The sequence below is a fragment of the Microbacterium sp. che218 genome, from assembly GCF_040436305.1.
GTDB classification, from domain to species: domain Bacteria; phylum Actinomycetota; class Actinomycetes; order Actinomycetales; family Microbacteriaceae; genus Microbacterium; species Microbacterium algihabitans.
On sequence record NZ_AP031501.1, the window covers coordinates 114,270 to 229,612 of the forward strand.

Annotated in this window: 99 protein-coding genes and 2 tRNA genes (2 of these 101 cut by a window edge); 49 read left to right on the top strand and 52 right to left on the bottom strand. The window is 68.2% G+C overall.

Annotated elements, in window-relative coordinates:
* The 7 genes from ABXS86_RS00485 to ddaH all read left to right on the top strand — a co-directional run.
* Positions 1–568 carry the 3' portion of an AzlC family ABC transporter permease gene (locus ABXS86_RS00485; RefSeq protein ID WP_353665275.1) on the top strand. It extends 146 nt beyond the left edge of the window, so the window shows 568 of its 714 coding nt (coding positions 147–714); its start codon lies beyond the left edge, outside the window; it ends in the stop codon at positions 566–568.
* Entirely contained in the window at positions 565–879 is a 315-nt protein-coding gene (locus ABXS86_RS00490; protein ID WP_353665276.1) for an AzlD domain-containing protein, read from the top strand. The genes ABXS86_RS00485 and ABXS86_RS00490 overlap by 4 nt, the downstream gene beginning before the upstream one ends.
* A gap of 40 nt (positions 880–919) precedes the next feature.
* Positions 920–1,318 (top strand): histidinol dehydrogenase, encoded by a 399-nt coding sequence (locus ABXS86_RS00495; RefSeq protein ID WP_353665277.1) that lies wholly within the window; start codon positions 920–922, stop codon positions 1,316–1,318.
* Positions 1,319–1,862: 544 nt separating this feature from the next.
* Complete coding sequence (fdxA, locus tag ABXS86_RS00500) at positions 1,863–2,183, top strand: ferredoxin (protein ID WP_055836218.1); 321 nt, start codon at positions 1,863–1,865, stop codon at positions 2,181–2,183.
* Positions 2,184–2,186: 3 nt separating this feature from the next.
* Positions 2,187–3,290 carry a succinyldiaminopimelate transaminase gene (gene dapC / locus ABXS86_RS00505; protein ID WP_353665278.1) on the top strand — a complete coding sequence of 368 codons (1,104 nt, stop codon included), beginning with the start codon at positions 2,187–2,189 and terminating at the stop codon, positions 3,288–3,290.
* Between the two features lie 220 nt (positions 3,291–3,510).
* Entirely contained in the window at positions 3,511–4,806 is a 1,296-nt protein-coding gene (locus tag ABXS86_RS00510; protein WP_144835339.1) for a citrate synthase, read from the top strand.
* A gap of 312 nt (positions 4,807–5,118) precedes the next feature.
* Entirely contained in the window at positions 5,119–5,880 is a 762-nt protein-coding gene (gene ddaH / locus ABXS86_RS00515; RefSeq protein ID WP_353665279.1) for a dimethylargininase, read from the top strand.
* A gap of 112 nt (positions 5,881–5,992) precedes the next feature.
* On the opposite strand, the gene dapD is transcribed toward ddaH, so the two are convergent.
* Complete coding sequence (dapD, locus tag ABXS86_RS00520) at positions 5,993–6,913, bottom strand: 2,3,4,5-tetrahydropyridine-2,6-dicarboxylate N-succinyltransferase (RefSeq protein WP_353665280.1); 921 nt, start codon at positions 6,911–6,913, stop codon at positions 5,993–5,995.
* Between the two features lie 43 nt (positions 6,914–6,956).
* Between dapD and dapE the strand changes: the two genes are divergently transcribed.
* Both dapE and ABXS86_RS00530 read left to right on the top strand, forming a co-directional pair.
* Positions 6,957–8,033: a succinyl-diaminopimelate desuccinylase gene (gene dapE / locus ABXS86_RS00525; protein WP_251509518.1), complete on the top strand. Its 1,077-nt coding sequence runs from the start codon at positions 6,957–6,959 to the stop codon at positions 8,031–8,033.
* On the top strand, positions 8,030–9,253 hold the full coding sequence (locus ABXS86_RS00530) for a hypothetical protein (RefSeq protein WP_353665281.1): 1,224 nt from the start codon (positions 8,030–8,032) through the stop codon (positions 9,251–9,253). Before dapE ends, ABXS86_RS00530 begins: the two co-directional genes overlap by 4 nt.
* A 141-nt stretch (positions 9,254–9,394) precedes the next feature.
* Here ABXS86_RS00530 and ABXS86_RS00535 read toward each other — a convergent pair whose 3' ends face one another.
* A complete protein-coding gene (locus tag ABXS86_RS00535; RefSeq protein WP_353665282.1) occupies positions 9,395–10,258 on the bottom strand; it encodes an AbiJ-NTD4 domain-containing protein in 864 nt (287 codons plus the stop codon).
* Positions 10,259–10,696: 438 nt separating this feature from the next.
* Between ABXS86_RS00535 and ABXS86_RS00540 the strand changes: the two genes are divergently transcribed.
* Positions 10,697–11,446 (top strand): TIGR02391 family protein, encoded by a 750-nt coding sequence (locus tag ABXS86_RS00540; RefSeq protein WP_353665283.1) that lies wholly within the window; start codon positions 10,697–10,699, stop codon positions 11,444–11,446.
* A 108-nt stretch (positions 11,447–11,554) separates the two neighbouring features.
* Positions 11,555–12,823, top strand: a complete 1,269-nt coding sequence (locus ABXS86_RS00545; protein ID WP_353665284.1) for a hypothetical protein — start codon at positions 11,555–11,557, stop codon at positions 12,821–12,823.
* An 11-nt stretch (positions 12,824–12,834) separates the two neighbouring features.
* On the opposite strand, the gene ABXS86_RS00550 is transcribed toward ABXS86_RS00545, so the two are convergent.
* From ABXS86_RS00550 to ABXS86_RS00590, 9 genes are all read right to left on the bottom strand, one after another.
* Positions 12,835–13,569 carry a hypothetical protein gene (locus tag ABXS86_RS00550; RefSeq protein WP_353665285.1) on the bottom strand — a complete coding sequence of 245 codons (735 nt, stop codon included), beginning with the start codon at positions 13,567–13,569 and terminating at the stop codon, positions 12,835–12,837.
* A gap of 154 nt (positions 13,570–13,723) precedes the next feature.
* On the bottom strand, positions 13,724–13,978 hold the full coding sequence (locus ABXS86_RS00555) for a hypothetical protein (RefSeq protein WP_353665286.1): 255 nt from the start codon (positions 13,976–13,978) through the stop codon (positions 13,724–13,726).
* Positions 13,979–14,046: 68 nt separating this feature from the next.
* Positions 14,047–14,640, bottom strand: coding sequence for a recombinase family protein (locus ABXS86_RS00560; protein WP_353665287.1), 594 nt, complete (start codon positions 14,638–14,640; stop codon positions 14,047–14,049).
* A gap of 675 nt (positions 14,641–15,315) precedes the next feature.
* Positions 15,316–15,738, bottom strand: coding sequence for a hypothetical protein (locus tag ABXS86_RS00565; protein ID WP_353665288.1), 423 nt, complete (start codon positions 15,736–15,738; stop codon positions 15,316–15,318).
* Positions 15,735–15,965: a hypothetical protein gene (locus ABXS86_RS00570; protein ID WP_353665289.1), complete on the bottom strand. Its 231-nt coding sequence runs from the start codon at positions 15,963–15,965 to the stop codon at positions 15,735–15,737. Before ABXS86_RS00570 ends, ABXS86_RS00565 begins: the two co-directional genes overlap by 4 nt.
* Positions 15,965–16,453, bottom strand: coding sequence for a hypothetical protein (locus ABXS86_RS00575; protein WP_353665290.1), 489 nt, complete (start codon positions 16,451–16,453; stop codon positions 15,965–15,967). Before ABXS86_RS00575 ends, ABXS86_RS00570 begins: the two co-directional genes overlap by 1 nt.
* Positions 16,454–16,648: 195 nt before the next feature.
* A complete protein-coding gene (locus ABXS86_RS00580) occupies positions 16,649–16,852 on the bottom strand; it encodes a hypothetical protein (RefSeq protein ID WP_353665291.1) in 204 nt (67 codons plus the stop codon).
* Positions 16,845–17,471 carry a hypothetical protein gene (locus tag ABXS86_RS00585; RefSeq protein ID WP_353665292.1) on the bottom strand — a complete coding sequence of 209 codons (627 nt, stop codon included), beginning with the start codon at positions 17,469–17,471 and terminating at the stop codon, positions 16,845–16,847. Before ABXS86_RS00585 ends, ABXS86_RS00580 begins: the two co-directional genes overlap by 8 nt.
* Positions 17,472–18,429: 958 nt before the next feature.
* Positions 18,430–19,518 carry a tyrosine-type recombinase/integrase gene (locus ABXS86_RS00590; protein ID WP_353665293.1) on the bottom strand — a complete coding sequence of 363 codons (1,089 nt, stop codon included), beginning with the start codon at positions 19,516–19,518 and terminating at the stop codon, positions 18,430–18,432.
* 190 nt (positions 19,519–19,708) lie between these two features.
* Here ABXS86_RS00590 and ABXS86_RS00595 point away from each other — a divergent pair, with 190 nt between their 5' ends.
* Positions 19,709–19,879 (top strand): DUF3117 domain-containing protein, encoded by a 171-nt coding sequence (locus ABXS86_RS00595; protein ID WP_144835152.1) that lies wholly within the window; start codon positions 19,709–19,711, stop codon positions 19,877–19,879.
* A gap of 423 nt (positions 19,880–20,302) precedes the next feature.
* Here the strand turns inward: ABXS86_RS00595 and ABXS86_RS00600 are convergent, their stop codons facing one another.
* A complete protein-coding gene (locus tag ABXS86_RS00600; RefSeq protein WP_154096380.1) occupies positions 20,303–20,941 on the bottom strand; it encodes an O-methyltransferase in 639 nt (212 codons plus the stop codon).
* Between the two features lie 72 nt (positions 20,942–21,013).
* On the opposite strand from ABXS86_RS00600, the gene ABXS86_RS00605 reads away from it, so the two are divergent.
* Positions 21,014–21,385, top strand: coding sequence for a Sec-independent protein translocase TatB (locus tag ABXS86_RS00605; RefSeq protein WP_144835148.1), 372 nt, complete (start codon positions 21,014–21,016; stop codon positions 21,383–21,385).
* A 613-nt stretch (positions 21,386–21,998) separates the two neighbouring features.
* Here the strand turns inward: ABXS86_RS00605 and ABXS86_RS00610 are convergent.
* Genes ABXS86_RS00610 through ABXS86_RS00620 form a run of 3 tightly spaced genes read right to left on the bottom strand, consistent with a single transcriptional unit; the run spans position 21,999 to position 25,059 of the window.
* The gene (locus ABXS86_RS00610) at positions 21,999–23,141 is read right to left on the bottom strand and encodes an Mrp/NBP35 family ATP-binding protein (protein WP_373459220.1); all 1,143 of its coding nucleotides are present in this window, start codon (positions 23,139–23,141) and stop codon (positions 21,999–22,001) included.
* 2 nt (positions 23,142–23,143) lie between these two features.
* Entirely contained in the window at positions 23,144–23,740 is a 597-nt protein-coding gene (locus tag ABXS86_RS00615) for a DUF1003 domain-containing protein (RefSeq protein WP_230704843.1), read from the bottom strand.
* Complete coding sequence (locus ABXS86_RS00620) at positions 23,740–25,059, bottom strand: magnesium transporter (RefSeq protein WP_353665294.1); 1,320 nt, start codon at positions 25,057–25,059, stop codon at positions 23,740–23,742. Before ABXS86_RS00620 ends, ABXS86_RS00615 begins: the two co-directional genes overlap by 1 nt.
* Positions 25,060–25,130: 71 nt before the next feature.
* Between ABXS86_RS00620 and ABXS86_RS00625 the strand changes: the two genes are divergently transcribed.
* Together ABXS86_RS00625 and ABXS86_RS00630 are read left to right on the top strand one after the other, a co-directional pair.
* Positions 25,131–25,901 (top strand): general stress protein, encoded by a 771-nt coding sequence (locus ABXS86_RS00625; protein ID WP_353665295.1) that lies wholly within the window; start codon positions 25,131–25,133, stop codon positions 25,899–25,901.
* Positions 25,898–26,584 carry an alpha/beta family hydrolase gene (locus ABXS86_RS00630; protein ID WP_409988228.1) on the top strand — a complete coding sequence of 229 codons (687 nt, stop codon included), beginning with the start codon at positions 25,898–25,900 and terminating at the stop codon, positions 26,582–26,584. The genes ABXS86_RS00625 and ABXS86_RS00630 overlap by 4 nt, the downstream gene beginning before the upstream one ends.
* A gap of 215 nt (positions 26,585–26,799) precedes the next feature.
* On the opposite strand, the gene ABXS86_RS00635 is transcribed toward ABXS86_RS00630, so the two are convergent.
* The 3 genes from ABXS86_RS00635 to ABXS86_RS00645 form a co-directional block, all read right to left on the bottom strand.
* Entirely contained in the window at positions 26,800–28,650 is a 1,851-nt protein-coding gene (locus tag ABXS86_RS00635; RefSeq protein WP_353665296.1) for a gamma-glutamyltransferase family protein, read from the bottom strand.
* Positions 28,647–30,095, bottom strand: coding sequence for an aminopeptidase P family protein (locus ABXS86_RS00640; protein WP_353665297.1), 1,449 nt, complete (start codon positions 30,093–30,095; stop codon positions 28,647–28,649). The genes ABXS86_RS00635 and ABXS86_RS00640 overlap by 4 nt, the downstream gene beginning before the upstream one ends.
* A 107-nt stretch (positions 30,096–30,202) precedes the next feature.
* A complete protein-coding gene (locus ABXS86_RS00645) occupies positions 30,203–31,234 on the bottom strand; it encodes an endonuclease/exonuclease/phosphatase family protein (RefSeq protein ID WP_353665298.1) in 1,032 nt (343 codons plus the stop codon).
* Between the two features lie 238 nt (positions 31,235–31,472).
* On the opposite strand from ABXS86_RS00645, the gene ABXS86_RS00650 reads away from it, so the two are divergent.
* A complete protein-coding gene (locus tag ABXS86_RS00650) occupies positions 31,473–32,333 on the top strand; it encodes a PHP domain-containing protein (protein ID WP_353665299.1) in 861 nt (286 codons plus the stop codon).
* Between the two features lie 109 nt (positions 32,334–32,442).
* Here ABXS86_RS00650 and ABXS86_RS00655 read toward each other — a convergent pair whose 3' ends face one another.
* Positions 32,443–33,900: a DEAD/DEAH box helicase gene (locus tag ABXS86_RS00655; protein ID WP_353665300.1), complete on the bottom strand. Its 1,458-nt coding sequence runs from the start codon at positions 33,898–33,900 to the stop codon at positions 32,443–32,445.
* A 151-nt stretch (positions 33,901–34,051) separates the two neighbouring features.
* On the opposite strand from ABXS86_RS00655, the gene ABXS86_RS00660 reads away from it, so the two are divergent.
* Positions 34,052–34,768 (top strand): ferritin-like fold-containing protein, encoded by a 717-nt coding sequence (locus tag ABXS86_RS00660; protein WP_144835134.1) that lies wholly within the window; start codon positions 34,052–34,054, stop codon positions 34,766–34,768.
* 158 nt (positions 34,769–34,926) lie between these two features.
* On the opposite strand, the gene ABXS86_RS00665 is transcribed toward ABXS86_RS00660, so the two are convergent.
* Together ABXS86_RS00665 and ABXS86_RS00670 are read right to left on the bottom strand one after the other, a co-directional pair.
* On the bottom strand, positions 34,927–35,214 hold the full coding sequence (locus ABXS86_RS00665; protein WP_353665301.1) for a hypothetical protein: 288 nt from the start codon (positions 35,212–35,214) through the stop codon (positions 34,927–34,929).
* Positions 35,215–35,224: 10 nt separating this feature from the next.
* Positions 35,225–35,449 (bottom strand): DUF3107 domain-containing protein, encoded by a 225-nt coding sequence (locus ABXS86_RS00670; RefSeq protein WP_353665302.1) that lies wholly within the window; start codon positions 35,447–35,449, stop codon positions 35,225–35,227.
* Positions 35,450–35,637: 188 nt separating this feature from the next.
* On the opposite strand from ABXS86_RS00670, the gene ABXS86_RS00675 reads away from it, so the two are divergent.
* On the top strand, positions 35,638–38,838 hold the full coding sequence (locus ABXS86_RS00675) for an ATP-dependent helicase (RefSeq protein ID WP_307212082.1): 3,201 nt from the start codon (positions 35,638–35,640) through the stop codon (positions 38,836–38,838).
* Positions 38,835–42,122 (top strand): ATP-dependent DNA helicase, encoded by a 3,288-nt coding sequence (locus ABXS86_RS00680; RefSeq protein ID WP_307212079.1) that lies wholly within the window; start codon positions 38,835–38,837, stop codon positions 42,120–42,122. The genes ABXS86_RS00675 and ABXS86_RS00680 overlap by 4 nt, the downstream gene beginning before the upstream one ends.
* Before the next feature lie 105 nt (positions 42,123–42,227).
* Here ABXS86_RS00680 and ABXS86_RS00685 read toward each other — a convergent pair whose 3' ends face one another.
* Positions 42,228–43,766, bottom strand: a complete 1,539-nt coding sequence (locus tag ABXS86_RS00685; RefSeq protein WP_307212076.1) for a phosphotransferase — start codon at positions 43,764–43,766, stop codon at positions 42,228–42,230.
* Between the two features lie 134 nt (positions 43,767–43,900).
* On the opposite strand from ABXS86_RS00685, the gene nudC reads away from it, so the two are divergent.
* The gene (gene nudC / locus ABXS86_RS00690; RefSeq protein WP_353665303.1) at positions 43,901–44,965 is read left to right on the top strand and encodes an NAD(+) diphosphatase; all 1,065 of its coding nucleotides are present in this window, start codon (positions 43,901–43,903) and stop codon (positions 44,963–44,965) included.
* Positions 44,962–46,713: an ATP-dependent helicase gene (locus tag ABXS86_RS00695; RefSeq protein WP_353665304.1), complete on the top strand. Its 1,752-nt coding sequence runs from the start codon at positions 44,962–44,964 to the stop codon at positions 46,711–46,713. The genes nudC and ABXS86_RS00695 overlap by 4 nt, the downstream gene beginning before the upstream one ends.
* Before the next feature lie 924 nt (positions 46,714–47,637).
* Here ABXS86_RS00695 and ABXS86_RS00700 read toward each other — a convergent pair.
* Positions 47,638–49,083 (bottom strand): zinc-dependent metalloprotease, encoded by a 1,446-nt coding sequence (locus ABXS86_RS00700; RefSeq protein ID WP_353666211.1) that lies wholly within the window; start codon positions 49,081–49,083, stop codon positions 47,638–47,640.
* A 185-nt stretch (positions 49,084–49,268) separates the two neighbouring features.
* On the opposite strand from ABXS86_RS00700, the gene ABXS86_RS00705 reads away from it, so the two are divergent.
* Positions 49,269–50,396, top strand: coding sequence for a PDZ domain-containing protein (locus ABXS86_RS00705; protein WP_353665305.1), 1,128 nt, complete (start codon positions 49,269–49,271; stop codon positions 50,394–50,396).
* A gap of 43 nt (positions 50,397–50,439) precedes the next feature.
* Positions 50,440–53,394: a UPF0182 family protein gene (locus tag ABXS86_RS00710; RefSeq protein ID WP_353665306.1), complete on the top strand. Its 2,955-nt coding sequence runs from the start codon at positions 50,440–50,442 to the stop codon at positions 53,392–53,394.
* A 405-nt stretch (positions 53,395–53,799) separates the two neighbouring features.
* Here ABXS86_RS00710 and ABXS86_RS00715 read toward each other — a convergent pair whose 3' ends face one another.
* The 7 genes from ABXS86_RS00715 to idi are packed head-to-tail and all read right to left on the bottom strand — an operon-like array spanning position 53,800 to position 59,387.
* Positions 53,800–54,690 (bottom strand): prenyltransferase, encoded by an 891-nt coding sequence (locus ABXS86_RS00715; RefSeq protein ID WP_230704830.1) that lies wholly within the window; start codon positions 54,688–54,690, stop codon positions 53,800–53,802.
* Positions 54,687–55,004 (bottom strand): lycopene cyclase domain-containing protein, encoded by a 318-nt coding sequence (locus tag ABXS86_RS00720; RefSeq protein ID WP_230704829.1) that lies wholly within the window; start codon positions 55,002–55,004, stop codon positions 54,687–54,689. The genes ABXS86_RS00715 and ABXS86_RS00720 overlap by 4 nt, the downstream gene beginning before the upstream one ends.
* Complete coding sequence (locus ABXS86_RS00725; RefSeq protein WP_307212056.1) at positions 55,001–55,351, bottom strand: lycopene cyclase domain-containing protein; 351 nt, start codon at positions 55,349–55,351, stop codon at positions 55,001–55,003. The genes ABXS86_RS00720 and ABXS86_RS00725 overlap by 4 nt, the downstream gene beginning before the upstream one ends.
* A gap of 1 nt (position 55,352) precedes the next feature.
* Positions 55,353–56,909 carry a phytoene desaturase family protein gene (gene crtI / locus ABXS86_RS00730; RefSeq protein ID WP_353665307.1) on the bottom strand — a complete coding sequence of 519 codons (1,557 nt, stop codon included), beginning with the start codon at positions 56,907–56,909 and terminating at the stop codon, positions 55,353–55,355.
* On the bottom strand, positions 56,906–57,775 hold the full coding sequence (locus ABXS86_RS00735; RefSeq protein WP_144835114.1) for a phytoene/squalene synthase family protein: 870 nt from the start codon (positions 57,773–57,775) through the stop codon (positions 56,906–56,908). The genes crtI and ABXS86_RS00735 overlap by 4 nt, the downstream gene beginning before the upstream one ends.
* Complete coding sequence (locus tag ABXS86_RS00740; protein ID WP_353665308.1) at positions 57,772–58,839, bottom strand: polyprenyl synthetase family protein; 1,068 nt, start codon at positions 58,837–58,839, stop codon at positions 57,772–57,774. Before ABXS86_RS00740 ends, ABXS86_RS00735 begins: the two co-directional genes overlap by 4 nt.
* Entirely contained in the window at positions 58,836–59,387 is a 552-nt protein-coding gene (gene idi / locus ABXS86_RS00745; RefSeq protein ID WP_230704825.1) for an isopentenyl-diphosphate Delta-isomerase, read from the bottom strand. Before idi ends, ABXS86_RS00740 begins: the two co-directional genes overlap by 4 nt.
* Positions 59,388–59,501: 114 nt before the next feature.
* Between idi and ABXS86_RS00750 the strand changes: the two genes are divergently transcribed.
* Entirely contained in the window at positions 59,502–59,930 is a 429-nt protein-coding gene (locus tag ABXS86_RS00750) for a MarR family winged helix-turn-helix transcriptional regulator (RefSeq protein ID WP_307212045.1), read from the top strand.
* A gap of 57 nt (positions 59,931–59,987) precedes the next feature.
* On the opposite strand, the gene ABXS86_RS00755 is transcribed toward ABXS86_RS00750, so the two are convergent.
* The 5 genes from ABXS86_RS00755 to ABXS86_RS00775 form a co-directional block, all read right to left on the bottom strand.
* A complete protein-coding gene (locus tag ABXS86_RS00755; protein WP_353665309.1) occupies positions 59,988–60,647 on the bottom strand; it encodes a formylglycine-generating enzyme family protein in 660 nt (219 codons plus the stop codon).
* A 307-nt stretch (positions 60,648–60,954) separates the two neighbouring features.
* A complete protein-coding gene (locus tag ABXS86_RS00760) occupies positions 60,955–61,182 on the bottom strand; it encodes a hypothetical protein (RefSeq protein ID WP_307212039.1) in 228 nt (75 codons plus the stop codon).
* A gap of 150 nt (positions 61,183–61,332) precedes the next feature.
* On the bottom strand, positions 61,333–61,887 hold the full coding sequence (locus ABXS86_RS00765) for an LPXTG cell wall anchor domain-containing protein (protein WP_353665310.1): 555 nt from the start codon (positions 61,885–61,887) through the stop codon (positions 61,333–61,335).
* 219 nt (positions 61,888–62,106) lie between these two features.
* A complete protein-coding gene (locus tag ABXS86_RS00770) occupies positions 62,107–63,921 on the bottom strand; it encodes a DUF4012 domain-containing protein (RefSeq protein ID WP_353665311.1) in 1,815 nt (604 codons plus the stop codon).
* Between the two features lie 63 nt (positions 63,922–63,984).
* A complete protein-coding gene (locus ABXS86_RS00775; RefSeq protein WP_353665312.1) occupies positions 63,985–65,490 on the bottom strand; it encodes a polysaccharide biosynthesis tyrosine autokinase in 1,506 nt (501 codons plus the stop codon).
* Positions 65,491–66,266: 776 nt separating this feature from the next.
* Between ABXS86_RS00775 and ABXS86_RS00780 the strand changes: the two genes are divergently transcribed.
* The 8 genes from ABXS86_RS00780 to ABXS86_RS00815 all read left to right on the top strand — a co-directional run bounded on the left by ABXS86_RS00780 (position 66,267) and on the right by ABXS86_RS00815 (position 74,921).
* On the top strand, positions 66,267–66,866 hold the full coding sequence (locus ABXS86_RS00780; protein ID WP_353665313.1) for a CPBP family intramembrane glutamic endopeptidase: 600 nt from the start codon (positions 66,267–66,269) through the stop codon (positions 66,864–66,866).
* Between the two features lie 181 nt (positions 66,867–67,047).
* Positions 67,048–68,145 (top strand): glycosyltransferase, encoded by a 1,098-nt coding sequence (locus ABXS86_RS00785; protein WP_353665314.1) that lies wholly within the window; start codon positions 67,048–67,050, stop codon positions 68,143–68,145.
* A gap of 559 nt (positions 68,146–68,704) precedes the next feature.
* Positions 68,705–69,229, top strand: a complete 525-nt coding sequence (locus ABXS86_RS00790; RefSeq protein ID WP_353666212.1) for a glycosyltransferase — start codon at positions 68,705–68,707, stop codon at positions 69,227–69,229.
* 344 nt (positions 69,230–69,573) lie between these two features.
* Positions 69,574–70,305, top strand: coding sequence for a glycosyltransferase (locus ABXS86_RS00795; RefSeq protein ID WP_353666213.1), 732 nt, complete (start codon positions 69,574–69,576; stop codon positions 70,303–70,305).
* Positions 70,277–71,353: a glycosyltransferase family 4 protein gene (locus tag ABXS86_RS00800; protein ID WP_353665315.1), complete on the top strand. Its 1,077-nt coding sequence runs from the start codon at positions 70,277–70,279 to the stop codon at positions 71,351–71,353. The genes ABXS86_RS00795 and ABXS86_RS00800 overlap by 29 nt, the downstream gene beginning before the upstream one ends.
* A gap of 142 nt (positions 71,354–71,495) precedes the next feature.
* Positions 71,496–72,698: an O-antigen ligase family protein gene (locus tag ABXS86_RS00805; RefSeq protein ID WP_353665316.1), complete on the top strand. Its 1,203-nt coding sequence runs from the start codon at positions 71,496–71,498 to the stop codon at positions 72,696–72,698.
* Entirely contained in the window at positions 72,695–73,885 is a 1,191-nt protein-coding gene (locus ABXS86_RS00810; RefSeq protein WP_353665317.1) for an oligosaccharide flippase family protein, read from the top strand. The genes ABXS86_RS00805 and ABXS86_RS00810 overlap by 4 nt, the downstream gene beginning before the upstream one ends.
* A gap of 4 nt (positions 73,886–73,889) precedes the next feature.
* Positions 73,890–74,921: a polysaccharide pyruvyl transferase family protein gene (locus ABXS86_RS00815; RefSeq protein WP_353665318.1), complete on the top strand. Its 1,032-nt coding sequence runs from the start codon at positions 73,890–73,892 to the stop codon at positions 74,919–74,921.
* A 798-nt stretch (positions 74,922–75,719) separates the two neighbouring features.
* Here ABXS86_RS00815 and ABXS86_RS00820 read toward each other — a convergent pair.
* A tRNA-Met gene (locus tag ABXS86_RS00820) sits at positions 75,720–75,793 on the bottom strand.
* Between the two features lie 83 nt (positions 75,794–75,876).
* Here ABXS86_RS00820 and ABXS86_RS00825 point away from each other — a divergent pair.
* The gene (locus ABXS86_RS00825) at positions 75,877–76,374 is read left to right on the top strand and encodes a DUF6328 family protein (RefSeq protein WP_353665319.1); all 498 of its coding nucleotides are present in this window, start codon (positions 75,877–75,879) and stop codon (positions 76,372–76,374) included.
* On the top strand, positions 76,371–77,177 hold the full coding sequence (locus ABXS86_RS00830; RefSeq protein ID WP_353665320.1) for a carbon-nitrogen hydrolase family protein: 807 nt from the start codon (positions 76,371–76,373) through the stop codon (positions 77,175–77,177). Before ABXS86_RS00825 ends, ABXS86_RS00830 begins: the two co-directional genes overlap by 4 nt.
* A gap of 35 nt (positions 77,178–77,212) precedes the next feature.
* Here ABXS86_RS00830 and ABXS86_RS00835 read toward each other — a convergent pair whose 3' ends face one another.
* Both ABXS86_RS00835 and ABXS86_RS00840 read right to left on the bottom strand, forming a co-directional pair.
* Positions 77,213–77,431, bottom strand: coding sequence for a hypothetical protein (locus ABXS86_RS00835; protein WP_307211975.1), 219 nt, complete (start codon positions 77,429–77,431; stop codon positions 77,213–77,215).
* Positions 77,432–77,584: 153 nt separating this feature from the next.
* Positions 77,585–78,790 carry an aminotransferase class I/II-fold pyridoxal phosphate-dependent enzyme gene (locus tag ABXS86_RS00840; protein WP_353665321.1) on the bottom strand — a complete coding sequence of 402 codons (1,206 nt, stop codon included), beginning with the start codon at positions 78,788–78,790 and terminating at the stop codon, positions 77,585–77,587.
* Positions 78,791–79,003: 213 nt separating this feature from the next.
* Here ABXS86_RS00840 and ABXS86_RS00845 point away from each other — a divergent pair, with 213 nt between their 5' ends.
* The 4 genes from ABXS86_RS00845 (at position 79,004) to ABXS86_RS00860 (ending at position 84,731) form a co-directional block, all read left to right on the top strand.
* The gene (locus ABXS86_RS00845; protein WP_353665322.1) at positions 79,004–80,518 is read left to right on the top strand and encodes a S1C family serine protease; all 1,515 of its coding nucleotides are present in this window, start codon (positions 79,004–79,006) and stop codon (positions 80,516–80,518) included.
* 74 nt (positions 80,519–80,592) lie between these two features.
* Complete coding sequence (locus tag ABXS86_RS00850) at positions 80,593–81,837, top strand: CDP-glycerol glycerophosphotransferase family protein (protein ID WP_353665323.1); 1,245 nt, start codon at positions 80,593–80,595, stop codon at positions 81,835–81,837.
* Entirely contained in the window at positions 81,834–83,285 is a 1,452-nt protein-coding gene (locus ABXS86_RS00855; protein WP_353665324.1) for a CDP-glycerol glycerophosphotransferase family protein, read from the top strand. The genes ABXS86_RS00850 and ABXS86_RS00855 overlap by 4 nt, the downstream gene beginning before the upstream one ends.
* A 909-nt stretch (positions 83,286–84,194) precedes the next feature.
* Positions 84,195–84,731: a hypothetical protein gene (locus ABXS86_RS00860; RefSeq protein WP_353665325.1), complete on the top strand. Its 537-nt coding sequence runs from the start codon at positions 84,195–84,197 to the stop codon at positions 84,729–84,731.
* A 293-nt stretch (positions 84,732–85,024) separates the two neighbouring features.
* Here ABXS86_RS00860 and ABXS86_RS00865 read toward each other — a convergent pair whose 3' ends face one another.
* Both ABXS86_RS00865 and ABXS86_RS00870 read right to left on the bottom strand, forming a co-directional pair.
* Positions 85,025–85,360: a GIY-YIG nuclease family protein gene (locus tag ABXS86_RS00865; protein ID WP_353665326.1), complete on the bottom strand. Its 336-nt coding sequence runs from the start codon at positions 85,358–85,360 to the stop codon at positions 85,025–85,027.
* A 446-nt stretch (positions 85,361–85,806) separates the two neighbouring features.
* Positions 85,807–86,889: a glycosyltransferase family 2 protein gene (locus tag ABXS86_RS00870; RefSeq protein ID WP_353665327.1), complete on the bottom strand. Its 1,083-nt coding sequence runs from the start codon at positions 86,887–86,889 to the stop codon at positions 85,807–85,809.
* A 43-nt stretch (positions 86,890–86,932) separates the two neighbouring features.
* Here ABXS86_RS00870 and ABXS86_RS00875 point away from each other — a divergent pair, with 43 nt between their 5' ends.
* Entirely contained in the window at positions 86,933–88,159 is a 1,227-nt protein-coding gene (locus ABXS86_RS00875; RefSeq protein WP_353665328.1) for a CDP-glycerol glycerophosphotransferase family protein, read from the top strand.
* Positions 88,160–88,639: 480 nt separating this feature from the next.
* Here ABXS86_RS00875 and ABXS86_RS00880 read toward each other — a convergent pair whose 3' ends face one another.
* From ABXS86_RS00880 to ABXS86_RS00895, 4 genes are all read right to left on the bottom strand, one after another.
* Positions 88,640–89,980 carry a maltokinase N-terminal cap-like domain-containing protein gene (locus ABXS86_RS00880; protein ID WP_353665329.1) on the bottom strand — a complete coding sequence of 447 codons (1,341 nt, stop codon included), beginning with the start codon at positions 89,978–89,980 and terminating at the stop codon, positions 88,640–88,642.
* Between the two features lie 510 nt (positions 89,981–90,490).
* Positions 90,491–91,411, bottom strand: a complete 921-nt coding sequence (locus ABXS86_RS00885; RefSeq protein ID WP_353665330.1) for a hypothetical protein — start codon at positions 91,409–91,411, stop codon at positions 90,491–90,493.
* An 85-nt stretch (positions 91,412–91,496) separates the two neighbouring features.
* Entirely contained in the window at positions 91,497–92,189 is a 693-nt protein-coding gene (locus ABXS86_RS00890) for an NTP transferase domain-containing protein (RefSeq protein WP_353665331.1), read from the bottom strand.
* Positions 92,190–92,409: 220 nt separating this feature from the next.
* Entirely contained in the window at positions 92,410–92,859 is a 450-nt protein-coding gene (locus ABXS86_RS00895; protein WP_353665332.1) for a hypothetical protein, read from the bottom strand.
* A gap of 496 nt (positions 92,860–93,355) precedes the next feature.
* On the opposite strand from ABXS86_RS00895, the gene ABXS86_RS00900 reads away from it, so the two are divergent.
* Genes ABXS86_RS00900 through ABXS86_RS00910 form a run of 3 tightly spaced genes read left to right on the top strand, consistent with a single transcriptional unit; the run spans position 93,356 to position 96,687 of the window.
* Positions 93,356–94,831 carry an ATP-binding cassette domain-containing protein gene (locus ABXS86_RS00900; RefSeq protein ID WP_353665333.1) on the top strand — a complete coding sequence of 492 codons (1,476 nt, stop codon included), beginning with the start codon at positions 93,356–93,358 and terminating at the stop codon, positions 94,829–94,831.
* Between the two features lie 11 nt (positions 94,832–94,842).
* The gene (locus ABXS86_RS00905; protein ID WP_353665334.1) at positions 94,843–96,369 is read left to right on the top strand and encodes a hypothetical protein; all 1,527 of its coding nucleotides are present in this window, start codon (positions 94,843–94,845) and stop codon (positions 96,367–96,369) included.
* A gap of 51 nt (positions 96,370–96,420) precedes the next feature.
* On the top strand, positions 96,421–96,687 hold the full coding sequence (locus ABXS86_RS00910; RefSeq protein ID WP_144834742.1) for a DUF3039 domain-containing protein: 267 nt from the start codon (positions 96,421–96,423) through the stop codon (positions 96,685–96,687).
* A 442-nt stretch (positions 96,688–97,129) separates the two neighbouring features.
* Here ABXS86_RS00910 and ABXS86_RS00915 read toward each other — a convergent pair whose 3' ends face one another.
* The gene (locus ABXS86_RS00915) at positions 97,130–98,455 is read right to left on the bottom strand and encodes a nicotinate phosphoribosyltransferase (RefSeq protein WP_353665335.1); all 1,326 of its coding nucleotides are present in this window, start codon (positions 98,453–98,455) and stop codon (positions 97,130–97,132) included.
* Positions 98,456–98,692: 237 nt separating this feature from the next.
* Here ABXS86_RS00915 and murI point away from each other — a divergent pair, with 237 nt between their 5' ends.
* The 3 genes from murI to rdgB are packed head-to-tail and all read left to right on the top strand — an operon-like array spanning position 98,693 to position 100,873.
* Positions 98,693–99,511, top strand: coding sequence for a glutamate racemase (gene murI, locus ABXS86_RS00920; RefSeq protein ID WP_144834746.1), 819 nt, complete (start codon positions 98,693–98,695; stop codon positions 99,509–99,511).
* Between the two features lie 38 nt (positions 99,512–99,549).
* On the top strand, positions 99,550–100,275 hold the full coding sequence (gene rph, locus ABXS86_RS00925; protein ID WP_056230582.1) for a ribonuclease PH: 726 nt from the start codon (positions 99,550–99,552) through the stop codon (positions 100,273–100,275).
* Between the two features lies 1 nt (position 100,276).
* The gene (gene rdgB / locus ABXS86_RS00930; RefSeq protein WP_353665336.1) at positions 100,277–100,873 is read left to right on the top strand and encodes an RdgB/HAM1 family non-canonical purine NTP pyrophosphatase; all 597 of its coding nucleotides are present in this window, start codon (positions 100,277–100,279) and stop codon (positions 100,871–100,873) included.
* A 49-nt stretch (positions 100,874–100,922) separates the two neighbouring features.
* Here rdgB and ABXS86_RS00935 read toward each other — a convergent pair whose 3' ends face one another.
* Both ABXS86_RS00935 and ABXS86_RS00940 read right to left on the bottom strand, forming a co-directional pair.
* Positions 100,923–102,266: a hypothetical protein gene (locus ABXS86_RS00935; protein ID WP_353665337.1), complete on the bottom strand. Its 1,344-nt coding sequence runs from the start codon at positions 102,264–102,266 to the stop codon at positions 100,923–100,925.
* A gap of 256 nt (positions 102,267–102,522) precedes the next feature.
* Positions 102,523–102,828 (bottom strand): hypothetical protein, encoded by a 306-nt coding sequence (locus ABXS86_RS00940; RefSeq protein WP_353665338.1) that lies wholly within the window; start codon positions 102,826–102,828, stop codon positions 102,523–102,525.
* A gap of 381 nt (positions 102,829–103,209) precedes the next feature.
* On the opposite strand from ABXS86_RS00940, the gene ABXS86_RS00945 reads away from it, so the two are divergent.
* Positions 103,210–104,127, top strand: coding sequence for a cation diffusion facilitator family transporter (locus tag ABXS86_RS00945; protein ID WP_353665339.1), 918 nt, complete (start codon positions 103,210–103,212; stop codon positions 104,125–104,127).
* An 82-nt stretch (positions 104,128–104,209) separates the two neighbouring features.
* On the opposite strand, the gene ABXS86_RS00950 is transcribed toward ABXS86_RS00945, so the two are convergent.
* Positions 104,210–106,405 (bottom strand): hypothetical protein, encoded by a 2,196-nt coding sequence (locus ABXS86_RS00950; RefSeq protein WP_353665340.1) that lies wholly within the window; start codon positions 106,403–106,405, stop codon positions 104,210–104,212.
* Positions 106,406–106,646: 241 nt separating this feature from the next.
* Here ABXS86_RS00950 and ABXS86_RS00955 point away from each other — a divergent pair, with 241 nt between their 5' ends.
* Complete coding sequence (locus tag ABXS86_RS00955) at positions 106,647–107,348, top strand: GNAT family N-acetyltransferase (RefSeq protein ID WP_353665341.1); 702 nt, start codon at positions 106,647–106,649, stop codon at positions 107,346–107,348.
* Between the two features lie 442 nt (positions 107,349–107,790).
* Here the strand turns inward: ABXS86_RS00955 and ABXS86_RS00960 are convergent, their stop codons facing one another.
* Positions 107,791–110,229 carry an ATP-dependent DNA ligase gene (locus ABXS86_RS00960; protein ID WP_353665342.1) on the bottom strand — a complete coding sequence of 813 codons (2,439 nt, stop codon included), beginning with the start codon at positions 110,227–110,229 and terminating at the stop codon, positions 107,791–107,793.
* A 592-nt stretch (positions 110,230–110,821) separates the two neighbouring features.
* Here ABXS86_RS00960 and ABXS86_RS00965 point away from each other — a divergent pair.
* Positions 110,822–111,679: a Ku protein gene (locus tag ABXS86_RS00965; protein ID WP_353665343.1), complete on the top strand. Its 858-nt coding sequence runs from the start codon at positions 110,822–110,824 to the stop codon at positions 111,677–111,679.
* On the opposite strand, the gene ABXS86_RS00970 is transcribed toward ABXS86_RS00965, so the two are convergent.
* Both ABXS86_RS00970 and ABXS86_RS00975 read right to left on the bottom strand, forming a co-directional pair.
* Positions 111,676–112,425, bottom strand: coding sequence for a DedA family protein (locus tag ABXS86_RS00970; protein ID WP_144834768.1), 750 nt, complete (start codon positions 112,423–112,425; stop codon positions 111,676–111,678). The two genes, ABXS86_RS00965 and ABXS86_RS00970, sit on opposite strands and share 4 nt — an antisense overlap.
* 45 nt (positions 112,426–112,470) lie before the next feature.
* Positions 112,471–112,552: transfer RNA gene (locus tag ABXS86_RS00975), tRNA-Leu, on the bottom strand.
* Positions 112,553–112,679: 127 nt separating this feature from the next.
* Between ABXS86_RS00975 and ABXS86_RS00980 the strand changes: the two genes are divergently transcribed.
* The gene (locus ABXS86_RS00980) at positions 112,680–113,699 is read left to right on the top strand and encodes an NADPH:quinone reductase (protein ID WP_353666214.1); all 1,020 of its coding nucleotides are present in this window, start codon (positions 112,680–112,682) and stop codon (positions 113,697–113,699) included.
* Between the two features lie 61 nt (positions 113,700–113,760).
* On the opposite strand, the gene ABXS86_RS00985 is transcribed toward ABXS86_RS00980, so the two are convergent.
* A protein-coding gene (locus tag ABXS86_RS00985; RefSeq protein WP_353665344.1) for a M20/M25/M40 family metallo-hydrolase crosses the window boundary here: on the bottom strand, positions 113,761–115,343 show its 3' portion. 223 nt of this gene lie beyond the right edge of the window; 1,583 of the gene's 1,806 nt are visible here — the last part of the coding sequence; its start codon lies beyond the right edge, outside the window; it ends in the stop codon at positions 113,761–113,763.

Below are 115,343 nucleotides of genomic sequence, written 5' to 3' on the forward strand. Positions count from 1 at the left end.
GCTGATGTTCACCGGCGGCTCGCAGTTCGCGTTCGTCGGGGTGATCGCGGCGGGAGGGCTCGCAGCCGCTCCCGCAGCCATCGCGTCGTCGGTGCTGCTCGGTGTGCGAAACGCCGCGTACGCGATGCGCATGGCGCCGGTCGTCGGCGGGGGACGGTGGCGCAAGGCCGCCGCGACCCAGTTCACGATCGACGAGTCAACGGCGGTCGCCCTCGCGCAGACCGAACCGCGTGCGCGTCAGACCGGATTCTGGGTCACCGGCATCGCGATCTGGGTCGGCTGGAACCTCTCGACTCTGCTCGGCGCGCTGCTGGGCGACGTCTTGGGCAATCCGCGCACCTACGGCCTCGACGCCGCAGCCGCCGCGGCCTTCCTCGCCCTGCTCTGGCCTCGGCTGCGCGGACGCCAGCCCCTCGCCGTCGCTGCGGGTGCCGCCGCCGTGGCGGCGCTGCTCACCCCGTGGCTCATGCCCGGCATCCCGGTCATCGCCGCGGCCGGCGTCGCGGTCGCGGTCGGATTGTTCGACCGGCGCCCCGCAGCGGCGTCGTCAGAGGGGCGGATGCCATGACCCTGTGGACCGCCGTGCTCTTGGCATCCGTCATCTGCGTCGCCCTCAAGGCCACCGGCTATCTGCTGCCCGCGCACTGGCTCGACAGGCCCCGCCCCGCCCGCATCGCCGACCTGCTGACCGTCGCGCTGCTCTCGGCCCTCGTCGTGGTGCAGACCCTCGGTGCTGGTCAAGCGATCGTCGTCGACGCGCGGTTGCCTGCGGTCGGCGTCGCGGCCCTGCTGCTGTGGCTGCGCGCCCCGTTCCTCGTGGTCGTCGTCGGCGCGGCGGTGACGGCGGCGCTGCTGCGCCTGTGGGGCTGGGCGACCTGAGCCTCGGGTGGCGCATAGCCCGCGCTTCTAGACTGATCCGATGGGTTCCACTGTGCTTCGGATCGTCGGCTGGGCGGTCGCTCTCCTCGTCGGCGCCTTCTACGGAGCGGCCGGAACCGTCGGGCAGGCGTTCATGCTCGGCCCCGTGCCGGTCGGCCTGGTACTCGCAACGATCGGCAGCGCCGCGTTCCTGATCGCTCTGCGCACGCTCACCGGCGACCGCGTCAACGCGCTGTTCGGGGGCCTCGGCATCACGGCGGCGACCTTCCTGTTCTCGCAGGTGGGACCCGGCGGTTCCGCGATCGTGGCCGCACCGACCCCGGGTACCGAATGGGTTCCGCTGCTGTGGACGATCGTCGGCCCCGCGCTGATGGCGCTGGTGGCGTTCTGGCCCGACCTGTCGCACCTGCGGGCGCCGGCGGCATCCGCCCAGTCCTGACGGCGGGGAGGTGGCTGAGCTTGTCGAAGCCACCGGGCGTGCGTGGGGTTCCGGTCCCTTCGACAGGCTCAGGGACCTGGGCGTGCGTGGGTCCTTCTGGGCGGGGAGGTGGCTGAGCTTGTCGAAGCCACCGGGCGTGCGTGCGTGGGTTCCGGTCGCTTCGACAGGCTCAGGGATCTGGGCGTGCGTGGGTCCTTCTGGGCGGGGAGGTGGCTGAGCCTGTCGAAGCGACCGGGCGTGCGTGGGGTTCCGGTCCCTTCGACAGGCTCAGGGATCTGGGCGTGCGTGGGTCCTTCTGGGCGGGGAGGTGGCTGAGCTTGTCGAAGCGACCGGGCGTGCGTGGGGTTCCGGTCCCTTCGACAGGCTCAGGGATCTGGGCGTGCGTGCGTCCTTCTGGGCGGGGAGGTGGCTGAGCTTGTCGAAGCCACCGGGCGTGCGTGCGTGGGTTCCGGTCCCTTCGACAGGCTCAGGGACCTCGGCCCCGGATCATAGGTCAGCGGCTCGGCGGCGAGGCCGGGTGCCCGGTCGCGATTAGACTGAGCGGGTGACTTACGTGATCGCCCTCCCGTGTGTCGATGTCAAAGACCGCGCCTGCATCGATGAGTGTCCTGTCGACTGCATCTACGAGGGTGAACGATCGCTCTACATCCACCCCGACGAGTGCGTCGACTGCGGTGCGTGCGAGCCGGTCTGCCCCGTCGAGGCCATCTACTACGAAGACGACCTGCCCGAAGAGTGGTCCGACTACTACAAGGCCAACGTCGAGTTCTTCGATGACATCGGCTCGCCCGGTGGCGCCGCCAAGGTCGGCGTGATCGCCAAGGACCACCCGGTCATCACCGCACTACCTCCGCAGGCGCACTGACCCGTGGGCGTCGCCGACCTCGCCGACTACCCGTGGGACGCGGTCGCCCCCTACGCGGAGCGCGCTCGACGCCACCCTGACGGCATCGTCGACCTGTCGATCGGGTCGCCCGTCGATCCCACGCCGCAGGTCATCGCCGAGGCTCTGGCCGACGCGACCGATGCGCACGCTTACCCGCAGACCGCCGGCACCCCGGCGCTGCGCGAGGCCATCGCCGAGTGGTACCACCGCCGTCGCGGGGTTCCCGGCCTGAGCGCGGTGAACGTGCTGCCGACCGTCGGCTCGAAAGAGCTGGTGGCTCTGATTCCGGTGCTGCTCGGCCTCGGACCGGGTGACGCCGTCGTGCACCCGCGGGCCGCGTACCCCACCTACGAGGTCGGTGCGCGTCTCGTCGGCGCCGAGCCGGTGGCATCCGACGACCCTTCTTCGTGGCCCGCGAACGCTCGGCTGATCTGGATCAATTCCCCGGGCAACCCCGACGGACGCGTGCTCTCGACGGACGAGTTGGCGGATGCCGTGGCGCGAGCCCGCGAGATCGGCGCGGTTCTCGCCTCCGACGAGTGCTACGCGGAGCTCGGGTGGGATGCCCCGTGGGACCAGCAGCCCGTGCCGAGCGTGCTGGATCCGGCCGTCGTCGGCGACGACCTCACCGGCGTTCTGTCGGTGTACTCGCTCAGCAAGCAGTCGAACCTCGCCGGGTACCGCGCAGCCTTCCTGGCCGGCGACCGCGCGATCGTCGAGCGCCTGCTGACCGGGCGCAAGCACCTCGGCCTCATGCCTCCCGCCCCCGTGCAGCGAGCGATGACCGTCGCGCTCGGCGATGACGAGCACGTGGCTGTGCAGCGCGAGCGCTACGCCCGCCGCCGTGCGGTGCTCAAGCCCGCGATCGAGGCCGCCGGCTTCACGATCGACCGCAGCGAGGGCGGCCTGTACCTCTGGGCCACCGAGGGGCGCGACGCCTGGGAGAGCCTCGACCGTCTGGCCGATCTCGGCATCCTGGTGGGTCCGGGTCATTTCTACGGAACCCACTTCCCTCAGCACGTGCGCTTCTCGCTCACCGCGACCGACGAGCGCATCGCCGCCGCGTCGGAGCGTCTGCGGGCCTGACCAGGAGGTTCCCTCCATTCGATGGGGGCGAGCTTTAGCGGTGTCATCTGTACGCCGGAGTGCCTACTAGGCTGTAAAGGCAGGTCGTTCGGGGTCATCCTCCGTGCGCCCCGCCGACCCGGATGCCATTCCCGTGGCATCCAGAGGGCGAGAAGATCGCGGGGTGCCGCAACCCCCCGCGTTCGACCACACGGGCGACCAGAAATCGCAAGGAGGCGCGGTGAGCGACGCGGGCACGCAGCAGGACAAGGCCACTCTGACGGTAGGGGGCTCCACCGCCGAATTCCCGGTCCTGCGAGGCACCGACGGCGTCCCGAGCATCGACATCGCGTCGCTGACCAAGCAAACCGGGCACACCACGCTCGACTACGGCTTCGTCAACACGGCGTCGACGAAGTCCGACATCACCTACATCGACGGCGACCAGGGCATCCTCCGCTACCGCGGGTATCCCATCGAGCAGCTGGCGAAGAACAGCACCTACCTCGAGGTCGCCTGGCTGCTCATCTACGGCGAGCTCCCCTCAGCATCCGAGCTGGCGTCGTTCGACGAGCGCATCCGCCGTCACACGCTGCTGCACGAAGACCTCAAGAGCCTTTTCTCGGCACTGCCGCCGACGGCTCACCCCATGTCGGTGCTGTCGGCCGCGACCGCCGCGCTCTCGACGTATTACGAGTCGGAATCCGACCCGCACAACCCCGAGCACGTCGAGCTCAACACCGTCCGCATGCTCGCCAAGCTCCCCGTGATCGCGGCGTACGCTCACAAGAAGAGCATCGGTCAGGCGTTCCTGTACCCCGACAACTCGCTGTCGTTCGTCGACAACTTCCTCAAGCTCAACTTCGGCGTGCACAGCGAGCCCTTCGAGGCCAACCCGGTCATGACGAAGGCCCTCGACCTGCTGCTGATGCTGCACGAGGACCACGAGCAGAACGCTTCGACCTCGACCGTGCGCCTGGTCGGCTCGACCGGAGCGAACCAGTTCGCGTCGATCTCCGCCGGCATCCAGGCGCTGTCCGGCCCCCTGCACGGTGGCGCGAACGAGGCCGTCCTGCAGATGCTCGCGCGCATCCGCGACTCGGGCGAGAGCGTCGAACGGTTCGTCGAGCGGGTGAAGAACAAGGAGCAGGGCGTCAAGCTCATGGGCTTCGGTCACCGCGTCTACAAGAACTACGACCCGCGCGCGAAGCTCGTCAAAGAGTCGGCCGACGAGGTGCTCACCGCGCTCGGCGTCAGCGACCCGCTTCTCGACCTCGCCAAAGAGCTCGAGCAGATCGCCCTCGAGGACGACTACTTCAAGGAGCGTCGCCTCTACCCGAACGTCGACTTCTACACCGGCGTGATCTACAAGGCGATGGGCTTCCCCACGCGCATGTTCACGGTGCTGTTCGCGATCGGTCGTCTGCCCGGCTGGCTCGCCCAGTGGCGCGAGGCGATCAACGACCCCCAGACGAAGATCGGCCGCCCGCAGCAGCTGTACACGGGCGCCGCCGAGCGCAACTACCCCGGCGTCTGATCCGGCCGGAAACGCCCCGTCCCTCTTGCGAGGGGCGGGGCGTTTCGCTGTGTGCGGCGGCTGCGTGTCCCACTTTGTGCTGCCTACGGCGCCGCCAGGTAGCCGTTTGTGGGACATGGTCCGCGCACACGGGGACATGGTCGGCGAGGGCGGTTGGACCTGTGCCCATGTCCCACTTTGTGCTGTCTGGGGCGCCGCCAAGTAGCCGATTGTGGGACATGGTCTGCGCACACGGGGACATGGGGAGCGCCGGAGAGATCGGATGCCAGGCGGCCCCGCCGACGCCGAGGACGCGACCAGTAGGGTCGGGGCATGTCGCGTCTGTTGGTCCGTCGTCCGTCGCCCCGCCTCGCCGAGGGCGAGCTCACCCACCTCGACCGCGTGCCGGTCGATGCCGATCTGGCCCTCGCGCAGTGGCGCGGGTACGTCGAGGCGTTCCGCACGCGCGGGTGGCAGATCGTCGAGATCGATCCGGCGGACGACCAACCCGATGGGGTGTTCGTCGAGGATGCCGTGGTGATGTTCGGCGACCTCGCCGTGCTGTGTCGGGCCGGCGCGGTCTCTCGGCGGGGCGAGGCGGAGAGCGTGCGGGCCGGGGTCTCGGCATCCGGGATCGCCCTCGAAAAGATCGCGGAGCCCGGAACCCTCGACGGGGGCGACGTGCTCAAGGTCGGCCGGACCGTCTACGTGGGTGCGTCGTCGCGGACGAACGCCGAGGGCATCACTCAGCTGCGGGCTCTGCTCGAGCCGCGCGGCTGGGAGGTGCGCGAGATCCCGGTGACGAAGGTGCTGCACCTGAAGTCGGGGGTGACGGCGCTTCCCGACGGTACCGTCGTAGGTTTTGAGCCGCTGGTCGACGATCCGTCGCTGTTCCCGGTGTTCGCGGGAGTCCCCGAAGAGCACGGCACGGCCGTGGTGGTGCTCGACGACGACACGGTGCTCATGTCGGCGGACGCCCCGGAGACGGCCGAGGAGCACCGGTTCCGCGGCCTCGACGTGGTGACGGTCGACGTCAGCGAGTTCGAGAAGCTCGAGGGCTGCGTGACCTGCCTGTCGGTGCGGGTGCGCGACTGAGGCTCGCGGAGACCGGCCACCCCCACGCATAAACGCGATCCGCGCGCAGAAACGCGTGCAAAGAGCGTTTATGCGAGTGGATCGCGTTTATGCGTGAATCGAGGGCGCGGCCTCAGGCGTGCAGCGCCTCGTTCAGCGTCACGCCGACGCCGGCGCGGGCCGAGGCCTCGACGGTGCCGGTGAGCGAGTTGCGGCGGAACAGGATGCCGTCGCGGCCGGACAGCTCGCCGGCCTTGACCGTCTCGTCGCCGACGCGCACCTTCGTGCCGGCGGTGACGTAGAGGCCGGCCTCGACGACGCAGTCGTCGCCGAGCGAGATGCCGATGCCGGCGTTCGCGCCGAGCAGGGTGCGCGCTCCGATCGAGACGCGGTGCGTGCCGCCGCCCGAGAGGGTGCCCATGATCGAGGCGCCACCGCCGATGTCAGTGCCGTCGCCGATCACGACGCCCTGCGACACGCGGCCCTCGATCATCGACGAGCCGAGGGTGCCGGCGTTGAAGTTGACGAAGCCCTCGTGCATGACGGTCGTGCCGGGGGAGAGGTGCGCGCCCAGGCGCACGCGCGAGGCGTCGGCGATGCGCACACCCGCGGGCAGCACGTAGTCGGTGAGGCGCGGGAACTTGTCGAGACCCTGCAGCTGGATGCCGTGGAGCTTCAGCTGCGGCAGTAGGCGCGCGGCGTCATCGGGGTGCACGGGGCCGGCGTTGGTCCACGCGACGTTGGGGAGGTGACCGAAGATACCGTCGAGGTTGATCTCGTTGGGTCGAACGAGCAGGTGCGACAGCGCGTGCAGGCGCAGGTAGGCGTCGACGGTCGAGGTGGGCGCGGCATCCGCGTCGATCTCGAGGGTGACGGTCTCGACCACGACGCCGCGACGCTCGTCCGGACCGGCCGACGACTCCAGCGCCGCAGCCTCGGCGGCGAGGTCGACCGCGGTGCCCAGACGGGGGCTCGGGAACCAGGCGTCGAGCACCGTTCCGGCGGTGGTCCGCGTCGAGAGTCCGGCAGCACTGATGCGTCGTTTGTTGCTCACCACTCCAGGCTACCGGCGGCATCGCGTGTGAAAGGATCGGGGCATGGCCGCGCTCGATCTGACCTCCTCCTCCGTCGCCCTCACGCGGGCCATCTGCGACGTCCACAGCGAGTCGGGCGATGAGACGACCCTGGCCGACGCGATCGAGGCCGCGGTGTCGGCGTATCCGCACCTCGAGGTCATCCGCGACGGCGACACGATCGTCGCGCGCACGAATCTCGGGCGCGAGCGCCGCGTCGTGATCGCCGGGCACATCGACACCGTTCCGATCAACGCCAACCTGCCCGTGCAAGACCGCGAGATCGACGGCGAAGCGTTTCTCTGGGGCCGCGGCACGGTCGATATGAAGGCGGGTGTGGCCGTGCAGCTCAAGCTCGCGGCCGAGCTCTCGGCGCCCCCGGTCGACATCACCTGGATGTGGTACGACCACGAAGAGGTCGACTCCTCGCTCAACGGCCTGGGTCGCCTCTCGCGCAACCGCCCCGACCTCTTCGCCGGTGACTTCGCGATCCTCGGAGAGCCGAGCAACGGCGAGGTCGAGGGCGGTTGCAACGGCACCCTGCGCGCGCTCGTGCGCACCGACGGTGTGCGCGCGCACAGCGCCCGTTCGTGGATCGGCGAGAACGCCATCCACAAGGCCGCGCCGATCCTCGCCCGCCTCGCCGAGTACCGCGCGCGCGAGATCGAGGTCGAGGGCCTGGTCTACCGCGAGGGACTCAATGCCGTGCGCATCTCGGGCGGGGTCGCGGGCAACGTCATCCCCGACGCCTGCGAGGTCGAGGTCAACTACCGCTTCGCGCCCAGCCGCGACGCCGCGGGCGCCGAACGGGTCGTGCGCGACGTGTTCACCGGCTTCGAGGTCGAGATCGTCGACGTGGCCGAGGGCGCGCGCCCGGGTCTCGACGCGGCTCTGGCGAAGGAGTTCGTGGATGCCGTGGGCGCCACGCCCAAACCGAAGTACGGCTGGACGGACGTGGCCCGGTTCTCGGCCCTCGGCATCCCCGCCGTCAACTACGGCCCCGGCGACCCGCACCTCGCTCACCACGACGAGGAGCGCGTTCCGCTCGCCCAGATCGACGCCGTCGAGAGCGGCCTCCGCGCCTGGCTGAGCGGGTCGTGACCGCCGAGGCCACGGCATCCGCTCCCGTCCGTCGATGGGAGCGACTCCCCGTGGCGGCACGCATCGCGATCGTCTACGTCGCCGCGCGGCTGGTCACCACCGGCTTCTTCCTGCTCGCCTCGGCTCTGTCGGGTCCGGGCTCGCGATACGGCCTGGCGCCTTCTCTCGGTGAGCTCTCGCTCGGCTGGGACGCGCAGTGGTACTGGCTGGCGGCGGTGTCGGGATATCCGTCCGACTTGCCGATCACCACGACCGGCCACGTCGCCGAGAACGCCTGGGCGTTCATGCCGCTGTACGCCTACCTCGCGGCGGGCCTCGGAATCCTGCTCGGGTCGTGGGGCGCGGGCGCCGTCGCCATTTCGCTCGCCTCGGGCTACGGCGCGTGCGTCGTGCTGCACGCGTTGCTGCGCGATCGCATCGGCGCGTCGGCGGCGATGTGGGCGGTGGTGTTCTTCGCCTGCGGGCCGCTGGCGGCGATGTTCCAGGTGGGCTACGCCGAGGCGCTGTTCCTCTTCCTGCTCTTCGCAGCGCTGTGGTGTGTCCAACGGCGACGCTGGGGCTGGCTGTACCTGCTCGTTCCCGCGATGGGGTTCACCCGCCCCGGGATCCTCGCGTTCGCGCTGTTCCTCGGGCTCTACGGCATCCACCGCTTCCTCCGACGTCGTACCGATGCCCTGCCGACGCGCGAGATCGCGCACATCGTGGCCCTCGGCGCCGTCTCGACGGTCGTCGGTTTCGCGTGGCAGACGATCGCGGCGGTCGTCACCGGACAACCGGGGGCGTACCTCTCGACCGAGCTGGCCTGGCGGCGCAACTGGATCCCCGGCGACAGCGGCACCTTCGTCCCCGTCGAGGGCTGGGTGCAGGCGGCCGGCTTCTGGTTCACGCAGTGGGGACTCGGCCCCGTGGCGGGGTACGTCTTCCTGGCGCTGCTGGTGACCGCTGTGGTCCTCGCGCTCGTCACGCTGCCGCAGGTGAAAGCGCTCGGCATCGAGGTGCGGCTGTGGTCGGCGAGCTACCTCGTCTACCTTCTGCTGGTGTTCTTCCCGCAGTCGAGCATCTTCCGCCTGCTGCTGCCGGTGTCACCGCTGGTCGGAGCCCTTGCTGTTCCGCGCTCGCGCGCGTGGCGTGTCGGCGTGCTCGCAGCGGCGCTGCTGGGGCAGTGGTGGTGGATCTACAACATGTACGCGTTGGGCAACACGTACTGGCAGATTCCCTGACTTGGCGTCTCTTCGTTCCATTTTCTAGAAACTGCCCGACCTCTCGGGCGGCTCTAGGCTAGCCGAGCTGGCACGGAGTTGGCACGAGCACTGCGCGGTGGGCCGTCGCACAGTCCGTCCATGCGGACGATGGACGAGGTCTTATAACAGTCCGGCCTTTCGGCCTTCCTCGATTAGGTAGCTAACGAACCCCGAGCACGTAACGAGCATGTACCTTGCCAGCGCCTGGTCCACGGTGGCCGCCTCTATTGCCCCATGTCGCACCCCGCTTTCGTCGGAGGTGTAGCCGTACATCTTCATCCAGGCCTGCTTCAAGGCGGGATGAATGGTCAGCCCGGCAGATTCCAACCTTTTCAGTCCGGCGGCTAGGTCAGTTTCGCCAGAGACCATGCGGATGACGGACTCGACGGCTGAGATGGACTCCTTCATTGAGTTTGGATAGTCCGGGTTCTGCCTGTTCGCAAGGAGATCAACGGCCCGGGTGAGTGCATGACGCGCTCCCTTCAGACCACCGACGGCGTCAAGCGCTTCCTGTACGGCTTCGGACTCCTCGGTGGAGCCAACTGGGGTGATTTCTGTCTCGATGAACCGGTAGCCGACCAGGTACTGCTCAAACCGGTCGTTAGCGGCGTCCGTGAAACCCTCCCAGAACTGATAGGACTCAGACTCTGGCTGAAGACGTTTGATGTCCTTCGCAAAATTTTCCAGCACGTCGAGCGCGTCGAACCAAGAGAAATCGAGTAGCCCGGCCTTCATGCGTTGCCAGACCTTCGCGTCGCCCGGGTACTCGTCGCGCGCTTCCTTGAACGTGTAGGTCCATATGGCGAGCAACACCTGCTCAAGGTAACCGTCGTTTTGAAACTGGCGGTAGATTCGGTCTTCCAGAATCTCGCGGAAGATGACGAGCAAATTCCACATGGCAACGCGGGTCTCGGCGTCGAGGTCTTCCTGCTGTACGAGGGACCGAGTTGGGTTGTAGCCCATGCGCTGCGAGAACGAACTCATGGCGACAGGTTACTGGGCCGGGAGGGTTCGAGCTTCGGGGGTTGGCCCGCAGATTTTGCTGGATGTGATGTCGGACCCTCGGCGTATTGTCCACGCCATGCACGCCCCCGGAGTCACTGTGGAGCTTCTTCCGCGCGCGAACCCGAGACGCCGTAGTGAGCTACCCCGTTGCGCCGTGAGGCTAGACGGGAAGGTCATTGGCCGTGTCGAGACGAAGCACCTGAGCGGCGCGCGAAACCTCTTTTATTTTGCCTACGGCCTCCACCCCGACACCGGCCAGGAGCACCGGCTTGAGGGCAACACGGATTTCGAGGAACGAGTAGACGTGGTGCGACGATTCTGGCTCGACCCGTCGAAGTATCCGCAACACCTCGGCCTGTAGGCCCCGGAGCGACCGGTGCCGACGTGGTGACCTGGCACACCGCTAGTGTCGGGCCTATGAATACGGAGTGGGCTGTCGGGGTGCTCGACTGGTGGGTCAAGACGGCGATATCATCGCGCGCGTTTGAAAATGACCCATTCTCCGGTCACGGTGAGGCCAAGGGATGGGTCAAAGCGTCGCACCCGAGCCTTCCAAATCTCCGCGAGCGTGAATACCAGACGCGGCGCGTGCTTGCGACAGTGCTGGAACTGGACGAATTGCCGGTCATCTTGCACAGAGACACCGACGGGGACTACTGGGTCGCTACCGGTATCGACCTGGCCACTTACGCAATTGGGCGGCTTCGCACAGAGGCAGAGACTTCTGCCAACCTCGGGAGCAGCGCGCCCTCAATGGCTGCGGACGCGCTCCATCCGCTCGTTTGGGAGGCCGCGTCGAAGCGGTGGGATGCGGGGCACTTCTCCGACGCAGTGCAGCGGGCGGCAACCTTCCTAAACGCGCATGTTCAAGACATCAGCGGACGGCGGGACGTGTCTGACTCTGAACTGATGCGCGAAGTGTTTTCGATGGGGGACGCTGCCCAAGGGAAGCCGCGTCTTCGGTGGCCTGGAGAGGACAACGACCTCACGGTCAAGACGATGCGCGTAGGCATCCTGAACATGGCCCAGGGCGTGTTCTCCGCGATTCGAAATCCTGCGACCCACTCCACTGAAGACATGGAACGGCAGGAGGCGCTAGAGCAGCTTGCGACTCTCAGCATCCTCGCTCGATGGATAGACCGGTGTGAAGTGGTGGTGGCTTCCTAGAACACACGACCGGTCATCGACCGATGTCTGACGTCGGTGTAATCATGCCGCCGTACAGGTCAACGCGCCTCGACCGTGATGCGGGCGCATTTCATCGAACGGATTGCTATGACCAAGAACGCCGCACAAGGTCGCGGCGAGGCTGACCCGCCTCCCGCTTCGGGCTACCCGAGCGCCTACGACATCCCAAAGTTCAAGAAAATGGCCGCTGAACTGGCTGGCCTCAAGCTGCTGCTCTTCCTGAGTCCGAAACTGCGGGGGCAGATGAAAGAGTTGGAGGCCGAACTCGAACGCATCGTTGGAACCGTCGAGCGTTTCTACCAGGTGCTTGGTGAGCGCCATTGGGTCTTCCACGACAATCTCGGCTTGGACCCGTTAGTCGAGGCCGTGAGCACCGGCGACGCAGATGTTGCGGAGGCCGCTCTCATTGCGCAGTACCGAGATGAAGACCGGATGCGGTGGGTTCTGCTTCGCACAAAGAGCGTGAGTGCGCTTCGGCCCCGCGCGGACCTCATCGACGCTGCTTGGCGCGATTATCAGGAGGGGCGGTACTACTCCGTCGTTCTCGTGCTGCTCTCAGTGATGGATGGGTTCGTGAACGACGTCGGGCAGCAGCGCCGGGGCCTGCATACCCGTGACGGTGAGGAGCTAGTGGCCTGGGATTCTGTCACGGCACATCACCAGGGGTTGGCCGCAACGCAAGCCTCTTTCACGAAGAGCTTCAAGAAAACGAGTGCCGAGCCGGTATTTGAGTTGTACCGCAACGGCATCGTCCATGGGAACCTGACCAACTTTGACAACCTCGTCGTCGCGTCCAAAGCCTGGAACCGCCTGTTTGCCCTGGTCGACTGGTCGCACGCACTCGAAGAGGCTGCGCGTCCTGAGCCCCCGTCGCCTTCGTGGACGGACACGCTCAAGAAGTTGGCTGACAACGCCCGGCAACAAAAGGTTATGGACAAGTGGGTTCCACGGGCGGCGTCCGTAGCCGCTGATGGTGCTGAAGCAGTGCTGTCTGAACCGGTCGTGCAAGCCGCGACAGCGATGCTGAAGGCCTGGAAGACCAGAAACTACGGAAAGCTAGCTCCGTTCCTGCACGAATTCACAAAGGCGAAGTCCCGGGGTGCGTTCATTGGGGACATCCGCAAGCGCTTTGAGGTCTCCCCACTGGACGACTACGAGGTCATACGGGTAGAGATGCGCGGACCTGGGGTCGCACACGTCTGGGTGACCCTCACTGTCGCCGGTGAAGCCCAGGAATCAGAAGTGCGGTGGCTGCGCGTGGATGAAGACCAGCACGTGCGCACCGAGACGGATTCGCGCGGTGCTTGGCAGACCATTCAGACAGACCCGCTTGCAATCATCGGCCGCGCCTGGTGAGCGGCTGACCCCTACGACCCATTGAACCGACCGTGGAAGGCGTGCTGCTGTCTCACGAGGCGGTCGTGGTCCTGGAGGTCGCGTCCATGAAGCTCTAGAAATTGGGAGAACAACCACTGATAGTACTGCTCGCGAAGTTTCGCGTACTCGGCAATGGTTTCAGCAATGACAACCTCCTGACGAGCCGCCAGATAGCTTTTAGACGCAGAACTGAAGCGGCCGGTGTTGAGCAGCGCTGTTGATGACATTTTCGCGGCATACGCCGCCTCGTTCGCGGTGAGGTTCATCTCGAAGGACATGGGCGGCGTCGTCACGTGGGTGATGGTGTTCCGGAGGTCCTTCACGAATTGGGTGACCGGCGCGAACCCGAGCGCCCGTCGCCGCCTCTCCTCCTCCTGAGCGAAAGGAGTGCCACGGTAGTTCGCCATGAGCCCACGCACATGCTCAACGAGGGTCGAGTTCATTGACGTGTAGTTTGCGAGGAAAAGGAAGAGGGCCAACCAGAACTGCTCCAGGTTCGCGCGTTGCTCAGGCTCCTGGCCCATCATGGCAAAGGCCCGCTCTTGCCCCTCCGGGCTGTCGAAGTCCACGAGATGAACAAGGAAGTTCTCGTTCATCTTGAGCGCACTGTGGACCATCCGGACGGAATTCCAGCGTTGGTGCGCGAGGCGGCCCGGGTGATTCGCAATCTGCTCGCGCAGCGCGTCCATGCGTGCCACGTAGTCGTCCTCGGACTCCTCGACCATGACCCGACTATGCCTGCGCGGGACGGGTCAGCATGGCCAGCGCGCGGCGAGTCATCATCTAAACGCAGCCCGACACGGCTGACAGAAATGCCCCCAGGAGGTTCCTGGGGGCGTTCTGTGGCGAGCTAGCTGTCCTGCTAGTGGATGCATGAGGTCACTCGAAAGCGCCCTTCGGGCGTGCAACCGCCCGGCCGAACGCGTCCACTCCATAGTCGAGCGTGGCCTCGTTGATTTCAGCTTCCGCGTTCTCCTCGGGCGTCTGACACTGCGAGCACAAGAAACCGATGATGACACCGCGCTTGTAGATGATGTTCCAGCCGTCCGACCGCCCGACGCGAATCCGCTTGGGGCAGCGGTCGCACCGAATGATGGTGCGGGAGTTGAACTGCACTTCTTCGATGTGGACCATGGGGTCCTCCTTAGGGTGACTACACGGCGGCGGCCAGCCGCGCCGGTAGGAGCCCAGGGGAGCGTGTGCTACTCATCGCCCACCTCCGAAAGAATCCTGTACACGCTGGCGCGGGACATGCCTGTCGCCTGCGCGATGTCGTTCGCGGGCAAGCCGATAGCGCGCATGCCCCTGACTTTCTTAATTTTCTCGGGAGTCATCGCTGTTCGCGGGCGACCGGCAACCTGTTCCCCGACCTTCGCGCGCGCGGCCCGCGCCGCTCTTGCCTCAGCGACCCGTTCTGCGTTCATCGAGCGCTCCAGTTCAGCGACGAGAATCAGGACATCACGCATGAACTTGCCCGCTGCCCCAGAGAAGGCGCGTTCGGATTCTTTAAGGGAGTAGACGGTGACACCTCGGTCTTCGAGGTCGGAGAGAGTTTGGAAAACGTGCAGGGCGGTTCGCCCCAAGCGGTCGAAGCTGTGAACGGTAACGGAGTCGCCTCGCCGCACGCGGCTGAGGAGGTCGGTCAAGCCTGGACGGTCCTGTCGTGCCCCAGAAATCCGGTCGGTGAAGATGTCGACCTGGTCGATGCCTACGCTGGCGAGAGCGTCAACTTGCCGGTCGGTCAGTTGTGAGGACGTGCTCACCCTCGCGTACCCGAAACGCTTGCTCGTATCCATGTCTCGTACTGTAACCCGTACCGCCAATTTGAGACAAGTGGCAGAGACTAGTTTCTGGACACAAAATCTTCTTCGGCGGCTGAGGGCGGTGGAGTAAGCGGCCCCGTCTCAAATCCTTGGTTTAGAAACAGCTACGGCCCCCCCTCGGCATTTCAAAAAAGGGTGCGGGCCGTGCTGTGAGCTTCCGTCGTGATGCCCCGGCAACTAGGGGGTAAAGGAGTCCCATTTTTTCGAGGCGTCACGCGAAGCTCTCGCCCCTCTTCCCGGTCCCACACGGTGGCAGGCTCGGTACCTTGAAACAAGAGCGGGCGGTTCACCCCTCCTCCCGGTCCTGCACGGCTGCAGGTTCGGTATCTAACGAGAAGCGGGCAGTTTGTGGCGAGTCACCCCCAACCGACCTAAAGGAGGAGAATCCCATACGGCGGGGGTGACTCGTGCCCCTCCTCCCGGTCCCGCACTGGACGGGTTCGGCTTTTGTCGAGAAGCGGGCAAGTCTGGGGCTAGAGGGCGCTCAATCTCTCGATTGCAGCGCGGTCGGCGTCGGTCTGCTCGTCACCGAATCTTGCAGGCTGGTAAATAGTCCTGAGCATGGCCTCTTCGGCTAGTGCGGTCTTACGCATCTCAGCGCGCCAGGCTCTGGACTCGGCGTCATCAGTCATCGAAGTTCTCCCTGAATCAGCCGATGTAGGCAACGGTGGATGAGGTCTGGCCGCGACCGTACTTCTGGAAAATGGTGGCTACCGCGTCGGCGCGCTCTGCTGTGTTTTCAAGCTTCCGAGCCTCGGCAAGCTCAGTCTCGCGGAGGAGGTTCTTCAGGCCTTCGTCACGGTCCCACGGACGCACGTCGTCTGGACTCGCGCCCCAGCGAAATCTAACTTCACCCCAACGAGCTTCCTGCTCTTCCTCCGTGAGGTCCATCCAACTGTTGCCAGCCCGGTCCTTCGTGGCCTCGTAGCGGGCCTCAGAGACTTCGACCTGCTGGCCACGGTTTACGAGTGTCCCCAGGGAACCCCATGCCGATGGACTGAATGTTTCGTCGGGAAGGGTGATGGTCGAAAGCGCGTGCAGGGTCCTGGGGAAGGTCTTCTTGTCGGTCATGATGTCTCCTCGATTTCCTCAAAACGGGGAGTCCCGTAGAGGGCGGTCTGTTCTTCAGGGCTGAAGTCCAACCAGCTAGCGCCGGTGTCATCCTGTGTCTGCTCGTACATCCTTGGCGTGATGTCGAGTACGTCGCCGGGGCGGGCGAGGTAGCCGCTCCAGCCACCATCTGGCGCGGTGAAGTGTGTCAGCGCTCGGATTCGGCGTGGGAAGTTTTCAATGCTCATCAGTACTTCTCGATTCGGGTTCGAAGGCTCTTGGTCAGGTCACGGAGACTCTTCCTTTCGGCCATGTGGTCAGCAAGCGCCGAAGCCGCCTTGGGGTGGCTCTTTGCGAGGTCTACGACGGCGTTCACCACGTCTTGAGCTTCTTCGAGCACGTCCAGGGCAGTGATGTCGTCCCCACCCACGTGGGTACGCAGAGAGGCAAGAGCATCCATTTCGACCTTGATTGCTCGTGCCTGAGCTAGAGGAGTCCCGACACCACCTACGCGTCTACGAAGGTCACGGGCAAGGTCTGCGGCTTCTTTGAGTCGCAAGCCGATATCAACCGTATTGGGTTCATCGTCCATAACACGGGCAAGCTGCGACTTTCGAGAAACCGCGTATCGACCCATCGAACTCAGTGTGAGGCCCATTTCCGTGCCAATGACACGGTAAGAAACGCCGTCGTCCAACATCTGGTCGATGCGGTTTCGCTGTGGGTGATTCACCACCGTCGAGGTTCTTCCTGAAGTCATATCCCTATAATCCCTTGCGTCTCGAGGAAGAAGAGCGAAGGCCGGTACCAACATTTCGGGGAAAAGGAAGGGAAACCCCGCGCGGTTCCTTCGCTCTTCTTCTCTGTCTACTATCGCGCGGTCGGCGGGACATACACGTGTTTTCTGGGACGAATTCGAGAATAAATCCTGTTAGTTAGCCGTGAGGTCGGCGGGCAACTCGACGGCGTCCACAAGCTCCTTTGCGTTCTTTACCTGGAGAAGGTATCCAATGCGCGTGCTGGCCTCGGAGACTGTCATCTCGCGCGTCTCAGAGGGTGTTTCCCCGAGACGCTCCTCCAGGGATTCGATGAACAGGCGTTGTTTGTGCGTAGCTGGCCAGAACTGGTTACTCATCGACCTCTCCTGTTTCTAGATTTACGTTTGCATAGTAGGAGCGCATGGCATACACGGTGGGGCGGCTGAATCCCAGGTGCCGTGCCGCTTCCGTCACTGTCATATGCCGAGTTTCAAGAAACTGGTCAACACTGTGCTTTGTCTTCCTGCCTGCCGCTTCTCCCCGCTGCTGGAAATCCCTATACGCCTCTGAGTCGAAGTTTTCAAGGACAAAGGTCGTAGCTTTCTGGACGGAGTAGTCCACGTTGCCCCAGGTGTATCCAGCGTGGCGGGCCAGAGAACTGGAACCGTCGAAGTCTTCGGGGTTTACAATGCGCAACTTGCTTTGCTGAATAGCATCGGGAGCGTATGTAGTCAGAGATTCAAGAAGTTGCTCAGGTTTTTCTACGCAACCCTGACCCATGAGCCGCATTCCACGTTTGATGAGGCGGCTGTAGAAGGTTCTGAAGGCAAACTCTTGTTGAGTTTCATGAACCGTCCTCCTGAGGGGCTTTGCCCACCCTGGGAGCGTGTAGTTCCTAGCTCTACTAACACTCCGGGGGAGTGTTAGTTTCTTGACACTCTCAGGAGCGACCTCCAGGACGTCTTCGATGGGGTCAATGAGGTCTGTAACGAGCATTTCGATGTCCAATCGTGTGACGTACTCTTATACGTCTATGAACTACATTCGCTCAAAAGAGAAACCCCTGCGGCTCGGATTGGACAACGAGAACGCAGGGGCGTATAGATAAGTCTACGCCGTGTTTTCTTCTTTTTGCGCTTTCCGCGCTGCGTATCGTGCCCGCGTGTACTCTGATGCAACGGTGCGGCATGGTTCGCACCGACACTTTTTCTTCCAGTAACCCGCCAACGTTCCACATTCTGGAATAGTGCCGTTTGGCGCACGCGTGCCAGTCGGTGTTCTTGAGGCGCGCTTACCCTCGCGACAAACGTGGCAGCGGCATGCGTAATCTCGATAGCTCTGCAAGCCATGCTCTTTCCCCTCGGGCAGGCTCACGGGTGACTGGTCGGCGTGAGGACTCTTCTTGGGCTTGGCGGGTTCTGTGACCTTGACCGCTTGCAGAATCTCGTCGGGTACCGCCTTCGGCCCCGGTGTTCTCGTCGCCTTCACCCGAACACTCCGATTCGCGCCGACAATCTCAGACCGCCGTTCAGGTCTGATGATGTCGGGCTTGCTGGGAGCGGTCCACGTTACGACAACGGGGCGAGCTTCGGGGAACTCCCTGGGACGGGGCTTCGGCACAACCGGAGGCGGCTCATATCCCTCCCGTTCGCGGGCGTTCTCCCAACGTGCCAGCATGTCGGCCCTGACCGTCGCGAAATGCTCCTCTGTGCTCCTCTGGGCCTCGTAGCGTGCGCGAGACACAAGGATTGCCCTAGCGGCGTCTGACGGGGCGTGCGCGGCCTCTCGGGTCAACTGTCGCTGTCGAAGGCGAGGAAGCTTGGTGGCGTGCAGAGCAACGACGGTTTCTTGAAGGTTCATGCTCTATATATCGCGCGCTCGACACCTCGCGCACGGGGAGAAACACATGCCTCAACGTTCATGGTGCGGTGCGCTATGTATGCCAGGCGTCTTTCTAGAAAGTCATCTGGTTCACAATCTTCTTCTGCCGTTCCGCATCAGAGTGCTGGTACCGCATCGCGCTGCGGTAGTCATCGTGTCCAGCCCTCGCCATGAGGTCGGCAAGAGTCGCGTGCTGTCCAAACAACGTCAGGTGAACATGGCGTATGTCGTGGATGTGCAAATCCGCCAGGCCAGCCTGGGAGCGAAGAGCCGTAAACGTCTTCAACAGGCCGTAGTAACCCATGCGGTTCCCGGAGTTCGTCTTGGAGACCGGTTCCTCAGCGCTGGGCTTCCGCTCCCTCCGAAGAATTAGGAGCGCGTCCACTACCTCCTGCGGTACTGCGAGATGCCGCTTGCCGTCCTTCTTGCCCTTGGTGCCTTCGGTCATCCCGAACTCTGAGAAGTGTTTGTTGACCAGAATCAAGCCCTCGTTCAGGTCCACGTCCTGCCAGTCGAGTGCCAGCGCTTCACCTACGCGCATCCCGGTGCCCAGGAGAACCCAGAGCAGGGTTCTCATCTGGAGGTCAGGCTCCAGCAACAGAAGGAGTTTCACGTCCTCCAGGGTGAAGGTGGGACGCTTGTTGGAGTGGTCGCGGCTAGATGCCTCCACCTGGCAGGGGTTCTTCTTGGTGAGTCCGTCCTTGAGCGCCTTCTTCATGAGACGAGACATGACCATGTAGGCACCGCGTCTCTGGTTCTTATTGTTGTCCATGGCGGCCCACCAGCGCTCCACATCGGCAATCCTGATGTCAGCAATCGCCATTTTCCCGAAGGTGGGGATGAGATAGCCCTGAAGAAGCTTGTTGTACTTGTGGAAGGTGCTGCGTTGGATAGCCCCACTGCTATAGCGGGTGCTCAGGGTGCGCTCCGCGTAGCGGTCGAACGGTTCTCTGCCCGCCGCGACGCTGTGGTCCCTCGTCACGCTGGACACTGGCACGTACCCAGCCTCCGCGATGATGTCGGCGCGCATCAGTTCGCGGTGCGCTTCTTCCGGCGTCGAGAACGTCCCGAGGGACACATAGGTTCCCCTTGCCGCGTCCCAACGCCGCGCTTGGTACTTGCCTGAGGGGAGCTTGCGAACGCTCCCGGTGTCCTTCGTCATCTTGACCTCCCGTTGGCTATACGCCCGACGAGGTCGTTTGTTCAATCTGAGTTGGCACGAACTTGGCACGCCACCGACGTCCCCAGTTGCCAATTGGCGTTCAGGGGCGCTGGCAGATCCCCTGACGCGCATCACCCTGTGCGTTACCCGATAAACTGAGTGCAAGACCAACGAGGAAAAGGGGGCCGCGATGGCAGCCATGAAGCCGCGTACCGGCGACGGACCGATGGAGGCCGTGAAGGAGGGCCGGTTGATCATCGTGCGCGTGCCGCTCGAGGGCGGTGGGCGACTCGTCGTCTCGGTGAATGACGCCGAAGCGAAAGAGCTCTACGACGTGCTCGGTGGTGTCGTCTCCGCCTGACGACCATCCGTTCGCGAAGGCCGGTCCCCAAGGGGGCCGGCCTTCGTCGTTCCCGGCGCAACCCAGGTCCCTGAGCGTGTCGAAGGGCCGGGGACCCGGCGCAACCCAGGTCCCTGAGCCTGTCGAAGGGCCGGGGACCCGGCGCAACCCAGGTCCCTGAGCCTGTCGAAGGGCCGGGGACCCAGCGCAACCCAGGTCCCTGAGCCTGTCGAAGGGCCGGGGACCCGGCGCAACCCAGGTCCCTGAGCCTGTCGAAGGGCCGGGGACCCGGCGCAACCCAGGTCCCTGAGCGTGTCGAAGGGCCGGGGACCCGGCGCAACCCAGGTCCCTGAGCGTGTCGAAGGGCCCGGTACCCGACGGGACGCCTCGGCCGGGCCGAGGCCCGGAAGAGTCAGAACCCGGATGCCATGGCATCCGGAACCGTCAGACCTCGCTGGGGCGCGTGGTGAGCTGCAAGAGGCCTTCGCCGGTGGTGGACAGGGCGCCGATGACCGCGGGGGAGGACTGCACCTCTTGGATGAGCGAGCGGTAGGCCGTGGTGATCGCGTCGCGACGCACCGGGTCGGCGACCGCGCCGTGCGACAGGACGCGTGGGATGAGCACGGTTCCACCGGCGCGCACGAGACGCAGGCCGTGCTCGACGTACTCGATGACGCCCTCGGGGTCGGCGTCGATGAAGACGATGTCGTACGACGCCTCGTTCATGCGCGGGAGGACATCGGATGCCCGGCCGGTGATGAACCGCGCGCGAGCGGGGGCGATGCGCGCGTCGGCGAAGGCCTGACGGGCGGCGCCGAGGTGCTCGGGCTCGCTGTCGATCGTCGTGATCGTGGCGCGCGGCGAACCGTGCATGAGCCACAGGCCCGAGACGCCGCCGCCGGTGCCGACCTCGACGATGTTGAGGGCACGCGATGCCGCCGACAGCACGGCCGTCTGGGCGCCGATGGCGGGGCTGATGGGCGCCGCGCCGAGCTCGAGTGCGTGGGCCCGGGCGCGAGCGATGTGCTCGGGCTCGACCGTCGACTCTTGCACGAACCGCTCGTTCGCCTCATGACCGCTCACGTGGACCTCCTTCTCTCAGGCTAGACGGCCGGGGGTGCCTCGACCTCCAGGCGCGGCCGGTAATCTGGACGCATGTTCTTCGGCCTCACGATCGAGAAGCTGATGCTGATCGGCGTGATCGCCGCCCTGCTCGTCGGCCCCGAGCGACTTCCGCGGTACGCCGAGGCGCTCGCGAAGTTCACCAAGCGCGCGAAAGAGACCCTGCAGGGTGCCCGCACGCGCATGCGCGACGAGATGGGCCCCGAGTTCGACGACGTCGACTGGAAGAAGCTCGACCCGCGTCAGTACGACCCGCGCCGCATCATCCGCGAGGCGCTGCTCGACGACACCCCCACCGCGACCATGCGCGCGGCCGGTGCCGCCGCCCTCGCCGCCCGCGAGAAGCCCGACACGACGCCGTTCGTGGCCGGCGAGCGTCCCCCGTTCGACGACGAAGCCACCTGACGCGCGAGGTCCTTGAGGCGGCGGAGGTCCCTGAGCCTGTCGAAGGGACCGGGCCTGCGCGCGGGTTGCGGTGGCTTCCACAGGCTCAGCCACCTGGGTTGCGGAGGTCCCTGAGCTTGTCGAAAGGACCGGGCGTGCGCGGGGCTCCGAATCGAGGTCCCTGAGTTTGTCGAAGGGACCGGGCGTGCGCGGGGCTCCGAATCGAGGTCCCTGAGCTTGTCGAAGGGACCGGGCGTGCCCGGTAGGCCGGCCCTGCGCGGGGCTTCGGTGGCTTCGACAGGCTCAGCCACCTGGGTTGCGGAGGTCCCTGAGCCTGTCGAAGGGACCGGGCGTGCGCGGTGGGCTGGCCCTGCGCGGGGCTTCGGTGGCTTCGACAGGCTCAGCCACCTGGGTTGCGGAGGTCCCTGAGCCTGTCGAAGGGACCGGGCGTGCGCGGTGGGCCGGCCCTGCGCGGGGCTCCGGCGGCTTCGACAGGCTCAGCCACCTGGGTTGCGGAGGTCCCTGAGCTTGTCGAAGGGACCGGGCGTGCGCGGTAGGCCGGCCCTGCGCAGGGCTTCGGTGGCTTCGACAGGCTCAGCCACCTGGGAGCCGAGCCCTCGGGCGGCCCGCCCCGTCAGACGTTCAGACGAAGCGGCTTGCCCGAAAGGCCGCGCGGACGCACGGCCAGGGCCGCGGCCGCGGCGTTGATCGCGCGAGCGGCCGGATCGTCGGGATCGGCGAGCACGACCGGGCGGCCGTCGTCGCCACCGGTGCGCAGCGCGGTGCTGAGGGGCACGGATGCCAGCAGCGGCACCTCGACGCCCTCGCTCGAGAGCGCGCGGGCCACCTCTGCTCCGCCGCCGGAGCCGAACAGGTCGAGCACGGTGCCGTCGGGGAGGGTCAGAGCGGCCATGTTCTCGATGACGCCGATGGGGCGCTGGCCGGTCTGACGGGCGACGAGTCCCGAGCGCACGGCGACCTCGGCCGCCGCGGCCTGGGGCGTGGTGACGACGAGCACGTCGGCGTGGGGGAGCAGCTGGCCCACCGAGATCGCGACGTCGCCGGTGCCGGGCGGCATGTCGAGCAGCAGCACGTCGAGGTCGCCGAAGAACACGTCGGTGAGGAACTGCTGCACGGTGCGGTGCAGCATGGGCCCGCGCCACGCGACGGCACCTGCCGCCTCTTCACCGGGTCGGCGCAGGAACATCCCGATCGAGATGACCTTCACGCCGTAGGCGACCGGCGGGAGGATCAGGTCGTCGAGCTTGGTCGGCGCGGGCGGCAGGCCGTCAGCGTCGACGAGGCCGAGCAGGCCCGGGATCGAGAACCCGTGCACGTCGGCGTCGATCAGACCCACGCGCAGCCCGCGAGCGGCGAGGGCGACGGCGAGGTTCGCGGTGACGGTCGACTTGCCGACACCTCCCTTGCCGCTGGTCACGGCGATCACGCGGGTGAGCGAGTCGGGGCCGAAGGGCATCTCGCGCTTGGCGCGGCCTCCGCGGAGCTTCTCGGTCAGCGCCTTGCGCTCGTCGGGCGACATCACCCCGACCCGCACGTCGACCGCGTCGATGCCGTCGACCGAGGCCGCGGCATCCGCCACGTCTCTTTCGATGCGGTCGGCGGCCGGGCATCCGACGATCGTCAGCGCGATGCCCACCTCGGCGGTGGTGCCCGAGACGGTGATCTCGCGCAGCATGTCGAGCTCGCCGAGCGGACGCCGAAGCTCCGGATCGGTGACCGCGGCGACGGCGGAACGGACCCGCTCGGCGAGATCGATGCTCACGAGCCGGGCCGCGCGGGCTCGGAGTGCGTGCCCCGGCGGAGGTCTCCGCGCCCGGCTTCCGCGCGTCCGGACTCCGCCCGCGGGGCGTCGTCGTCGGCGTCGAGACGCTCGAGCGCGGCCCGGAGTTCGGCGCGCAGCGAGTCCTTCGTGATGACCTCGTCGGTCAGATCGCGCACGGCCATGCGCAGCGCCACGATCTCGCGGGCCAGGTACTCGGTGTCGGCGAGGTTGCGCTCGGCGCGCTGACGGTCCTGCTCGATCTGCACGCGGTCGCGGTCGTCCTGACGGTTCTGCGCGAGCAGGATCAGGGGAGCGGCATACGACGCCTGCAGAGAGAGCACGAGGGTCAGGGCGGTGAAGCCGATCGCGGCGGAGTCGAAGCGCAACTCGTCGGGGGCCAGCGAGTTCCACCCCATCCACACCACGCAGAACAGCGTCAGCGACAGCAGGAAGGTGGGCGTGCCCATCGCGCGGGCCACCCACTCGGTGAAGCGGCCGAAGCGGTCACGAGAGGGCTGCGGCGCCCGCGGGGCGAGAACGCCGGTGCGGCCGCGGGGCGCATCGAGGGCGGGGGTGCGGTTGTTGCGTGCCATCAGCGCCTCCTCGGGGTCTGGGGGATCTGGGTCGGAATGCTCTGCGTATGCGCGGGCCGGATCGTCGTCTTGGGTTTCGGATCATCGCCGTCGTGCGTGCGCCAGTCGTCGGGCAGCAGGTAGTCGAGCACGTCGTCGACGCTCACGCAGCCGACGAGGCGGTGCGCCTGATCGACGACCGGGAGCGACACGAGGTTGTAGCTCGCGAGCAGGCGCGCGACCTCGGCGGCCGTGGCGTCGGCGGGCACCGGCTCGAGGGTGTCGTCGATGATCGCGCCGAGGCGCTCGTGCGGGGGATAGCGCAGCATCCGCTGGAAGTGCACGGTGCCCAGCAGGCGCCCGGTGGGCGTCTCGTACGGCGGGAGGGTGATGAACACGGATGCCGCGAGCGCGGGGTGCAGCTCGTGCCGGCGGATCAGCGCGAGGGCCTCGGCCACCGTGGCATCGGCCGACAGCACGATGGGCTCCGGCGTCATGAGGCCACCGGCCGTGTCGGGACCGTACTGCAGCAGGGCGCGCACGTCGTCGGCCTCTTCGGGCTCCATGAGCTCGAGCAGCTGCTCGGAGCGCGACTCGGGCAGCTGACCCAGAAGGTCGGCCGCGTCGTCGGGCTCCATGGCGTCGAGGATGTCGGCGGCGCGCTCGTCGCCGAGCTGCTCGAGGATGTGCACCTGCTCGTCTTCGGGCATCTCTTCGAGCGCGTCGGCGAGGCGGTCGTCGCTGAGCTCTTCGGCGACCTCGATGAGGCGCTCTTCGGGCAGGTCGAGCAGGGTGTTCGCGAGGTCGGCCGGCTTGAGCTCGGAGTAGGTCGCCACCAGCTGCTCGGCCGACTGGGCCTCACCGGGAGCCTGGTTCTCGCGCACCTCGGTCCACGCGGCGAAGGTCGTGGCGCCCTTGGCGAAGGGCGACGCGCTCGTGCGGGGGCGACGCAGGAACAGCTGCCCCACGTCCCACTCGCCGAGGCGGTTGCGCTCGATCGCGACGTCTTCGATGACCGCGGTGCCCGAGCCGTCGACGAGGCTCACGCGGCGACCGAGCATCTCGGCCATCACCCGCACCTCGCCGCCGCGCTGCTGGAAGCGGCGCACGTTGATGAGGCCCGTCGTGATGACCTGGCCCGACTGGATCGAGGTGACGCGTCCGATGGACACGAACACATGTCGACGGCCGGGGATCTCGACGACGAGGCCCACGACGCGCGGCGCCGCCGACGCGCGGTAGATCACCACGACGTCGCGCACCTTGCCCAGACGGTCTCCCGCTGGGTCGAACACCGTGCAGCCCGCCAAGCGGGCGACGAAAACCCTCTGCGTGCTCACCGGTACAGCGTAGTCCGCGCCTCGTCCGCAACACCTCGGGAACGGTCAGGCGCGCGTGACAGGATGGTGAAATGAGTATGTTCGCGCAGCGTCCGGGTGCCGGACGCGACGAGGTCGGCGACAAGATCGCCTCGTTCCCCACCTATGAGCAGGCGCAGAAGGCGGTCTCGTCGCTGATCGCCGGCGAGGTGCCCGCGCGCGACATCGTGATCGTCGGATCGGGCCTGCGTTCGATCGAACGCATCACCGGCAAGCTCGGCTACGCCACCGCCGCCCGCTCGGGTGCGCTCAACGGCCTCATGCTCGGTCTGCTCTTCGCCTTCATCTTCGTGCTGGGCACCCCCACGGTGCAGATCTCGGCCTTCATCGGCGTGCTGCTCGTCGGCATGGCGCTCGGCATGCTGCTGAGCCTCGGCACGTACTCGATCGTGCGCCGCCGCCGCGACTTCGCCTCGGTCATGCAGGTCGCCGCCGACCACTACGACGTGTGCGTCGCGTCCAGCAGCGCGCAGAAGGCGCGCGGGATCGTCGGGCCGACCGGTGCGGGTCAGCGCACGGTGGTGTCGCGTTCGACGTCGACGGATGCCGCTCCGCCCCAGTACGGCGAGCGCGTGGCCCCCGGCTCGCACGCCCCGTCGGCTCCTCCGCGTCCGCCCGTGCCCTCGTCGACGCCCACGCACGACGACGAGCCCCCGCGCTACGGCGAGCGGATCTCGCCCAAGCCCCCGGTGACGCAGCCGCGCCCGAGCGAGCCGCGGGCCGCTGAGCCGCAGGCCGATGAGCCGCACGGCGAGCAGCCCCGCGAGGCCGCACCCGACGGCTCCCACCCGACCGAGCGGTGAGTTCCGAGCCCGCTCCGGTCGCCGAGCCGGTCCGCATCCCGGTCGCCCTGCCTGCCGGGGCGACGGAGGTGTCGGGCCTGTGGTCGGCGGCATCCGGAACCGATGCCGTGGTCGCCCTCGCCCACGGTGCCGGTGCGGGCATGAACCACCCGTTCCTCGGAGGTCTCGCCGACGCTCTCGCGGGCTCGGGAGTCTCGGTGCTGCGCTTCGTCTTCCCCTACGTCGAGGCGGGCCGACGCATGCCCGGACCCGCGCCGCACGCCGTGGCGACCTGGGCCGGCGTCGAGACCTGGCTCGCCTCGAACGCCCCGGGGCCGTACGCGGCCGTGGGCAAATCGTACGGCGGGCGCATGGCATCCGTCGCCGCGGCGGAGGGCGTGATCGCCCCCGTCGGTCTCGCCTACCTCGGGTATCCGCTGCACCCGCCCGGGCGGCCCGACAAGCCGCGCCGCGAGCATCTGCCCGCCATCGCCGTTCCGCAGCTGTTCGTCGAGGGCGAGAACGACCCGTTCATCGATCCACGTGCGCAGTTCGACGAAGTCGTGGCCTCGTGCCAGAACGCGACGGTGCACTGGATCGCCGGCGGCAACCATTCGTTCGAGGTGAAGGGCGCGCGGCGCCCGGCCGATGAGATCGGTGCGGCGCTGGCTCCGGTGATCGCGGAGTTCGCGCGCTCGCTCTGACCCCCCCCGGGCGTCGGCGCTCCGCCGCGGCGGGCGTAACGCAGGAGTTTTCGCGTCGATGCGGTGCACGACTCCTGCAGTTTCGCGCCGGGGAGGGCGCTGGGGCCACCGGTGTGTCGAAATCTCCGGAGTTGTGTCGGGGTCACGCGTCCTTTCCGCTCGGCGCCGCTCATGACGCCGCCCGGCGCGGCGACGCGTCGCGCCCCCCCCCCGCCTCAGCGCCCGGCCGCGTAGCCCTGCGCCCCGCGGGGGTTCGCCGCGGCCCACAGCAGGCCGTCGGCTCCGCGCCCGACGGCGGTGACGCGGCCGAGGGCCCAGTCGCCCGCCCGGCGCACGCGATGCCCGCGCTCCTCCAGGGCCTCGATGACCTGCTCGCCCAGCCGGTCTTCGACGGCCACCCCGGCGGGCACCCACGTGCGCGGCCAGAACGAGTCGATGAGCGCAGTGATGTTGAGGTTCGGCGCGTCGATCGCCTGCTGCGCGCTGTACCCGCCGACGAGCATGCGCAAAAGCACCGTCAGCTGCCACTGGTCCTGCTGGTCGCCGCCGGGGGAGCCGATCGCGATCACCTCGTCGCCGCGCGACACCAGGGTCGGGGTCAGCGTGGTGCGCGGGCGACGGCCGGGAGTCAGTGAGGCCGGGTGCCCCGGCACGAGCCACGTCGCCTGCAGGCGCGTGCCCAGGCAGAAGCCCAGCGACGGCACGGTCGGCGACGACTGCAGCCAGCCACCCGACGGGGTCGCCGACACGACGTTGCCCCAGCGGTCGATCACGTCGAGGTGGCACGTGTCGCCGCGGGTCTGCCCCGATCGGTCGACCGTGGGCTCTCCGGTCGAGCCGTCGGTGCCGGCGTGGTCGGTGCGCAGCGGCGGGAGCACCGGGTCGCGGCCCTCGGGCGAGCCCGGATGCCACTCGGTCGAGGCCTCGCGCCCGATCAAGGCCCGCCGGGCGGCGACGTAGTCGTCGGCGAGCAGGGCGTCGATGTCGACGGCTCCGCCCGCGTCGCCGAACCAGGCGTCGCGGTCGGCGTAGGCGAGCTTCTGCGCCTCGAGCAGCAGGTGCGCTCCTTCGACCGACGACGGGTCGAGGTCAGGAGAGTCCTCGATTAGCCGAAGGGTGTGCAGCAGAGCGGGCCCCTGGGTCCAGGTGCCGGCCTTGAACACGTCCCACCCACGGAAACCCGTCGACACGGCGGGCTCGAATGACGCGCGCCAGGTCGCCAGATCGTCGGCGTCCAGGATGCCGGGATGATCGGCGCCGTCGGCGTGCCGGTGCGGCTGCGCGATGAAGGCCGCGGCCTCGGGCAGCACGGTGGTCATCCAGTGCTCACGGGCCGCGTCGATCCGCGCGGCACGGTCGTCGCGTGGCGCGCGGTTAGCCTGCGCGCGGTCCGCCAGCGCCCGGTCCGCCTGCGCGTGATCCGCCTGCGCCCGCTCGCCCCGCGCTCCCGCCGCGACGAGTCCGTCGAGCACGTCGGCGTACGTCGGGTTGCGCACCAACGAGTCGGCAGCGGGAGGCGTGCCCTCCGGCATCCATCGCTTTGCCGAGGTCGGCCAGTGGTCGCGGAACAGCTCGGCGACCCGGGCGATCGTCGCCGCGGCCCCCGCCGCGAGCGGGTGCCCGTCGCGGGCGTACCCGGTCGCGTAGGCGAGCACGTCGCCGAGCTCCCACGTGCCGTGATCGCGCAGCAGCAGGAGCCACGCGTCGACGGCCCCCGGCACGGCGGCGGCGAGACCTCCCGCTCCGGGCACGAGGTCGAGGCCACGGCCGCGGAAATGGTCGATCGTCGCGCGCGCGGGCGCCGGACCCTGGCCCATGAGCACGACGGGTTCCGCCGCGCCCGCGGGCCGGACGAGGGCGACGAGGTCGCCCCCGGGACCGTTCAGGTGCGGCTCGACGACGTGCAGCACGAACGCCGCGGCGACCGCCGCATCGAACGCATTGCCGCCGCGCTCGAGCACGGACTGCGCCGTGGCGGTCGCCGTCCAGTGCGTCGAGGCCGACATGCCGAACGTGCCTCGCAGGGTCGGCCGGGTGGTGAACGCTGCCGCCGGCGCGAACGTCATCGCTTGAGCCGGGCGATCCACTCCTCGACCTCGTCGGCCGTGCGCGGAATGCCGGCCGAGAGGTTGACGGGTCCGTCGGCGGTCATCACGATGTCGTCCTCGATGCGCGCGCCGATTCCGCGGTACTCCTCGGGAACCGTGAGGTCGTCGATCTGGAAGTACAGGCCGGGCTCGATCGTGAAGACCATGCCGGGCTCGAGCAGTCCGTCGTAGTACATGTCGCGCCGCGCCTGCGCGCAGTCGTGCACGTCGATGCCGAGGTGGTGGCTCGTGCCGTGCACCATGTACCGGCGGTGCTGGCCGCCGTTGTCGGCGTCGAGCGCCTCTTCGGCGGTGACGGGCAGCAGGCCCCACTCGGCGACGCGTGCGGCGATGACCTCCATCGCGGCCTCGTGCAGGCGGCGGAACGGCACGCCCACCTTGGCTGCGGCGAACGAGGCGTCGGCCGCCTCGCGCACGGTCTCGTAGATGCGGCGCTGGATGTCGGTGAAGGTGCCCGACACCGGCAGCGTGCGCGTGATGTCGGCGGTGTAGAGGCTGTCGACCTCGACGCCCGCGTCGAGCAGGATCAGATCGCCCGGCTTCACGGGCCCGTCGTTGCGCGTCCAGTGCAGGTAGCAGGCGTGCGGACCCGAGGCGGCGATGGTGTCGTAGCCGACGCTGTTGCCGTCGCTGCGCGCGCGCTGGTGGAACACGCCCTCGACGATGCGCTCACCGCGCGGGTGCTCGATGATGCGGGGGAGCTCGGCGATCACGTCGTCGAATCCGCGGCCGGTGACCTCGACGGCGAGGGCCATCTGGGCCAGCTCGTACTCGTCCTTCACCAGGCGCAGCTCCGAGACGAAGCGCGTCAGCTGGTCGTCTCCGCCGACCGTGCGGTCGTCGTCGCCGGCGGTGAAGTCCGACAGGTGTGCGGTGGCCAGGCCCAGGTCGGCGGCCACGCCGTCGAGCGCGGGGCGCGGACCGATCCAGAACTCTCCGATCGAGGCATCCGAGTAGAACTCCGACGTCGTGCGGTCGGCACGCTCGCGGAAGTACAGCACGGCCTCGTGTCCCTCGTCGCGCGGCTCGAAGACGAGCAGGGCGTCGGGCTCGGCGTCGCTGCCCCAGCCGGTGAGGTGCGAGAAGGCCGAGTGGGCGCGGAAGGGGTAGTCGCAGTCGTTGCTGCGCTGCTTGAGGCCACCAGCGGGGACCACGAGACGCTGACCGGGGAAGGCCGCCGAGACCTTCGCGCGTCGGCGCGCCGTCCACGACGCCTGCTCGCGCGGCTCGGGGAGGGCGGCGGGGTGCTCGGCCCAGCCGGTCGAGATCGTGTCGAGGAAGCCGCGGGGGAACGGCGCCTTGCGATTGCTGGGGGCGTCGAGCTTCTGCTCTTCGGCCTGGGGCTCGGCGGTCGTGGCGTCGGCGGTCTGCGTGGCGGTGTCGGTGGAGGAGGGGGCGTCCATCGTTCCAGTCTCGCACCGCCGCGCGCGTTGTGCACGGATGCGCGGCCGTGGTGAGAACGCGGCGCCGGGCGGGTGGCATCTGGAGCCTCGTGCGAGGGCGGCTCGCCTCAGCCGCCGGTGCGCTCGAGCTGCACGACGATCGGGCGGTGATCGCTGCCCGAGCCGTCGAGAGTGCGCATGACGACGGAGCCCGACACGGTCCAATCGGGGGTGGCCATCACGTGGTCGATGGGCGCGCCCAGCAGGGCCGGGGCGTTCGTGGGCCAAGTGCCGACGCCGCCGTTTCCGCTGTCGGATGCCGTGTCGTGGCAGCGACCGAGGGTGCCTCCGTCGACGCCCATTCCGGTCATGTGGTCGAGCGTGGCGTTGAAGTCACCGGCGAGGATGACGTTGTCGCTCGCGCACTGATCCGCGAGCCACTGCAGGTCGCTGCGCCACTGCGTCATGTACTCCTCGCGGGGAGCGACGGCGTGGGCGGCGACGATGATCGGTCCGTTGCCCGAGACGGGCATGGCGACCGCGCTCGGCACGGTCGAGGTGTTGCTCGAGCCGTCGAGCGACGACTGGATCACCGAGTAGTCGCCCAGCTCGGGCTTGATGAGCACGGTGGTCGAGGTGGCATCCCACCCCGTGATGCCGTACTCGCCGTACTCGGCGTGGTGCGCCCACATCGGTTGTCCCATGTCGCGCATCAGCTTCGCGACCTCGGCGCCGGTGTCGATGGTCGTCTCGGGCAGGGTCACCACGTCGGCCTGCATGCCGACGGCGAACTGCGCGATCGACTCGGCCGAGGTCGCCGAGCCCGCGGTGTTCCAGGTCATGACGCGCAGGCTCGTGTCGGTCTTGGCGGGCAGTGCTTCGGTGCCGAGGCCGCGCTGGTTCAGCAGAGCGACGTTGACGCCGCCCGAGATGCCGAAGATGAGCGCCAGCACGAGCGCGAGGGCGCGGATCGGCCGGATGAGCGCGAACAGCAGCATCAGCAGCGTCGCCGCCAGCAGCGCGGCGGCGATCGGGGCGCGGAACGAGATGATCTGCGCGAGCGGGAAGGTGCGCTCGAGCCCGAATGCGGACGGCAACGTCAGCACAGCGGCGCCCGCCGCGAAGGCGAGCGCGACCAGGAGACCGAGCAATCGACGCACGCACCCGACCATAGGTGAGCCGTCTGGGAGATCGGCGGATGCCGCCCGGGTGGCACCCGTGTGCGGGCCGGTGCGCGGGGTGGGGCCGGCGACCTTCGCGGGTTTGGGGCGGGATCTTCAGGTCTGGGCGTGACATATTCGCCCCGATCTGCAGAACGCGCCCCGAACCGCGCCGCTCGCCCGTCCCGCGCCGCTCGCCCGTCCCGCGCGCGTAGGGCGGGCGCGATACGCTCGACGGGTGCCGCAGCATCGTCGATTCGAGGGACCGACCGACCTGCACCTGCACTCGTCGCACTCCGACGGCACCGAGCCCCCGGCCGAGGTCATGGCCGCGGCGCACCGGCACGGTCTGCACACCGCGGCGCTCACCGACCACGACACGACGTCGGGGTGGGCCGAGGCGGCCGAGGCTGCGACCTCTCTCGGTATGACGTTCGTGCCGGGCATGGAGCTGTCGGCCCGACACCGCTGGCGCAGCGTGCACCTGCTCGCCTACCTCGTCGATCCCGACGACGCCGACCTGCGGGCGATGACCGACCGCATCCGTTCGTCGCGCCTGGACCGCGCGCAGATCATGGCCGAGCGCATCTCGCACGACTACGACATCGCGTGGGACGACATCGTCGCCCAGACCACCGACGGCGCCACCGTCGGCCGCCCGCACATCGCCGACGCGCTCGTCGCCCGGGGCATCGTGGTCGATCGGACCGAGGCGTTCGCGAGCATCCTTCACCCTGCGGGCGACTACTATGTCGCGTTGTACGCACCCGATCCCGTCACGGCGGTCGAGCTCGTCGTCGGCGCGGGTGGGGTGCCGATCGTCGCGCACCCGGCCGGTCGCGCCCTGCTCCCCGACAGCGTGCTGACGGCGATGCTCGATGCGGGCCTCGCCGGCTTCGAGCTGCACCACCGCGAGAACCTCCCCGAGCCCACGGCGCTGCTCGCCGACCTCGCCGCCGAGCGCGACCTCATCGTGACGGGGTCGAGCGACTACCACGGTCTCGGCAAGCCCAACATGCCGGGCGAGAACACCACGGCCGACGACATGGTCGCGCGCATCTTCGCCCTCGGCCGCGGCACGGCGCCGGTCTTCCCTTAGGCGGCGGCGATCCCGGCGTGATCGAGATCCCGGATGCCGGGACCCCGGCGCCACGCGAAACGGCGCCGACCCCCGCGAGGGGGATCGGCGCCGTGTCAGCGTGCGTCGCTCAGGAGACGGGGGCCGTCGGGGCGCCCGACGAACCGCCGCTGCGGCGGCGACGGCGACGACGCGGAGCCGCGTTGCCGTCGTGGTGCTCCTTGCCCGCACCGTCGTGCGTGCCGCCGCCGCCCTCGGAGCGGTCGGCTGCGCCGGCGTCGGTCGAGGTCGCGCCACCCGTCGCCGAGTCGCCACGGCGGCGACGACGCGGACCGCGGGAGCCCTCGGCATCCGGAGTCTCGTTCTTCTTCTCGACCTGCTTGGGCGCGACGGCCTTCGGCGCGGTCACGAGGCGACCCTTCGTGCCCTCGGGGATGTCGAGGTCGGTGTACAGGTGCGGGCTCGACGAGTAGGTCTCGGTGGGCTCGGGCTGGCCGAACTCGAGCGCGCGGTTGATGAGCGCCCACTTGTGCAGGTCGTCCCAGTCGACGAACGTGACCGCGATACCGGTCTTGCCGGCACGGCCGGTGCGACCCGCGCGGTGCAGGTACGTCTTCTCGTCGTCGGGGATCGTGTGGTTGATCACGTGGGTGACGTCGTTGACGTCGATACCGCGGGCGGCGACGTCGGTCGCGATCAGCACGTCCTTCTTGCCGGCCTTGAACGCGGCCATCGAGCGCTCGCGCGCCTCCTGGCTCATGTCGCCGTGCACGGCGGCGGCGTTGAAGCCGCGGTCGCCGAGCTCATCCATGAGCTTCTGGGCGGCGCGCTTGGTGCGCGTGAAGATGACGGCCTTCTCACGACCCTCCGACTGCAGGATGCGGGCGATGACCTCGTCCTTGTCGAGCGAGTGCGCGCGGTAGACGAGGTGCTTGATGTTCGCCTGCGTGAGGCCCTCGTCGGGGTCGTTGGCGCGCATGTGGATGGGGTTCGACATGAAGCGGCGGGCGAGCGCGACGATCGGTCCGGGCATCGTCGCCGAGAACAGCTGCGTGTGACGCACCGGCGGGACCTTCGAGAAGATCTTCTCGATGTCGGCGAGGAAGCCGAGGTCGAGCATCTTGTCGGCCTCGTCGAGCACGACCTCGGTCGCGTGCGACAGGTCGAGCAGGCGCTGGTTGGCGAGGTCGATGAGGCGACCGGGGGTTCCGACGACGATCTGCGCGCCGGCCTTGAGCTGGTCGATCTGGCCCTCGTACGCCTTGCCGCCGTAGATGGCGACGACGCTGGTGGGGCGGTTCGAGGTCAGCATGTCCATGTCTTCGTAGACCTGCACCGCGAGCTCGCGGGTGGGGACCACGATGAGGGCCTTCACGCCGGGCTCGGGGGTGGGTCCGAGACGCTGCACCACGGGGATGCCGAAGCCGAAGGTCTTTCCGGTACCCGTCTTGGCCTGACCGATGATGTCCTGGCCGGGAAGGCCGAGGGGGATCGTCTGCTCCTGGATGGGGAAGGCATCGACGATGCCCTTAGTCGCGAGGGCGTCGACGATGTCCTGGTCGACGCCGAGATCGGCGAAAGTCGTCATAGTGCGTGCCTGTTCCGGCGGCGAGAGACCGCCTGGGGGAGTCGTATCCACGCCGTCACTCGTCCACAGGCGCGGGGTCCCGATCCATCGCCGGGACCCCTCCACTCTACCCGGCGTGTCTCGCGGGCCCCCGACGCCTAGGCTGTCGTCTGTGTTCGAGTGGTTCCGTCGTCGTCAGCGCCCGGTGGGCCGCACGCTGCAGTTGCGCTCGCGCGGAGACCTCGGCGAGGCCATGCGGGTCGACTTCGCGGAGCTCGCTCCCGAGGTCGAGACCTTCCTCGGACAGGCCGCCTATCTGCAGCTCGGTTTCTTCGAGACGCTGAGCGAGCTGATCGCGCTGACGCCCGAGCTCGCCGAGAAGGAGTCGCTGTCGCGCGCGGCCGGCGCGGCGCTGATCAAGCATCAGGAGCTCGTCGCGGTGATCCGCGAGCGCGGGGCCGACCCGACGCAGCTGATGCTGCCGTTCCGCGAGTCGCTCGACGCGTTCCGCCGCAACACGCACGGCATCCGCCCGCAGGAGACCATGCTCACCGTGCACATCACGGCGGGCATGCTCGACGACTTCTACCTCGCACTGTCGTCGAGCTACGGAGACACCGGCCGTCGCGTCGCGCGCATCCTGCAGGCCGACGACGACCGTCAGGCGATCGTCGACATCCTCGGCCAGACGATCGAGAGCGACGAGGAGTGGCGCTGGCTGCTCGCGCTGTGGGGCCGTCGACTCGTCGGAGACACGCTGCTCGTCGCCCGCGCCGCGCTGCGCCACGGCCACCTCGACAGCGCCGAAGAAGCCAAGGTCGAACCCGTCTTCAGCGAACTGATGGGTGCACACGCACGACGCATGGATGCCATGGGGCTCGCGGCCTGAGAGCTGAGGGGCTCAGTTGACCGGGGTGTGGCCCCGTATGGCGGCTCGAGAGCACTTCCCGTGACGATCGGGCGCCAGTCTTGCAGCAGGTTCGGCGCCGTTCGGGCGTCGGTCTCGTAGCCGGTCGCTCAGGCCCGCCGGCGGGGGCTTGCGTCAGCTCAGGCCCCCAGGCGCACGCGGTCGACCTCGTCGCGGGCGACGCGAGCGCGGCTGACGAGGGTGACGAGTACGAAGCTCGTGATCGCCGGCGCGAGCACGGCGACGATCCACAGGATCGGGGAATCGACGCCCAGACCCGCCCAGGTGAGCGCCGTCCAGACGACGGCAGCGGCCGCGGCCCCGGCGAGGGGCGCGAGCGCCTCTCCGCGCAGCGAGCGGTGGGGCAACGCGACGTGCGCCGCGAGGCCGACAACCGCTCCGAGGATCACACCGAGCAGGATCTGCACGGTCGTGGGATCAGGCGACGAAGCCGACGCGGCGCGACTCTTCGGTGCCGAGCTCGACGAAGGCCAGGTTGGCGGTGGGGACGAGGTAGGAGTTGCCCTTCACGTCGATGAAGGAGACGTGGCTGGCCGAGTTGTCGAGAGCGGCGGCCACGGCCGACTTGACGGCGTCGGAGCTCTCGTTCGTCTCGAAGTTGAGCTCGCGGCCGGTGTTGGTGATGCCGATGCGGATCTCCACGATGCGTCCTTTCCCCGCGGGCCGCGGTCGGCCCGGCGCGTGATTCGACTCTAGGGCAGGGTTCCGACACCGCGTCCCCGAGCGGGCCCCGCTTCGCGGACGGCGAACGCGCGGATGCTCGGGGCCGTTCCCGGCTGCCTCCGGGCGTCGCGCGACCCGATGTCGGAGGTCGCGTTTAGCGTGGACACATGCAGATCCCGGATGCCGCTGAGCTCGACGCCTCCGCCGTCGACGGGCACGCGCTCGACGACGATCAGCGGGCAGTCGCGGGGTGGGCGCCCGAGGCGAGCGGCGTCGTCGTGGGGGCGCCGGGGTCGGGGAAGACGACGGCTCTGCTGGCGCGGGCGCGCGGGCTCGTGGCATCCGGACTCGACCCCGATCACCTGCTCGTGCTGACGCCGACGCGCCCGGCGGCGACGGCTCTGCGCGACCGGCTCGCGCTCGCAGTCGGCCAGGCCACCGCCGGTGCGCTCGCGCGGTCGTTGGCGTCGTTCGCCTTCCAGCTCGTGCGCGGAGCCGAGGTGCGCCGCGGCGGCGAGCCCCCGCAGTTGCTCACCGGCGGCGATGAAGACCAGATCATCCGCGACCTTCTCGACGGCGACGCCCTCGACGAGGCTGAGGGGCACTCGCGGTGGCCGGCCTGGCTCGGGTCGGCGATCCGCGCGACCCGCGGGTTCCGCGGTGACCTGCGCGCGTTCCTCGCGGAGTGCACCGATCTCGGCGTCACCTCCGCCGACCTCGCCGAGCTCGCCAGGCAGCACGAGCTCCCCGTCTGGGCCTCGCTCGCGTCGTTCGCCGACGAGTACCGCGCGGTGCGCGCGGCCATGCGCGGCGCGCATCGCGACGCGGCCGACCTGGCGCGCGAGGCCGTCGCTGTTCTCGACGAAGCGCTCGTCGATCGCGACCTGCTCGGCCGTTTCGCCTCGCTGAAGTGCGTGCTGGTCGACGACGCGCAAGAGCTCACCTCCGGCGGAATCGACCTGCTGCGGGCCTGTCGGGCCCTCGGCATCGGAGTCGTGGCCTTCGGCGACCCTGACGTGGGGTCGGGGGCGTTCCGGGGCGCGACCCCCGAGAACTTCGCCCGGCTGGCGCGCGAACTCGGCACGACGGCGGCGCTCGGCACTCCGCATCGCGGCACCGCCGAACAGGTCGACCTCGTGCGCCAGGTCGCGTCGCGCATCGGCGCGGCCGGGGTCGTCGCGCATCGCCGAGCACCGGTCGGCGCGCCGGTCGAGGGGTCGGTGCGCACCTATCTGTTGCGCTCGCCCGCCGAAGAGGCCGACGCCATCGCCCGTCTGCTGCGCGAGCGTCACGTGCTCGACGGCGTGCCGTGGGGTCGCTGCGCCGTGATCGCCCACGATTCCCGACAGGTCGCCACTCTCGAGGCCGAGTTGTCGGCGCGCGAGGTGCCGGCTCGGGCCAGCGGTCCGGGTCTTGCACTCGGCGTGCAGCGTCCCGTGCGCGATCTGGTCGCGCTGGTCGAGCTCGGCATGCGCGACCCCGACGAGTGGGCTCCCGAGCAGGTGGTCGACGCACTCCTCGGCACGTTCGGCGGGCTCGACCCCATCGAGCTCCGACGCCTGCGCACGGCGCTGCGTCACGACGAGGTCGGGGCCGGGGGAGTCCGCTCCGCCACCGAACTTCTGGTCTCGGGGGTCCGCTTCCCGCTCGAGCTCGAGACCATCGACTCGCGCGAGGCGCGGCGGGCGATGCGGCTGGGCGAGACGCTGACCGCGCTCCGGGCCCAGGCCCTGCAGCGCGCGACGGCGCACGAACTGCTCTGGACGGCGTGGGAGCGCAGCGCGCTCGCCCGCACCTGGCGCGAGGCCGCCCGTGGTCACGGGCCCGTGGCCGAGCAGGCCGACCGCGACCTCGATGCGATCGTGGCGCTCTTTCAGGCGGCCAAGCGCTTCACCGAGCGCGAGCCCGACGGCGAGGCTTCGGTGTTCCTTCGCGGGGTGCTCGACAGCGACGTGGCCGAAGACCGCATCGAACAGCCCGCGGTCGTCGACACCGTGCGCGTGCTGACGCCGGCCGCGGCCGCGGGAACCGACTTCGACACCGTCGTGGTCGCCGGAGTCCAAGAAGGCGTGTGGCCCAACACGCGCCTGCGCGGCGGGCTCCTCGAGACCTGGCGTCTGGCCGACGCCGTGCAGCACCCCGACCTCCCCGCCGCCGGCATGCTCGATCGGCGCCGCGCCGCGATGCACGACGAGCTGCGGCTCTTCGTCCGCGCGATCAGTCGCGCCGACGCCCGGCTCATCGTCACCGCGGTCGACGATGACGACACCGGACCCAGCGTGCTGTTCGAGATGCTGCCGGCGCCCGAGCCCGCGGCATCCATCCCCGAGCATCCGCTGTCGCTGCGCGGACTCGTCGCGCGCCACCGCCGCTCGCTGACCTCTGCGCGTGTCCCCGCGCCCGAGCGCACGCACGCCGCCGGTCAGCTGGCGCTGCTGGCCGCCGCCGGAGTCGCGGGGGCCGCCCCCGAGCAGTGGTACGGCGTCGTGGCGCCGAGCTCGTCGGCCCCGCTGCGCGATCTCACGCGCGAAGACGTCCGCGTTTCGCCCTCGCGCCTCCACGCGCTCGAAGAATGCCAGCTCGACTGGGTGATCGCCGACCTCGGCGGCGACCGCGGTGGCACGACCGCCGGCATCGGCACGATCATCCACGCGGCCCTCGAGACCGCGGGCTCGTCATCCGAAGAAGACCTGTGGGCCGTCGTCGACGAGCGCTGGGGCGAGCTGGTGTTCGACGCCGCGTGGCGCGAGAAGGCCGAGCGCACGCGTGCCCGCGACCTCGTGCGACGCCTCGCGACCTACCTGCGGCGCTTCGACGACGCCGGCGGCCGACTCGTGGGCGCGGAGAGGCACTTCGAGGTGCCGATCCCGATTCCGGATGCCGGCGGGCAGCACGCCGACGGCGTCGACGACGGCGCGGCCGTGCCCGATGGTGCCCCCGTGCACGGCGCCGTGCTCAGCGGTGACATCGACCGTGTCGAGGTGACCCCTTCAGGTGAGGTCGTGATCGTCGATCTCAAGACGGGCAAGAACGAGCCGCAGACCGATCTCAAGGTCGCCGACAACCCGCAGCTCGCGGCCTACCAGTTGGCGTTCTCGTCGGGGGCGATCGAGCAGGTCGAGGGGCTTCCCTCCGGCGGGGCCAAGCTCCTCGTGCTGCGCCCGAGCGCGGCGAAGAAGGACTACGCCGAGCCGACGCAGCCGCCGTTCGACGACACCCAGCGCGAGGAGTTCGTCGGGCGCGTGCAGCGTGCGGTCAACGTCATGCGCGGCACGAGCTTCGCGGCACCGTACGAGGTGCACTGCCGCGACGAGTTCTCGTACGGGCTCTGCCGTATCCACACGGTCTCGGCGGTGAGCGCGTCGTGACCACGTTGTCCGCTGCGACGATCGCGGCCGCCCTCGGCCAGTTCCCCCCGACCCTCGAGCAGACGGCCGTCATCGAGGCACCGCTCGAGCCCGCCCTCGTCGTCGCCGGTGCGGGCAGCGGCAAGACCGAGACCATGGCCGGCCGCGTCGTGTGGCTCGTCGCCAATGGGCTCGTCCGCCGCGACGAGGTGCTGGGCCTGACCTTCACGCGCAAGGCCGCCGGAGAGCTCGCCGAGCGGATTCATCGGCGTCTTCAGCGCCTGTCGGAGTTCGAAGCCCGGGGGCTCCTGCCCGCGCTTCCCGCCCTGCACGAGGCGGGACGCCTCGCAGTGTTCGCCGAGCTCGCGCAGCTCGAGGGTGCGAGCGCCGACGCTGCGCGCCGCGAAGCGCTCGACATGCTGACCGCCGAGGTCGGCGCGGGCGAAAGCGCGCCCGACGACGGCGACCAGCTGCTGCACCGTCCGACGGTGTCGACCTACAACAGCTTCGCCGACGCCATTGTGCGCGAGCACGGCCTGCGCATCGGGCGCGACGCCGAATCGGCGGTGTTGTCCGAATCCGCTGCGTGGCTACTCATGCGTCGCGTGGTGTTCGCCTCCGACGACCCGCGTCTCGAGGAGCGCCAGGAGTCCCCGCGGACGCTCATCGACGCCGCGCTGCGGATCGCGCGCGACGGCGTCGACAACCTCGTCGACCTCGATCGACTCGCTGCCTTCCCCGACGAGTTCGTGCGCATCGCCGAACGGCCCTCGACCACCGCGCGCGTGAGCGTCTACAAAGAGGTCGGCGACGCCGCGGCCAAGGTCTCGGCGCTGGCTCTGCTCTCAGCCCTCGCGGCCGATTACAACCGCGAGAAGGCGCGCTTGGGCGTCATGGACTTCGCCGACCAGGTCGCGGGAGCCCTGCAGATCGCGACCGAGCACCCGGCCGTCGTCGCCGAGCTGCGGGCGCGGTACCGCGTGGTGCTGCTCGACGAATACCAAGACACCTCGGTCGTGCAGACCGACCTGCTCTCCACGCTGTTCGGCGGCACGGGCGTCATGGCGGTGGGCGACCCTCACCAGGCCATCTACGCCTGGCGCGGGGCGAGCGCCGGCAACCTCGGCGGTTTCCCCGCCGCGTTCGCTCCCGAGGGCGGATGCCGCCAGTTCGCTCTGCTGACCAGCTGGCGCAACAGCGAACGGGTGCTCGACGCCGCCAACGCGGTGCTCGCCCCGCTCGCCGATCGGGCTGCCGTCGCGGTCGAAGAGCTGCGCTCTCGTCCCGGTGCACCCCAGGGCGTGGTCGAGATCGTGTTCGAGAACGATCTCGACGCCGAGGCCGATCGCGTGGCGTCGTGGTTCGCCGGTGTTCGCGCTGCGCGCGCCGCCCAGGGCAAGGCGACCACCGGGGCGGTGCTGTTCCGCAGCAAGAAGCACATGGTCCGCTTCGGCGATGCGCTCGGACGCCGCGGCATCCCGCACCGCATCCTCGGACTCGGCGGTCTGCTCACCACCCCCGAGGTGGTCGACGTGGTGTCGACCCTGCGGGTGATCAGCGATCCCGAGGCCGGGTCGGCCCTGATCCGCCTGCTGTCCGGACCCCGCTGGGCCGTCGGACTCGCCGACCTGCGCGCCCTCGCGCAGCTCGCCCGTCGCCTGGCCACCCACGACGTGGCGCTGCAGCCGTTGGGGGCTGAGGTCGTCGACCGCCTCCGCTCGACACCCGGGGCCGACCGTGCCTCGCTCGTCGACGCCCTCGACTTCATCGCCCGGCAGACCGACGGCCACGGCTGGCTCACCGACTTCACCCCCGAGGGGCGAGCGCGGTTGCGCGAAGCCGGTGCGGTGTTCGCGTCGCTGCGGCGCAGCGTGGGGGCGCCCATCCCCGAGCTGATCCGCCTGATCGAAGCCGAGCTGCGTCTCGACATCGAGCTCGCGGCGAACGAGTCGCGCGGCCCCGCGCGCATCGCGTCGGCCCAGTTGCGCGCGTTCGTCGACGAGATCCGCGGGTTCCTCGCCGCCGATGAGTCGGGGTCTGTTGCGAGCCTGCTCGCCTGGCTCGACCACGCCGAGCAGGCCGACGAGTTCGCCCCGCGCACCGAGCCGCCCGAAGACGACGTCGTTCAGCTGCTGACGATCCACGGCTCCAAGGGGCTCGAGTGGGACGCGGTCGCCGTGGTCCGCCTCGTCACCGACGAGTTGCCGTCGCTCCCGCGCGACACCAAGGGGTGGTTGGGCTTCGGCATCCTGCCCTCGGAGTTCCGCGGCGATTCCGCGTGGCTGCCGGTCTTCGGCTGGCGCGGAGCCGAGACGCAGCAAGACCTGAAGGCCGCGATCGACGCCTTCGTGGCCGACAACCGCGCCCGTCAGCTCGACGAAGACCGCCGTCTCGCGTACGTCGCCTTCACCCGCGCGCGCGATCTGCTGATGCTGTCGGGGTCCAGCTGGTCGGGCACCAAGAAGCCTCGACGCCCCAGCGTGTTCCTCGACGAAGCGGCCGAGGCGCTCGCGATCGACCTCGAGGTGTCCGAGCTCGGAGACGACCCCTACGACGGCGAACGTCGGCTGCTGCACTGGCCGCTCGATCCATTGGGGGCTCGGCGCACCGCCGTATCGGCCGCGGCGTCCGCCGTCGCCGCCGCGCGGGCCGAACCCCCCGCGTCAGCCGACGACGACCTCGAGTTGCTGCTCGCCGAGCGGGCCGATCGGCTGCGTCCGACGCACGCACCGGCCCCGACGCGGATCCCGGCGTCGCGGTTCAAAGACTTCGTCGCCGACTACAGCGGCACGGTCGAAGACCTGCGGCGCCCCATGCCCGAGCGCCCCTACCGGCAGACGCGCCTCGGCACGCTCTTCCACGCGTGGGTCGAGCAGCGCTCGGGCCTGGTGGGGGCGGGTGTCGGGCTCGACGACGACGGTCTATGGGATGACGACGACGTCGTGGGGGCATCGGCGGCGGATGCCGTGGAACTCCAGCGACTGCGCGAGTGCTTCGAACGATCGGAATGGGCCGGCCTCCGGCCGCTCGAGGTCGAGACCGAGATCGACTTCGTCACCACACGTCTCGACGGACGCGAGCATGTCGTCATCTGCAAGCTCGACGCCGTCTACCGACGCGGCGATCGCTACGAGATCGTCGACTGGAAGACCGGTCGACCGCCCTCGTCCGAGGCCGGGCGTCGGTCGCGCATGCTGCAGCTCGAGCTGTACCGCGACGCCTACCACGCGAAGCACGGAATCGACATCGACCTGATCGACGTCGCTCTGTTCTACGTCGGCGACGAGCTGGTGCTGCGCGGCTGAGGTGCTCCGGCCAAGCGCGGTGAATACCACAGCGCCGCTACCACCCCTCGGCCTCGCGGCGCGGGTGAAGTCGGCGGCTTCGTCGGGCGTGCGACCGCGCGCCGCTCAGGCGTTGTCGCCCGACACACCCCAGCGGCGCAGCGCGGCGCGGCTCGCGCGGGCGGCGTCGGCCTCGTCGTCGACGGGGGAGTCGTCGCGCGCGGCATCCGCCCGCTCATTCCGCGCCTCGGTGCCGCCATCGAGCGGGAGGCCGTCGAGACGGTCGGTCGACGACTCGTCGTGCGCACCGGCCGAGGCGGCGTTCTCGTCGTCGCGCGCGCCGAACGAGGTGGCGTCCGATACGGCCGGTCGGGCTTCTTCGGGCTTGCCCCACAGCGACGTCGCGGCGGTGTCGCCCCGCAGCGCCGGTCCGTGGACGGGGTCGTAGCGGCCGTCCCACCCGTTCAGCTCGAGCGGAGCCGTGGCCTCGGGGTCGTCCACGCGTGCGGGGAGGTCGTCGATGCGGATCGGGCCGGAATCGTCATCCGATTCTTCGGCGTTCGCCAGGGCGTCTGCGGCGGCCGCGCGGTCGCGTTCGGCAGACAGGTACAGCGAGAGCGCCTCGGGGTCGTAGGCGTCGGTCTGCATCGAGGTGTCGACGCCGTCGGACGGGGCGACCGCGGGCGAGCTCTCGACGAGGGCCATCGCGTCGTCGATGTCGCTGCGGGTGTCGGGCACGATCTGGTCGCCGCGGACGCCGTCGGCCAGTGCCGTCAGCAGGGCCACGGCGTCGTCGATGACGTCGGTTTCGCCGGCGTCGTGTCCGTGCACGAGCCAGCGCGCGAACTCGAGCTCGGCGTAGAGGCGGGCGCGTTCGCGCAGCAGCGGGTCGGGGGAGCGGTCGCCCGCGGCGGCGTATCCGGCGTGCACGTCGTCGGCGGCGAGCGGGGCGGATGCCAACCAGCGCAGGTCGACGGCGGGGTCGCCGACGCTGAGGCCGGCCCAGTCGAGAATGCCGACCACGTGCGGGATCTCGTCGGCGTCGTCGGCCAGCACGATCGAGGTGCTCGTGGCGCCGCCGAGAACGACGGCGGATTCGAAGCGCCACAGGTCGTCGACGTCGAGCGCACGGCGCCAGCGCATCATGAGGTCGTCGCTGACGCGTCCGGTCGAGTCCGCACGGTCGAGCAGGCGCTTGACGTCGTCGCGCACCTGCTCCGGCGAGCGCACGGGCAATCCGTCGGTCCGCACGATCGAGACGGGCAGCGCGTGCACGGCGGCGAGGGCGCCACCGATCGCGGGCGCGTAGCCGGGTCCCTTGGGGAGGTGCGCCGGGTCGATGCGATAGCCGCGAATGCGGTCGACGACCAGCACGCGGTGGACGCCCGAGCCGCTTTCGCCGACCACCTCGGGCACGGCGAACGGCAGCAGAGCGCGCACTCCGGCGGTCAGGGCGTGCAGGGCTCGCGCCTCGGCCGCCAGCTCGCCGGCGGTGTCGTCGTCGGTGGGCATGCGCACGATGAGCTCGAGCCCGTCGGCTGTCCGGGCGAGCGCGGCGTCGAAGCGACCGGCCGTGTTCTCGGTCAGCGCACTGACGCTCGTGAAGGCGGTGCCGGGAAGGGCCGCCGTCGCCGACGCGGCTAAAATGAGGGGCGAGCGTGCCATGCCCCCAGGGTAGGTCGGGCCCGTGCTCACCGGCCCGCGCCACGCCCTTGATGGGGGGAGGTCGAGCCCTCGACCCTCCGCTCGCCCCAACCGTTCGGGCTTCTGCTCGTGCTCGCACCGGAAAGAAGTGTTCGATGTCGCTTCCCGCGTCTTCGTCGTCGCAGAACCCGCCCTCGTCGAGTGCGGCCGACAGCGGGCCGCAGGACACCTCCGCGGATGCCGCTGACCTCGTCGTCGACCGCGCCGGCGCCGAGCGCGACCAGCCCGGCCTGCTCGGGAACCTCGCCGCGGATCCCCGCACGCTCGTGCTCGCCGTGCGCCGCGACGCTGCTCCGATGATCGACGGCCGTCTCGCGTTCGTCTCGTTCGCCGACCTCGCCTCGTCGGCCACCGGGCAGCAGCAGTCCGCCGAGTCCACGGCATCCGCCCCCGCCCCGTCATCGCGCCCCGCCGACCCCGACGCAGCAGCCCCCCACGACATCCCCCACATCACCCACTGGGCGTTCCTCGGGCGCACGCCCGACCACCGCGCGGTCCTGCTCGCGGTCGTGGCCGACGGCGCGGGTGACGAACTGGTTCCGGATGCCGACTGGGCGCCCCTTCGCGCCGCGGGCGGCGATCTTCCGGCCGGCGAGGCCGAACTGCTGACCACCGCGGTCGCCCTGTCGGGGTGGCTGCGCGATGCGGCGTTCTGCCCCGCGTGCGGCGCACTCACCGAACTGCGCCAGGCCGGCTGGTCGCGGCACTGCCCGGTGTGCGGACGCGAGCACTTCCCGCGCACCGACCCGGCGGTCATCGTGCTGCTGACCTCTGCCGAGGGTGACCGCGTGCTGCTGGGCGCCAACGCCGCCTGGGGCGGAGACCGGTACTCGTGCTTCGCCGGGTTCGCCGAGGCGGGGGAGTCGCTCGAAGACGCCGTGGCGCGCGAGGTGAACGAGGAGTCGGGCGTGCGCCTGCGCGAGATCGTGTACCGCGGGTCGCAGGCGTGGCCGTATCCGCGGTCGCTCATGCTCGGGTTTCGCGCGGTCGTGGTCGACGAGGTCGAGGCCCTGGCCGACGGCGAGGAGATCGTCGAGGTGCGCTGGTTCACCCGGGAGGAGATCGGGTCGGCGCTCCGGGGTGAGAGCGCGGTGCACCTGCCGGGGCCCGCATCGATTGCCCGCCGGTTGATCGAGGACTGGTACGGAGAGACCGCGTGACCGGGCCTCTCGACGGACTCGACGAGCATCAGCTCGAGGCGGCGCGGGCGCTGCGGGGTCCGGTCTGCGTGCTCGCGGGCGCCGGCACCGGCAAGACGCGCGTGATCACGCGGCGCATCGCCCACGGCGTCGACACGGGCGCGTATTCGCCGCAGCGGGTGATGGCGGTGACCTTCACCGCGAAGGCGGCGGGCGAGATGCGGGGACGCCTGCGTGCGCTCGGCGTGTCGGGGGTGTCGGCGCGCACGTTCCACGCCGCAGCCCTCGCCCAGGTGAACTTCTTCTGGCCCACCCTGGCGGGCGACCAGGCTCCGTCGATCATCGACAACAAGGTGCGCATGCTCGCGCACGCGGCCGACGGCGTCGGACTGACTCCCGACACGGCGACGCTGCGCGATGTCGCCTCGTCGATCGAATGGCGCAAGGTGACGCTGCGCTCGATCGAGCAGTACGCCGCCGACCGCCCCGACGGCGTGGGGCGTCTCAACGTCGACCAGGTCGTCGCTCTGCAGCGGGCGTACGAGAAGCTCAAAGACGAGCGTCGGCAGATGGACTTCGAAGACGTGCTCCTCACCTGCGCCGGCATGATCGAGGCCGAGCCGCGCGTGGCCGCCGCCGTGCGCGAGCAGTACCGGCACTTCACGGTCGACGAGTACCAGGACGTCTCGCCGCTGCAGAACCGCGTGCTCGAGCTGTGGCTGGGCGATCGTCGCGACCTGTGCGTGGTCGGTGACGCCAGCCAGACCGTGTACTCGTTCACCGGCGCCGACGCGCGCTACCTGCTCGACTTCGAGCGCACGCACGAAGACGCCCGCGTCGTGCGGCTCGAGCGCAACTACCGTTCGAGTGCTCCCGTGCTGGCGGTGGCCAACGACCTCATGCGTGGCCGGGCCGGCGCGCTCGAGCTCGTGGCGGCGACCGACGCCGACACGCCGGTGCCGACGGTGCGCGGCTTCGACGACGACGAGGCCGAGGCCACGGCGGTCGCGCGATCGATCGCCGACTCCCTGTCGCGCGGCGTCGATCCGCACGACGTCGCGGTGCTGTACCGCTCGCACGCCCAGTCGGCCGCGCTGCTGAACGCGTTGTCGGCGGTGGGGGTCGCGGCATCCGTGCTGGGTGGGCGCAAGTTCTTCGACATGCCCGAGGTTCGGCAGGCGCTCATGGCGCTGCGGGCCGCCTCGGTCGCGCCGATGGAGACCGGCTTCATCGCCACCGTCCGCGACGTGCTGCGCAGCGTCGGACTGACCGACGACCCGCCCGCCGCGGGCGGAGCCCTGCGCGAAGCGTGGGAGGCGCGCGCCGCCCTGCTGCGCCTGGCCGAAGAGGCCCCGGCCGGAACCGATCTGCGCTCGTTCACCGACGACCTGCAGGCCCGCGCGCGCGACCAGCACGAGCCGACAACGCGCACGGTGACACTGGCCACGCTGCACGCGGCGAAGGGTCTGGAGTGGGATCACGTGTACCTCGTCGGGGTCAGTGAGGGTCTGCTGCCGATCTCGTACGCGACCACCTTCGAGGCGGTCGACGAAGAGCGGCGTCTCGCGTACGTCGGGGTCACGCGTGCGGCGCGGACGCTGTCGCTGAGCTGGGCGCGCGGTCGGGGCCGGATGGAACGCTCGCCGTCGCGCTTTCTTCGAGAGATCGGCAGCGGCAGTCTGCGCTCGGCCGATGCAGCCCCCAGGCCCGCCGGAACGAATCGACGCGCAGGTGCAGCGACCTCGTCGTCTGCTCGATCGGCGCGCTGAGCAAGAAGCGCGCCGCCCGCGCCGCTTCGGCGGCCAGCGCCGGGTCGATCGCGGGTCGCGGCCGGCCGAGCAGTTGCGACGACACCGCGGGCCAGTGCGGATCCCCGCGCTGACTCTCGGCATCCAGGCACGACAGGCAGGCCGTGCGCCCCGGCGCGACGACCGGTCCGACCGTCGCTGAGGCTCCGTCGAGCACGAGCGGCAGGTGGGTCACGCCGTCACGCGTGTACGCCGCAGCCCGCCGCGGATCCACGCGATGCGCCGCGAGCAGGATCACGCACGAGCCCGGTGACGCCCGCTCGCTGGACGCCCCCGCCCACGCGACGATGCGGGTGAGCGGTGGCAGACCCGCGAGCACGGCGCGGCCGACGCGCGGGTGAAGGTCGTCGGCGATCTGCAGCACGAGCGGCGGCTCGTCGCGGTGCGGCACGAGCGCCGGCGTGACGGCGTCGAGCACCGCATCGGTCGCGGCATCCGACACCCCGTGCACTCTCGCGAGCGCCCGCAACTCCTCGCGGGTGGTGCCGTTCACGAGGGCGGCGACGGCGGCATCCGTCCACCGATCCGAGATCGGCAGTGTCGCGATCGCGCGCGGACCGAACTGCACGCTGCCGTCATCGCGCCAGAGCGGGGGAGAGGCGGGGTCGAGTCGAAGCATGCCCCGATCCTGACGGGCGGAAAGGCTCCGGATGCCGTTGTCCACAGCAACCGGCGTCGATCACGCCCCTGGGGAGAAGTCCACCGCGCCGCCCGCGCGACCCGCACACGGGCATGCGTCCGCCCGTCGACCGGCGAGCGGTCCGCGAGACTGCAACTCGCTGACAAACCCGCGTCGGGCTGCAACGACGTCGTCAGCGAGTTGCAGTCTCGGCGTCAACGGCAGGCCGCCGCGCGACCCCAGCGCCGCGGACCCCACCGCCGCGATCACACGGGCCGCTGGTCTCCCGGAGCGCCGTCCTCGTCGCCGTCCCGCGCGTCGCGATCGGACTCGTCGTCGGAGCGACCTTCTCGCAGGTCTCGGCGCAAGAGGCCCTCACCCGAAGCGTCCGAGCCGCCCGCCGGGTCAGCGTCCGAAGAATCCCGCCCACCTTCGGCCTCTTCAGCCAACAGCTGCGCGAGCGCGTCGTCCATCTCATCGGCCGGCGCCGCTTCACCGCGCGACGCGGCCGTCACCCGCGCGATCAGCGCGGCCGGGTCGTCGATGTCTTCCGACGACGGCATGAGGTCGGGGTAGTCCCACAGCGCGTCGCGGCCCTCGATGCCCACGGCGTCGGTGACGGCACGCCACATCGCGGCGGCTTCGCGCATGCGGCGCGGGCGCAGTTCGAGGCCGACCAGCGCGCCCAGCGCCTGCTCGGCGGGTCCACCGACGGCGCGGCGTCGGCGCACGGCCTCGGCGATGCGTCCCGCCGACGGAAGCCGCGAGGTGGCGTCTTCGGTCACGACGTCGACCCAGCCCTCGATCGTGGCCAGCAGGTTCTCGAGCCGCGTCAAGGCAGCGGTCTGCTCGGGGCTGCGCTCGGGCAGCAGGGCTCCGCTCTCGAGCGCTCCGCGCAGTTCGTCGGGCTGCGAGGGGTCGAAGCGCGAGGCGAGCTCCTCGAGGGCGTCGGTGTCGACGCGGATGCCGTGGGCGAAGTCGCGCACCTGCGAGATGACGTGCAGGCGCAGCCACCGCGCGTGGCGGAAGAGGCGTGCGTGCGCGAGCTCGCGCGTCGCGAGGTAGAGCGCGAGCTGGTCGTCGGGGATCTCGAGGTCGCGGCCGAAGTCGGCGAAGTTCTGCGGCAGGATCGCGGCGTCACCCTCGGGCATGATCGGGATGCCGACGTCTCCGCCACCCACGACCTCGGTCGACAGGCGGCCGACGACGTGGCCGAGCTGCGTGGCGAAGAGCGAGCCGCCGACGGTGCGCATGAGGCGTCCGGCGCCGGCGATCATCTCCTGCATGTCTTCGGGGGCCTGCTGGCCCAGGGCTGCGGTGAGCGCGTCGGCGATGCTCGTGGCGACGGGCTCGGCGAGCTCCTGCCAGACGGGCAGCGTCGCGGTGACCCACGCGCCGCGCGTGACGGCGCGGGGAGGGCGAGGCAGGTCCGAGATGGTGGTCGCCGCGCCCAGCCAGAGCGCAGCGAGGGTGAACGCCTGGTCGATGTCGGTCTTCTGACCGGTCGTGACGCCGAGTCCGTCCTGGTTGGCGATGTGCAGCGCCTGACGCTCGGTGAGGCTCCAGTCGACGCCTTCCTGCGTGCCGGCGAAGGCGCCCTGCAGCTGGTTCATGACGGCCTGCAGCATGGCCGGGTCGATCTGCATGCCCGACAGGCGCGACAGCATCTCGGGGTCGATGCCGCTGGTGTCGCCCGACATCAGGCGGCGCATGAGCTCCTGGAACTCTTCCTCGGGGCTCTGCTCGCCGCCACGGTCGTCGTCTGCCACTTCAGCCGCCTTTCAGCCAGGTCTGGGGAATGGTTCTCTACGCTAGTCGCAGGTTTCCCCGCATCTACCGGCCGGGCCCCGCGGCGCTTACGCCCCGCGCGAACGACCCCGGTCAAGGATTGAGCTCCGTGTCCCTTTTCGACGAGAACGTCCGCCTCGAGCCCGCGCCCCGACAGCCGTGGCGTCGCGGCACCGTCATCGGCGTGTGGTCGCTGACGGTGGCCGTGATCGTGCTGTTCGTGCTCACCTTCGTGCCCTCGGCGTACGTCATCCAGCAGCCGGGTCCGGTGTACAACACCCTCGGTACCTCGCCGAACGCCGACGGCGAGCAGGTGCCGCTCATCACCGTTCCGAACGAGCAGGACGACACCACCACCGGCCAGCTCGACCTGCTCACGGTGCAGGTCAGCGGCAACCGCGAGCGCACCCCGTCGTGGATCGAGCTCGCGATGGCGTGGTTCGACCGCTCGCGCGCGGTCGTGCCGATCGACCGCATCTTCCCCGCCGGTCAGACCACAGAGCAGCGCACGAGCGAGAATGCCGCCCTCATGAGCGACTCGCAGCTCGAGGCGAGCGCGGCCGCCCTGCGACAGCTCGGCTACGACGTGCCCGCCGAGATCGCGGTCGGCACGATCGACGACCAGGGCGCGGCGGCGGGTCTGCTGCAGCAGGGCGACGTGCTGCTGTCGGTCGACGGCACTCCGGCTTCGAACGTGGATGCCGTGCGCTCGGCCGTCCAGAAGGCCGCGGGCGCACCGGTCACCGTGGCCTACCAGCGCGACGGCGCCGACGCCACGGTGCAGATCACGCCGCAGCCGACCACGGTCAACGGCGAGCAGCAATACCTGCTGGGCGTCGGACTCATGCAGTCGTTCGACCTCCCCGTCGACGTCAAGATCCAGCTGAACGACGTCGGCGGTCCGAGCGCCGGCATGATGTTCGCGCTCGGCATCATCGACAAGATGTCGCCCGGCGATCTCACCGGAGGTCAGCACATCGCCGGCACCGGCACGATCGACGCCGACGGCAACGTGGGCCCGATCGGCGGCATCCGGCAGAAGCTCTACGGCGCGCTCGATGCTGGCGCGACGTACTTCCTTGCCCCCGAGTCGAACTGCAACGAGGTCGTGGGGCACGTGCCCGACGGCATCCGCGTCTTCTCGACCTCGACGCTGGATCAGTCGATGACGGTGCTCGAGACGATCCGCGACAACGGCGATCTCAATGCGCTTCCCACGTGTGGTTCGGGATTGTAGCTTTCACGGCGAACCCCGAGAACCCCGCGCCTAGGATGAAGGGGTGACCACGACCTCAGCGCCGAACCAGGCCACGCCGCCGAACCGCTCCCGACGGATCATCTCGATCACTTTGGCGGTGATCGCAGCGCTCGTCGTCGCGTTCTTCGTCTTCGCGAACCTCTATTCCGACTGGCTGTGGTTCTCGCAGCTGGGCTTCACCACCGTTCTGACCACCCAGTGGATCGGTCGCACGGTGATGTTCGTCGTCGGCTTCCTCGCGATGGCCGTGCCGGTCTGGGGCGTTATCCAGCTCGCCTACCGCCTGCGTCCCGTGTACGCGCGTCTGAGCTCGCAGCTCGACCGCTACCAAGAGGTCGTCGAGCCGCTGCGGCGCCTCGCGATGTGGGGAATCCCGATCTTCTTCGGCTTCTTCGCCGGCTTCGCCGCCTCCGCGCAGTGGGAGACCACCTGGCTGTGGTTCAACGGCGTCAGCACCTCGGTGACCGACCCCCAGTTCGGTCTCGACACGGGCTTCTATCTGTTCGGGATGCCGTTCTACGTGGCAGCGCTCGGTTTCGCCTCGGCCGTAGTGCTGGTGTGCCTGCTGCTCACCGCCGTCGTGTCGTACCTCTACGGCTCGGTCCGCGTCGGACAGCGCGAGCTGCGCATCTCGAAGGCCGCGCGCATCCAGCTCGCGATCCTCGCCGGCGTCTACCTGCTGCTGCAGGGCGCGAGCCTCTGGCTCGACCGTTTCCGCACGCTCGTCGAGCCGTCCGAGCGCATCACCGGCCCCGGCTACGTCGGTACCAACGCCGTGATCCCCGGCCAGACGATCCTCGCGATCGCCGCCGTCATCGTCGCGCTCGCGTTCTTCGTCACGGCTTTCATCGGCCGCTGGCGCTACCCGTTGATCGGTACCGCACTGCTCATCGTCTCGGCGATCGTGGTCGGCGCGGCAATCCCGTGGGCCGTCACCACCTTCCAGGTGCGCCCCAACGAGCTCGCGCTCGAGAGCCAGTACTACCAGCGCAACCTCGATGGCACGAAGGCCGCCTACGGCATCGACAACATCGAGAAGGAGAACTTCCAGGCCGAGACGCAGGCCCAGGCCGGGCAGCTGCGCAACGACGCCGAGTCCACCGCGCAGCTGCGCATCATGGACCCCGCGATCATCGGCCCCACCGTTCGCCAGCTCGAGCAGTACCGCGCGTACTACCAGTTCAACACCCCGCTCGACGTCGACCGCTACACGATCAACGGGCAGACGCAAGACACCGTGGTGTCGCTGCGCGAGCTCAACATCGGTCAGCTCGGCGACGCGGCTTCGTGGCAGAACACGACCCTCGTCTACACGCACGGCTACGGCATGGTCGCGGCCGCCGGTAACGAGCGCACCGCCGACGGCGACCCGGTCTTCCTCGAGCAGGCGATCCCGGGCACGGGCTTCCTCACCGACCTCAACTACGAGCCCCGCGTCTACTTCGGCGAGCAGTCGCCGCCGTACTCGATCGTCGGCGGCCCCGAGGGCGGCGAGAACATCGAGCTCGACTACCCGCTCGGCGCAGACGGCGGCACCGAGACCCGCACGACCTTCCAGGGCAACGGCGGACCGAGTGTCGGCAACGTCTTCAACCGCCTGATCTACGCGCTGAAGTTCCAGTCGGAGCAGATCCTGTTCTCCGACTACGTCAACTCCGACTCGCAGATCCTCTACGACCGCAACCCGAAAGAGCGCGTGCAGAAGCTCGCGCCCTACCTGACGCTCGACAGCGACCCGTACCCCACGGTCGTCGACGGTCGTATCAAGTGGGTCATCGACGGCTACACGACGAGCGCGAACTACCCGTACTCGTCGAGCGTCTCGCTGTCGCGCGCGATCGCCGATTCGAACAACCCGGCTCCGACCTACGCGCTCGATGACATCAACTACATCCGCAACTCGGTCAAAGCCACGGTCGACGCCTACGACGGCTCGGTGAGCCTGTACGCGTGGGACGACCAGGACCCGCTGCTCAAGGCGTGGCAGAACATCTACCCCACGACCCTCAAGCCGTGGACCGAGATGTCGGCCGGTCTCATGAGCCACGTGCGGTACCCGACCGACCTGATGAAGGTGCAGCGCTCGATGCTCGGCGTCTACCACGTCGACGACGCGCGTTCGTTCTTCCAGCAGGACAACCGGTGGACCACGCCGAACGACCCGCAAGACCCGGCGACCTTCCAGCCGCCGTACTACCTGACGATGAAGATGCCGAACCAGGACGACCCGTCGTACTCGATGTTCACCAGCTTCATCCCGGCGTCTCAGGGCGGTCAGGCGCGAAACGTGCTGACGGGCTACATGGCCGTCGACTCCAACGCGGGTGACCAACAGGGCCAGAAACGCGCCGATTACGGCAAGCTCCGAATGCTCGTGATCGACTCGTCGACCACGGTGCCCGGACCGGGTCAGGTGCAGAACACCTTCGACTCCGATACCAACGTGTCGTCGCAGATCAACATCCTGAAACAGGGACAGTCGCAGGTGCTGAACGGCAACCTGCTGACCCTGCCGGTGGGTGGCGGTCTGCTGTACGTGCAGCCGGTGTTCGTGCAGTCGTCGGGTGACACCAAGCTGCCGCAGCTGCGGCGCGTGCTCGTCGCGTTCGGCAACAAGATCGCGTTCGAGAACACGCTGAGCGAAGCGCTCGACTCGTTGTTCGGCGGTGATTCCGGAGCCAACACGGGTGACGAGACCGTCACCCCGACCGATCAGGGTTCGGGGACGACGGGCGGATCGACCGGCGGCACGCCGACGGTTCCGACGGGCGACTACGCAGCGGCGCTGCAGGAGGCGCGCGACGCGCTGAACGCCCGCCAGGCGGCGCTGACCAGCGGTGACCTCGCGGCCTTCGCCACGCAGGATGCCCGCCTCACCGCGGCCGTCCAGCGCCTGCTCGACCTCGAGACGAACGGCCAGGGCGGCACGGCGACGACGTCGCCCACCCCGGCTCCGTCGGAGACCCCCGCGGGCTGACCCCCGCTCGACCTATCGCCGGCGTCCCGCACCAGCGGGGCGCCGGCGTCGTCGTTCCGGCGGCAGAGGTGGCTGAGCCTGTCGAAGCCACCGGGCCACAGCGGGTCCCGGTCCCTTCGACAGGCTCAGGGACCTAGCGAGGTGGCTGAGCCTGTCGAAGCAACCAAGCCGCGCGGCGGCAGAGGTGGCTGAGCTTGTCGAAGCCACCGGGGCACATCGGGTCCCGGTCCCTTCGACAGGCTCAGGGACCTAGCGAGGTGGGTGAGCCTGTCGAAGGGACCAAGTCGCGCGGCGGTAGAGGTGGCTGAGCTTGTCGAAGCCACCGGGCCACAGCGGGTCCCGGTCCCTTCGACAAGCTCAGGGACCTGGTTGCCCGGTCCCTTCGACAAGCTCAGGGACCTGCGCTCACGCGCTAATAAACCACCACCAGATCAACAGCATCGTCGTGCCGAAGCCGGCGATCTGGTTGAGCCACAAGAAGCGGTTCCAGCCGGCGGTGGCGCGGTCGCTCTCGGCATCCGTCACGTTCCGGTACGGCCAGCACACGACGAGGTACGGGATCACCAGCAGCGCGGCCAGCGGCCCGGGCCACGCGGTGAACAGCATCGCCACCCCCGCGAGCCCGTAGCAAACCAGCGCGAAGCGCACGGTCCAGCGCGCCCCGCGGGCGGTGGCGATCGACGAGATGTCGGCGGCGCGGTCGGCCTCGACGTCTTGCACGGCGCCGAACGCGTGCGAGGCGATGCCCCACAGCGCGAACGCGATGAACACGAACACGAGCTGCCAGGTCCACACCGCTCCGGCGAGCACCAACCCGTAGATCGCGGGCGAGAAGAAGTGGATGCTGCTGGTCATCGAGTCGAGGAACGGGCGTTCCTTCAACCGCAGCGGCGGCGCGGAGTAGAACACGACGAAGAACAGGCTCAGCGCGAGCACGAGCCACGACAGCGGCGACCCGATGATCACGAGGTACACCACGAACGGCAGGCACGACAGCGCGGAGGCCCACAGCGTGATGGGGTGCATGCGCTTGGCGAGCACGGCGCCGTGGGTTCCGCCCTTGCGGGGGTTGCGCAGGTCCGACTCGTAGTCGAACACGTCGTTCACCCCGTACATCGCGAGGTTGTACGGCACGAGGAAGAAGATGATCCCGACGATCAGCGGCGCGTCGATCTGGCGCGTGGTCAGCAGGTAGGCCGCGGCGAACGGGAAGGCCGTGTTGATCCAGCTGACGGGCCGTGACGACACGAACAGTTCGCGCACCACGCGTCCGGGGGTGAGGGCGGGGGTGGTCATGCGGTGTCCTTCGGGGCGTGGCGAGGCGAGAGCAGGGTGAACAGCGACGGCACGAGGAATGCCGCGCACAGCGGGTAGGCGAAGTCCTCTATCGGCGCGAGTCCGAGCTTGAGTCCGCTGAGGTGCTCTTGAGGGTACGAGAACAGATCGACGGCGATCATGAGATTGTCGAACACGAGGGTGAGGCCCACCAGCACGAGGGCGGTGAGGGCGGCGGATGCCATGCGCTCGCGGAACCGCGGACGCCGCGCCGTCGCCAGCGTCACGATCAGCGTGATCACCACGAACGGCACGACGATGAGCGGGTAGGTCACGACGCCCCCCGCGCGTCCGAAGCCGACGCAGCAGAACGAGCAGAAGACCGCCGCTCGAAAACCGCGAACATCACGATCGCCAGGTAGCTCAGGAACAGCAGGAAGAACAGTTCCTCGAGCGGCAGGTGCGGGGCGAGCATCACGCCGACGAACAGCGGGCTCTCACCCTTCACGAACACGCCGGTGGCGATGCCGACGAGGTCCCACGCGAGGAAGAACACCGTGCCGCCCAGCACCGCCAGCGCGGTGCGGAGAGGAGCGACCCGCAGCGCGAGCGAGTACTTCCAGTCGATCAGCATCATGCCGATCAGCGAGAAGAGGATCGCGCCCAGGTAGATCCCCGGCACCTCAGACCGCCGCGTGCGCGGGTTCCGCCAGGGGGCCGGCGGTGGTGTCGCCGGTCATGCGCTTGACCACGAGCTCGGCCGAGATGAGGCACATCGGCAGGCCGATTCCCGGCAGCACCGAGGTGCCGGCGTAGAAGAGGTTCTCGACCTTGCGCGAGCGGTTCTTCGGGCGGAAGATCGCGCTCTGGTTGAGCGTGTGCGCGAGTCCCAGCGAGTTGCCGTGCCAGGCGTGCAGGTCTTCCTTGAAGTCCTCGGGAGCGATGGTCTTGCGCACCACGATGCGTTCGGCGAGATCCGGGATGCCGGTCCATTCGGCGATCTGCGCGATCACGCGGTCGGCGGCCTTCTCGATCCGCTCGTCGCCGGCGCCCGAGACGCCTCCGCGTCCGCTGTCGGGGTCGGCGGGCACGGGGACGAGTACGAACAGGTTCTCGTGTCCCTCGGGTGCGACGGAGTCGTCGGAGGCGCTGGGGCGGCAGATGTAGATCGACGCGGGGTCGGGGATCATCTTGTTCTCGCCGAAGATGGCGTCGAAGTTGGTGTGCCAGTCGTCGGTGAACAGCAGCGTGTGGTGGGTGAGCTGCGGCAGCTCGCCCTTCACGCCGAGCAGCAGCAGCAGGGCGCCGGGGCTGGGCACCTTGTCCTTCCACCAGCGCTCGGGGTACTGGCGGTCCTTCTCTTCGAGCAGCTCGTTCTCGGTGTGGTGCAGGTCGGCGCCCGAGACCACGGCATCCGCGGCGATCACTCGACCGTCGGCGAGACGCACGCCGCGAGCGAGGCCCGACTCGGTGATGATCGCTTCGACCGGCGACGAGGTTTCGATGCGCACGCCGCGTTCGCGAGCGAGCTTCTCGATGGCCTTGATGATCTCGGTCATGCCGCCCTTGGGGTATAGCACGCCGTCGCCCAGGTCGAGGTGGCTCATCAGGTGGTACAGGCTCGGCACCTCGAAGGGCGATCCGCCGAGGAACACCGCGGGGTAGGCCAGGATCTGCTGCAGTCGCGTGTTCTTGAAGTCGCTGGTGACGCGCTTCCACAGCGTGCGGGTGAGCAGGGGGACGAGCGTGGGGAGACGCTTCACCAGCGCGGGGTCGCGCAGGCCCTTGGTCGACGAGTACGGGTCGTAGAGGAACTTCGACGTCGACAGCTCGTATGCGTCTTTCGCGGAGTCGAGGTAGGCGTCGATGTTGTCGCCCGAGCCGGGCTCGTGCTTCTCGAACAGCTCGCGCACGGCTTCGCGGCCCGACACGATGTCGATCGGCTCACCCTGTCCGGGAGGCCCATACACGCGGTACGCGGGGTCGAGGCGCACGAGGTCGAGCTGTTCCGCGGCGCTCGTGCCGAGCAGGCGGAAAAAGTGGTCGAACACCTCGGGCATGAGGTACCAGCTGGGGCCGGTGTCGAAGCGGAAGCCGTCGCTCTCCCACGAGCCGGCGCGCCCGCCGAGGGCGTCACGGCCCTCGAAGAGCTGGACGTCGTATCCGCGGTCGGCGAGCAGGGCGGCGGTTCCGAGACCGGCGATTCCGCCTCCGACGACGACGATGCGCTGGGCGCTCATGAGCGTGAACCTTTCGGGGGGCGACCAAGCAGGGCGCGGGCGGCGAGGGTGGCTTTGACACCGTCGGGAACGCGGACGCGGGGTGCGCCGGCGGGGGAGGAGCGGAGCCGCCGGGACAGCTCGGCGAACAGGTCGTGGGCCGTCGTGACCGCGGCGCGGCAGTCGGGCGGCAGGTGGGGGATGACGGATGCCGCGGCGGCGAGGTCGGCGTCGATGCGGTCGAGCACCGCGACCCGGCGTTCGTCGTCGGCCGCGCCGTCGAGGTAGTCGCGGCCGAGGCGGTCGGCGTCGTCGGCGAGGTCGCGGAGGAAGTTGACGTCTTGGAACGCCGCTCCCAGCCGGCGCGCGCCGTCGACGAGGTCGGCCGCGGGTTGGGCGGGGGCCGACATCCCCGCGTTGAGGAACACCTGCAGGCACATCAGCCCGACGACCTCGGCCGAGCCGTAGACGTAGGCGTCGTGCGAGAGGTCGTCGTGCTCGGCGGTGTCGATGTCGGTGCGCATCGAGGTGAAGAACGGCGCGATCAGGTCGTCGCCGATGCCGCACTCTCGCGCGGTGCGGGCGAAGGCGTGCACGACGAGGTTCGCGCTGAACCCGGTCGCGATGGCATCCCGCACCTCCTGCTCGAGGCCGTCGAGCACCTGGCGCTCGCGCTCGGGCGAGAGGCCGGCGTCGCGCGCCGGGCCGTCGACGATCTCGTCGGCCACCCGCACGAGGGCGTAGATATTGCGCACGTGCGGGCGCGGGCGGGGCCCGAGCAGGCGTGCGGCGATGCCGAACGAGGTGGAGTAGCGCTGGATGACGGCGGCTGCGGCCGCGTCGGCGGTTTGCGAATACAGTTCGAGGCCCGTGGGCGCGGTGCTCACGGAACGCGCTCCTGCACGGCGTCGACGAGTTCGAGCAGCATCGCGCGGCACGCGGCCGGAAGAGTGGATGCCGTGACGATCGCCCGCGCTTCGTCGAGCGTCTCGCACACGAGGTCTTCGAGGCGGGCGCGGGCTCCCGAGGCCGACAGGGCGACCTGCGCGGCCCGGATCGCGACCGGACCCGTGTGAGCCTGGGCGAGGGCCTCGCTGACCTCGGGCCAGCTCTCGGTCTCGCGCGCGAGCGAGATGAGGTGGGTCTTCTTCGCCTCGCGCAGGTCGCAGCCCTCGTCTTTGCCCGAGGCGGCGGCCGTACCGAACGCGCCGATGAGGTCGTCGATCAGCTGGTAGCCGAGACCCAGGCGTTGGCCGAAGCGCTGCAGCGCGTGACGCGTGGGGGCGTCGGCCTCGGACATGACGGCTCCGGCTTCGAGCGGGGCCGAGAACGAGTACACGGCGGTCTTGTCGTGCGTGGTGCGCAGCACCGTGTCGGGGTCGGCTTCGCCCGGCGACACGGCGTTCTCGACGTCGGCGAGCTCTCCGGCCGCCGACACGAGCACGGCCTCGTCGAACAGAGCCAGCAGCTCGGCGCGCAGCGTCGAGGGGATCTCGGCCAGGGCGATCAGGCGCCCGGCCTCGTGCAGCAGAAGGTCACCGGCGAGGATCGCGGCGGCGTCTCCGAGCAGGGCCGCGCCCGCGGCATCCGCCCCTTTGTCGCTGGCGCGCAGGCGGAACTCGCCGCCGACGTTGGGCACGCCACGGCGTTCGGTGTCGTGGTCGATGACGTCGTCGTGCACGACGAAGGCGGTGTGCAGCAGCTCGAACGCGGCGGCCACCTGGTAGAGCGCCGGCAGCGCGATGTCGGGGCCGTCGAGCGTCTCGAACGCGGCCACCACCAGCAGCGGGCGGAAGCGCTTGCCACCGTCCGTCGCGCGGCGGATGGCGGATGCCAGGGCCTGGGCGCCGTCACCGAGTCGCTGCGAGCGCGCCTCGAGGCGAGACAGCGCCGCGTCGATCTCGGCGTCGATGCCGTGACGGGCCACGGAGGTCGAGGCGAGGGCGATCATGACGCGCGCCTCACCGCTTGGGGTGTCTCGAAGAGGTGAAGCTGCTGCGCCTGCAGAACGAGCCACGGGCTGAATGCCCAGGGCGTGGCCTCGAGCGAGGCGGCCAGCTCGAGCGGGTCGACCCAGCGGTACTCGGCGACCTCGTCGGGGTTGGGCTGGGGTTCGGCGTCGGTGCGCGCGACGTAGACGGGGCAGATCTCGTGCTCGACGATGCCGCTGGCGTCGACCGCGCGGTAACGGAACAGGGGGAGTGCGAGCTCGAGGTCGCGCACGGCGAGACCCACTTCGAACTCGGCGCGGCGGTGCACGGCCGACAGCACGGGCTCAGCGGGGCCGGGGTGACCGCAGAAGGAGTTGGTCCAGACGCCCGGCCAGGTCTTCTTGTGCAAAGCGCGACGCGTGACCAAGACCTCTCCGGCTGCATTCACAACGTGACATGAGAATGCGAGGTGAAGCTGGGTATCGGTGCCGTGCACGCTAGCCTTGGGCGCCGTGCCAATCTCGTTGCCGAAGTCGTCCAGGAGGACGACATATTCGGTCTCGCTCATCGTGCCTCCCGTTTGCTAGTTTAGCTAGCGATGTGAGCCTGACTATACCTAGGGTGAAAGGGGGTGTCCACTGTGACGGATGCCGTGTCGACCTCTGGTACAAGGCCTGCCGTGATGCATACGCTCACCGCCGTGCAGTCGCTCAGTGACGCTCTCGACCGCATGCACAGCGGCATGAAGGGCGATATGGATATGAATGCCAGCGACCTCGCGACGCTGCGCATGCTCACCATTCGCGAGAGACGCGGGCAGATGGTCAGCCCGCACGACGTGGCAACGCATCTGCGCATCTCGACAGCGTCGACCACGAAGCTCATCGATCGACTCGTCGCGTCGGGTCATCTAGAGCGGCGTCCGCACCCGTCCGACGGTCGTGCCCGCGTGGTCGTGCTCACCGAGAAGTCGCGGCGCGAGTTCTTCCAGCATTTCGGTGGTCATCTGATGGCCATGAGCGATACCGCAGCCGCCTTCGACGACGAGCAGCTCGAGACCATCACCCGTTTCATCGACGACCTCACCACGGCCATTTCGACGGACGACTGAGACCCACTCCGCAGCCCGTTCGACGCCGCTCGGTTTCGCCCGCGTTTAGGCGCAACCTCACCCGTGACCGGGGATCGGCCCTCGCGCGACCCGCACACCGACGTCGTCGAAGGCGTCGCGCGGTCGACCTCCACGCCGCGCTGCCGCCCGCACCTGGGCCGGGGCGTCCGACCAGCCGCCGCCGCGGAAGGCGCGCGCGTCGCTCTCGCCCTCGGGGTCGTAGAGGTCGCTGCACCACTCCCAGACGTTGCCGAGGATGTCGAAGAGGCCGTGCAGGTTCGGCATCCGTCCCCCGACGTCGACGGGGCCCCGCAGGCCGTCTGCGGCCGTCCAGGCGATGTCGCGCACGGGGCCGTAGGCGGGTCCGGTGGCGCCGGCACGGCAGGCGTACTCCCACTCGTCTTCGGTGGGCAGACGGAAGCCGTCGGAGTCGAGGTCGGGGCGCACCACCTCGCCGTCGAACGAGTAGACCGGGTCGAGGCCCTCCCACTCGCTCAGGGCGTTGCAGAGGCGAATGGCGCGCAGCCAGCTGATCTCGGTCGCCGGATGCCGCGGATTGCGCGCCGGGATGCCGATGAGGTCGGCCACTTGCTCTTCGGTCACCGGGTAGACGCCGATCTCGAACGCCTCGACCACGATCTCGCGTCGTTCGACGCCGCGCAGGTCGCCGCGCAGCACGCTGCCGGCGGCGATGCGCGCCATCTCGACGTCGCTCACGCGCACACCGCAGACGGCGCCGGGAAGGCGGGGGAGCGGCGGTCGCGACGCGCGCGACCGAGGCGGGGGGAGAAGGGCATGTGCCCAGTGAAGCGGGCCGGGGGGCCGCATCGAGGTGGGTTGACGTGCGAGGCGCGACGCCGCGTGTGGCGAGCCGGGGGGCCGCAACGCAATCTGTGGGGCGCGAGGAGCGCGATGGGGGGAGGTGGTGCAAGGCGGGGGGCCGCAGCGCAGTCTGTGGGGTGTGTGGTGCCGTGGGCTGGAGAAAGCGAGCCGGGGGGCCGCAACGCAGTTCGTGGGTGTGGGGTCAGTCGTCTTCGAAGATGGGCTCCCAGCCGGGCTCGAAGGGGTCTTCGGGCAGGCCGGTCTCTCGTCCGCGGTTGTCGATGGCGTCTTGCCACCGGATGCCGATGTCCTCCGGTGCAGTGACCTCGAGGCACTCGGGGCACCGCCAGCACGCCTCGATGAGGGAGCCGAAGGGTTCGAGTGAAACGAGGCATTCGCCGCACTTGGGAGATGACATCCAGTCGTTCACGTGGAGCACGCTAGCGCGCGCGTCCGGATGCCGAGGAGGTGGCGGGAGCGGGTGACGTCTGGGCGGTTCTCAAACGTGCGGAGCGCCAGTGGACGACGAAGGGGCCGTCACCGACCTGAGTCGGTAACGGCCCCTTCGTAGAGGTGTGTCTTACGCGCTTTCGTTGCGACGACGCGTCTTGGTGACGACCATGACGGCCGCACCGGCGAGCACGAGGGCGCCGCCGCCGACCCAGATGCCGAGCATCGAGTCGGTGTTCATGCCGGTCGCCGGGAGGGCATTGCTGCCGCCAGCGTTGGTGCCGCCGCCGGTCGAGCCGCCGCCGGTGCCGGCACCGGTTCCGGGCTGGCCGTCGGCGCGAGCACCGGAGGCTGCGAGCGTGTAGGTGCCCACCGGGTTGGCGGGGAGGGTCACGACCGCGGTCGCGCTGCCCGAGGCGTCAGCAGTCTTCGTGACGGAGGCCGACGAGACGGGCAGGTTCGCCGTGGCGATGTTGCCACCCGTGACACCTACGCCGACGAGCGTGAAGGTCACGTCCGTACCGGGCTGGAAGCCGGCGACGGGAACGGGACCGTCGGAGGTGATGGTCTGGGTGACGGTTCCGGGGCCGGTCGGCACGTATGCCTGAGCGACAGCCGGGGCTGCGAAGAGCAGCGCGCCGGCGAGGGCGAGAGACGCGCCCGCCTTCGTGATGTTGAGCTTCATGAGTGCCTGCTTTCGTTACCGGCGTGCCGGTGCTGAGATGGACCGCTCCGTATGCGCTGCCCCTGTAGTGCGCAAGGGGTGGACAACGATGAAGCGACGAGTGAGTGAAAGATCAATCTGAGTATTGCTTAGGCGTCCACTGGAAGCAAACTGAGAGCGTTTCCGTATTGTAAACATTTCGCAAATGAAATAAGGCCTGCATTCCGCGGGTCTTCTCCGTCATCTGAGCGTCGCCGTCGCGACGGATTCGCACGCGGTGGCGACCACCGGACTGATCGATTGGTCGGCCGTCGGGGTCATGACTGCTTCGGCGTCGGGGGCTGCGGACGTCGTCTCTACGACTACTGAGATGGAATCCGTCTGTCCCGGCTGGAGGTTCACCCCGTAGCTGAGCACCTCACGCCCCTGAAGGCCGGCTGAGGTGAAGCTGGCGCCGGTTGACGCCTGCGCCGACACCAGAGTGTAGCCCTGCGGCAGGTACACATTCCCGGTAATGGCGACGATTCCCGGTGCGACGCCGAACAAGCCGTTGGCAGTGACGTAGAGGGGGAGCGAAGTCGCCGCATCGGCGGGGGCGCTGCTTGTGAGGTTGACTGTCAGCGTGAGTTGACGGGTGGCTGCTTGGACCGGAGTGCCGCACCCGCTCCAAGCGAGTGACACGTCCGGCTTGAGGTAATAGCTCATCTTCGAGCCGGCGGCGTCGCTGAAGTACACGCCGAATCGCGCCGTATCGTCATCGGTTACCGGCAGCTTGCCGGCCATCGACGAACCGTCGAGAAGTGATTGCTCGTCTTCGTGCGCGCTCCAGAGCAGAACGCGTCGCTCGTCGGCCCCTCGTGCCAGGGCGGTCAGCAGCCCCGTGCTCGAACCGCGGCCTTCGACGAACGCTGTGAAGATCGATGCCGATGAGGCCGCGAAGAAGGCGTCCTGCGTGGTCGGGTCGGGGTAGCGCTTGTACACCTCACTCAAGAAGAGCGATACCGCGTTGTCGGCGTTGATCGTCGACCCGTCGGGAAGCGCGACGGGTCCTGTGGCCTTCAATAGATAGGACAGCACGACCGGGTCGATGGCGATGACACCATCGACCTCGTTTCCCGTCAGCTGCCGGTACATGTCGCGGGCGAGCGGTCCGTCGAAGGTGAAGTCGGGAACCTGCGTGAGGTTCTGGAAGTATCGCGCTGGTCGGGTGCCATACACCGCCTGCACGTCCTCGGGCAGAGTGGTCACCGGCCCGCGTATGCCTGCGGAGAGTGCTGTGCCCGACTCCGTGCCGACCAGGGTGATGCCGCCGGCGTCTGTGCGCAGCAGAAGCGCGGTCCCTGCGATTCCTCCGAGTGATCGCATCTCGGCGTTGTTCTGAACGAGCACGAGGTATGACCGCGGCCCTGATTCGCCGAGCATGCCCGGAAGAAGTTGCGTGGCGGTCGATAGCGCGTCGAGAGCGCCCGCTGCGCGGGAGAACAGTCCCTCGGATTGGTCGACGGCGTCGCCGAGCTTGCCGACCAGCGGAGTGCGGTTCACGTGCTTGATCGCAGTCAGCGCGTTATCCGCATGGGCCGCAGCTTGTTCAGCGGGCTCCTTTATCGGGCTGAGTGAACTCGTGTCGATGCGACCGTTTACGGGCTTGAGCGCGTCAATTACCCCAGCCTGCGTTGACTCTGCCAGGGGCAGCACGCCGAGCCGGAGGAGTTCGTCAGCGGACGCGGTGACCGTGCTCACCGCCTGGAGTTGAGGTCCGATCCACGGAGTCTGGGCGACGACAGCCCAAATCGGGTCAGACGTCAGGTCGTGCGCTGCCTGCGTGTGATCGCTGAGGGCGCGCAAGCCGTCGACGGCCTGGCTCGGATCGCCCGTGAACGACGAGACGAGCTCGGGTGCCTTCGTGCGGATTTGATCGAGGTGAACTGCGGCAAGAGCTCCGCGAACGCCGACCCATCCGAACGCGAACACGCAGAGGATCAGGAAGCCGCCGAGCGCCCAGACGGCGATGCGCCCGATGGTCCGTGTGCGACGACCCCAATTGACGTTTGTCATGCGTCTCTTACCCTCGCCCGTCGCGCAGTGTGGGTGCGGTCGGTTCCCGCTGCCGTGCTGAACTCAGTTCTCACGAAGGGTCTCGCGCGACGCGCGACGGGGGCCGAATCCCAGTTCCTCGAGCGACCCGTCGCCGCGAGTGGGGCGCGAGTCCGACTTCTTCGGGCGGGCCTGCCGCTTCGTTCCGCGGCCTTCCTTTTCCGGGGTTTCGCGGTAACCGTAGCCATACCCGTAGCCGTAACCCGTGTAGTACGAGTCGGGTCCGCGGGTGGGAACCATCGACATCACAAAGCCGGCGAGCTTGGCCCCGACAGTGTTGAGTGCCTCGGTCGCACCGGTCAGCTGGTGCTTCGTGGTCTTGCCCGCGGCGACCACCATGAGGGCGCCGCTGGTCGCTCGCGCCAGAATGGCGGCGTCCGTGACGGGAAGCAGCGGGGGAGCGTCACAGAGCACGACGTCGAACTCGCGCTCGAGCATCTCGAGAAGAAGACTCATGTGCGACGACCCGAGCAGTTCGCTGGGGTTGGGCGGAATCTTTCCGGCCGGCAGCACGTAGAGGCTGCGATTACCCCATGGCAACATCACTTCGTTGACCTGGGCGCGCCCGATGAGCACGTCGGTGAGCCCGGCGCCGCCCTCGATTCCGAGGTACTCGGCGACCTTCGGCTTGCGCAGGTCGGTGTCGATCAACGCGACGCGCTTGCCAGCGTCGGCCAGGGCGATGGCGAGGTTGATCGTCGTGGTCGACTTTCCCTCGCTTGGGATTGAGCTGGTGACGACAAAGCTCGAGCGCCCGCCCATGTCAAGGAACTGCAGGTTTGTTCGCAGAGCACGAAAGGACTCGGCGCGAGGACTGAGAGGATCGACATGCACGATGAGAGGGCGCTCTCGAGCTTTCGTGTCGAATGCAATTGCCCCCATGTTAGGGGCCTTCGTTATCTGCTCGGCCTCACGGGGCGCGCGGATGCGAGTGTCGAGAGCTGATCGAAGGAAGGCTGATAGTAGCCCCACAACCGCACCTAGCAGCAGGCCAAGGGCGATATTGAGAGCCGTATTGGGGCTCGATGCGGTTGTTGCAGGTTGTGCGTCACGGACCCGACTTAAACGGACCGAACTCGAGCCATCGTCGGCTTCCGGCTCGAGTTGTGGGACCACGGTTGACAAGCTCTCGGCAATGGAGTTCGCGATCTCTGCCGCCTGCTGTGAGGACGGATCGCTGACAGTGACGGTAATCAGCGTGGAGTTCGGGGCCGCGGACGACGAAATCTGATTCGCGAGACCGTCCGCTGAAGAGTCGAGATTCAACTCCCCAATCACAGGGTCCAGGACCGCGGGTGTCTTCACAAGCGCGATGTAGGTGTTGATTCGAGCTTGGGTGAAGATGGACCCTTGTTGCAGTTCAGCGGTCGTACTTCCCGCCTGGGTCGAGACGAAAACAGTGCTCGAAGACTCAAAGATAGGCGTCCGAGTCGCCGTAAAGACGATGGCAGCGGCTAGGCCCAAGAGGACCGTCCCCAAAACCAAGACCGCGTTCTTTCTCAGAATGCGGATGTAGTCGTTGAGCTCCATGGTGCCTCTCGAAGACGCGCCGTACGAGGTCAGCGCACTGAAAATCGTGTCCAGTCTTGCACACCGCACGTTTCTGCCATGTGTTGTGCACGCGACAATCCTGGGCTGGAGCGGCGCAGATGTGCGCCGCCAGGACGGGCGCGAACCGTCGACCTCGCAGCCATGACAGAGCCGGGTGTTCAGACGACGCGACTCACGACATGTTGACCATCTACTGCTCGGCTACCTCGTAGTCTTCGCGCGTCGACTGGGTGCTTTACTCAGGCGGCACGCCCACTAGCAGCGCAGGTTCCTTTTCAATCACCGATCTTCTGAACAGCTTCGCTGCTCGGACGCGACTCCGCAAGGCGTCCGTTGGCGAACATCGAAGGGCGGTCTGCGAGCATCCTGGCTGAGATGCTCCCCGAGGCTGTTCAGCGTGGGGCCTCGCAGCAGATGTCAACTGGCCGCTTCAGAGTTCGCTGACTCAGGTGGCGAAGCACTGGGAGCGGCTCGCTCTAAATAGACCTTCGTCGCGGTGGTGAACCCCCCGTCGGCTCTCTCGGGCCAACGCAGTGCTGTGGCCGCGATATGTTGACAAGATGCGTGACGATCAGGATGCGACCGTCGGGGCCGCCATCCGGACCGACGAGTCTCCCATTGACTTGCGGCCTCGACGTGGAAGGCGAGCGCACGCCAGTAGATCGATCGGCTCGCTGGACTGGAGGGCGCCCGGGGGCACCCGTCCCCTCGGACCGTTGGCCTCGGTAGCCGGTGTTGCGGCCATAATCGCGGGGGTGTCTACTGCGATGAGCCTGAGCTCGACGACTGGACTAGCTTCAACGTGGGCTTTGTGGATAGCTCTGTCCGTCAGTTCCGCATTGATTCTCATCCAGACGCGGCCAAAGGGTCTCTTCGGCCTGCGCATATCTGACCTAGTTTTCGGTGTGGCTGGGGGCCTCATACTGAGGCTTGTTGTGGGTTATTTGAGTCGTGCAGACCTGCACACGTTTCCGACGGTGCAGTTACCAGGCTCCGGTGGAGAAGCGAACCTATGGGTAATCGAAGTAGCCATTCCCGCGTTCCTGGGGCCAGGTGTTGAGGAGATTTTCTTTAGGGCTGCGTTGCTATTAGTGACTTACAAGATCGCTCGGAAATGGGTTGACGGATCGACCGCCTCAATAGTTTCGATCTTGATGTCTACCGGTTGTTTTCTACTCCTTCACGCCGCGTTCGCAACGTATTCACTTGATAGCGTGCTCGCGCTCTCATTGATGAGTGTTGCCTGTGGCGCGATAGTTTGTCTGACAGGGCGAATTTGGGGAGCGATGATTTTGCACGTGACGTATAACGCCTTGTATGTGATGCTGGGCGTGATGGGCGCGATTCTGCAGTAAAGTTGCGCAGTCCCGCTGCCCTACTGTCGACCGCGGAGACGAAACGAACCGTTCATCTTCTCGTGACACGTCTCTGCAAAGATTACTGTTGAATTCGCCTTGGTGCTCGCGTTGGCGGCCCGGGTTCGATGGTTCTGCTCATGCCACTAAAGATGCGCCGTAGCGCAAGATTGGACTCGGAATGCCCTCCGTCGCCATTATCGGAACGCGCGGATATCCAAGCTACTACGGTGGGTTTGAGACCGCGGTTCGAAAGCTGGCCCCATTCCTCTGTGACGCCGGATGGGATGTGACTGTCTTCGGCCGTCCCGGGTCCGTGAAAAGTGACGATCCCGATCGCGACCCTCGAGTTCGAACGGTGCAGACTCGCGGTCTGGAGACTCGATCTCTTTCAACCTTGAGCTACGGGTTCTCCTCTGTGCGACAGGCGGTTCGAGAGAAGTTCGACGTGGCTCTCGTAATGAACGTAGCGAACGGCTTTTTCCTACCCAGATTCGTTAGATCTGGAATACCCACGCTTGTCAATGTTGACGGCATCGAGTGGGACCGAGACAAGTGGAACGGCTTCGCCAAACGCGTATTTCACATGGGCGCTTCATGCACCGCGAAGTCGGCGACAGAATTGGTTTTCGACGCGAAGGCTATCGGCGATCGGTGGCGGTCAGAGTTCAAGCGTGATGGCGTTTTCATACCGTACGGCGGAGAAGAGCGTAGTGAGTTGCCGAGTCCGCTGGGGCTTAAGCGTCGAAGCTATACCTTACTCGTTGCGCGATTTGTGCCTGAAAACTCCATATCGGAATTCTTCTCCGCTGTTCCGGCGCTGAGCGAACTGGGCCCTGTCGTGCTGGTTGGATCCACCGGATACGGCGGTCCGCTCGACGAAGAGGCCGGGCGGCTCGCCTCGGAATTACACAACGTTCACTACCTGGGCCACGTCGCGGACGATGACTTGCTCTCCGCCCTGTGGCAGAACGCTGGCGCCTACTTTCACGGTCATTCCGTGGGTGGGACAAATCCTGCGTTGGTGCAGGCCATGATGCTCGGTGCCCCAGTTGTCGCACGATCAACCGTGTACAACCGGGAGGTGCTGGCCGACGAACAGCAGATCTGCGAGCCAGTTCCTTCTAACATTGTGCAAATGATTGAGGCTCTTCTTGCGAATCCGGCTGAACAGGAGCGACGTTCTACTGCCAATATGGCGCGTGCTCGCGTCCACTACAACTGGCCCGACATCTGTGCCCACTATGAGCATGCGCTCCGTCGTCTTATCAAACCGTGAGTCTGATCTACGCGAGAATATGGAGCGCAAATTGACCGCACATACTGTCACTCCGATTTTACTGGATCAGTGGAGCCTCTCTGAACCAGGGTCGGACCGCGGCCTTGGAAGATACGCATCGGAAGTCTTCTCTGCGCTACAAAGTAGTTTGACGATTGCTCCCGTGAAGATCGCAAAAGTATCTCCGTCGGACAAAATCGCGGTCGCATTAAGCCGCGAGGACCCTGGGACCGCGAGCATCTATCACGCGATGTCTGCCGATCATCTCCCATTGAGAAAATTGCGCCCCTGGGTGTGCTCAATTCAGGATGTTATACCGCTAGACCTGAAGGCATACACACGTTTCGGCATCCGAACTCGGATCAACTTCGCGAACGCCAGACGGGCCGATGTTGTTCTTACGAATTGCAACTACACGGCGGACAGAATCATGAAGCGTCTTTTCGTGCCCGCAAAGAAGATTGTGGTTGCTCCTCTTCCCGTAAGCGCGTTGTTCCGGCAGGAACGCCTGCAGGAAGACGACAGTCCAAACGCCGACATTCGGCCCTACATTTTGGCCATGGTTGATCTTCGAACACCTGATCCTCGTAAGAGATACCACTGGATTGGCCAGATTTCAGCTGCACTAACGGCACGGGGCCACCGTTTCGTGGTAGCAGGCCGGGGCCTCGACCGGATGGTCTTCCCGGGCGCGGACTTGGTCGAGGCCCCGTCTGACGCGCAGCTTCGATCTCTATTCGTCAACGCCGCGGCTTTTTACTACCCCAGCGCTTACGAGGGACAAGGCCTCCCGCCTATCGAGGCAATGGCATCGGGGTGTCCAACCCTTGCTTACCGAAATAGTTCGGTCCAGGAGGTGGTGCAGGGTGGCGGTGCCGTCCTGGACGACCCGGCGCCTTGGCAGCGGCAGCGCCTCGGCAGCGTCTTGGATCAGGCAGATGTGGATGAGGCCGTGTCTACACTTGTTTCGTGGGTGCACGGAGGAGGTCCTGCGTCCGAGTCGGTCAGGCAGTCGGCCCGGAGGTTCTCTCAGGAAAACTTTCGCGAGGGACTTCTAGAGGCCTACAGTTTGGCCGCCCGATGACGCGCGTCGCGGTAAACGATTTTATCGGGAACAGGGGTATCAGCGGGTCTAGCAGGGGGTCCCGGCTTATCCAAGATGCACTTTGTCACTCCCACGACGTGGTGGTCGTGTCGACTTCGGAGCCAACCGCTGGCGCCAAGGCGATTCGGCTCGCTCGGATGGTCTACTGGGACCTCTTCGGCGCACGGAAGTCTGCGTTGCGGGCGGGCGCGTCCGTAGTTGTTCACGTCACTAACACGGGCAGCGCTTCGACGTCGTTGCCGTCGATCGTCGTCATTCACGACACCATGGTGCTGGACCACCCCGGCCACTTCGGGAGAGGCTTTCGCACATACGCTCACCTTATGTTCGGCGCGGCTGCTCGCTCCGCCTCGATAGTGGTAACACCCTCCGAGCACAGCGCCCGCAGAATTCTCGAACGGTGGCCGGGTAGCGTTGTCCGGGTTATTCCCTGGCCCGCCAGCCCGGATAAGCCCAGCCGAATCTTGCCGCTAGAAGGCCGGCCGACGAAGGTTCTGGTCGTGGCGTCGACGGATAGCCATAAGCGCCTCGAGATGGGCCTATCTGTACTTGCCCGTCTTAGAGCTAGCAACCCGAGCTTAATCGCGACATTCGTCACTCGGCCTGGGAACGCTGAGGATCGTTTTTTGAGGATGGTGCATCAGGTAGATCCAAAGTCTTCCTGGATCTCGTTGATGAGCGGGGTGAGTGAAGAGCAACTAGCTCACGAATACGGGTCCGCGAAGATTCTTCTAGTCCCTTCGCTGGACGAAGGATTTTGCCTGCCCGTTATCGAGGCCGCAAAGTACGGCACCCCTACCGTTCACGTGGACCGAGGTGCGCTCCCGGAGGTGGCCCCGTGGCCTGGCGCGCGGGGTGGAACCAACGATGCCGACGACGAGGCGTTGCTTCTTAGCCGAGCAAAGCTTCTGATGGAAGATGGGGCGGCATGGCAAGCAGCTCATGAGCACGCCCTCAACATTCCAAGCCGGTTCGCCTCAGCTGACTTTATAGACGCCTGGCAAGAAGTGGTGGAGGTGGTTACTGGTGAGAATCGCAATACTGCACGGAAGTAATGATGGTTACGGTGCGTCTCGGGTCCTACTCGACCACGCGCGAGCTATGGTGCGGCTTGGTCACACGGTTTCGGTAGTCGTGCCTTCGGATGGCCCGCTGGGTGCTGCAGTGGAGCACGAAGACGGTATCGATCTAACGGTGGACAAAAAGTTGATTGTCTTGCGAAAATCCCGACTTCGCGATGCTTTCAAGATCCCGACCCTTCCAGCACAAGCGCTCAACGCTGACTTTGTTGTCGTGTGGACACTTGCGCTGGCGCTTTACGTACCAATCCTTGAGATCCGTCGCAAAAAATATTACGTGGCCGTGCACGAGTTGCTCGACTCCTTCACGGGCGGACTGCTGGTGCGGGTTTTCTTGTCCCACAGTAAGGCCTCCGTCACAGCGTGCAGCCAAGCCGTAGCGACTTGGCTCAGTCGGAATGGTGTCGCCGCCAATCGAGTAGACGTCGTTTATCCCATCCTCGAGCCGCCCGTTCCTACCCTGAAGCTGGACCCGTCCAGCCATGTCATCGGTGTGGTGGGGCGCATAAATGGTCACAAGGGTCACATCGAGGTATGCAAAGCCTTTCAAAGCCATCTCAGTCACCGCGCAGACTGGCGCCTGTTACTGGCCGGCGGCCCGTACCCTGGACAGGAAGCTGCGCTTGAGGACCTACTGGAAGTTGTCCGAGCAGACGATCGGATCCAGTACGTCGGTGAAGTCACGAGCTTTACAGACATCGCACAGGCAGTTGACGTTGTCGCTTGTTTTCCCACTCGGCCAGAACCATTCGGCCTGGTTCCACTGGAAGCATGGCGCTACGGCAAGCTTGCGGTCGGCTACGCAGATGGTGGCGCACGGGAGGTACTTGAGATCGTGGGGGGAATAGGCGTCCCCCGCCCAACCGGCGACGCTTCGGCGGTGATCGCCGAAGCTATCGAGCGAGCACTTCTGGTCGCAGAGAATGGCAACGCTACAATGAGCAAGGCCGCGGTGTTGCCGCTGTTTTCATCGCGCCAGGTTGAGGATTCTCTCGCCCGCGCGATCGCAGGGGAGAGAGTCTGACCTGATGAGATGGTACGCCCTCGGTGCGGCAGCAGTACTTACGATGATCGGTGCAGCATTGTGGGGCCCAGGACCCGTGCTCTTGGCCCTGCTTGTGGCAACGTGCGCAGGGTGGTTAATTTTCAGTGCCAGAGGCCCGTCGGTGATCGCCGTGCTGATCGCTGTCAGTCCCTTCGTGAGTCGTTTTGTCGTGCCCGTGTCGGGGTTCTCGGTCAGGCCCGAGATGGCCGTCGGGCTCATCGCGGGCCTTGCTGTGGTGGTTGACGTCGCCTTCAAAAGGCGTCGCTACAAAAAATCGCAGCTTGCACTTCTCGGGCTGCTGGCACTGTGGTTGATCGTCGGAACGCTTGCCTCACTGTTCTTTTCGCCCGTGGTGTCCGCGAGTCTTGTGATAATTGCATGGATCTTCCTCGGTCTATGCATGGCGGCTTGGATCTCCCTAGATAGACGCAGAGCTCGTCAAGTTGTGCGTGTGAGCATATGGGCGGCGTTCATTGCATCTTTACTAGCCATTTTGGTATGGGGCGGTACGTTTCTGGGATTCACGAGTTGGGGTGTCCAACTTGATCCCACCTATGGTGGATATGCGGTCTATCTGACGTCCCTTGAGGCAAATATCTTCGCTGGCTTGATAACTCTGTGGTCCGCAGTTGCGATGACGAGGTGGGGGGCAACTGTGCCTGCCTACATCCGCGTGAGCGTCGTCTGCCTCGCACCCGTTGTCGCTCTAGCTGCCCACACGCGGACGGCTCTCATTGCTTGGGTCTTCAGTCTCGTGATTTTCGCCTTCGCGAGGCGTGCGCGTGTCGTCCGGTGGTCCATCGGCCTACTGCTCGTTGGCGTCTTCTTCCTTTTCGCGTCGGGAGTTTCTACGGGTGGGCTTGGGCTGGACAAGTTTGGGGAGATTGCGGACTTCGGGTCCGGGACAGGGAGCTATCGATCGCTCACTTGGGAATTTGCGCTGCAGGACTTCTTGAGTTCGGGAAGCTCGTTGATTGGCCTCGGCAACAATACATTCGGTCTTCGGCACATAGATCCGTCGAAGCCTGGCCTCACGGAGCCGTGGTATCTGGGCAACGTCTTCCTGCAAGTGCTTTACGACACCGGAATTCTCGGCTCGGTGTTACTTGTTGTGGCGGCATTGGTTCTTGTCATCCGAACCCGTTCGTTCTCCGGCTTCGTAATCCTTGCAACCTACCTAATACTGGGTGCCCTGACTAGCGTCCTTTGGTTGGCGCAGACTTGGATTTTTGTTGGATTGGCGTTGTGTCTTTTAATCGAAGACAAAAGAAGCGCACACGTTCCAATGGAGTCCACAGCGGTCCTTTCGCGGGCGAGTAGTTGAACCGCCCTGCCGGTCGTCTGCTGCTTCTAATAGGGAGCGAGGCGCTAAGCAGAGGATTCGCCTTCTTGTTGACGGCGGTCGTCGCTCGGGGCATGGGTTTAGAGGTGCTTGCCAACCTTGCTCTGGCTCAATCGGTTGTGTCATACGCGACGGTCTTGTCCGATGGCGGTCTGAATAACCATGCGATTAGAATGCTTTTGCATGGCACGTCGGTTGCTCGTGTTGTCTCGCTGACCTTGAAGACACAGGCATTGATGGCGATTATAACGGTCGCACTCATCGTGGTCCTCGGGCCAATTATCGCGCCCAGTGCACAGGAGTTCATCTGGGCTCTCGTACTGGTGCCTATCGCAACCGCGCTGAGCACTCCCTACGTGCTTCAGGCTAGACACGTTACGTGGCCCGTCGCCTTCAGCAGGATCCTTGGGGCTGTGGTCACCACGGTCATCGGTCTGTGTCTCGTATGGATGGCCGCCCTCCCCTGGACCCTGGGCCTGGCGTACTCGGCTGGGGCTATCGGGATGGCGCTTTGGGTGTGCCGAAGCAGTTCCGTCACATTCGCGGATGTGCGGGGACCAGTCAAACTGTCGGAAGCTGCTGCGTTGCTTCGGCAGTCCGCGCCGCTGGCGCTTTACGGTCTGCTCCTGCAAGTTGTTACGTCGCTCCCGCTTCTAATGACGCAGGCTCTCCACGAGAGCGAAAGCTTCGAGGCGATGGGGCTGGCATCGAGGCTTTGGTTTATCGTGACCGCCCCAGCTGCGATGGCGGGGTCGATCCTCATCCCAGTCTTTGCAGATAAGCACTCCGCGAAGGGCACTTTCAGGCGGTATTTGCTAATTGCGGTCTTGAGCGGCTCCGCATGCGCGCTGGTGTTCGCACTGTTGGCACCTTGGGTGGTGCCGTTGCTGTTTGGCGCGGACTCAGCGCCCTACTGGCCCGCGGTTGTCTTTTTCATTTCGGGTTCGGCTCCCTTTTATGTGGCTACGATTTTCATATGCAGGAGCATCGCTGAGGGCACCTATTGGGTGCCGGCTGTTGGTTTTGCGCTGGGCGGGTGTGTCTTCATTGCGATGTCTTTCATGTTGCCGTCGTCTGCCGGAGTGGGAGCCGGGCTCTCTTGGCTGGCGAGTCAGATAGTTCTATGTGCTGTTGTCGTGTTCTTGATCCTTCTGGGGAAGAGGAAGTGACCCAATGAAACGGGTTTTGTTGGTTGGAGCCGCGGGCTGGGGCAACGTCGGTGACGATCTCATCGGTCGTTCTTTGACCGATTGGGCTAAATTCGCCGGGTACGCTGTCGACGTGGCAGGAGGACCGCTCGAGAGTTCTCTGATGAAGATTGATTACGCGATGCAAGGCTCATTGCGTTCGAGAATTAGTTTGGCGCTGGCCATTCTACGTGCAGATGTGGTTCTAATCGGCGGAGGCGGGCTTCTAGACGACAGGCTGCCGAATTTCTATCGTCCTTTTACTCGCGTCGCGCGTCTTGCGTCTTTATTTAAAAAGCCCTACAGCTTCGTAGGGATTGGTGTCGGACCCATCCATGACCCGGCTTCGCTCGAATCGTATGCCTCAGCCTGCGCTGGCGCGCGCGCGGTGATGGTGCGCGACGCTGAATCGGCTGATCGGCTCAAGAAGGCTTCGGGCGCGCTGAATGTGACAATCGTTCCAGACCCTGTCCTTTGGGGCGGGTCTGAAAGAGTCGAGGTTCACGAGGGTAGCTTTGAGTGCGCCGTGAACCTCCGAAACTGGAGTCCGGGGGCTTCCGAGTCCCACGGCGCGTTGTCGACGTCTGCCGCGCTTCCGGTCATCGCTGAGGCGCTCAGAGGGCTCCCCGCGGGTGCCCGAGTAGGTCTCTTCTCGATGTCCTCATTGCGGGACGACGACGATCTTGAAGTGCTGGAACAGTTGGCATCGCTGGTCCCAGATTTGGACTGCGTCCTGATTCCTGCCGACGCAGCGTCGATCGAGAAAGCGATTGCCGCATCGAAGCGGGTCGTGTCGATGCGGCTCCACGGATGTTTGTTGTCGGTCCGTCGCGGGGTACCGGTTCTGGGTATCGCCTACGATGCGAAAATCGCTCAGCAGGGTCGTGTTCTTGGCTTCCGTACTGTAAATCTCGACATGTCGCTGACGGCAGCAGTAATTCAGGACTTCTTAGCCGATGATGTTCCGGTCCCTTCCGGCCCGTGGGGTGCCCCGCGATTCTCGCTGGTGGAGAGATGATGGCTAGGTCCCTGTGCCTCCGGGTCCGCGGGCGAGAGACGCCTGCCGTGGTCGTGTACGGACTCGGTTTAAGTTTGTTGGCCGAGGTGGGTCCATGGGATTGCCTATAGCCTGGGCATTCCGGGCAAAATCGTGGATCGGTATGGTCGGCGATTCTTGGTCGTGGACGTCCTCGAAATTTGTTGAGCTGCCCGGTTAGGAGTCGCTGTGGTCCTCGGTGGAGAGGCAGCGGGTGCGATGCCTGCCGTATGGGGCGCCGTCGGCCAGATCTCGAACGGACGTTGCCGTCGATCACAACGACGCTAGTCGGGTACGAGGATTGTCGGCACAACACTTGAGCCGAGATCGACTGTGCCGTTGCCGGTCAGTCGCTCCGGCGCCGGTTCAGGCGGAGCCGAGTGGCCGTGGAGCGGCTCCAGCAGATTGAGACCGCGGATCGTGACGTCTACGTCCAGCGTCTCCGGCTGGAACGTGTTGTTTGTTGATCCTTTCGCCGCCTGTTGATCGCGCTCAACGGCAACGGCCGCGTCCTGGCCCGGCAGTCGCGGGGGCTACGGTCAATATCCGCATGCGCGCGTTGACGGCAAGCACGACTTTGCTGTCCGCTGACGGCGCGCGAGCGATACATTCACCGAAAGCTGGACACCACTTCCATCTGAGACGTCATCCGTGCACCAGTGTCGGCCGACGCTGACACGCCCAACCGATGCGCCTTCGGTAGTTGAGCTGAAATTTGCTCTGCGCGGCAACATCAATGGCAGAAGGCCCCGGATCTTGCGATCCGGGGCCTTCTTCTTGTTGCGGGGGCAGGATTTGAACCTACGACCTCTGGGTTATGAGCCCAGCGAGCTACCGAGCTGCTCCACCCCGCGGCACAAGAGAAAACATTACCCACAGATGAACGGCATGGCAAATCCGGGCACACTGCCCGGGAGTGTCGCGGGAGAATGGGCAGGTGAGCAACACTTTCGACGATCTCGACGACGGACGGCCGGAGACGCCTGCGCAACGTGCGGATCGCAACTGGAACGAGATTCTGCAGGAGCTTCGGGTGCTGCAGACGGGTACTCAGATCCTCACGGGCTTCCTCCTCGCGCTGGCGTTCCAGGCTGCTTTCACCGAGCTCGATGCTGCGCAGCGGGCCTTCTACCTCGTGCTGGTGTGCCTGGCGGCCCTGAGCGCCGTTGTGGCGCTCGCTCCGGTCGCTTTGCACCGTGCGGTCTTCCACCTGCAAGTGAAGCCCGCTCTCGTCCGCGTGGGGCATAACGCGCTCCGCGCAGCGTTGGCGCTGGTGTCTCTGCTGCTCGTCGGCGTCGTGGCGTTCGTTTTCGATGTGGTGATCGGTCTCGTCGCGGGGGCGATCGCCGGAGTCGTGCTGGGAGTGGTCATCCTCGTACTGTGGATCGTGGTGCCGGTCTTCGTCCGTCGCCGGGGGAGGGAGAGCGTCCGATGAGTCGCGACTCAGTGGGCATCGCTGTCGCGCAGTTCGCCCCCGCCGCATCGCGCGAGGCGAATCTTGCCGACATCGACGAAGCGACGCGCACCGCCGCTGCACGCGGTGCTCGAGTGATCGTGTTCCCCGAGTACTCGAGCTACTTCGTCGACCCCTTCGACGACTCGCTCGCGGCCAACGCCGAGGACCTCGATGGGCCCTTCGTTCGTCACCTCACCGCCTTGGCGGCAGAGCTCGACGTCGTCGTGGTGGCCGGGTTGTTGGAGAAGGCCGACGACGGAAAGCGGGTGCGCAACGCGGTCGTGGCGGTGAGTGCTGACGGACTCCGGAGCGTGTACCGCAAATTGCACCTTTACGACGCGTTCGGGCAACGCGAGTCGGATTGGGTGGAGCCGGGTGAGATCTCGCCGCCGCAGACATTCGAGCTCGACGGACTGCGATTCGGGCTGATGACCTGTTACGACCTAAGGTTCCCCGAGGTAGCGCGAACGCTCGCCGATGCCGGCGTCGACGTCGCGCTCATACCGGCGGAGTGGGTGCGCGGTCCTCTGAAAGAACACCACTGGCGAACGCTGCTGCAGGCCCGCGCGATCGAGAACACGTTCTTCGTCGCGGCGGCCGACCACCCGCCGCCCCTCGGCGTGGGGCACTCGATGGTCATCGACCCGCAGGGTGTCGTGCTGGCTCAGGTGGGCACGGCCACCGATGTGGCGGTCGCGCACGTGGATCCGGACGTCATCGCGCGCGTGCGGCGCGTGAATCCCGCGCTGGAACTGCGACGGTACCGCGTCACACCACGCTGAGCGGCGCCGCGGAACGGGGAGTGGCCCCGCTGCTGTCAGTGCTGCTTCTGCTCGAGGCGCAACAACGAGATGCGGCGCGTGCGCCACATTCCGGTGCGCACGGTGGCCATGGTGTAGCCCTCGGCGGTGAGCCGTGCGATGGCCTCGGGGGTGAGGCGAAGGCCACGCTCAGCGTTCGTCCATCGGAGGTCTTTGCCATACAGCTCGGTGATGCGGACAGAACGAGCGGCGAGATCGTTTCGTTTACGAGGCATGGTCTACATTCGTCGGCTATTCGGCGAACCGCCCGGCGAATTTCCGGCGGTTTTGCGCTGAAAGTATCACCCCGATGTTGCGCCCCAGGTGTCTGTGACGTTGCGAACACGTATGCGGGTTTTTTCGTTCACCCGCTCGTTCACCCGTGAGATTCAGGCGCGCGACATTCCCGCGAGACGCTCCGCGGCCTCCGCCAACACTTCGACACGCTTGCAGGCGGCGAAGCGCACGAGCGTGGCGAACTCGTCGCGGTGCGCGGGGGTGACGAACGCGGTGAGGGGGATGCCCACCACCCCTGCGCGCGCGGGCAGCCCGCGGCAGAACGCGTCGGCGTCGGTGGCGCCCAGAGGAGCGGCATCCACCACCGTGAAGTACGACCCGGCCGGAGTCGACACGTCGAAGCCGGCCGCTCGGAGCCCCGTGCCGAGCAATGCGGCCTTCGCCGCCATCTCGGACGCGACCGAGGCGAAGAACTCGTCGGGCAGTCGCAGGCCGGTGGCGATGGCCGGCTGGAACGGCGAGCCGCCGACGTAGGTCAGGTATTGCTTGACGGCGAGCACAGCGGTCACGAGGTCGGCGGGGCCGGTGACCCACCCGGTCTTCCAGCCCGTGAGCGAGAACGTCTTGCCGGCCGACGAGATGGTCAGCGTGCGCTCGGCAGCACCCGGGAGCGTCGCGATCGGCACGTGCGGTCCGTCGAACACGAGGTGCTCGTAGACCTCGTCGGTCACGATGATCGCGTCATGCTGATGGGCAAGGCGCACAACCTCGTCGAGCACCTCACGGGAGAATACGGTGCCCGTGGGGTTGTGCGGGTCGTTGACGAGGATCACGCGCGTGCGGTCAGTGACTGCAGCGGCCAATTGCTCGAGGTCGGGCTGGAAGTCGGGCCAGCGCAGCGGCACCGGCACGAGGGTGGCTCCTGCGAGCGCGACGCAGGCGGCGTAGGAGTCGTAGTAGGGCTCGAAGACGACGACCTCATCATCGGGACCGTCGATGAGCGCGAGCAGCGTCGAGGCGAGAGCCTCGGTCGCGCCGACGGTGATCAGCACCTCGCGAGCCGGATCGAGCTCGATGCCGTAGAAGCGTTTCTGGTGCTCGGCGACCGCGGCGAGCAGGTCGGGGAACCCACGCCCGGGGGCATACTGATTGACGCCGTCGGCGATGGCCTTGCGCGCCGCGTCGAGCACCGGCGCCGGGCCGTCTTCGTCGGGGAAGCCTTGACCCAGGTTGATGGCGCCGGTCGAGGCTGCCAGTGCGCTCATCTCGGCGAAGATCGTGGGAACGGTCGTGCCGTCGGCCGAGAGAAGGCCCGCGCCGCGAGCGGTGCGCTGCCAGGCGCCGAAGATGTGCTGCATGGATTCAAGGATGCCGCACGGTGCGCACAGGCGGAGGCGGTGTGACGTGGGGAGTCGTTGCGCCGGGTGCAAGGTCAGGGCAAGCCCCCAGCGCAACCCGGGAATGCCACCCACCCCCTTCCTGCTAGACCCATAGAGGCGGCTCACACCCGTCATAGGTGGCCCACAGGATCGGTGGTCATCGTAGAAGCGCCTGGAAGAAGGAGCATCACCATGAGCGACACCACGGACAACCGTCCCGAGGGTAACGACAACAGCCGCCCCACCGACCCGCAGAACACCGGCGCGCAGACGCCCGGTGCCCAGAACGCCGGCATCCCTCCGATGCCGACTCGCTCGCCCGCCGCCGCGGCCGCCGCCTGGCCCCCGCCGGCGCCCAACACCGCGGCCCCGCAGCAGCAGGGCGCATACGCCTCGGCCCCGTCGGGTGCGACGAACCCCACCGGTCAGGCCTTCGGCCCCGGTGCGACCGCTGCGCACCCCACCATGCCGCTGCACGACGGAGCCCCCGCGGCTCCCCGCAAGAAGAGCGCGGCCCCCCGCGTCGCCGCCCTGCTCGTCGCCGCCGCCCTCGTCGGTGGTGCGGCCGGTCTCGGCGGGACCTACGCAGGCCTCAACCTCTGGGGCGGCTCGAGCACCACGGCGGCCGCCGGCCCCTCGGCGATCACCGTCAACAACCCCGACGACGTCAACAACACCTCGGCGGTCGCCGCCAAGGTCGTCCCCAGCGTCGTCACGATCAGCGCCACGGGCGGCTCGTCGGGAGGCACCGGTTCGGGTGTCGTGCTGAGCAGCGACGGCTACGTGCTCACCAACACGCACGTGGTCACCCTCGACGGCCAGACCGGCAACGCGACCATCTCGGTCACGACCTCCGACGGCAAGGTCTACAAGGCGACCGTCGTCGGCACCGACCCGACCTACGACCTCGCCGTGATCAAGCTCGACGGTGCCTCTGGCCTCACGCCGATCGAGTGGGCCGACTCGTCGAAGCTCAACGTCGGCGACAACACCATCGCCGTCGGCGCTCCGCTCGATCTGCCCAACACGGTGACCACCGGTATCGTCAGCGCGCTCAACCGCTCAATCCAGGTCGCCTCGTCGGCAGCTCCCAGCGACGGCAGCGACTCGCAGCAGGATCAGGGTCAGGGCGAGGGCGAGAGCCCGTTCCGCTTCGACTTCGGTCAAGGCCAGCAGCAGCAGTCGGCGAGCCAGACGATCAAGATCGCCGTCATCCAGACCGACGCCGCCATCAACCCCGGAAACTCCGGTGGCGCCCTCGTCGACAGCGACGGCAAGCTCATCGGCATCAACGTCGCCATTGCCAGCGCCGGCGGCTCGTCGTCGGGCGGACAGTCGGGCAACATCGGTGTCGGCTTCTCGATCCCGTCCGACATCGCCAAGCGCATCTCGACCGAGATCATCGACAACGGCTCCGCGACCCACGGTCTGTTGGGCGCGTCGGTTCAGGATGCCGCGTCGATCCAGGGCGCGACCACGACCGGTGCCTACGTCGCCGAGGCGCAGAGCGGTGGAGCCGCGGCATCCGCCGGTCTTGCCAAGGGCGACGTGATCACCAAGTTCAACGGTGTGCCCATCACCAACTCGATCGACCTCACCGCCCAGGTGCGCGCGCTGGCCGCGGGCTCCAAGGCCGAGGTCACCTACAACCGCAACGGTCAGGAGAAGACCGTCGAGGTCACCCTGGGCTCTATGCCGAGCAACTGAGTCCGCCACTGACCCGGCACTTCTTCAGGCAGCCCCCTTCGGGGCCGGACGCCACCCCGCGATAGGCTCGCGGGGTGGCGTCTTTCTCGTTCGGTGCGGGAAACGCGAGAAAACTCCGCCGCATCCCGCTCTACCTCGCCGGTCGCCTCGTGACCGCGATCGTGCCGCGCTCGCGCGACGAATGGGTGTTCGGCTGCGCGGTCGGCATCGCAGACGGAGCCCTCGCCCTGCACCGTGTCGCCGACGCGCACGGCGAGAAGACGACCTGGCTCGTCGCCGATCAGGCTCAGGCGCGCCAGGCCGAGAGACTTGGCATCCGGTACGTGTTCCGTGACTCGCTGCGCGGGTTCTGGCTTACGGCCCGAGCCCGCGTGATCGTCGTGACCCACGGCTTCGGCGATGCCCAGCGGTACGCCGAGCACGGAGCGCTGCTCGTGCAGCTGTGGCACGGCATTCCCCTCAAGCGCATCGGCCTCGACTCACCCGAGACCACGCGGGCTCCCGTGTTTCCGCGGCTGCTGCAGCCCGTGCTCGCGCACCTGTACCGCCGGGCCACGCGGCGCATCGCCGTGCTGCCGGCCGCCTCGCACCTCGTGCGCGGACGCCTCGAGAGCGCCTTCGGCCTGAGCGACGCCAGCGTTCCCGTCACGGGGGAGCCGCGCGTCGACGTGCTCTCGACCGGAACGCCCGCCGAACGCCGCGAGCGTGCGCGCACCGCCTTGTCGACAGTGCTCCGGATGCCGCTCGGCCACCGCCGCATCGTGCTGTACGCCCCCACCTGGAGAGACGGAGCAGCCGACCCCGCCGTGCCGACGATCGCCGAGTGGAACGGCATCCGGGATCTCCTCGACACCCACGACGCGATGCTGCTCGTGCGCTCGCACCCGCTGGGGGCGGGGGAGTACCGCGCGCCGGGGGAGAGCGACCGCATTCTGATGCTCGGCAGCGACCTGGTCGCCGACGTCACGCCGCTGCTTCCCGGACTCGACGTGCTCGTGACCGACTACTCCTCGCTCGCGTTCGACGCGGCCCTCGTGCCGCTGCCGGTGGTGTTCTTCGCCCCCGACCTCGAGGCCTACACCGCCCGCCGCGGCCTGTACGGCACCTACGCCGACGTCGCGGGGGACGGCTTCGCGCGCACGTGGGACGAGACGCTGTCGCTGCTGGGCCAGGTGCTGACCGACCCCGCCGATGCCGTCGCGGCCTCCGAACGCCGCAGTGCCGCCGTGCACGCCCACCGAGATGGGCGGAACGCCGAGCGCGTGTACCGGGTGATCCGGTCGCGGCTCGTTTTCCTAGGGAGGACTGATCCTCGATGACCGACGCGCGCCTGTTCGACGACGCCGGCACCCCCGCCCTCGAGCTGAGCGGAACGGGTGCCCGCCCGGCATCCGTCGACCTCGTCGGAGCCCGCGCCCGCGTCAGCGCCCGCCTGCACGGTCGCGGTCGCACCTGGCGCGCCGTCGTTCCGCTGCAGGCCGCGCGGTGGGGTGGGCCCGTGCTGCCCCTGCCGTCGGGGGAGTACCGCGTCGAGGTGCCGGATGCCGACATCTCTGGCCTCACGCTCGCCGACACCGCCCTGCCGGGCCTACGTGCCGCGCTGAGCCACGGTGTCGTGACCATCGCCACCCGGATCGACCCGGTGTACGTGACGGGGGAGGGTCGCGCCGCCATCGAGCGCCGGTACGTCGGAGGAAAGCGCGAACCGCTCGAGAACGCTGTGTTCTTCGAGAGCTTCTACGGACGCACCGCCGGCTGCAACCCGCTCGCCATCGACCGCGAGCTCGCCCGCGTCGCTCCCGCTGTCACCCGGTACTGGAGTGTCGTCGACCTCTCGGTCGAGGTGCCCGAGGGAGCCATCGCCGTCGTCGAGGGCAGCCCCGAGTGGTGGCGCGCCCGTGGAGTCTCGCGCCTGCTCGTCGTCAACGACTGGCTGCGCCGCCGGTTCGTGCGCCGCCGGGGGCAGCGCGTGCTGCAGACCTGGCACGGCACCCCGCTCAAGCGCCTCGCCCTGCACCGGCCCGGCTTCGACCCGCGCCGTGCGCTCGCCGTGGTGCGCGAGAGTCGCCGGTGGGACGTGCTGCTCGCGCAGAGCCCCTACGCCGCGCGCGTGCTGTCGAAGGCGTACGCGTTCGTGGGGCGGCCGATCTGGGTCGAGGGGTATCCGCGCGATGATTCGCTCGCGTCCGCGGCTTTGGGCTCGGAGACTCGTCGTCGGCTGGGGATCGGTGACGCGGAGCGCGTGCTGCTGTACGCCCCCACCTGGCGTGACGACCGCGAACGCATGATCGACTTCGTCGACGCCGCAGCCCTCGCCCGCTCCGCCGACGCGGTCGTGCTCGTGCGCGGACACACCCGCACGCTGCTGCCCGGAACCGACGCCGCAGGCCCCCGCGTCCTCGACGTCACCGGGTTCCCCGACACCTCGGCCCTGCTCGCCGCGGCCGACGCGCTCGTCACCGACTACTCCTCGGTCATGTTCGACTTCGCCATCACCGGCAAGCCGATGTACTTCCTCGTGCCCGACCTCGAGCATTACCGCGGAGAGCTGCGCGGGTTCTACTTCGACCTGCTCGACCTCGCCCCCGGACCCGTCGTGCGCTCGCAGGCCGACCTCGAGCGCGCGCTCGCCGATTTCGACCCGGCGATCTTCGCCGAGCGGTACGAGCGGTTCCGCGCGCTGTTCGCGCCGCGGGATGATGGGCGGGCGGCGGAGCGGGTGGTTGCGCGGTTGTTGGACCAGGGGTTTGTGACGCGAGGTGGCTGAGCTTGTCGAAGCCACCGGGGGCGCGCGGAAGGCAAGGTGGCTGAGCTTGTCGAAGCCACCGGGGCCGGCTGCAACGCGAGGTGGCTGAGCCTGTCGAAGCCACCGGGGGTGCGGGGAAGGCAAGGTGGCTGAGCTTGTCGAAGCCACCGGGGGTGCGCGGAAGGCAAGGTGGCTGAGCTTGTCGAAGCCACCGGGGCCGGCTGCAACGCGAGGTGGCTGAGCCTGTCGAAGCCACCGGGGGCGCGCGGGACGCGAGGTGGCTGAGCTTGTCGAAGCCACCGGGGGTGCGGGGAAGGCAAGGTGGCTGAGCTTGTCGAAGCCACCGGGGCCGGCTGCAACGCGAGGTGGCTGAGCCTGTCGAAGCCACCGGGGGACGCTGCAACGCGAGGTGGCTGAGCCTGTCGAAGCCACCGGGGGACTGCGACTCCCCGGTCCCTTCGACAGGCTCAGGGACCTTTGTCTCCGCGGGTTCCGGTCCCTTCGACAGGCTCAGGGACCTTTGTCACCGCGGGTCCCGGTCCCTTCGACAGGCTCAGGGACCTATGTCGCCGCGGGTCTCGGTCCCTTCGACAGGCTCAGGGACCTTTGTCGCCGCGCCTCCCGGTCCCTTCGACAGGCTCAGGGACCTCTGCCACCGTGGCTCCCGGTCCCTTCGACAGGCTCAGGGACCTCTGTCACCGCGGGTCCCGGTCCCTTCGACAGGCTCAGGTACCGCTGTCACGGCGGGTCCCGGTCCCTTCGACAGGCTCACGCACATCTTTCACCGCGCCTCCCAGTCCCTTCGACGGGCTCAGGGACCTCTGCTGCACGGCATCCGCCCCTCCACCATGGACGCGGGGCCGCACCTCCCGCCCTGGGTATCCGCGCAGTGTTCCCAGTCCTCGCCGCGCTGTCTGATTGGCTGGACCGATGGATACGACGAGAAAAGCACGCATCGCCGTCATCGTCGTTGCGGCGGTATTGCTCGCGGGATGCACCGTTGGGGAGCCGGATGCCGCGACTCCGACTCCCGTCGAGATGACGGCCCTGCCCTCGGCATCGCCTACCTCGACGGCCGACGCCGACATCGAGCGCGACAAAGCGGCGCTGCCGATACCCGTTGAGGGCATCAGCGATTGGGCGAACACCGCCGTGCCCGCGCCGGAGCCGGGTGAGGGGGCTGGGACGCTCTCGGGCTGGATGAGCCAGAGCACCTCTCCGAACATGCTCACGTCGTTCACCACGCTGCCGCCGGGCGACTATCAGGCGCAGATCGCGTGCCGCGGAGAGGGAACCATCACCGTGACGGCCGGCGAGATCGACGCCGCTCCCGCCGCAGGACCTCTGGAGTGCGACAACTCGACCGCCGCGTTCGGCGTGCAGACCGCGCAGACGGGTCTCGCGATCTCGCTGTCGCTCGAGGGGGCGCCGACGATCTACGCGGTGTCGGTCGTGCCCGTCGGCTGAGCGTGTCGCAACGCGAGGTGGCTGAGCCTGTCGAAGCCACCGGGGGAGTGCGTAAGGCCAGGTGGCTGAGCTTGTCGAAGCCACCGGGTCCGGCTGTCGCGTGAGGTGGCTGAGCCTGTCGAAGCCACCGGGTCCGGCTGTCGCGTGAGGTGGCTGAGCCTGTCGAAGCCACCGGGTCCGGCTGCCACGCGAGGTGGCTGAGCTTGTCGAAGCCGCCGGGGCCACTGCGGGTCCCGGTCCCTTCGACAGGCTCAGGGACCTCTGCCCCGCGGGTCCCGGTCCCTTCGACAGGCTCAGGGACCTTCGTCAGGTGAGGTGGCTGAGCTTGTCGAAGCCACCGGTCCCTCGCCAGATTGCGCGAGCCTCGGAAGGTCTTCCCACTGCGAGGCGATGAGCGCGAGCTTCTTCTCGCGCCGCCAGCCCTGCAGCTGTTTCTCTCGCTCGAATGCCAGCTCAACCGCGTCGAACCACTCGGCATACACGAGTCGCACAGGCCTGCGCTTTCGTGTGAAGTTCGCGGCCATCTGATCGTCGTGGTTGTGCTGCCAGACGCGGCTCTCAAGTTCGCGGCCCGTGCTTCCGACGTAGAACGCGCCTCCACGGCACTCGAGGATGTAGGTCCAGGGCATCGGCCGATGCTGCCACGGCTCGCACTTGGCGCGGGGGAGCCTGTGGATAACGCGAGGTGGCTGAGCTTGTCGAAGCCACCGGACCACTGCGGGGTGCCCCGCGCGAGGTGGCTGAGCCTGTCGAAGCCACCGGGGCTACCGCGGGTTGCGCAACGCGAGGTGGCTGAGCCTGTCGAAGCCACCGGGGTATCTGCGGGTCACGGTCCCTTCGACAAGCTCAGGGACCTACGTTGCGCCGGGTCCCGGTCCCTTCGACAGGCTCAGGGACCTGTGTTGCGCGGGGTCCCGGTCCCTTCGACAGGCTCAGGGACCTGTGTTGCGCGGGGTCCCGGCCCCTTCGACAAGCTCAGGGACCTACGTTGCGCAGGGTCCCGGTCCCTTCGACAGGCTCAGGGACCTGTGTTGCGCGGGGTCCCGGTCCCTTCGACAGGCTCAGGGATCTGGGTTTACGGCAGCGGCGTATTCCGGCCGCGCAGGCGCGAGGTGTCGACCGTGTCGCGTGCGCCGCGGAACAGCGCCCACGCGAAGCCCGCGCCCCACGACACGTGCATCGAGGGCAGCACGGCGGCGGTCCACGCCTTGTCGCGCCACCCGCGGCCTCCGCCCCGGCCGAGCGCGACGACGGCGATCAGCGCGGCGTACGCGGCGACGGGCAGGTGCAGCAACGATGCCGGCCCGCTGCGGCGGCGCGCGACCTGAGCCACGGCCGTGACGACCGAGATCCCGGATGCCGCGAGCAACGCCGGCGGCGCGAAGTAACGCAACGAGTTGCCGCGGCCGTACCGGCGCACGAGCTCGCCCCGCCACGCGCCCGTGGCACGGAACTGCCTGACGAGCCGCGTCCAGCTCTCGCGCGGCCAGTAGACGACCGACAGGGTCGGGTCGAACCAGACGCGGTATCCGGCGCGGCGGATGCGCAGGTTGAGCTCCCAGTCCTCCCCGCGGCGGATGCTCTCGTCGAACAGGCCGACCTCGTCGAGCACGGCCCGGCGCATCACGCCGAGGTACGCCGACTCGGCCGGACCTTCATGCGACCCGCCGTGATACGCGCCGCCGCCGAGGCCCACGCGGGAGTTGTAGGCGCGCGCGACAGCGCGCTGGAAGGGCGAGCGCCCGTCGGCGCTCATGACCCCGCCCACGTTCGCGGCGCGCGTGCGGCGCAGGGTGTCCAGGGCGCGGCGCGTATATCCGGGTGCGAGTTCGGAATGCGCATCCACGCGCACGATCGTCGGATACCTACTCGCACGAATGGCGAGATTCAGTCCCACCGGAATGTCGGCGGCCGCATTCTCGATCAGGACGATGCGATCGTCGGATGCCGCGAGCTCACGGGCGATGACGTTCGTGGCATCCGTCGACGGTCCGAGAGCGAGCACGATCTCGACCGGACCCGGAACCTCCTGCGACAACGTGGATGCCACCGAACGCCGCAGATATCGGGCCTCATTCAGCACGGGCATGATGAAGCTCACGCCGGCGTCATCGGCAGGTACGGGCGCGTCTCTTCCGCCGGGGGTCGGGAGGGGCATCCGTCGATCCTTTCACGGGGCACCTGGCCGGTACCCTGGAACGATGCCCCTCGTCCGCGATACCCGACTCGCCATGGGGCTGCTGCGAAAGGCCCTCGCCACCCGCAATGCGCGCCGCGACCTGCGCCGTGCGCTCGAGGCGCGTGGTCCGTTGCCGACCGGGAAGTTCCAGATCGCGGTGTATTTCGCCGACGGCGCGGTCAACATGTACCAAATGCGGCAGTGGTACGCGCCGCTGCAGAAGCTGGCCGAGAAATGGCCGGTCGTGGTCATCAGCCGCGCCATTCGCGGAGCCGACGCATTGCTCAAAGACGACGCCCTGCCGATCGCCTACGCGCCCACCGTGAACGCCGTCGAAGAGGTGTTGGCAGAGCAAGACATCCGCATTGTTCTGTACGTGAATCAGAACACCCGTAACTTCCAGATGTTCCGTTACGGGCAGCGCTGGCACGTCTTCATCAATCACGGTGAGTCCGACAAGATGTACATGTCGACGAACCAATACAAGGCGTACGACTACGCCTTCGTCGCCGGTGATGCCGCTCGAAATCGCCTTTCGCGCGTGCTGTGGGATTACGACCTCGACCGCCGCACGTTCGCGATCGGCCGTCCGCAGGCCGACCACTACTCGGGGGAGTTGCCGTACACGCCCGACGACCGCACGGTCGTGCTCTACGCGCCGACGTGGGAGGGCGACCGCCCCTCGGCCCACTACGGCTCGATCGCCTCGCACGGCGAAGCCCTCGTGACGGCGCTGCTCGCGACCGGGCGTCACCGCGTGATCTACCGACCGCACCCGCGTTCGGGGGTGGTGGATGCCGCTTACGGCGCCGCCAACGCCCGCATCATCGCGGCGCTGAAGGCGGCCAACGCCGCAGACCCGGCCGCCCACCATGTGCACGACACCGGCGCGGAGCTCGGCTGGCAGCTCGCCGCGGCGGACCTGGCGATCGTCGACATCTCCGCGATGGTCTACGACCGGCTCGCCGTGGGCAAGCCGCTGATGATCACGCGGCCGACCGACCCCGAGGCCCTCGTCGACGACAGCGGATATCTCTCGGCGTGCGAGTGGCTGGATGCCGCGGCATCCGGAACCATCGTCGCCGAGGCCGACCGCGTGCTGGGCGACCCCGACGCGGTCGGCCGCCTCGAGCACTGGGTGCAGCACTACTTCGGCGACACGACGCCGGGCGCCGCGACGGCGCGTTTCGAGTCCGCGATCGCGGAGCTGATGCAGCGCTGGGACACCTGGCACAGCACAGGTCCCTGAGCGTGTCGAAGGGCCCGGTACCCCCAGGTCCCTCGCGCAGCCCAGGTCCCTGAGCTTGTCGAAGGGCCCGGTATCCCCAGGTCCCTGGCGCAGCCCAGGTCCCTGAGCTTGTCGAAGGGCCCGGTACCCGCGGTGGCCCCGGTGGCTTCGACAGGCTCAGCCACCTCGCGTAACAGCCGGTCCCGGTGGCTTCGACAGGCTCAGCCACCTGGCGTGACAGCCGGTCCCGGTGGCTTCGGCAGGCTCAGCCACCTCGCGTGACAGCTGGCCCCGGTGGCTTCGACAGGCTCAGCCACCTGGCGTGACGGCCGGCCCCGGTGGCTTCGACAGGCTCAGCCACCTGGCGTTACAGCCCGCTCCGGTGGCTTCGACAGGCTCAGCCACCTCGCGTGACAGCCGGCCCCGGTGGCTTCGACAGGCTCAGCCACCTCGTGTGACAGCCGGCCCCGGTGGCTTCGACAGCCTCAGCCACCTCGCGACTCAGCCCAGCGGAGCCAAACGCCCGATCGCGGCGAGCGGGATCCCCACCCAATCCGGGCGATTCCGCGTCTCGTAGATCGCCTCGTACACGGCCTTGTCGAGTTCGAACGCGGCGAGCAGCGGGTCGTGGTCGTCGGGGGCGCGGCCCGCGGTCTCGGCGTATCCCTGCAAGAAGGCCTGCTGCGCGGCGATGACCCACGCGCGCACGGCGGCTCCGTCGTCGTCGGCCACGGCGCCCGAGACGTAGTCGAACGAGCGCAGCATGCCGGCGACGTCGCGCACGGCGACGTCGGGCTTGAGCCGCTCGTGGATCGGCCGCAGCGGCTCGCCCTCGAAGTCGAGCAGCACCCAGCCGTTGCGAGGAGTGTCGAGCACCTGCCCGAGGTGCAGGTCGCCGTGCACGCGCTGCAGCTTCGGCCACGCGGCCTCGGCGGCGACGGCGTACACCTCGCGAATGCGATCGGCGTACGGCTCCAGTTGCGGAACCTCGGCCAGCGCGATCGCGAGACGACGCTCCCACGCGCCCACCACCGCGGCGCGGTCGGCCACGTCGGGCTCGACGGTCGGGAACTGCTCGGCCAACGCGACGTGCATGCCCGCGACGCTCGCGCCGAGGGCATAGGCGCGCGCGGCGAAGTCATCTGCTGCGGCGGCGGCATCGAGGGCCACGCGCCACGCGTCTTCAACGCCTTCGAAGAACTCCTGCGCGAACGCGAGCGATCCGCTGACGGGCACGCCCTCGGGGGTGATCCACGATCCGCGCACCTCGCCGATCGCGGCCGGCACGAACGCCGCGCCTCCCGCCGCGAGAGCGGACTGCAGCTCGACGTCGGGGTTGATGCCCGGGTTCACCTGCCGGAACAGCTTGCAGATCACCGGAGCGCCCTCATCGCCCTCGTCGGGCCGGAAGATCAGCGACGTGTTCGACTGCTCCCCGCTCAGCACACGGGCGGTGACCTTCGTCGCGGGGCGCTGCTCGGGGGCGGCCAGCGCGATGCCGATGAAGCCGTTCTGCGCCTCACCCACCTCTCCGCCGACGGTGACCCACGAGTACAGCGCAGCGGTGAAGGCGTCGTCGGTCGTGGCATCCGCCCACACCTGACCCTCGGCGGCCGGGCCGATCAGACTGCCCGGGAGCACGGATCCTTCGTCGCGGACGGCGACCGGAACCTGGTACACGATCGCGGGCTGCACGGCGTCGTCGCGCACGAGCAGCAGCTGCGCGTCGGCGTCGTCGAGGGGCCAGTCGGCCACGAGCGTGAGCTGTGGATCGCGCCCCTTCGTCCCATACCAGCGTTGACGCGGCATCCAGACGGCGAGCAGGTCGAGGAGGTCACCCATGCCGCGAGGCTAACGCGCCCGACTCCATGCCGCGCGGGACTTGCGCGACCCGCCGTGTCGATGACATGGGTCCGGATGCCGTGTCCTTTGCGCCTCGCGCGCTTCGGTTGCCGCAGATGGTCGCTGGTGAGTCCCGCGTGCGGCAATGTGCGGCAAATGACGCGGCGCGGACCGCGCTGCCGCAGATGGTCGCTCGTACGTGGCCCCGGGTCCACGTACGACGCCCCGGGCCCACGTTTCACGCCCCGATCTTCGCCGTGCGCTGGGGTGACGTAGCCGCCGCGCCCCTGCGTGGCCCCGGGGCCACGCTTGACGCCCCGGGTCCACGTTTCACGCCCCGATCTTCGCCGTGCGCTGAGGCGGCGTAACCGCCGGGCGCCCACCCGTGGCCCCGGGTCCACGTACGACGCCCCGGGTCCACGTTTCACGCCCCGGTCTTCGCCGCGCGCTGATGCGACGCGACCGCCCGCCGCGCTCCGCGCGCCCCAACCCGCTGCTACTCGGCCGTACTCAGCCCTCCGACGCCCCGCCCGCGCCCAACTCACCGTCGCCGTCGCGCCGCCGCCGACCGGGCAGCATCCTGCGCGCGCCCGAGCCCACGGCATCCGCGATCGCATTCCCCGCGCGGCGCACGCCGCCCGCAGCCGAGCGCTCGAGTCGCTCGCTGCCGGGCCGCGGCTCGAGGTCGGCCGGAAGCTGCAGGGGAGGAGCCCCGAAGGCCCGCCGCGAGTTCACCAGTACGCGCCGGCCGAGGATGTTGTTGCCCGCTCCGCCGACCACCGCGCCCACGCCGAACGGCAGGGCCTTGCCGATGAACGACGCGCCGCCGCGCGTGGCGAACGTGCGCACGAACGACGTCTTAAGACGGTCGAGGAGCGGGCCGACCATGGCCCGCGGAAGCGTCTTCGTCACCATCTCGCCCCAGTAGCCCGAGCGCGAGACGCCGCGTCCCGATGCCTGCGCGGCGAGCTGCGACACGAGGTCGACGCCCTCTTTGCCGAGCATGAGGGCGAGCACGAGAGCGCGGCCGCGGTCAGGGTCCGTCACCGCGAGCCCGTGCACCTCCGCGACCGACTGGGCGAAAAGTGCTGTCGCCTCGAGGAAGCCGACGGTCTCGACTCCGCTCAGCGCGAGCGTGACCCCCGTGCCGATCCCGGGCACGACAGCGGTCGCTCCGACCGCCGCACCCCCGGTGGTGACGGCCGCGAGATAGCGGCGCTCGAGGATCTTCAGGATCTCGTCGACAGAGGCATCCGGATGCCGCAGGCGCACACTTCGCAGATGCGCGAGCACCACGGGCCGCTGCACGGTCATGACGCGGTCGAGCAGCCGGATCGCACGCGGGTGCTCCTCCGACCCGACCGGCGGGATGCCGCCCTTCCAGGGCGCGTCGTCGGACAGGGTGTGGATGCGGTGCACCTTCTCAGCCATGACGCCATCTTCTCGTCATCGCCCGAGAGTTCGGGGGGAGTTGACGGGCTCGGCGCATCCCTCGTCCGTTCGGACGAACCGCGCCTCAGACGAAGAGGTTCGCGCGCTCCAGGTCTTCGGCGAAGTCGACCTCGACCGCGTACAGGTCGCTGATGTCGAGCGGCTCGACGCGCACGCCGTCTTCGGCGATGGCGAGCTCGAGGCCGCGTTCGAAGTAGTCCTGGTCGTCGACGCGCTGCAGCTGACGCTGGAACGCCTTCTTGTCGCGCGACGAGATGTAGTTGATGCCCACGGCTTCGCCGACGCCGCCCACGACGACCTTCGACAGCTCGGCGATGAAGCCCTCGGCATCCACCGTGTACTTCACCTCTTCGTCGCTGACCTTGGCGGTGTCGACGGTGACGAACGAGCGGTCGTCGTCGATGAGGCTCGCGGCGCGCGTCAGCACGTGCGGGTCGAACACGACGTCGCCGTTCATCCACAGGACGCCGCCGCGCGGGCTCTTGGCGAGGGCGCGCAGCAGGCTCTTCGAGGTGTTGGTCTGGTCGTAGCGGTCGTTGTAGACGTAGTCGACCGCGGGGAACGCGTCGACGATCGCCTCGGCGCGGTAGCCGACGACGGTGGTGATGCGCGCGGATGAGCCGAAAGCGGCACGGATGTTGTCGTGCTGCTGCTGCATGATGCTGCGGCCGTCGGCCAGCGCGGTGAGGGGTTTCGGCAGGCTGCGGCCGAGGCGCGAGCCCATGCCCGCGGCGAGGATCACGATCTGAACAGTCAAGGCTGGCTCCTGGGGGGATGAGTCGTCATGTCCGGTTCACCGGAATGTCACGCCTTCGTGTTCGATTCACGCTAGCGAAAAACCCTGATCCGGTGGCATGATTCGCGCCGACTGTTGTGGTTTCGTGATCCCGACCGATCTCTGCGCCTCGCGACCAGGCGTCGGGCGATGTCGGAGGGGGTTGGTAGTTTGGTGCGATGACAGCGTCGCTGCCGGAGCCTTACGAAACGTCCCCGTCCGACTCGGAGGGTACTGCGGCGAGCGTCGAACCTTCGGGTCCCGTCTCGCCGCCGAAACCGCGCGCCCCGCGCAAGACGCCCGCGCGTCCCCGGGCCACGTCGCCTGCGGCTTCTGCGGGGTCGAATGAGGGTCCGGATGCCGCGTCCCCCAGCGACCCGTCGACCTCCGACTCGGCCGCGCCGGCAAAGCCCGCTGCGAAGCCTCGCGCTCCGCGTGCGCCTCGCACGACGGCCGCAGGAGCGACTCCGCGGACCACCGCTGCCCGCAAGCCGGCCGCTCCGCGTAAGCCGGCTGCTCGCACGGCGGCGTCGAACGCGACCACCGACAGCGACACGCCGCGCACGCCGGCTGCGAGCTCCGCCTCGACGGCGGCGAAGAAGCCCGCCGCGAAGCGTCCGACCGCCGCCAAGAAGCCCGCAACTCCCCGCACGACAGCTGCTGCCAAGGCTGCCGCCGCGAAGAAGCTGGCCGAGGCTGAGGCCGCTTCGTCGACCCCCGTTTCTCCCGGCCCGCCGCCGCCGTTGCCCGACGACCTCGTCGTGCCGCCGCGTCCGCCGCTGCCGGGTGCGGTGTCGGCGGGTGATGACGCGGAGAAGACGTCTGCGGTCGAGTCGACGCCCGCTGTTGCTGACGCGACGCCGGCCGATGTGGCCGTTGAAGAGCCCGCGGTTGCCGGAGAGACGACACCGGCTGAGGTCGCGGACGAGGATCCCGCAGTCGCAGCGGACGAGACTCCTGCTGACGTCGCGGTCGAAGAGCCCGCGGTCGCCGCAACCACGACTCCCGCTGATGTTGTGGTCGAAGATCCCGCGGTTGCCGCAGTCGAAATTCCCGCTGAAGTCGCCGCGGGAGAGCCCGCCGTCACCGCGGACACGACGCCCGCCGACGTCCCCGCGGGAGAGCCTGCTGTCGCCGCCCCGATTGCGGTGGACCCGACCTCTGCTGGTATCGCGGCGGACGAGCCCGCCGCTGAGGCCGTCGCAGACCCGACCCCCGCTGATGTCGCCGTCGAAGAGCCCATCGTCGACCCAAGCCAGGCGGACGCGTCCGATGCCGCGGCCGTCGACGAGACCCCTGCGCAGCCCGTCGCCGACACTCCCGTCGAAGACCCCGCGGCGCAGCCCGAGATCCTGGTCGCGACTCCGCTCGAGGATGAGACCGACTCCTCGGTGGCCGAGCTCGTCGACGTCGCGGAGTCCGAAGACCCGACGCCCGCCGACGTCCGCGTCGACGACGAGGCTCCGGCTTCTGCCGACGCCGAGTCGGTTTCGGCCGAGCACGCAACGGACGACGCCACCGACTCCGCAGTTACGACTGCGGTCCTCAAGCCCGCCGACGACACGCGCACCGCACTGCTCACACCTGCGTCCGTCGACGATTCCGCTGCAGACCACACCGACGACGACCAGCGCGACAGCGAGCGCGACGCAGACGACGCCCCCGTCGACCGCGACGACGCGACCGCCGTCCTCGCCGCCGCCACCGCGGAGTCCGCTAACGACGATTCCGCCGTCGCCGTGACCGACACCGACGAGTCTGAGGTCGCGGCATCCGCCACCGAAGACCCCGCCGTCGCGGTCATCGCCGCTGACGACACCGTCGTCACGGCATCCGCCACGGAGGGCGCCGATCCCGAGACCGCCGTCCCGGCGCTCTCCCTGCGGAACGTGTCGAAGTCGTTCGGCGAGCTCAAGGCCGTCGACGCGATCGACCTGACGGTTCCGGCCGGGTCGTTCTACGGCCTGGTCGGCCCCAACGGCGCTGGAAAGACCACGACGTTGTCGATCATTGCGGGCCTGCTGCGACCCGATGGGGGAGCGGTCAGCATCAACGGCGTCGACGCGACCAAGCGCTCGCGCGAGGCGAAGAAGCTCATCGGCGTGCTGCCCGACCGGCTTCGCACCTTCGACCGTCTCACCGGACGCCAGCTGCTGTCGTACTACGGCGCCCTGCGCGGCCTCCCGGCCCCGCTCGTCGAGAGCCGCACCGCCGATCTCGCGCGCGCGTTCGACCTGGTCGACGCCCTCGCCCGACCGGTGTCGGACTACTCAGCCGGTATGACCAAGAAGGTCATGCTGGCGGGCGCGATGATCCACTCGCCGCGCCTCCTCGTGCTCGACGAGCCGTTCGAGGCCGTCGACCCCGTCTCGAGCGGCGTGATCCTCGACATCCTCGGCGCCTACGTCGCGCACGGCGGAACCGTGATCCTCTCGAGCCACGGCATGGAACTCGTCGAGCGCGTCTGTTCGCGCGTCGCCGTGATCGTGTCGGGCCAGGTGCTCGCCGAGGGAACCGTCGACGAGGTCCGCGGCGAAGGCACCCTCGAACAGCGCTTCCGCGAGCTTTCCGGCGGACTCGGCGACGTGGAGGGCCTCGAGTGGTTGCACACGTTCTCAGCCTGAGACTGGCGATGATGCTGGGCGCCCTCCGGGGCGACCGGCGCGACGTCATCCGTCGCATCATCGGCGTCGTCGTCCTGATCGCCGCGACCGTCATCGCCGCGCGCAGCGCGTCGGGCATGGCGGATGCCGACACCCTCACCGTCGCCGTCGTCACGGTGCTGGCGGGTTCCGCGGTGACCCTCGGCTTCGCGGTCGGACCGCCCGTCACGGCATCCGTCGACCCTCTCGATCCGAGGCGCTTCGCCGTCGTCGGCCCCGAGCCGCGTCCTCTGGCCGGGGCCCTGCTGCTGGCCGGTTTCCTCAGCGTGCCCGTGCTCGTCGTGCTCGTGCTCGGCATCAGCCTCGCGATCTCGTGGGGCGCGCACGGCGCCAACGCCCTCGCGAGCATCGTCTCGGTCGTGCTGGGCCTTGCGACCTGTGTGCTGTTCGCGCGCGTCAGCATGGCCCTCGGTGCGCTCGTGCAGCGTCCGCGCCAGTCGCGCGAGCTGATGGGCGTGTACCTCGTCGCGATCCTCGTCGTCGTCGTGCCGGTCGGGGTGTTCCTCGGATCCCTCGAATGGCGCGGAGCCGTGCCGTCGCAGCTGGCCTCGGCGGCTGAGATCCTCGCCTGGACGCCCATCGGCGCGGCATGGGGGATCGCTCTCGCGCCCTCTGCCGGGGCCGCCGTCGGCAGCCTCGTCGTCGCCGTGCTCACCGTGGCGCTGCTCACGCTCGCCTGGTTCGCCCTCGTCGACGTCTTGCTCACCACCACGCGACGACCGGTCGCCGTGCGCGAGCGCGGAGGCCTCGGCTGGTTCGCCCTGCTCCCCGGAACCCCCGGAGGCGCCGTCGCCGCCCGCAGCCTGTCGTACTGGCTGCGCGACCGCCGCTACCTCGTCAACCTCGTGATCGTGCCCATCGCCGCCGTCGTGTCGATGGTGCCGCTGCTGGTCGCCGGCGTGCCGTTCGAGCTCGCCGTGCTGCTGCCCGTGCCGATCATGGCGCTGTTCTTCGGATGGCTCCCGCACAACGACCTCGCCTACGACTCCACCGCCCTGTGGATGCACATCGCCAGCGGCATGCGCGGAGCCCCCGACCGCATCGGGCGTCTCGTGCCGGTGCTGCTGATCAGCATCCCGGTGCTGGCCGTCACGCTGCCGCTCGCGATCGTCGCGCACGGCCGCTGGGCCGTGTTCCCGGCCATGGTCGGCGTGTGCGCAGCGCTCTTCCTCGCGGGCCTCGGCCTCTCGAGCATCTCGTCGGTGCTCGCGCCCTACGCGGTGTCGCGGCCGGGTGACAGCCCGTTCCAGCAGCCGCAGCGCACGGGTTCGGGCGGAGTCATGGCGCAGGGCCTCGTCATGGCCGGAGCGATCGTCACCGCGGCCCCTGCGGGGTGGCTCACCTGGCAGGCGATCGAGGGCAAAACCATCGACTCGATGTTCGCGCTGTGGATCGGCGTCGGGGCCGGCGCCTTCGTGCTGATCGTGGGCATCGCCATCGGAGCGCTGCTGTTCGAACGCCGCGGAACCCGGCTCATGGAGTTCGCCGAAGCCACCTGAGCGCGAAGCCGACAGAGCCGTCGGCGCTCTCCGCGGCTACACTGGCTGACCATGAGCACGCCTCTCGACAAGCCGGACAGCGGGGGTCTCGCTACCCTCGATCGTGAGCTCGAGGAGCTCATCCGTGAAGAAAACATCGAGCCCGGCGATCATGAGCGCTTCTCGCATTACGTGAAGAAGGACAAGATCCTCGAGTCGGCTCTGTCCGGCAAGCCGGTGCGCGCCCTCTGCGGCAAGAAGTGGACCCCGGGCCGCGACCCCGAGAAGTTCCCCGTCTGCCCCCAGTGCAAAGAGATCTACGAGTCCCTCATCAACTGAGGCTCGGTGGCTGAGCCCCGCGAGCGGTGGCTGAGCCTGTCGAAGCCCCCGCCCCAAACCCGCCTGCGGGGCCAGCCGCCGGTCACGGTCGCTTCGACAGGCTCAGCGACCTCTGTTGCGAGAGCGACACCCGCGTGCGGTGGCTGAGCCTGTCGAAGCCCCCGCCCCAAACCTCGCGTGCGGTGGCTGAGCCTGTCGAAGCCTTCGCCCCGACCCGCACGCACGGCGGGCGGCCGGTCACGGTCGCTTCGACAGGCTCAGCGACCTCTGTTACGAGAGCGACACCCGCGTGCGGTGGCTGAGCCTGTCGAAGCCTCCGCCCCGAACCCTGCGTGCGGTGGCTGAGCCTGTCGAAGCCTCCGCCCCGAACCGCACGCACGGCGGGCCGCCGGTTACGGTCGCTTCGACAGGCTCAGCGACCTCTCTTGCGCCGAAACGCGCGTCACTCCGCGTCGCGGTACTCCGTCGGCAGCGCCGGGTCGGCCTTGCTGAGCGCGAGCGCGCGGATCGGCAGCTCCTCGCGTACGCGGGAGTGATGGCCCCGCGCGGCCTGCACGCCCTCGCGGCCGACGAACGCGGCATCCGCCTCGCCGTCCTGCATGAGGGTCGTCTGCAGGGCGCGGGCGTCGGGGTGCTCCGACGCCGTTGACAGCTCTTCGAAGCCGTCGCTGACGATGATGAGCTCCGAGGTCGCGGTGCCGCCGTCGAGCGTGCGGAAGGCGGCCTTGCGTCCACCGTGCGAGGCCTTCTCGGCGGAGGCCTTGGCGACGCCGACCCACGAGCCGTCGGCTGCCTCGCGGGCGACGAGCTTGAAGACAAGGCCCGCGGTCGGCACACCGGATCCGGTGGCGACCGACGTTCCGACGCCGTAGGAGTCGACGGGGGATGCCGCCAGGGCGGCCAGCGCGTACTCGTCGAGGTCGCTGGTCACGGTGATGCGGGTCGAGGTGGCGCCGAGCTCGTCGAGCAGCGCCCGCACCTCGCCCGCGACGATCGGCAGGTCGCCGGAGTCGATGCGCACCGCCCCCAGCTCGGTCCCCGCAACGCGCACGGCCGTGCGCACGCCCTCGGCGATGTCGTACGTGTCGACCAGCAGGGTCGTTCCGGCGCCGAGCGCCTCGATCTGCGAGCGGAACGCGTCTTCTTCGGTGTCGTGCAGCAGCGTCCACGCGTGCGCCGCGGTGCCCATGGTCGGGACTCCCCAGCGGCGTCCGGCCTCGAGGTTGCTGGTGGCCGAGAACCCCGCGATGTAGGCCGCCCGTGCGGCGGCGACCGCGGCCTCTTCGCTCGCGCGACGCGAGCCCATCTCGGCGAGCGGACGATCGCCCGCGGCGACGCTCATGCGCGCGGCGGCGGTGGCGACGGCGGAGTCGTAATTCAGGATGCTGAGCGCCAGCGTCTCGAGCAGCACCGCCTCGGCGAAGGTGCCCTCGACCGTCAGCAAGGGAGACCCGGGGAAGTAGATCTCGCCCTCGCGGTATCCCGTGACCGACCCGGTGAAACGGTAATCGGCGAGGAAGTCGATTGTGGTGGCATCCACCACCCGCTCGTCACGGAGGAACCGCAGCTCATCGTCGCCGAACCGGAAGTCGCGGATCGCCTCGAGCAACCGCCCCGTGCCCGCGACGACGCCGAACCGGCGCCCACCCGACAGTCGGCGGCCGAACACCTCGAACACGCATCGGCGCGAGGCCGTGCCGTCGCGGAGCGCCGCGTCGAGCATGGTGAGTTCGTAGCGGTCGGTGTGCAGGGCGGTGCTGCGGCTCATTCGGTCAGCCTATTGCGGCCCGTCGTCGGGCGTCGGGTCACCCGTGGCCCCTTGACGGGCCGATGCCCGGCGACACAGCGCAGGAGATTCAGCGGGAGGATCCGGACGATCAGCGGTGGTGGGGTGGTGACATGCGGGACCTCCTGCGTTGTGTTTGCGACGGGGCTGCCGGGGCGCGTCGTTGCCCCACCCCGTACCCACCGCCCGCCCCACCCCCGCCCGATAGGCTGGGTCCCTATGAACGACGCGCCGATCGGGATCTTCGACTCAGGAGTCGGCGGCCTCACCGTCGCCCGCGCGGTCTCGCAGCAGCTGCCGCGCGAGTCGATCCTCTACATCGGCGACACCGCGCGTTCGCCCTACGGCCCGAAGCCCATCGCCGACGTACGCAAGTACTCGCTCGAGGTGCTCGACACCCTCGTCGAGCAGGGCGTGAAGATGCTCGTGATCGCCTGCAACACGGCATCCGCCGCCATGCTCCGCGACGCCCGTGAGCGGTACGACGTGCCCGTCGTCGAGGTGATCGGACCCGCCGTCCGCACCGCGATGTCGACCACCCGCAACGGCCGCATCGGCGTGATCGGCACGGTCGGCACCATCGGATCCCGCGCCTACCAAGACATGCTCGAGGTCAACGAGCGCCTCACGGTGTTCGCCGAGGCGTGCCCGCGTTTCGTCGAGTTCGTCGAGGCCGGAGTCACCGACTCGCCCGAGGTGCTCGCCACCGCCGAGCAGTACCTCGCCCCGCTCCGCCACGCCGGTGTGGACACGCTCGTGCTCGGGTGCACGCACTATCCGTTCCTCGAGGGTGCCATCAGCTACGTGATGGGCCCCGACGTGAGCCTCGTCTCGAGCGACAGTGAAACCGCGAAAGACGTGTTCCGCCAGCTCGTGTCGCGCGATCTTCTCGCGAGTCCGGATGCCGTGCCCACCGCCCGCTACGAAGCCACGGGCTCATCGGCCGACGACTTCGTGCGCCTGGCCCATCGCTTGATGGGGCGTGAGGTGCGCGAGGTGCAGCTCGTGCAGACCGGCGCCATCGACCTGCCGCGCTGAGCCGCGGCATCCGCTACCCGTTCCTTCAGGAGGACCCCATGACCCGCAAAGACGGCCGGACCAACGACCAGCTGCGCCCCGTGACCATCGAGCGGGGCTGGTCGGCGCACGCCGAGGGCTCGGCTCTCGTCACGTTCGGCGGCACCAAGGTGCTGTGCACCGCCTCGTTCACGAACGGCGTGCCGCGCTGGCTGACCGGCAAGGGCAAGGGCTGGGTCACCGCCGAGTACGCGATGCTGCCGCGCGCGACGAACAGCCGCAACGACCGCGAGTCGATCAAGGGCAAGGTCGGCGGTCGCACGCACGAGATCTCGCGTCTGATCGGCCGCGCGCTCCGCGCCGTCGTCGACACCAAGGCGCTGGGCGAGAACACGATCGTCATCGACTGCGACGTGCTGCAGGCCGACGGCGGCACGCGCACTGCGGCGATCACGGGTGCGTATGTGGCCTTGGCGGATGCCATCGCCTGGGGCCGCGAGAAGAAGTTCATCGGTCAGCGCGCCGAGGTGCTCCGTGACTCGGTCGCCGCGGTGTCGGTGGGCATCATCGACGGAGAGCCGATGCTCGACCTCGCTTACGTCGAAGACGTGCGGGCCGAGACCGACATGAACGTCGTCGTCACCGGTCGTGGCCTGTTCGTCGAGGTGCAGGGCACCGCCGAGGGCGCGCCGTTCGACAAGCGCGAGCTCGACCAGCTGCTCGAGCTGGGTGTGAACGGCTGCGCCGAGCTGCGCGGCATCCAGACTTCGGTGCTCGAGGGCTGACATGGCGCGCATCGTTCTGGCGACGCATAACCCGCACAAGGTCGAGGAGTTCCAGGCGATCGTCGCCGAGGTGCGCCCCGACCTCGAGGTGATCGCGTACGACGGTCCGGAGCCGGTCGAAGACGGCGTGACGTTCGCCGCGAACGCGTTGATCAAGGCCCGCGCGGCCGCGGCTCACACGGGTCTGCCGGCGCTGGCCGATGACTCCGGTGTGGCGGTCGACGTGCTCGGCGGCTCGCCCGGCGTCTTCTCGGCGTACTGGGCCGGACACAAGAAGGACGCCACCGCCAACCTCGAGTTGCTGCTCGATCAGTTGTCGGATGTCGCCGACCCTCACCGCACGGCGCAGTTCGTCTCGGTGATCGCGCTGGTGCGCCCGGACGGTAGCGAGCAGACGGTCGAGGGGCGTTGGCCCGGGCGTCTGGCGACGGAACCGGCCGGGCCGGGCGGCTTCGGTTACGACCCGATCTTCATCCCCGACGGCCAGGCCGCGGGGGAGGAGCGGACCGTGGGGGAGTGGTCGGCTGCGGAGAAGAATGCGGAGTCGCATCGCGCGCGGGCATTTCGAGAGCTGGCGCCGCTGCTCGAGGCTCTTTGAATAGCCCCCGTGGGTGGGCGGCGTGTCTCACAGCGCCGCCCACCTTTCGTCAGCAGCTCGTCTTCTTGATCGCCAGGGGCATGTACCAGTGCCCGCCCGTGTTGTCGATGTAGACCTCCCCGAATGACTCGACGTTTGTCGCAAGGACAGAGCCGTTGCCCTGGTTGCCGTCGATGAAGCGCCCATCCGGAGCGAGGAACAGTGTCGATGTCGCGGGTGTCGATCCCGAGGGCACCCCTGTCGTCGCGTTCTCAACACTGTTCAAGAGGTAGGTGCACGTCCCATCCTTCTTGCTGAGGGGCAGAGACCACCGGCCTGCACCCTGGTCCACGTAAATGCGGCCGAACTTGTCGACATCTGTCGCTAGGACAGTTCCATTGCTTCCGTAAGCATCGATGACGCGCCCGTCAGGCGACAGGAACAATGCTGCCACCATCGGGGTCGAACCGCTCGGAACCCCGTAAGTGCCTCGCTCCTGACTGGTATCGAGGTAAGAGCATGACCCGTCCGACTTCCTCAGTGGCATGATCCATTGAGGCTTGCTCTGGTCGTGATACATCCCGCCGAAGGCGACGACATCAAGCGCAAGGGGCTGTCCGCCAGCTCTCCCATCGAGAACGCGGCCATCCGGGGCGAGGAACAGGATGGAGGACATGGGCGTCGAGTTTGCGGGAACCCCCGTCGTGCTGCGTTCCCAGCTCTTCTCCACGTAGCTGTTGCTCCCATCGGTCTTGAGAAGCGGCAGGGTCCAGTCGCCACCGGTCTCATCGACATAGACCTCGCCGACTGCAGCAACGTTGTACGCGATGACTGTTCCGTTCGCGCTTTTCCCGTCGATGAGGCGGCCGTCGGGAGCAAGGAAGAGCGCAGCTGTCTCCGGCGACGAGTTGATGGGAACGCCGGCGGTGCTCCTCTGATTGCTGGTATCGAGGTAGATCGCCGTGGTGGACTGCGAGCCTGAGAGAGTAGAAGAGGTGGATGCTGCCCCTGAGGCCGTCGCGCTGGCCGTTCCGTTGCCACCGTTCGCGGGGACGTTGATGGCGGGCAAAGTCAGGAGACCATTTGAGCCTGTCGTGCCGGTTGTGGAGGTTCCACCGGTCGCGAAGGTGTATCCACCCGCCAGAGAGACGGTGACGGCGGCGCCGGCCTTCGGAGTCGCGCCTTGCATGGCGCTGACCTGTGCACCGCTTATTGTCGAGCACCCCTTGCCGCTGTAGGAAGCCTTGTCGAAGGCGAGGGTGAGGCCTGAGGCGGCGAACGCGGGGGTGCCGGCGGTGAGCGCGATGGCAGGCACGGCGAACGCGGAGCCGGCGAGAATCGTGCGACGCGAGAGGGGGCCGCGCGTGGCGTCGGCCAATGTGGAGAGGTCGAGATCAGGAGACTGGTCGTTCACGGGAGATCCTTTCGATCAACGTGCCGTTGGGACCACGGGCGGGTCACAGGTCGGGAATGGCAGCAGGACTTCTCCGCACTCTGACCGGCCCACCGCCCGAACACAGCGAAAGCACCACCTTCACCGGAGGGTGAAGGTGGTGCTTTCCTGGTCAGAGGGAGAATCGCGACAGAAGGCATGCGGGGGTGACTCTCGGAAGATCACCCCTGAAGTCACCTACGGCGGCGACAAAAATGCGCGCCCCGGTACGAAGCTGCTACTGCAGCCAGCAGCTCCAGTGCGACGGATCGGCGTCGCCCGTCACCGCGTGCATGGCCTCAGCGAGGCGGAGGGCGCCGGAGAGATCGATGCGAATGTGGAGGTCGCGGAGCTCCTCGGTCGCGACCTCGACCCACTCGCCAGAAGCAGACTTCGTGCGCACCGTCGTGAGTGTCACGGGGCGAGCGGCCCCGCCGAGATCGAGCACGGCGCCGATTTCCACGGGGTCGCTGTAGTGCGCTCCCGTCCACCACGGGTCTCGATGGATCGTGCACCAGGCAGGGCAGTTCGGCGAGGTTGTCATGCCCGCGAGGGTAGTCAATATGCGGGGACTGGCTCGCGAGTTCTCCACAGGTGCACACACTGGGGGCCCGAAATGACCAGCGTGGGGGGCTGTGTCGTCACACGGCGGAGGGACAAGAGGCGTGACCCCGGATTGAGGCAGGTCCATTGGCATGCAGGTATCCAAATGCGGCTGTGGGAATGCGAGATGTGGGTTATGGACTACTTCGCGGTGATGACGCCGCTTCGCGTGGAACTCGAGATTTCTCGCCTGCCCTTCGCGCACTCCAACTCACTCGCAGATCACCCGAGCTCTCGCCCATGAGCGAGAGCGACATCCGTTCTCATTCCCGACTTGCCCGAATCGACGTACTAGGGCAGACCCCGCACCTAGCCTGGAGCTATGCACGATCACGCGCCGAGCGGCGGCATCCGGGATGCCAGTAACAGGCGTCTGCTCGCTACAGCCCTCGGCCTGACGACCGTGGTGATGGTCGTGCAGATCGTCGGCGCGATCGTGTCGGGGTCTCTCGCCCTGCTGGCCGACGCGGCGCACATGTTCACCGATGCGGCAGCGCTCGTCGTCGCGCTCATCGCGACCGCGATCGCCGCGAGGCCCGCTGACGACCGCCGCACGTTCGGCTACCAGCGCGCAGAGGTGCTCGGTGCTCTCGCGAACGGGATCATCCTGATCCTGCTGTGCGCGTGGGTCGGCATCGAGGCGGTGCAGCGTCTGCTCTCGCCGGCCGAAGCCGAGGTGCAGGGCGGACTGATGCTCGTCGTCGCGATCGCGGGGCTCGTCGCGAACGCGGTGTCGATGTTCCTGCTGTCGCGGGCGCAGAAGCGCAGCATCAACGTGCGCGGCGCCTACCTCGAGGTGCTGGGCGACCTGATCGGTTCGGCCGCGGTGATCGTCGCGGCGATCGTGATCGTGACGACGGGATTCACGCAGGCGGATGCCATCGCCTCGCTGTTCATCGCGGTGCTCATCGTGCCGCGCGCGATCGGGCTGCTGCGCGAGGTCGTCGTCGTGCTGACCGAGTCGGCGCCGGTGGGGGTACACGTCGCGGAGATCCGCGAGCACCTGCGCGAGGCCGACGGCGTGGTCGACGTGCACGACGTGCACGTGTGGCAGCTCACGCGCGGAGCGCCCGTCTTCAGCGCGCACGTCATCGTCGAGGACGCGGCTCTCACCGACGGTCGTGCGGCCGCGATCCTCGCGTCGCTGCAGACATGCCTCGCGGATCACTTCGACGTCGAACACTCGACGTTCCAGCTCGAGCCGGCCGGGCATGTGGAGCACGACTCGCGGCATCTGTGACGTGCGCGCCCAGGTTCCAGCTGGCAACGAGGAGGGCGCGGACTGCCTACTGCAGCCCGCGCCCCGCTTGAACCCACCCGCCTCAGCAGCTTGTCTTCTTGATCGCCAACGGCAGGAACGTGTGTCCGTCGGTGTTCAGGTAGATCTGACCGTACGAGTGCACGTTGTCGGCCTCGACGCTGCCCGTGTTGCCCTGGATCAGTTGACCGTTGGGAGCGAGGAACGACGATCCCGCGACGGGGACGGACCCTGACGGGATTCCCTGACATGCTGTCTCGGAGCCGTTGTCGAGGTACGTGAAGCTACCGTCCTGCTTCTTCAACGGGAGATACGAGTGGTCGTTGCGCCAGCGGAAGATGCGGCCCACCGAGTCCACGTTGGACGCGAGCACGGCGCCCGTGGTGCCATCGATCAGCCGACCATCGGTCGCGAGGAACCACGTGTAGGCAATCGGTTGCGAGCCTGCTGGCACACCCAACGCGGGGTTCTCCGTGCCGTCCTGACGGTAGGTGAACGTACCGTCCAGCTTCTTCAGGGGGAGATAAGTCTTGCCGTCGGTTCCGAGATAGATCTCACCGCACGACGCGACGTTCGTCGCTTCGACGATGCCGGTGTTCCCCTGAATCAGTCGCCCATCGGTCGAAAGGAACGAGGACCCGGCGACGGGAACGGAATCCGATGGCACCCCTGTGCACGCGGTTTCAGATCCGTTCTCGAGAAAGGTGAAGGTGCCGTCCGTCTTGCGCAGTGGGAGGTAGGAATGGTTGTTCGTCCAACGGAAGATGAGGCCCCACGTGTCAACGCTTGAGGCCAAGACTGATCCGCTCACCCCGTCGATGAGTCGGCCGTCAGGCGCCACGAACCACGAGAAGGTGACGGGTGCAGAGTTGACCGGGGTTCCCGAGGCGTTCGTCTGCGTGTTGTCGTCGCGATACGCCGGGGTTGTTTCGGCGATGCCGAGCGGCATCTGCCAGTGGCCGTTCCAGTCGTAGTAAAGAACCTGTCCTGTCGTGCTGACCGCGGTTGCATAGACCGTGTTGCTGTTCGCACTGTCGATGAGCCGACCGTCGGGTGCAAGGAACGCGCCACCTACGAGGGGGGTGGCCCCGGAGGGTAAGCCGGTGACAGCGGATTCGGTGCCATCCTTGATGACGGTGAAGCTGCCGTCGGACTTCTTCAGAGGCCAGCGCCAGTGAGACCCGTCCCACAGCATGCGGCCGAAGCTTTCGACGTTCGTCGTGAGGACGGATCCGTCGTCGCCGGCGACGAGTCTGCCGTCGGGTGCGAGGAAGTAGGCGTCCGCCGCGGGAGTCGAGCCGGAAGGGACGCCGGTGGTCGCGTACTCTGCCTGCTTCATGAAGATCCGGAAGCTGCCGTCAGTCTTTTTGATGGGCAGCCGCGCGTCGTTGTGGGCGTTCTGCGGCTGGTTGCCCCAGGTCGACATCTGTCCCCACGACGCGACGCTCGTGGCCTGCGCGACGCCGTTGCCACCGTAGACGATGCTGCCGTCGGAGGTGAGGAAGTACTCCGCGACGATCGGGGTGGAGCCTGAGGGGACGCTGGGGTACGTGCGCTCCTGCCAAGACGGGTACGAGGCGCGACCGCTGACAAGGGAGCCGGTCGATCCATCGGTTTTCAGAAGGGGGACTACCCAGTTGTCATCGTCGCGGTACATCTGGCCGAAAGTAGCGACACCCGAGGAAATGACGGCGTTGCTGTTTGCGGCATCCAGGACGCGGCCATCGGGTGCGAGGTAGCAACCGGCGAACGCCGGGATTGAGCCCGTAGGTATACCCGTCGCATCCGTCGCGGTGCCGTTCTGTAGGTACTTCGCAACGGTCGCGTCCGTGCCGCGCAGAGTCGTCGACGAGCCGGAGGCGCCCGAGGCTGTTGCCGAGGCCGTTGCGGTGCCGCCGGTCGCGGGAACGGTGATGCCGGGCAGGGTGAGCGAGCCGTCCGATCCGGTGACGCCGGTGGAGGACGTTCCTCCATTGGAGAAGACGAAGCCGCCGGACAATGAGGTCGTAATGGAGACACCTGCCTGGCCGGTGCCGTTGTCCGACGCCGTCACCTGGACTCCGTTGATCGTCGAACAGCCCGGACCGGTGTAGGACGACCTCGCGAACGAGAGGGTGGTGCCGGATGCCGCGAATGCAGGGGACGCAGTCGTGAGAGCGATGGCGGGGACCGACCAGGCGGCGCCGGCCAGGACCGTTCGCCGCGCGATGGGGGTCTGAGTGACCGGTGCGAGCGGTTCGGGAGTGGATGAGATCGTCACGGAAGTGTTGTCCCTTCGGGGCAGGTATACGTGTGGTCCACTGTGGCGTGGCCGCGGGGAACCATATGGCACGTATTCGTGCAGCCAGCGGGTGAATTCGCCGCAGACCGCGTCGTTCTGGGGCGGTCGCGACATGCAGGCGGGTGAAGTCGAGAGGCAGATCACCCCGGCGCTCACCTGCACCTCGCGGCCCCGATCTCCGCTAGCCTGCGGGCAGGTACCCACACCCCCGGAGGTCCCCATGTTCTCGTCGACCGTCATGGACCATTGGCTCCCCGCCGTCGCCGGCGATCTCACCGAGGGGGAGGGGATCGTCGTCGTCGACCCGGAGCTCCCCGAGAACCGATCGGTCTCGGTCCTGGAAGTCGAAGACGGACCGACCGTCGTGTATCTCTCGCCGGACCGCGCCGCGCACCTCGGCCACGCGCACGGCGAACGCATCGCGGCAGAAGAAGCGACGGAGCGGATCACGGCGGCCGGCATCGCCCTGAACGACCCCGACCACCTGTTCTACCTGCCGGTCGAAGAGCAGGCGTCGGTTCTCGCCGAAACGGCGGACGCACACACGCGCAGGCTTACCGAAGCCGACGCTGACGCGTTTGCTGCTCTCGCGGCCGCAGCGCCCGCGAACGATCTCGACGAGGCGTTCGTCGAACTCGACCACTGGCTCGTGTTCGGTACCTTCGTCGAGGGGCGACTGGCCGCAGCGGCGAGCATGTTCCCCTGGCGGGGTACGCGTCTCGCCGACCTGGGCGTGATCACGCTTCCCGAGTTCCGCGGCCGCGGTCTCGCCCGGGCGACGGTGCTCGCCATGGCGGCCGAGGCGCTCGCGCAGGGCTACGAGCCGCAGTACCGGTGCCAACTCGACAATGCACCGTCGGTCGCTCTGGCCCTGGCATCCGGATTCCGCCGCTTCGGGGAGTGGACCGTGATCGACGGCTGAGGGGCTGGTCTGGGGTGGCGGTGGCTTCGACAGGCTCAGCCACCTTGAGAGGTCCCTGAGCTTGTCGAAGGGACCGGGTCCCACTGAGTGGCGGTGGCTTCGACAGGCTCAGCCACCTGGGTCGGGCGTCCGCGGGGTTGCGGTGGCTTCGACGGGCTCAGCCACCTGGGTCGGGCGTCAGCGGGGTTGCGGTGGCTTCGACAGGCTCAGCCACCTTGAAAGGTCCCTGAGCTTGTCGAAGGGACCGGGTCCCACTGAGTGGCGGTGGCTTCGACAGGCTCAGCCACCTGGGTTGGGCGGGCGCGGGGTCCGGTGGCTTCGACAGGCTCAGCCACCTGGGTTGGGCGGGCGCGGGGGCCGGTGGCTTCGACACGCTCAGCCACCTGGGTTGGGTGGGCGCTAGGGCCGGTGGCTTCGACAGGCTCAGCCACCTTGCGAGACGTCAGGCCTCGCGCGTCACGTCAGAGGGGGACTTGTCGGGGCGGAGGCCGCGCCAGCGGGCCTGGCGCAGGATCCCACCGGGCGTGAACTCCGCGAACTCGACCTCGCCGACCAGCTCGGGTCGCACCCACAGGGCGTCGCGGGCATCGGCATCCGGAACACCCTCGAACGGATCCGCGTCGGAACGCAGGGGCTCGAGCAGCGCGGAGAGCTTCGCGAGCGTCTGCTCGCCGAAGCCCGAACCCACCCGGCCGGCGTACTGCAGTCCGTCGGCCGTGGGCACGCCGACGAGCAGGGAGCCGATCGTGCCCGAGCGGTTGCCCTTGCCGGGGCGGATGCCGCCGATCACCACCTCTTGCGTACGCGAATGCTTCACCTTGAGCCACTGCTCCGAGCGCACCCCGCGCCGGTACGCCGAACCGGGATCCTTCACGACCACGCCCTCGAGTCCGAAGCGTCCGCTGGTGGCGACGGCGGCATCGACGTCGTCGAACACGGGCGGTACGACGACGGGCGCCGTCGCGTGGGCGGCCAGGGCCTCGAGCAGCTCGCGGCGCTCGGTGAGGGGGAGGGATGCCACGTCTCGACCGTTCACCGACAGCACGTCGAACAGGTAGAGGTGCACGGGCGTGCGCGCGGCCTCGTGCTCGATCTCGCGCGGCTTAGCGAGGTTCATGCGCTTCTGCAGCAGGGGGAAGCTCGGTCGACCCTGCGCGTCGAGAGCGACGATCTCGCCGTCGAGCACCGCGGGCCCGTCGCCGAGACCCAGGTCGACCGACGTCAGCTCGGGGTACGCCGCCGTCAGGTCGTTGCCGTTGCGCGAACGCAGGCGCAGGCGGTGTCCGTCCCAAATGCAGAGACCCCGGATGCCATCCCACTTCATCTCCACCCAGGCGGTGCCCCACCGCTCGGCGGCGGCGCGGGCGATGCCCGGGGTCGCGGAGGTGGCGAGCATCGGCTGGAGGTCGGCGACGGTGGGGGCGTCGGCTTTCGACGGGGCATTGGTGTGGACGGGTTCAGGCGCGGGGGGCTCGTGGTCGAGCGCCACGACCGGGGATCCGTCGCTCTGTGGCTTGCCCTCGGCATCCGTCTTCATCCGGTGCAGCAGCCACTGCGACTTCTCGCCCTGGCCTTCTGTACGGATGAGCGCGAGGCGCACGCGCCCGAGGGGACCGTCGGCACGGCCCTCGAGGGTCGCGATCACCTCGTCGTCGCGCCACTTCTCGAGCTCGTAGGTGCCGGTGTCCCAGACGGTCATGATGCCCGCGCCGTACTCGCCGCGGGGGATCTCGCCGGCGAAGTCGAGGTACTGCAGCGGGTGGTCTTCGGTCATGACGGCGAGGCTGTTCTTCGCGGTCGTCGGTGGGACGCCCTTCGGCACGGCCCAGCTGACGAGCACGCCGTCGCGTTCGAGGCGGACATCCCAGTGCAGGCGGCTGGCGTGGTGCTCCTGGATGACGAAGCGGGGGAGCCCCTCGGGGTCGGGCTCGCCGTGAGGGGCCTCGGGCACCGGCTCGGGGGTCTTCCCGGCCGTTCGCTTCGAGATGTACGCGCGCAGGGGACCTTGCGCTTCGTCGACCGGAGCGAGCGGATCGTCGGGGCGCTCGAGCACCTCGCTGAACAGCAGGTGCCGCAGGTCGGGGTCGTCGAGCTCGTCCCACGTACGCGGGGCGGCGACGTACGGACGCGGGCGCCCGCGCAGAGAATACGGCGCGATCGTGGTCTTCGAGCCGTTGTTCTGACTCCAGTCGATGAACACTTTGCCGGGGCGCGCGGCCTTGGCCATCTGGCTCACGACCAGGTCGGGGTGGTCGGCCTCGATCGCGCGGGCGAGTTCTTTGGCGACAGCGCTCGCCGCATCGCTCGACTGACGGCCGTCGAGACGCGCGTACAGGTGGATGCCCTTGCTGCCGCTGGTCACGGGGAACGGCGCGAGACCGATGTCCTGCAGGATCGCGCGAGCCCACCGCGCGACCTCGGCGCACTCGGCGAGGCCGACGCCCGGGCCGGGATCCAGGTCGAGCACCAGCCGGTCGGGATTCTGCCGCTCGCCGTCGGACGAGAAACGCCACTGCGGCACGTGCAACTCGAGGCTCGCGACCTGGGCGAGGTAGACGAGCGTCGGCAGATCGTCGACCAGCGGGTAGTCCTTCGCGCCGCTCGAATGATCGATCGGGAAGCGCCGCACCCACACGGGGGCACCGGGCTCGAGGGCCTTGGCGAAGAACGGTTCGCCGGGGTCGGCATCCGTCCCGACCCCATCGGGCCAGCGCTTGCGCGTCAACGGCCGGTCAGCGACGTGGGGGAGTAGGAGCGGCGCGATGCGCGAGTAGTAATCGATCACCTCGCCCTTGGTGGTGCCCGTCTCGGGGTAGAGCACCTTGTCGAGGTTCGACAGGCGCAGGCGGCGACCACCGATGCGCACCGTCTGCTCCGTCATCGCCCCAGCGTAGAGCGGTTGCGAGGTCCCTGAGCTTGTCGAAGGGACCGGGGGACTGCGGGTTGCGGTGGCTTCGACAGGCTCAGCCACCTCGGTGGGGAGGTCCCTGAGCTTGTCGGAGGGACCGGGGGACTGCGGGCTGCGGTGGCTTCGACAGGCTCAGCCACCTCGGTGGGGAGGTCCCTGAGCTTGTCGAAGGGACCGGGCGTTCGCGGGTTGCGGTGGCTTCGACAGGCTCAGCCACCTCGGTGGGGAGGTCCCTGAGCTTGTCGAAGGGACCGGGGGACTGCGGGTTGCGGTGGCTTCGACAGGCTCAGCCACCTGGGTGGGGAGGTCCCTGAGCTTGTCGAAGGGACCGGGGGACTGCGGGTTGCGGTGGCTTCGACAGGCTCAGCCACCTCGGTGGGGAGGTCCCTGAGCTTGTCGAAGAGACCTGAGGTCTGCGGGTTGCGGTGGCTTCGACAGGCTCAGCCACCTGGGGCGGTGGCTTCGACAGGCTCAGCCACCTGGGGCGGTGGCTTCGACAGACTCAGCCACCTGGCGGGGCGCAAGGGGCTCGGCATCCGGAAGCATTTCGGTGTTCACTGGGGGCATGCGATCGATCTGGAAAGGCGCCCTGACGTTCGGCCTCGTCAACGTGCCCGTCAAGGTGTACTCCGCGACGGAAGACCACGACGTGTCTCTGCACCAGGTGCACAACAAAGACGGCGGGCGCATCCGGTACCAGCGCATCTGCGAGATCGACGGCGAGGTCGTTCCCTACCAGGACATCGACAAGGCCTACGACGACGGCGAGCAGACGGTCGTGCTCACCAAAGACGATCTCTCGTCGCTGCCGAGCGAACGCAGCCGCGAGATCGAGGTCGTCGAGTTCGTGCCCAGCCACCAGGTCGACCTGCTGACCCTCGACAAGGCGTACTACCTCGAGCCCGACTCCTCGTCGCCCAAGGCCTACGTGCTGCTGCGCAAGACGCTCGAGCAGACCGACCGCACCGCGATCGTGCGTTTCTCACTGCGGCAGAAGACACGGCTCGCGGCCCTGCGCGTGCGCGGCGACGTGCTCGTGCTGCAGACGCTGCTGTGGGCCGACGAGGTCCGTGAAGCGGCGTTCCCCGCGCTCGATGAGAGCGTGCGGATCTCGGCGAAGGAGCTCGAGATGTCGGCCTCGCTCGTCGACAGCTTCTCGAAGGACTTCGACGCCGAGGAGTTCACCGACGAATACCAGGCCGAGCTACGCACCCTCATCGACGCGAAGCTCGAGCAGGGCGACGCCCTCGACACCGACGCCACCTTCGGCAAGCAAGAAGAAGAGGACGGCGGCGAGGTCATCGACCTCATGGAGGCTCTGCGCGCGAGCGTCGAGCGCAGTCGGGCCGCGCGCGGCGAGAAGACCGAGGACGCGCCGAAGAAGAAGGCCCCCGCGAAGAAGAAGACGTCGAAGGCGTCTTAGCGCGCGGGCTGGTCTCCGTCTTCGAGCGTCTTCGGGTCGAGCGTCAGCGACTCGGCCTCGGCGTGCGAGACGGCACCCTCGCGCTTGGCTGCAGCGCGCTCGCGGAAGTAGTGGATCGCGATGAAGATCGCGGTGCCGGCGACCGCGGCGAGCAGGATCACGTCGATGTACTCGGTGACGATGTCGCGGATGAACGGGATGTACCCGACCGCGTAACCGAGCATCGTGAGGCCGATGCCCCAGAGGATCGCGCCGATGAGGTTGTAGAGCGAGTACTTCTTCCACGGCATGTGGCCGACGCCCGCGGCGATGGGGGCGAACGTGCGGACGACCGGCACGAAGCGCGCGAGGATCACGGTGAGACCGCCGAAGCGCTCGAAGAACGCATTCGTGCGCTCGACGTTCTTCTTGCTGAAGATGCCCGACTCTTTGCGCTCGAAGATGGAGGGCCCGGCCTTGTGGCCGATGAAGTAGCCGACCTCACCGCCGATGAACGCCGCGACACCGATCGCGAGGGCGACCCACCACGCGTTGAGGCCGAAGACGCCGTTGGGAGCGGCGGGCGTGGAGTGCGACAGCAGCCCCGCCATGATCAGCAGCGTGTCGCCGGGAAGCAGGAAGCCGATTAGCAGACCCGTCTCGGCGAAGATGATGAAGCACACCACGAGCAGGGCCCAGGGCTGCGAGTTGGTGATGATGGCCGCAGGGTCGAGCCACGGGAGCAGCGCGCTGGTGGTGTGGATCACATCGGTCCCGTCGGGTCGAGAAGGCAGTGCGGAAAGGGCGAAACGTGCGGAAGGGGGGACTTGAACCCCCACGCCCGAAGGCACAGGAACCTAAATCCTGCGTGTCTACCGATTTCACCACTCCCGCGAGTGTGCTCATTCTAAGCAGGCGGGGCGCTCTCACGATGTGAAGGAGCCGTCAAGCCCACGGCCGTTCACCCGGCGCGACACGCCGCGGGGGAATGCTGGACGCCATGGCATCCGTTCACTCCTCCATGAAGGCGATCACGTACTCCCAGCCCGGTGACTCCTCCGTCCTCTCGCTGGCCGAGAAGCCCCTGCCCGAACCCGGACCCGGCGAGGTGCGCGTGCGCGTCGTCGTCTCGGGTGTGAACCCGACCGACTGGAAGGCGCGCGCGACGACCGGCCGCCCCCTGCCGTTCGACGAGGTGACGCCCAACCAGGACGGTTCGGGAGTGGTGGATGCCGTCGGCGACGGCGTGACCGATCTGTCGGTGGGGCAGCGGGTGTGGATCTACCTCGCGGCGCACCAGCGTCCGTTCGGCACGGCGGCCGAGTACACGATCCTGCCCGCCGCGCGCGCCGTGCCGTTGGCCGACGACGCCTCGTTCGAGCTCGGCGCGAGCCTCGGCGTGCCCGCGATGACGGCGCACCGCGCGCTCACCGTGCACGAGGACGGACCCTCGCGCCTGGCCCCCGGCGCCCTCGCCGGACGCACGGTGCTCGTGCAGGGCGGTGCGGGAGCGGTGGGTCACGCCGCCATCCAGCTCGCGGTCTGGGCCGGCGCGACGGTCATCGCCACGGTCAGCAGCGACGAGAAGGAAGCCCTGGCGCGCTCGGCCGGCGCCCACCACGTACTGCAGTACCCGAGCGAGTCGCTGGCCGACGGCATCCGCGAACTCGCCCCGAACGGCGTCGAGCACATCGTCGAGGTGGCGATCGCCGACAACGCCGCCCTCGACGTCGAGGTGATCGCCAACCACGGCACCGTCGGCTACTACGCCGACAACGGCGGAGACGACTTCACCGCCCCCGTGCGCGTGAGCTTCGCGAAGAACGTGCGCTGGCAGGGCCTGCTGCTCTACACGGTGGGGGAGCGCGCTCTTCTCGCCGCCGCCGAAGACGTCGCGGCGGCTGTCGCCGACGGTGCGCTGCCGGTGGGCGAGGACGCGGGCCTGCCACTGAGCTTCTTCGACCTGAGCGACACCGCCGCGGCGCACGACGCCGTCGAGCAGGGAGCGACAGGCAAGGTGCTCATCCGCGTCAGCGAGTAAGCCGAAACGACGACAGCGCCGGGGTCCGTGAAGACCCCGGCGCTGCGTCGTTGCTACGGCGTCACTCGTGTGCGCGTCGACGCACGATCGCGGTGCCGGCGGCGACGATCACGCCGATCGCCAGCATGCCGAGGCCGATCGCGGGGAGCGGGGATCCTTCGACATCGGATCCCGTGGCGGCCAGATCACCGCGGTCGGGTCCGTTCGCGCCGGGACCGGTCGTGACCGAGGGCGACGGGCTCGGAACCGCGGCCGGCTCCTCGGACGGAACCGGCGACGGCTCGCTCGTCGGCTCGGTGGTGGGCTCGGGCGAGGGCTCGCCGGGCGTGGGCTCGGGCGAGGGCTCCACCGGCGGCTCTTCGACGGCGGCCCACGCGAGGGCGGCTGCGGCGTGACCGATCGCGGGGGCGAAGATGTCGATCGCGTCGGTGTTCACGTTCGCCAGGGTGTCGTTGACCGTGTGGTAGTTGCGGTCCATGAAGACGCCCGCGGTGCCGCCGAACTGCTGCACCTGCTCCGCGGTCTTGGTGTCGTCGGCGCCCGAGAACAGGCCACCGGCGGGCACGCCGTTGTCGATGAACGCCTGGTAGTCGCTGCGACCCGAGTACTCGGTGTCGATCCACGGCTGCTCGATCGCGTCGAAGTAGTCGGTGTACACCTGCTCGATCGCGGCGGACCCCTCGGGGATCGTGACGCCCTCGGCGGGGTAGGTCGACCGGTTCGCGTCGTACACGCCGACCGTGAAGTTCTCGGAGCCGATCATGTCGTAGTTGAGGTACGCCGAGATGCGCTCCCACTCGGCCGGGTCGTTCTCGACCAGGTCGGCGACGTAGGCGGTCGAACCCAGCAGACCGACTTCTTCGGCGCTCCACAGCGCGAGGCGGATGCGCTTGTCATTGGGGACGTCGGATGCCGCGATCTTCTCCGCCAGCGCCAGCACGGCGGCCGAGCCCGAGGCGTTGTCGTTCACGCCCGGTCCCTCGGCCACACCGTCGAGGTGCGCGCCGATGACGACGGTGTCGTCGGGGTCGCCCGCGATGGAGTCGGCGATGACGTTGAAGGTCTGCGTGGTGAGGAACTGCTTCTCGATCACCGCGGTGCCCTCAACGGGGGCGTCGGCCGGAGCCGCCTCGATCAGCGCGGCGAGGGTGTCGCCGCTCGACTGCGGAAGGGTGGCGGCGGGGGAGTCGTCGGGGTTGCGCGCACCCGAGGTGACGTTGGTCAGCTGGTCGTCGGGAGAGGCTTCCTCCTCGGGCGGCCGCTCGTTGTTGTAGATGAAGACGGCCCCGGCGTCAGCGGCGGTGGCGTTGTCGATCTTCTGCTCGAACGAGCAGACACCGCGCTGCACGAGCACGATCGCCCCGGCCGCGATGTCGGCGAAGTCGGTCGGCTCGCACCCGAGGCGGCCGCCGTCTGCGGAGAGGGGAAGGGCGAGGGCGCCCGTGTAGGGGGCGTCGATGCCCTCGCTGTTGTCGAAGTGCGAGCCCTCGTAGGTGGTGCCGTCGACGGTGAGCGAGGCTTCACCGAACTCGGGGGTGTCGACCTCGAACACCTGCCGCGAGACCGTGAAGGCGCCGGTGTCTTCGAGCACCTTCTCGGCGTACTGCGCGGCGGCCTCGTAGCCGGGACCGTTCCAGACGCGGT

Coding starts and splice junctions, on each gene's coding strand:
- ABXS86_RS00870 (WP_353665327.1), bottom strand. CDS start 86,889: ATGCCCCTCCCGACCCCCGGCGGAAGAGACGCGCCCGTACCTGCCGAT.
- ABXS86_RS00885 (WP_353665330.1), bottom strand. CDS start 91,411: ATGGCTGAGAAGGTGCACCGCATCCACACCCTGTCCGACGACGCGCCC.
- nudC (WP_353665303.1), top strand. CDS start 43,901: ATGTCGCTTCCCGCGTCTTCGTCGTCGCAGAACCCGCCCTCGTCGAGT.
- ABXS86_RS00915 (WP_353665335.1), bottom strand. CDS start 98,455: ATGAGCCGCAGCACCGCCCTGCACACCGACCGCTACGAACTCACCATG.
- ABXS86_RS00555 (WP_353665286.1), bottom strand. CDS start 13,978: ATGGTCCACATCGAAGAAGTGCAGTTCAACTCCCGCACCATCATTCGG.
- ABXS86_RS00865 (WP_353665326.1), bottom strand. CDS start 85,360: ATGCCCTGGACCTACATCCTCGAGTGCCGTGGAGGCGCGTTCTACGTC.
- ABXS86_RS00855 (WP_353665324.1), top strand. CDS start 81,834: ATGACCGACGCGCGCCTGTTCGACGACGCCGGCACCCCCGCCCTCGAG.
- ABXS86_RS00910 (WP_144834742.1), top strand. CDS start 96,421: ATGAGCACGCCTCTCGACAAGCCGGACAGCGGGGGTCTCGCTACCCTC.
- ABXS86_RS00535 (WP_353665282.1), bottom strand. CDS start 10,258: ATGAGTTCGTTCTCGCAGCGCATGGGCTACAACCCAACTCGGTCCCTC.
- ABXS86_RS00570 (WP_353665289.1), bottom strand. CDS start 15,965: ATGAGCATTGAAAACTTCCCACGCCGAATCCGAGCGCTGACACACTTC.
- ABXS86_RS00700 (WP_353666211.1), bottom strand. CDS start 49,083: ATGCGCCGCCTGATGTCGGGCGACACCAGCGGCATCGACCCCGAGATG.
- rdgB (WP_353665336.1), top strand. CDS start 100,277: ATGGCGCGCATCGTTCTGGCGACGCATAACCCGCACAAGGTCGAGGAG.
- ABXS86_RS00740 (WP_353665308.1), bottom strand. CDS start 58,839: ATGATCGCCCTCGCCTCGACCTCCGTGGCCCGTCACGGCATCGACGCC.
- ABXS86_RS00590 (WP_353665293.1), bottom strand. CDS start 19,518: ATGACGAAGGACACCGGGAGCGTTCGCAAGCTCCCCTCAGGCAAGTAC.
- ABXS86_RS00595 (WP_144835152.1), top strand. CDS start 19,709: ATGGCAGCCATGAAGCCGCGTACCGGCGACGGACCGATGGAGGCCGTG.
- ABXS86_RS00940 (WP_353665338.1), bottom strand. CDS start 102,828: ATGACAACCTCGCCGAACTGCCCTGCCTGGTGCACGATCCATCGAGAC.
- ABXS86_RS00715 (WP_230704830.1), bottom strand. CDS start 54,690: ATGACCACCCCCGCCCTCACCCCCGGACGCGTGGTGCGCGAACTGTTC.
- ABXS86_RS00685 (WP_307212076.1), bottom strand. CDS start 43,766: ATGGCACGCTCGCCCCTCATTTTAGCCGCGTCGGCGACGGCGGCCCTT.
- ABXS86_RS00625 (WP_353665295.1), top strand. CDS start 25,131: ATGAGTATGTTCGCGCAGCGTCCGGGTGCCGGACGCGACGAGGTCGGC.
- ABXS86_RS00635 (WP_353665296.1), bottom strand. CDS start 28,650: ATGACGTTCGCGCCGGCGGCAGCGTTCACCACCCGGCCGACCCTGCGA.
- ddaH (WP_353665279.1), top strand. CDS start 5,119: ATGTCGCGTCTGTTGGTCCGTCGTCCGTCGCCCCGCCTCGCCGAGGGC.
- ABXS86_RS00965 (WP_353665343.1), top strand. CDS start 110,822: ATGCGATCGATCTGGAAAGGCGCCCTGACGTTCGGCCTCGTCAACGTG.
- ABXS86_RS00615 (WP_230704843.1), bottom strand. CDS start 23,740: ATGGCACGCAACAACCGCACCCCCGCCCTCGATGCGCCCCGCGGCCGC.
- ABXS86_RS00840 (WP_353665321.1), bottom strand. CDS start 78,790: ATGCAGCACATCTTCGGCGCCTGGCAGCGCACCGCTCGCGGCGCGGGC.
- ABXS86_RS00540 (WP_353665283.1), top strand. CDS start 10,697: ATGAATACGGAGTGGGCTGTCGGGGTGCTCGACTGGTGGGTCAAGACG.
- ABXS86_RS00550 (WP_353665285.1), bottom strand. CDS start 13,569: ATGGTCGAGGAGTCCGAGGACGACTACGTGGCACGCATGGACGCGCTG.
- ABXS86_RS00560 (WP_353665287.1), bottom strand. CDS start 14,640: ATGGATACGAGCAAGCGTTTCGGGTACGCGAGGGTGAGCACGTCCTCA.
- ABXS86_RS00980 (WP_353666214.1), top strand. CDS start 112,680: ATGAAGGCGATCACGTACTCCCAGCCCGGTGACTCCTCCGTCCTCTCG.
- dapE (WP_251509518.1), top strand. CDS start 6,957: ATGGCCGCGCTCGATCTGACCTCCTCCTCCGTCGCCCTCACGCGGGCC.
- ABXS86_RS00835 (WP_307211975.1), bottom strand. CDS start 77,431: ATGCCTCGTAAACGAAACGATCTCGCCGCTCGTTCTGTCCGCATCACC.
- ABXS86_RS00955 (WP_353665341.1), top strand. CDS start 106,647: ATGTTCTCGTCGACCGTCATGGACCATTGGCTCCCCGCCGTCGCCGGC.
- ABXS86_RS00860 (WP_353665325.1), top strand. CDS start 84,195: ATGGATACGACGAGAAAAGCACGCATCGCCGTCATCGTCGTTGCGGCG.
- ABXS86_RS00545 (WP_353665284.1), top strand. CDS start 11,555: ATGACCAAGAACGCCGCACAAGGTCGCGGCGAGGCTGACCCGCCTCCC.
- ABXS86_RS00790 (WP_353666212.1), top strand. CDS start 68,705: ATGGTTGATCTTCGAACACCTGATCCTCGTAAGAGATACCACTGGATT.
- rph (WP_056230582.1), top strand. CDS start 99,550: ATGACCCGCAAAGACGGCCGGACCAACGACCAGCTGCGCCCCGTGACC.
- ABXS86_RS00585 (WP_353665292.1), bottom strand. CDS start 17,471: ATGCTCGTTACAGACCTCATTGACCCCATCGAAGACGTCCTGGAGGTC.
- ABXS86_RS00490 (WP_353665276.1), top strand. CDS start 565: ATGACCCTGTGGACCGCCGTGCTCTTGGCATCCGTCATCTGCGTCGCC.
- ABXS86_RS00675 (WP_307212082.1), top strand. CDS start 35,638: ATGCAGATCCCGGATGCCGCTGAGCTCGACGCCTCCGCCGTCGACGGG.
- crtI (WP_353665307.1), bottom strand. CDS start 56,909: ATGAGCGCCCAGCGCATCGTCGTCGTCGGAGGCGGAATCGCCGGTCTC.
- ABXS86_RS00640 (WP_353665297.1), bottom strand. CDS start 30,095: ATGGACGCCCCCTCCTCCACCGACACCGCCACGCAGACCGCCGACGCC.
- ABXS86_RS00655 (WP_353665300.1), bottom strand. CDS start 33,900: ATGACGACTTTCGCCGATCTCGGCGTCGACCAGGACATCGTCGACGCC.
- ABXS86_RS00945 (WP_353665339.1), top strand. CDS start 103,210: ATGCACGATCACGCGCCGAGCGGCGGCATCCGGGATGCCAGTAACAGG.
- ABXS86_RS00830 (WP_353665320.1), top strand. CDS start 76,371: ATGAGTCGCGACTCAGTGGGCATCGCTGTCGCGCAGTTCGCCCCCGCC.
- ABXS86_RS00960 (WP_353665342.1), bottom strand. CDS start 110,229: ATGACGGAGCAGACGGTGCGCATCGGTGGTCGCCGCCTGCGCCTGTCG.
- ABXS86_RS00770 (WP_353665311.1), bottom strand. CDS start 63,921: ATGACAAACGTCAATTGGGGTCGTCGCACACGGACCATCGGGCGCATC.
- ABXS86_RS00580 (WP_353665291.1), bottom strand. CDS start 16,852: ATGAGTAACCAGTTCTGGCCAGCTACGCACAAACAACGCCTGTTCATC.
- idi (WP_230704825.1), bottom strand. CDS start 59,387: ATGAGCGAGACCGAATATGTCGTCCTCCTGGACGACTTCGGCAACGAG.
- ABXS86_RS00565 (WP_353665288.1), bottom strand. CDS start 15,738: ATGACCGACAAGAAGACCTTCCCCAGGACCCTGCACGCGCTTTCGACC.
- ABXS86_RS00785 (WP_353665314.1), top strand. CDS start 67,048: ATGCCCTCCGTCGCCATTATCGGAACGCGCGGATATCCAAGCTACTAC.
- ABXS86_RS00880 (WP_353665329.1), bottom strand. CDS start 89,980: ATGGGTGACCTCCTCGACCTGCTCGCCGTCTGGATGCCGCGTCAACGC.
- ABXS86_RS00845 (WP_353665322.1), top strand. CDS start 79,004: ATGAGCGACACCACGGACAACCGTCCCGAGGGTAACGACAACAGCCGC.
- murI (WP_144834746.1), top strand. CDS start 98,693: ATGAACGACGCGCCGATCGGGATCTTCGACTCAGGAGTCGGCGGCCTC.
- ABXS86_RS00495 (WP_353665277.1), top strand. CDS start 920: ATGGGTTCCACTGTGCTTCGGATCGTCGGCTGGGCGGTCGCTCTCCTC.
- ABXS86_RS00750 (WP_307212045.1), top strand. CDS start 59,502: ATGCATACGCTCACCGCCGTGCAGTCGCTCAGTGACGCTCTCGACCGC.
- ABXS86_RS00875 (WP_353665328.1), top strand. CDS start 86,933: ATGCCCCTCGTCCGCGATACCCGACTCGCCATGGGGCTGCTGCGAAAG.
- ABXS86_RS00815 (WP_353665318.1), top strand. CDS start 73,890: ATGAAACGGGTTTTGTTGGTTGGAGCCGCGGGCTGGGGCAACGTCGGT.
- ABXS86_RS00605 (WP_144835148.1), top strand. CDS start 21,014: ATGTTCTTCGGCCTCACGATCGAGAAGCTGATGCTGATCGGCGTGATC.
- ABXS86_RS00775 (WP_353665312.1), bottom strand. CDS start 65,490: ATGGAGCTCAACGACTACATCCGCATTCTGAGAAAGAACGCGGTCTTG.
- ABXS86_RS00795 (WP_353666213.1), top strand. CDS start 69,574: ATGTTCGGCGCGGCTGCTCGCTCCGCCTCGATAGTGGTAACACCCTCC.
- ABXS86_RS00765 (WP_353665310.1), bottom strand. CDS start 61,887: ATGAAGCTCAACATCACGAAGGCGGGCGCGTCTCTCGCCCTCGCCGGC.
- ABXS86_RS00905 (WP_353665334.1), top strand. CDS start 94,843: ATGCTGGGCGCCCTCCGGGGCGACCGGCGCGACGTCATCCGTCGCATC.